Below are 115343 nucleotides of genomic sequence, written 5' to 3'. Positions count from 1 at the left end.
GCTCAGCATCCATCGCCTGCCTTCAAGCATTGGCAAGAAATTGGGCGTTGAGGAAGAGACCCTCGACTTCAGTTATGACCTGTTGGGTCGCTTGATCAAAGAGATCACACTGCAAGGTGCGCTGGCTTACGAATACGATCCGCTAGGCAACCTGACCACGCTGACATTGCCGACTGGTCAGCACCTGAATCATCTGTACTACGGCAGCGGCCACCTGCATCAGCTCAACCTTGATGGAATGCTGATCAGCGACATGGAGCGCGATGATCTGCATCGCGAGGTCTATCGGTCCCAGGGCAAGCTAACCAGTTGCTTCGGTTACGACGCGATGGGCCGCAAGAGCTGGCAGTTCGCATCCACCATTCCGGCTGAAAAGCTGTCGCAGATCCAGAACCCAGGCATCAACACCTCGTTGCTGGTCGATCATGCGTACAACCCGATTCACCGACGGTATGAGTACGATCCAGCGGGAGAACTGACCCGCACGCTCGACAAACTGCGCGGTGAGATTAAATACGAATACGAAGCCAACGGCCAGTTGCACAGCCGTGACACCGGTCGCTTGGTTGATAGCGAAGAGTTCCGATACGACGCTGCGGCCAACCGTCTGAACTTCAACACTAGCCAGTTTGATCAGGTGAAAGACAACCGCATCAAGCAATGGCGCGATCAGGAATATACCTACGACGCCTGGGGCAACCTGATTGAGAAGCGGGTAGGGCTGAGCAAGCTGCAAACGTTTACGTATGACTGCGAAAACCGGTTGGTGCGTGCCGAAATGATGGTTAACAGCCAAGTGCACAGCGTCGGCACGTATCGGTATGACAGCCTGGGCCGGCGGGTTGGAAAGACGTCTGAAATTGCGGGACAAACCGAGCACAAGCATTTCCTCTGGCAAGGCCTGCGGATGCTGCGTGAGGAAACCCCGGCGCAGAGTAGCCTCTATATTTACGAGCCAGGCAGCTACGCGCCGCTAGCCCGGGTCGACCAAAACGAAGGTGATGCAGAGCAGAAGCTTTATTACTTCCACACCGACCAGATCGGCACGCCGCTTGAGATGACGGATGTCGATGGCCGGATCGTTTGGCAGGCGACGTACAAGGCGTGGGGCGAAGTCGAATCGCTTGCCGTGAGTGAGGTCGAGCAGAATCTGCGGTTTCAGGGTCAGTACTTTGACGAGGAAACGAGGCTCCACTACAACACGTTCAGGTATTACGATCCGGAGGTGGGGCGGTTTATAACGCAGGACCCGATTGGGTTGTTGGGGGGAGATAATCTTTATAGGTATGTGCATAATCCCATAGGTTGGGTCGACTTTCTGGGGTGGAGTTGTGAGCCGACGCAAAAATACGAAGTAGGAGCATTTGATAAACTTCAGAAAAAATCCGCGGTGGGTGATGGATTGGATATCCACCACGTCGCACAGCAACATCCAGCAAAGCAGGTAATCAGCGGCTATGATCCGAATACAGCACCATCTATAGCTCTGCCTAGAGCTGAACATAAACTGATCCCTACTATAAAAGGGCCGTATAATGGAACGCCGAGAAAATTGCTTGCGAAAGATGTAAGGGACCTGCGAAACTATACCAATACTCCGCCTGGGGCCATTAAAGATCTTATTAAACTAAATAAAGAAATGTTTCCGCAGGCGCTACTTAAGTAGGATTTATCATGAACTCTGAAGAATTTGTAAAAGTAGTAAGGCTTGTGGTGAGCGATGCAGCGGCTGCAGATGTAGTATCGGTTCTTCACTCGCCTCCCGGGAGAAAGCCAGCTAAGGAGCTTGTTGAACTTTCAAGATTTTATAACAATCAAAATAATGATGATAAACAGTGCATTGAACAGATAATAAAAAAGTCAGTGGAGGAGGCTGTTTTCGGATTTCTATGCGTTTTGGACGGTGTTAGAGCCATTGAGGACGGAGATCAAAAAGGCTCGATTTCTTTATTGTACGAGGGAGAAACCACCGTCAAGCTGAACGCTGATGGAGATTTGCATGACCTCTATAATCGTGCCTAGTTCGTTATTCCTATGCCGGTCAAAGGCAGCCGAATAAGTGCTGGGACGGCGAAGAAATCTCCAACGAAGCTTGGGGCAATCTAACTGAGGAGCTAGTAGGCTGGGGAAACTCCGGACACTCAGCTCCGACTGCGAAACCGGTTCGTGCGTGTGGAAACAATGGTCAACAGCCTGGTGCATAGCGTTGGCACCTATCGGTATGACAGCCTGGGCCGGCGGGTTGGGAAGACGTCAGAGATCGAAAGGCGAGCAAAGCACAAGAAGTTCCTCTGGCAAAGCCTGCGAATGCTGCGCGTGGAAACGCCTGGGCAGAGCAGCCTCAATATTTACGAGCCAGGAAGCTACGCGCCGCTAGAACGGGTCGACCAAAACGAGAGTGAGCCAGAGCAAAAGCCCTACTACTTCCACACCGACCAGATCGGCACGCCGCTTGAGATGACGGATATCGATGGCCAGATTGTTTGGCAGGCGACGTACAAGGCGTGGGGCGAGGTTGAAACGCTAGCCGTAAATAAGGTTGAGCAGAACCTGCGTTTCCAAAGTCAGTACTTCGACGATGAATCCGGGCTGCACTACACCACGTTTCGGTATTACGATCCGCAGTTTGCCGCTTCATTACGCCGGATCCCATTGGACTCGCCGGCGTTCTTAATCTGTACAAGTATGTTAATAACCCTTAGGCTAGGCGGACCCACTAGCTCTAGATGCAGTAAGCAAGCTTGCCGAGCGGAGCTATAGTGGAGTAGTGCAAGACACTGCTGAAGGTCTCGACGGTGCGAAAAGTAACGCGTTATTCGCTAAGAATCCAAATGTTAATCCTGTCGTCTATACAATATAGTGGTGATTACATCAAAGATCCCGAGTTGGCCAACAAAGCGCCAGGTCTGAATAAAAAAAGTGCCCCGCGCGGATACGTATGGCATCATGTCGATGATTACGATCCTAACACGAAAGAGGTACGATTCGGCTCGTAGAGTAAGGAGCTCACCAAGGAGTTAATCACAAGGGTGGAGTTTCTCAATACAAAGCGGCAACTGGAAAAACATACACTTTCCCAGCAAGGCGCTCAATTTCAACTAAACCCTAGTCTGGTAAAGTAGGAGGAACGGCGTGCTAGATTTAGAAGGTTCATATGGCAAGATTAGCTTTGAAGATTTTATCGAGCTCGAAAATCTCGTTAAAGGTAGTCTTCCTCAAGTGTTTAAGAAAATCTATCTACACAATAATGGAGGATTCCCTTCTAAGACAGAATTTGACGGGGACGACTTCTGCTTTTCTATCGGGGGATTTAACCCGATCAGGTATGGTAATCCATCAATTGAATCGTTGATTAAAGATTTGAATCGCGGGGATGGCGTAATGCAAAGTCTGGTCCCGTTCGCTTATGATGATAATGGCAATACGTTTATGCTGTCATTACGAGATGAAGACTATGGCAAAGTATACTTGTGGCTTCAAGATGAGGAGCGGATGGAGTCGGTCATCTCGTCGTTTGACAATTTCGTGGCTGCACTCAAATAGCAGTTTGTACGAGTCAGCGCGATTCGCGATCTTTTGATCTATCCCCTTACCCCCAAACCTAAGACCTAGGGTTGAGGATCCTGCTTTCTGGGTTTAAGTATTACGTGTTTAGGCCCTAAAACCTTTTTGGCAGATTTAGGCGTCAAAGTAAGTCCTTCCCTATAGACACTAATCTTTTTCTAGGCGTTTGTTGCGCACGGCTCACAGAAGGCATGCAAACCGCCAAGACGCTAAGGCGAGCGCATCATTTACGAAGACGAAGAAGTGAAGCGCCAAGGGAGGCTGCTCATGAAGTTTGAGTGTGATGTTGATGTGGATTTCAATGGGATTATAATATTTGTCTATCCGAGTTTGCTTAGCCTATTCGGAGGTAAAATAATCAGTGCGCAGAATATATTAGAAGAGTTTACCACCACGGAAAAAGGAGATGAGGTTCTAGACCAGGGACTTGCATTGCCTATAATGGGAATTGACGATGGAACCTACCGGGTTCGCTTTTTTGTAGATGAGTCGCCTGAGGAAGAAGGACGAAGGGTGATATTTGAAGACAAGTTTTTTTATCTGTCTGCACTTGATGACGTATATGTTGCAGATATGGCGGTTTTTTGGGAGTGGGAAGACTATACTGGTTGGAAAAAACTCCCGATTCAACGTGGGTTGTATAGGGTCGTAGTTGCTGGTGTCCATACCTACAGTAAGAGTGGCGAAACGCAGTATGGGTTTGACGTGTGCTTCAGTACAGTATCCAAACCCTTCAAGCGGACAGTCGAGCCGAGGTCTGATTCTAGAGTGGTCGAAGTTATTTGAATTGATGGTTGCCGGTGATCTTGACGATTGAGTTATGGGTGGTTGAGTTTTTTCAGGGCCAAAGCACGGTTACAAAATGTAGGCTCAGTGGGCACAAGTGCGTCAAGGCTTAAGGAAGTTGCTGGAGTCGATGCCTTTGGCCATATTAATGAGTATCTAAACAGCGACGATGGTCTGCCGCACACCATCATCGACGCCATACGCAAATCCAAATGCCTGTGGTGGAAGGGGCTGGCGCAGGTCGGGCGGTTTCAGGGTCAGTACTTCGACTACGAAACGGGCTGCACTATAACGCGTAAGATATTACGATCCAGAGGTTGGGAGGTTCATGACGCAAGATGCGATTTGGGTTGCAGGGGGGCAACAACTATACTCCTAAATCTAAGTGGTTGGATCGACTCGCTAGGGTGGCAGTGTGAAGTTGTACGGGGCGTGAGCGCTAATCATCCTGAGATTGCTAATGCGAAAAATGGTGTCGTGGAGCCCGGGAATGTTAATAGCACTATGTCCGAAGAGGCACATAACCTCGGCGGCGTTTCCGAGTATAGACCATTTACATCTTGGACACGCGATCCGAAAGTTGCTAAATGGTGGGCAGAAAAGGAAGGGCCGGGGGGCGGTGTGCTAGGTACTCCTACAGGAGCCTCCAAGCCAGGTGATGCGTGGGCATGGTAGTTTTCTCCAGATGCTTATGGTGAGTCAGAAGTGCTACTGCAAGGGGGTCGATCTGGCCTAAAGGTATTTAATCCAAATGAACTCTAAAGATTTATTAGAAAACGCAGACTTTGAAGGATTCATTAAATCTGGCCATTTTGATCGCCGAACTGCTGAGGTGCTAGCTAAAGCGAAAGTTTCAAATGGCCGACTCCCTATTCCTTTAGATGTAAATAGCTACAATGAAGAGGAGTTGCCGACAATCCGTTCCATAATAGAGTTTCGCGCTAATAACCTAAAATCTCAGGGGCGCGTGCTTAACGGTGCGACAAAGTGTCTGCAATCTCTGAGGGATAAAGATAATTCTGATAAACGGGCTTGGGTAGCGATGAAAGTCCACAAAAATATACTGATTTTTATCGTAAATGTGAGGACTTACGAAATTGACGGATGCATGTCTTTACAAGTTATCGAGCCCGATTAGAGCACGCCGTTAACGGTGTGAAAGTCCCTATTTTATACTGATTCATGAGCGCTGGGCCGCATTCGACGACTGCAGCGCGTTTAACGAGGCTTCTGAGAGTACGTGTTCCAGAGAGGACGTCACCAAAAGGACGGTTCAAAGGCAAGAGGTGTGATCTCCCTCGGTGCTTTAGTTTCCTGATCGGAGCAAAACTGGCGAATCATGCCAGCCTGAGATCAGCTAGTGCTGGCGTGGCTCTCGGCATTACCTGCATTTCACGCTCACGGCCGATGGCAAGTTAACTGACATCAGCGCGACCGGGGGCCTGCGCGTGCATTTGCACTACAACCACCCACTCGGTCGCCTCACCGAGGTCAAACGCATCGTCGGTGACCAGGCGCTCGAAACCTTGGTCACTTATCGCTATGACGACAACGGACAGCTGAGCCAGGTCAGTAACCGCAACGGCGACACTCTGCGTTATTTCAGCTACACCGATGGCGTTATGACGCGGCACAGCACCGCGCTCGGCCTCGCCTGCGAATACCGCTGGGAAACTATTGACGGCCAGCCGCGTGTGGTGGAGCACTGGACCAGCGACGGCGAACATTTCGATTTTGACTACGACTTCAAGGCGCGCACCACCCGTGTCACAGACCTACTGGGTCGCGAGGCGCGGGTTCACTACAACGCCGATCGCCGGGTCACCGCTGGCCGCGACTTCGGCGGAGAACAGTACGCAATTAATCTGGATGACTTCGGCAACATCGCAGGTTTGACACTGCCCGACGGCAACCAGCTGACACTTAAATACGACGAGTACTCGCGGCTTATCGAGGAGGTCGACCCGCTGGGTCGCAGCACGCGCTATCAACATCACCATCTGACCTCGCTGGTTAAACAGGTCAGCTATCCCGACGGGAGTACCTGAAAGGGCCATTACGACAACAAGGGAAACCTGATAGAGGAATACGACGCGCTAGACCAGCGCACCGAGTATTTCCACAGTGATGATGGTTTGGTACACACCATCATCGATGCCAACCACAAGTCGAAATTCCTCTGGTGGAACAACCACGCACAGGTCGAGAAGTTTCAGGACTGTTCTGGAAAGTGCACCACTTACCACTACAACGAGCGCCTGCAGCTGGTTGCGGTCACTGATGCGCTGGGTCAGACCACCGAGCTGGAGCTTAAACCTGCGGGTGAAGTGCTGCGCATCAAACATCCCGATGGCACCCAAGAGGCGTTTACGTACAACGCTTTTGGACAAGTACTCACTCATACCGACGGCAAGGGCCAGATCATCAGGTTGCAACGCAACGAGCGCGGCCTGCCAAGCTCGCGGCAAGACGCCAAAGGCCAGCGCGTTCGTTACGAGTACGACAAGGCGATTCGGCTCACCGCGCTGATCAACGAAAACAATGCGACTTATGAATTTGCTTATGACGCTTCGGATCGCCTGATCGAAGAAAAACGCATAGACAACCTGACGCGTCGGTTCACCTACAACGTGGGTGGGCATCTGACGCGGTTGGATGAAATCGGATACGGGGACAGGGCAGAGCGGCCCCAGCGCAGCACCGAGTTTGAGCGTGATGTGATTGGCCGCTTGCTGGCAAAGGTCAATCAGGATGCGCGGTAGGATTACGTTTATGACGAAGCGGATCGGTTGCTCAGCATCCATCGGCTGCCTTCAAGCATTGGCAAGAAGCTGGGCGTTGAGGAAGAGACCCTCGACTTCAGTTATGACCTGTTGGGTCGCTTGATCAAAGAGATCACACTGCAAGGTGCGCTGGCTTACGAATACGATCCGCTAGGCAACCTGACCACGCTGACATTGCCGACTGGCCAGCACCTGAATCACCTCTACTACGGCAGCGGCCACCTGCATCAGCTTAACCTCGACGGGCTGCTCATCAGTGACATAGAGCGCGATGACCTGCATCGAGAGGTCTACCGATCACAGGGCAAACTCACCAGTTGCTTTGGTTATGACGCGATGGGGCGCAAGAGCTGGCAATTCGCGTCGACTATTCCGGCTGAAAAGCTGTCGCAGATTCAGAATCCGGGGATCAACACCTCGTTGCTGGTCGATCATGCGTACAACCCGATTCACCGGCGCTACGAGTACGATCCAGCGGGAGAGCTGACCCGTACGCTCGATAAACTGCGTGGCGAGATCAAGTACGAATATGAAGCCAACGGGCAGCTGCACAGCCGCGACACTGGCCGTCTCGTAGACAGCGAAGAGTTCAGATACGACGCTGCGGCCAACCGCCTGAACTTCAACACCAGCCAGTTTGATCAGGTGAAAGACAACCGCATCAAACGATGGCGCGATCAGGAATACACCTACGACGCGTGGGGCAACCTGATTGAGAAGCGGTCGGGCTTATCCAAGCTGCAGACGTTCACCTACGACTGCGAAGACCGGCTTGTGCGTGCGGAAACGTTGGTAAACAGCAAGGTGCACAGCGTTGGCACGTACCGGTATGACAGTCTGGGCCGCCGCGTTGGCAAGATGTGCGAGATCGATGGCCAGACCGAGCACAAGCACTTTCTCTGGCAAGGCCTGCGGATGCTGCGTGAGGAAACGCCTTGGCAGAGCAGCCTCTATATTTACGAGCCAGGAAGCTATGCGCCACTTGCCCGGGTTGACCAGAGCGAAGGAGAGGCAGAGCAGACGCTTTACTACTTCCATACCGACCAGATTGGCACGCCGCTCGAGATGACGGATGTCGACGGCCGGATCGTCTGGCAGGCAACGTACAAGGCGTGGGGTGAAGTCGAATCGTTGGCCGTGAGTGAAGTTGAGCAAAATCTGCGGTTTCAGGGTCAGTATTTCGACGATGAAACGGGGCTGCACTACAACACGTTCAGGTATTACGACCCGGAGGTTGGGCGGTTCATTACGCAGGATCCGATTGGATTGGCTGGTGGGCGGAATCTTTACCAGTATGTAAACAATACGATTGCATGGGTCGATCCGTTAGGGCTTACCCCTTGCATGGGGAAGCCATCACAACGTAGCGCAGGCGGTACCGGTGCTAAGTACGATCCTGTCAAAGGCCAGGGGCTTTATGTGCTAACTGATAATGGCGTAATTAAATATGTTGGTCGGGGTGATGCTAAGTCGCGTTTGGCTGTACACGCGGTGACAGATGGCAAGTCTCATTTAGAGCAGCGTGTAATTTTTAATAATAATTTAACAAAGTCTGAGGCGAAGTATCTTGAGCAACAAATCATGGATCTTAACGGCGGGGCTAGATCTACTAATGAATTTACTAATCTACAAAATCAAATCAGGTCCTACAGCCCAGCAAACCCTAACTCAGTAAAGTATTATGACATAGCAGGGCATAGCTCCGATTGGGCAAATAAGGTGCTAGCTGATGCATTGAAAAAAATGAAGGATATAGGGTTATGAGTTTAAAGCAGGTGGTAAATAGTGGTGACTATTTCTCCATGCCGATGTCTGACGGGAGACAAGCCATATGCCAGGCTATCTGGATCGGAAAAAATAGCTCAGGGCAAACATTTAAAAGAGTTTTTGCGTTTTGCGTTTTGTCCGTAGGAGATAAAAAAGATATTCCTGAAGAAGTAAGCTACTTGAGTTTTCAGAATCACAGGGGGACTTTCAAGGTGATATTTACCGCCGTGGATAAGCTTTTTTCTGGGGAGTGGCCTGTGATTGGAAGTGGTCCAATAGTAGATCATAAAATGGTAAATTTGGAGTTCCACATGGCAGGGGACCTGTATGTTTGTGGCGAGTTTGTGAAAGTGCTCCCTGGTGAGAAGTATAAAGACTACTTGGAAATGGCAGTGGCTGGGTACGTATTGGTCGACAGATATTTAAAACAGCACTAGTAGTCGAGATGCCAACAGGCTAATTAGAGAGGGGAGCTAAGTTTACAGCGCGGTTGTTGGGCAGGAATCAATACTCCCCATGCCGCTATGACACGCTTACCCCCGGTGTCAGGATTTCATCCGGCTCGGACGATGTGTTCATCGGGGGCTGGACGGTTCAATACCTCGATATTGACGATCAGATTCCCGGCTGGCTTCTCGTCGTTGTAGACGCGCTGATGATCGTCGCATCAATGGTCAAAGCGGTGGTATCAGTAGCCAAGCTGGGGTTGACGCAAGGCTTGGAGACTGCAGGGCCCTTGCACACTGCGGTTCGGCGCCATCGTTGCCGCCAGCTACCTCGCGGGCCGCACGTCTTTAGCCCCGTTGTCGGGAAAGTCTTGGGGGGATTATCGGCAATCCCGTGGACCTCACAACAGGCCGCAAAATATCGCTGGACTCGGGTGAGACCGATTTTGTCTTGCCGGGATCTGATGGCTCCTACGCAAGCGACCTGACCGTCGACAGCATCCTGGGCCAAGGCTGGGTGGTGTCTTGGGAACAAAGCCTGCGCAGAAGCGGCCGCTTTTTGTACCTCACCGACAACCAGGGCCGCAGCGTGCCCTTTGTCGACATCGAGCCCGGCGAGCGCATCTACAACCCCTACGAGCAGATTCATCTGGTACGCACCCTCGGTGGGCACTACCTGCTGCAAACTCTGGACAACGTGTTTTTCTACTTCGGCGAAGTGCCGGACGACAACACCTCGATGCCGTTGCAGCGTCTGGAAAATGCGCTGGGTCATTACCTGCATTTCACCCGCACGGTCGAAGGCACGCTACCGACATCAGCGCGCCGGGCGGTGTGCGGATCCACCTGCATTACGACAACCCGCTGGGCCGCCTGAGCGACGTCAAACGCATCGTCGACAACTTGGCCGTGGAAACGCTCGTCCAGTACCGCTACGACGACAACGGCCAACTCATCGAAGTGATCAATCGCAATGGCGATTGCATGCGCCGGTTCAGTTATGCCGAAGGCATGATGGTCAGTCACAGCAACGCATTGGGTTTGAGCTGCAACTATCGCTGGGAAACCATCGACGGCCAGCCGCGGGTCGTCGAGCACTGGACCAGTGATGGCGAACACTTTCATTTTCGTTATGACTTCAAGAGCAGAACGTCCTGGGCCTTCGACGTCCTTGGCCGCGAGCTGGAAGTGCAGTACAACGAGGACAAACGGGTCATCGCCAGTCGCGACTTTGGCGGCGAACGTTACGCCATCGATCTGGATGAAGCGGGGAATACGACCGGCATCAGCCTGCCCGACGGGAATCGCCTGACATTCAAGTACGATGATTTCTCGCGCCTGATCGAAGAGACCGACCCGCTCGGTCGAAGCATCACCTACAGCTACCACCTCAGTACCACCTTGATCACCGAAACCGCCTTCCCGGACGGCAGCGTCTGGAAAGCCCGTTACGACGACAAAGGCAACCTTGTCGCCGAGATCGATCCGCTGGGCCACAAGACTGAATACCTCAACAGCGAAGAGGGTCTGCCGCACACCATTATCGATGCGACCTACAAATCGAAATACCTGTGGTGGAATGGCTTGGCGCAGGTCGAGCGGTTTCAGGATTGTTCGGGCAAAAGCACGTTTTATAGCTATGACGGTCGGGCTCATCTGATCGCCGTCACCGACGCGTTGAATCAGACGACACGACTTGAGCGCAAGCCCGACGGTGAAGTGGTGCGGATCGAGCACCCGGATGGAACGTCCGAATCGTTTACCTACAACGCATTGGGTCAGGTGCTCACACACACCGATGGCAAGGGCCAGACCACGCGGTTGTTGCGTACTGCACGCGGGCTCCCTTCTAGCCGACAGGATGCGAAGGGACAGCGCATTCGCTATGAGTACGACAAAGCGATTCGGCTGACGGCACTGGTTAATGAAAACAACGCGGCTTATGAGTTTGCTTACGATGCGTCGGACCGACTGATCGAAGAGAAACGCATCGATAACCTGACGCGGCGGTTCAGCTACAACCTGGGCGGGCATCTGACTCGGGTTGAAGAAATCGGCTATGGGGAGCGGGCAGAGCGGCCGCAGCGGAGTACGGAATTTGAGCGTGATGTGATTGGCCGCTTGCTGGCGAAGGTCAATCAAGATGCGCGGCAGGATTACGTATATGACGACGCGGATCGGTTGCTCAGCATTCACCGACTGCCTTCAAGCATTGGCAAGAAGCTCGGTGTTGCTGAAGAGACGCTCGACTTCAGCTATGACCTCTTGGGTCGTTTGGTAAAAGAAGCCACACCGCAAGGTGCTTTGACGTACGAATACGATCCGCTGAGCAACCTGACAACGCTGACATTGCCGACGGGTCAGCACCTGAATCATCTGTACTACGGCAGCGGCCACCTGCACCAACTGAACCTTGACGGTCTGCTCATCAGCGACATGGAGCGCGATGACCTGCATCGAGAGGTCTATCGGTCCCAAGGCAAGCTCACCAGTTGTTTCGGTTATGACGCGATGGGCCGCAAGAGCTGGCAGTTCGCATCGACATTGCCAGCTGACAAGCTGTCGCAGATCCAGAATCCAGGCATCAACACCTCGCTGTTGGTCGATCATGCTTACAACCCGATTCATCGGCGTTATGAGTACGATCCAGCAGGCGAACTGGTCCGCACGCTGGACAAACTGCGGGGTGAGATCAAATACGAATATGAAGCCAACGGCCAATTGCACAGTCGTGATACCGGGCGCTTGGTTGATAGCGAAGAGTTCAGATACGACGCTGCGGCCAACCGCCTGAACTTCAACACCAGCCAGTTTGATCAGGTGAAAGACAACCGCATCAAGCAATGGCGCAATCAGGAATATACCTACGACGCGTGGGGCAACCTGATTGAGAAGCGGGTAGGGCTGAGCAAGCTGCAGACGTTTACGTATGACTGCGAAAATCGTCTCGTGCGTGCTGAAACGATGGTTAACAGCCAGATGCACAGCGTGGGCACGTATCGGTACGACAGTTTGGGTCGTCGGGTTGGCAAGACGTCCGAGATTGATGGCCAGACTGAGCACAAGCACTTTCTCTGGCAAGGCCTGCAGATGCTGCGCGAAGAAACACCGTGGCAGAGCAGCTTCTATATTTACGAGCCAGGAAGCTACGCGCCACTTGCCCGGGTTGACCAGAGCGAAGGTGAGGCAGAGCAGACGCTTTACTACTTCCATACCGACCAGATTGGCACGCCGCTCGAGATGACGGATGTCGACGGCCAGATCGTGTGGCAGGCGACTTACAAGGCTTGGGGTGAAGTCGAATCGTTGGCCGTGAGTGAAATTGAGCAGAATCTGCGGTTTCAGGGTCAGTACTTTGACGGAGAAACAGGGCTGCACTACAACACGTTCCGGTATTACGATCCGGCGGTGGGACGATTTATAACGCAAGATCCTATTGGGTTATTGGGGGGAGATAATCTTTACTCGTATGGGTTAAATCCCATTGGGTGGATCGATGCTTTGGGCTTAGCAAGCTCGAACCCAGGAGTCTACGATGTCTTTTTCGAGGCGAAGTTACCTTCGCGCGAAATGTATAGGCTCCCTGATCCAGTGCATTTCGGCGAATCGAACCGCCAGTTGCACTACGCGATGAAAAACGATCCTGCTTTGAGAGCGAATCTTGAGGGTCGATACCCAGGGATCGAGAAGCATGTTGCGCCGACAACGCGAGGTACGTTCAGAGGAAAAGCCTTCCCTGGCACGACGTGGCATCATCACGGCCAAGTTGGAGGTTTATTGCAACTGGTAGACATGAAAGACCATAAATCTCGTCACCTTGACTATCACTCCAAAGGAGAGGGTGGGCGTAAGCGATGGGGTGGCGGTAGTGCTTGCAGATAATTGAAGGAGATAGGGAATATGATAGTTTACAAAGACCTTGCAGCTTTGATCGCAGATACTGAGAGGCTTGACAAGTTCGGGACCCTATATATTAATCGGAAGAAGTGGAGGGCGGACCCTGAGCATGCGGAGATTCTGCTTTTGATCGGAGATGATGAGTTAGAGGATCTGGATGAGGAAGGGAATCCTGTCTTAGCGACCCAAAACGATGCTCGATATTTCTTTGACGTCGAAATCTTCCAAAACGTTATTGATGTTCAGCGAGAAAAAAAAGAACAATCATTTCTCGATGATTATATTCATGCCATCAATTACTATTTAGAGAACGATGATTTTTATTGAGGTATGAGCGAGGGCCATGCCTAGGTTTGGACGTCAAGAGCTGGTTAGCACATGTTAACTTTCGCGATTGGCCATGAACTGCAATAGTGCTATGACTAGCGTGATTGTTTACGGTCTATTGAGCGTTTGCTTAACGTGATTGGTAAAACCTCGGCATCGGCGCAGAGAAGCTGGAATTTGCCTACGACCTGCTGGGCCGATTGATTAAGGAGACCGCACCGCAAGGTGCGCTTTCCTACGAATAAGATCCGCTCAGCAACCTGACCACGCGGACCTTGCCGACGGGCCAACATCTCAATCACCTGTACTACGCCAGCGGCCACTTGCATCAGCTTAATCTCGATGGATTGCTGATCAGCGATATGGAGCGCGATGACCTGCATCGCGAGGTGTATCAGTCTCAAGGAAGTCTCACCAGTTGCTTTAGCTACGATGCGATGGGCCGCAAGAGCTGGCAGTTCGCATCGACGTTACCGGCGGAAAAGCTGTCGCAGATCCAGAACCCGGGCATCAACACTTCGTTGCTGTTGGATCATGCATACAACCCGATTCACCGGCGCTATGAGTACGACCCGGCGGGCGAACTAGTTCGGACGCTGGACAAGCTGCGTGGTGAGATCAAGTACGAATATGAAGCGAACGGCCAATTGCATAGCCGTAACACGGGCAAACTCGTCGATAGCGAAGAGTTCCGATACGACGCTGCCGCCAACCGCCTGAACTTCAACACCAGCCAGTTTGATCAGGTGAAAGACAACCGAATCAAGCAGTGGCGTGATCAGGAATATACCTACGACGCCTGGGGCAACCTGATTGAAAAGCGGGTAGGGCTGAGCAAGCTGCAGACATTTACCTATGACTGCGAAAATCGGCTTGTGCGTGCTGAGACGATGGTTAATAGCCAAGTGCATAGCGTCGGCACGTATCGGTATGACAGCCTGGGCCGCCGGATTGGCAAAAGCTCCGAAATAAACGGCGAGACAGAACACAAGCAATTCCTCTGGCAAGGCTTGCGGATGTTGCGTGAAGAAATGCCTGGGCAGAGCAGCCTCTATATCTACGAGCCTGGAAGCTACGCGCCGCTAGCGCGCCTGGACCTAAGCGAAGGTGAAGTAGATCAGAAGCTTTACTACTTCCACACCGACCAGATCGGCACGCCGCTTGAGATGACGGATGTCGACGGTCAGATCGTCTGGCAGGCAACCTACAAGGCGTGGGGGGAAGTTGAAACGCTTGCCGTAAATGAAGTCCAGCAGAACCTGCGGTTTCAGGGTCAATACATCGACGACGAAACGGGGCTGCACTACAACACTTTCAGGTATTACGATCCAGAGGTTGGTCGGTTCCTAACGCAGGATCCGATTGGGTTATTAGGTGGATTTAACCTATATCAATATGGTCCCAACACCACTAGCTGGATAGATCCTTTTGGCCTATGCAAAAGCTCCGTAAGTGGGGACAAAGGTACGGCTAAGGCCGTCCATGACCTCGAACAGAATGGGTATGAGGTTGTCGCTCAAGAGGTGACAATGAAGGTTAATGGCAGTAGAGTTCGCGCTGATATTGTTGCAAAAGATGGGCATGAGAACCTTCATGTTTTCGAGAAAGCATGGTTCTGGAGGGCTCACAAAAAACCAGAAAGCCTCTGGGGTCTACGATATGTCTAGTCCAGCTAACACTGCGCAGCATTTGGGTGGTGGTACTATAAAAACATCTCGAGGTACGGCGGGAACCTTCAAAGTTGACACTAAGGGCAAGCCAGGTAAAGATCTAGGTGGCAAGGGTGCGATACATGATGCCACTATCAACGTTTTAAAGTATCGGTGATTTATGAATAAAGAAAATCGAATTTATTTTGAAAATGAGCTTTTGCAGGAGCTTAAAGGTATAGCGGGTTCTGAAATATCGATTAAGGTTTTGAAAAGTGGTGTTAGGTTTATCTACGAAAAAAAAGTTGTTGCAGAGCTCGATTTTCAATACTTGGTAAAGTCTAATGCCTATATCCTTAATGGCCGCGTTTTTGGCGGCCCTATCTTTGAGTGCTCCTCTAAAATTGACCCTCCTTACAAAAGTCATTTGTTTAGCGATGCATGCTTTGCGTTTACGACGTCTGGAAGACAGGATAAAAAATTTAGCGATAACGTATACGGCAGCATCTATCTTCCACCTCCGGAAGAAGTTGGGTCTGTTTGTAAACGAATTAGGAACTCTCTGGAGAGTTACTATATCCCTATGATTACGGGGTGTATAGTGCCAGGCCCTAGGACCATCGAGGATGTTTTGCACTCACCTACCGACTATGCATATCCGGCAGTGTTTATTCATTGTGCCGTCGCTTGTAATCCAAAAATCATAAGTGAGGAAGTGGTTGAAAAGATAAAAACCAACAAAAAGATTATTAGAAACAAATCATTTGACCTAGAGCTTATAGAAGGGTTACTAGGCCCCTTGGGCAGTAGGTAGGACTTTAGTTAATAGGGTGGCATGTAAACATGGTTTCCATAAACTGAATATTAATGGTTGAATCTTTATCAATAGTAGTGGTTTTTTGAGAGGCCGCGTAATCAGCGCGGCTACTGACCAAGTTCGGCCTGACCTAACTGAATTATGTGGTCAATAAAATCTCCGGTGAAACCTCGCCCATTACCGCTACGACGACAACCTTCAGCTCACTGAAGCGATCAACCGAAACGGTCCCTTCAGGAATTGTGCATATGGAGTATCCGCTTCGACAACGGGCCTGTAGATGTAGAATTGCTGTTCAAATACGGCAATGGCGGCGCCCGGCCGACCAAGATATTTTTAAAACGTATGTAGAAATGGAGAGTTGCTCGATGACAGCGTCTTTCTCAACTGACCTCAATGGCGAATTGCGTGAAAAACTAACTAATGCAGTGCGTATTTTCATGGATAAAATGAACCGCTGGGAGGTTGATTGCTACAAGTAAAGTGCTGCGGATTTTGACGAGACTGCGTCTGATGGTTCTTTAGAGAGGCGAATGAGATCGGACCTTTTGAAAATATTCTCTGAGCATGTAGTCGAGAATGGTAGAAACTATGATCGGCTGAAAAATCTCGTTTGTGGTCGCAATCCTGAATATGATCCGGTGCATGGTCAGATTGGCGAGATCGAATGGGATGGACGTATGGCAAAAATACTATTCAAAAGGAAACGGGTTTGCGAGCTACTTATCGACTCGTATTCAGCTTGGATGGTGTTGTATGTAAAGTTTCTAAGCGAGATCTTTTGTCCGCATCAGATAAGTGGGGGAGAACCTATATATAGTTCTAAGTATGTCGGGTTTATGAATCGGCGTCGATGGGCTCTACTGTGGTGAAGTAAACCACACTTGTCCGCTTGAGCAGTGTCCGCGAAGGGAGATCTAGGGTGTCACTGTTCAGCCACTGATCAATCTGTACCGCGTCGGCGGCGCGTATATCAGTTCGATTCCGTAGGTCTGATCATCAGCGATATTGAGCGCGATGACCTGCATCGCGAGGTCTATCGGTCCCAGGGCAAGCTAACCAGTTGCTTCGGTTACGACGCGATGGGCCGCAAGAGCTGGCAGTTTGCGTCGACTATTCCTGCTGACAAGCTATCGCAGATCCAGAACCCAGGCATCAACACCTCATTGCTGGTCGATCACGCATATAACCCGATTCACCGGCGCTATGAATACGACCCGGCGGGAGAGCTAGTTCGGACGCTGGACAAACTGCGCGGTGAGATCAAGTACGAATATGAAGCCAACGGCCAGCTGCATAGCCGTAACACTGGGCGGTTGGTTGATAGCGAAGAGTTCCGATACGACGCTGCGGCCAACCGGCTGAATTTCAACACCAGCCAATTTGATCAGGTGAAAGACAACCGGATCAAGCAATGGCGCGACCAGGAATATACCTACGACGCGTGGGGCAACCTGATTGAGAAGCGGGTAGGGCTGGGCAAGCTGCAGACGTTTACCTACGACTGCGAAAACCGGCTTGTTCGCGCGGAGACAATGGTCAACAGCCAGACGCACAGCGTCGGCACGTATCGGTATGACAGCCTGGGTCGGCGGGTTGGAAAGACGTCTGAGATTCAAGGGCGAATCGACCACAAGCAATTCCTCTGGCAAGGCCTGCGGATGTTACGCGAGGAGTCGCCGGGACAGAGCAGCCTCTACATCTACGAGCCAGGTAGCTACGCCCCGCTAGCACGGGTCGATCAAAACGAAGGTGAGGCAGAGCAGAAGCTTTACTACTTCCATACCGACCAGATAGGCACTCCGCTTGAGATGACGGATGTCGATGGCCAGATCGTTTGGCAGGCGACGTACAAGGCATGGGGCGAGGTCGAGACGCTTGCCTTGAATGAGGTTGAACAGAATCTGAGGTTTCAGGGTCAGTACATTGACCATGAAACAGGGCTGCACTACAACACGTTCAGATATTACGACCCGGAAATTGGACGGTTCATTACTCAAGATCCAATTGGCGTTGCTGGTGGGTGGAATCTTTATCAGTATGCAAGCAATACAATTGCCTGGGTCGATCCGTTTGGCCTTACTCCTTGTATGGGGACACCGTCACAGCGCAGTGCTGGCGGTACTGGTGCGAAGTACGATCCTGTCAAAGGACAAGGGCTTTATGTCCTTGCCGATAATGGTGTAATAAAATATGTTGGCCGTGGTGATGCCGCTTCCCGTCTGGGTGTACATGCTGTGACAGATGGTAAGGCTCATTTGGAGCAATATGTTATTTTTAATAATAATTTGACAAAGGCTGAGGCTAAGTTTCTTGAGCAACAGATCATGGACCTCAATGGCGGGGCTAAGTCTACTAACGCAGTAACTAATCTAGTTAATAAAATCAGGTCCTACAGTCCGACTAATCCAAATTCTGGAACGTATGATATTGCAGGGCATAGCTCCGGCTGGGGAAGTGACGTGTTATCTGATGCATTGAAAAAGATGAAGGCGCTGGGATTATGAGTTCTAAACAGACAGTGAGAAGCGGTGATTATTTCACCATACCGATGGCTGACGGGCGACAAGCTGTCTGTCAGGCGATATGGATCGGGCGCAATAGTTCAGGACAAACCTTTAAAAAAGTATTTGCATTCTGCGTTTTGTCCGTAGGCGACGAAAAAAAGATTCCTGGAGACGTAAGTTACTTGAGTTTTCAGAACCATAGAGGCACATTCGAGGTGATTTTTACTGCCGTAGATAAACTCCTTTCTGGAGAGTGGCCTGTGATTGGAAGTGGCCCGATAAAAGATCAAAAATTGGTGAGTCTTGAGTTCAATATGGCTGGTGATCTCTATCGTTGTGGTGAGCCCGTGAGAGTGCTGGCTATTGAGGAGTATCAAGACTACTTACTTATGGGTGTTTCCGGGTATGTCTTGGTCGAGAGATATTTAACTCAGCACTAGTAGTCTAAAGCTCGATAGGCTGATTATAAATCAAGGTGCTGTAAAGCTTAGATTTCACCTGGGTTATTGGGCAGGAATCTATACTCGCATATCACATCAATCGCAATGGCGATTCCATGCGCCGGTTCAGCTACGCCGAAGGCGTGATGGCCAGTCATAGCAACGCATTGGGCCTGAGCTGCAACTATCGCTGGAAGCCATCGCCGGCATGCTACGCGCGATCTAGCGGTGCGCGTTGCATTTCTAAGGAAGGCGCCGACTGATCCTCATATGAAAGAATCTTGCATTATCATCAGAGGTTGGCGGGTCACTACAGTGGTTGATGAATCAGTCTTTAACTCCCGACATTTGAACTGTCGTCCGTAAGGCTGCCATGGGCAAAAAAAGGCGGAGCGGCGGTTCATGTTGCAGAAAAAGGGTGCACTTAAATGAAAGCTTATAGTTCGTTAGGGCAAGTGATCGCTGATCTTCCAGATTTAGATTCGGGTGAGTGGATATACGCAAACATCGAATCTTGGGGGCGAGAGCGTGAAGATACTGATTTCTATTTTATTCCGTGGGATTATCTACAGAGCCTAGAGGACGATCAGATATACCTGGATGATGAAGATATGGAGATGCCGTTGCAGGTCCAGAATTTAGGTTTGCGCAGCTGGATGCTAGTTAGCTCCTTAGCATATATATTGGCTAATAAGGTGGCGGGAGAGCATGACACGGCTTGGCTTATTGATGAAATAAATTATTATCGGGAGAATGACACTTTTAGGACGTAGATTGTTTTGAAGGTTCATTCACGGGCAAGCGACTGCCTCAGCGGTGGTGAGAACGAGTGTTCGGGACAACATTTGTCATGTCCAGATATGCGTATTCATACGCACTACACAATCTGCCATAACGTCAGGTCTACCCGTCGAAACCCTCACCATATATCGCTACGACGAAAGCGACCAGTTGACAGCAGTGATGAACCGGACTGGCGTCTCGATCCGCCGTTTCAGTTTTGCTTGGAGCCAATAGATACGGCACCTCAATAACCGGCCAAAAACGCCGTAGCTTCAATAAAATATCGTCATCTATCTTGATCTGCCAGTTGTTGCAGCCCCAGTTGCCGAATGCGTCGCGCAGCGGCTCAGTCGTCAGCGACTTGCCGATCCCGGCTTGGGCCAACTGATCAGCGCAGTATTGGCGGATCCACAGTTGTACGGCCCGCTCTCAACTTTTGGTCCTCGCAAACCTGCGGAGCGGTCAGACTCCTCGATAAACGTACTGTCTACCGGTCGAATTATTCCAAAAAAAACTAGCCCTCCCGCGCCGCCATCATCCCCGAATTACCCCCTCCAGCCCCTCATGCCCCTGCACAATCAACCCCCTGACCAACCCCTCAAATTCCGCCTCCGTCCCAACCTCCTGCACCTCAAACCGCGCGCTCCATCGCACTACACACCGGTCCACCAACCCCGCAACCTCATCCACCCGAACCTCAGCCCGATACCCATCCACCGGCAACGGCGACTCCTCAAACACATAAGCCAACGCCCTAAGCCCATCATCAAACTCAATCAACCGCTCCCGCAACACCGCACCGTCCGCAAGCGCCAGCCGCCTGACCGCACCCACCCGTAAAATCCCAACTTCACCCTCGATGCCACTCTTCACAATCGCCGGATGCCATGCCGCGATCCCGCCAAAGTCCCGAAGCACCTTCCACGCCTGATCCGTACTGCACGGCAAACCAGCGCTGTACTCCACTAAAACCATCACGTCTTACTCCAAAAATAAGCAACGCTACGACTCAAAAAACGCTCAATACCCAGCCGCTATAACCCGGCAGGCAGGCCCCGAAGCCAAAACCCGAGACCTGCGCCCATAAAAAACCTCGCTGTAAAACCTACCCCTCAAACTGGTGATAAACCTTCGCAATCACCTTCCAGTCCCCATCGATCTTGATCAGCGTCAGGTAGTCGTTGTAATCCGCGCCGATCGCGTCCTTCTCCATATCCACCCGCACCACAGCCGTAGTCGGCGTAATCGCCAACACATCCAGCCGCGTCGTGATCTCGGCCGCCTTACCGTTGCTTTCAACAAAGTCATACAAGTTGCTGATCGGCCCACCCAGCAGTTGGCCGTTGGTGAAACCGTACATCACCGCTTCTTCGTGAAAGGCCTGTTTGATCGTCGCAACGCTGCCTTCACGCAGCCCATCAACGTAGCGGCTGGCGGTGTCGATGACGGCGTTGTAGTCGTGTGTAGCGACGGCTTTGATGTTCTTGCTCATGTTTATGACTCCAGGGTTTGAGTTAGGAAGGCGATAGCCTCAATGACCAACAGCTGCGCAATCACCAGTCCTGTCGGGTGGGTGAAATGATCAGGTCGTTGACGGTGACGTTGGCCGGCTGATTCAGCGCGTAGATCACGGCGCGGCTGATGTCTTCCGGCGCGATGGCGATTTCGTTCAGCGCTTGTGCGGCTTTGCGCCCGGCGGGGTCGGTGACTTTGTCCGCCCAGCCGGTGTTGATCACGCCCGGGCTGACGGTGTTGACGCGGATGCCGTGGTGCACGCCCAGTTCTTTGCGCATGGATTCGGTCATGGCCTGCACGAAGAATTTGGTCGCGCTGTAGACGCCGGCGCCGGGGCCGACTTGATGACCGGCCACCGAATCCATGTTGAGGATCTGCCCGGATTTCTGTTCGAGCATGAAGGGCAGGGCGGCGGCGATGGTGTTCAGGTAGCCCTTGATGTTGACGTCTATCATGGCGTTCCAGTCCTGGGTCACGAGGTCAACCCAGTGGGAGAACAGCATCAGGCCGGCGTTGTTGACGAGGATGTCGACGGAGCCGTAGGTGTCTTTGGCGAACTGCGACAGTGCGCGAGTCTGTTCAGCGTCCGTGACGTCGGTGACGAAGCTGGACGCCTCGTAACCCGTCGAGCGGAGTTCGCTGACCAGCGCGGCGAGGGCTTTCTCATCCAGCGCGGCAGCAACGACGTTAACCCCTTTAGCGGCCAATGCTCGGGCGGTTGCAGCACCGATCCCTGATGACGCGCCGGTGACGATGGCGGTTTTCTTGTCCAGATAATTCATGATCATGTTTCCTCAAATTCAAGGCGTGCGGGCAGCGTCGGCCTTCTTGGGAAAGCCTTGCCGTTCAGCCGTTAGTGAATGCGGTGTCTGAAAGCGGTGCGGTTGCCAGCGCTGTTTAGTAAGTGCCCAGCGGCCAGTCGGTGTAGCCCTTGGCGCCGCCGCCGTAATAGCTTTCGCGCGGGGCGATGGTGAGTTCGGCGCCATGGCGCAGACGCGCAACCAGGTCCGGATTGGAGATGAACAGGCGACCAAACGCGACGGCGTCGATCTTGCCCTGGGCGCGGCGCTCAACGGCCATGTCCAGGTCGTAGTTGTTGTTACCAATGAACGGGCCGTTGAACTGGGCGCTCAAGGCATCCATGTCGACGCCTTCCGGCACTTCACGGGAGGTGGCGGTCGCGCCTTCGACGAAGTGCAGGTACGCCAGGTTGAAGCGGTTCAACTGCTGAATCAGGTAACCATGCAACGCCATGACGTTGCTGTCCGGCGGTGTGTTACCCGCATCCGGTGTCACCGGCGACAGGCGAATGCCCACGCGGTCATGGCCCCAGATGTCGACGATGGCCTGGGTGACTTCCAGCGTCAGCCGGGCACGGTTTTCAATCGAGCCACCGTATCGATCGGTACGCTGGTTGGTGGAATCGCGCAGGAACTGGTCGAGCAAATAGCTGTTGGCCGAGTGAACCTCGACGCCGTCGAACCCTGCGCGCCTGGCGTTCTCGGCAGCGTGTTTGTACTGCTCGATGATGCCGGGGATTTCGTCGGTTTCCAGGGCGCGGGGCATCGACACCGGGACGAAGCCGTTGGCCGTGTACGTGTTGCCCTCGGCCTGGATGGCGGACGGCGCTACCGGGGCTTCGCCGTTGGGCTGCAGGTCGACGCTTGAGAACCGCCCCACATGCCAGAGCTGGCTGACGATCTTGCCGCCTGCCGCGTGCACGGCGTCGGTGACTTTGCGCCAGCCGGCGACCTGCGTTTCGCTCCAGATCCCGGGCGTCGCCGCATAGCCGCATCCCTGGGCCGAGATGTTGGTGGCTTCGGCCACGATCAACCCGGCGGTGGCGCGCTGGGCGTAATAGGTGGCGTGCAGTTCACCGGGCACGCCGTCGTCTTCGTATCGGCTGCGGGTGACGGGGGCCATGACGATGCGGTTGGCCATTTCGATGGCGCCCATGCGGACGGGGGAAAACAAGTCGGTGCTGTTACTGACATCACTCATTGATAATTACTCGCATATTTGACCGGTCGTCTACCAATCTTTGAAAAAAAAGCGCCTGCTACCGCAGCAGGCGTTGGGTCAGGCGCATGGCCGTGTCGAAAGGGGTGGTGGACTTGTTCACCTTCACCAGAAGGGAAGCGCCCAACCACAGTTGATACAGGGTTTCGGCGAAGGCTTCGCTGCCTTCTTCGATGTGCAGGCTGCCGTCTGCCACGGCCATGTCGACGCAGGCGGTGATGCGCTTGATGATCTGCGCCGTGCCGGCCTCCAGCACCCTGCGCATGTCCTCGGACAAGTCGCAGACTTCCGGGCCCAGCTTGACCACCAGGCATTTGCCTTCTGGGTGATCGGTGCCCTGGGTCTCGATCCAGTAGTCGAAGTAGGCCAGCAGCTTTTCGACGCCGGTGCCTGATCGCGTCATGACGGTGTCGACACGGCCGAGGTACTCGGAGAAGTACTCATCGAGCAACGCAGCGCCGAACTCTTCCTTCGATTTGAAGTAATAGTAAAACGAGCCCTTGGGCACGCCCGCCGCGCTCACCACTTCTGCCAGGCCCACGGCGGTGTAGCCCTTGTGGGTCATCAGCGACTTGGCGACGTCGATGATGTGTTGGCGCATTTCCAGGTTGGGTTTCTTCATAATGCGCAGCACCTTAAGACAAAACTGACCGGTCGTCTACAAGATGACAGATGCGTGCGATGAACGGCGCTTACATCAACCGCATCCCCATTTCATACGCCCGCGTCTCAAACCCGAGCTCTTCATACAGCCGCCGCGCATGGGTATTGAAGCCCCACACCGACAGGCGAATGTCCTGCGCGCCGCGTTCCAGCGCCCACGCTTGCACGTGCTGGATCAGCCCACGGCCCAATCCTTTCCCCCAGAAAACCTGGGCCACGCACACCGAGCCAATCCGCGCGAATTCCATCGGCTGCATCAACGGCCCACCTGCTGAAAACATCCCCGCGCTGACAAACCCTGCCGGTCGATCCCCTACAAACGCCAGGAAAATAACCTGCTCCGGGTTGTTCAGAAAGCTCAGCCAGTGAGGGGCATCGCGGGTGTGATCCAGGGTTTCATCTGTGTAAATATCGGGACGCTCCGCGTGGTGAATGGCGTTGAGTAGCTGCCCCAGTTCGCAGATTGCCGTCACGTCCTCGGCCATGGCTTGTCGGTAACTGATCACTTCATCCATTGCGCGTCGCTCCTTGTACAACTGTTGCGGAAGATCGGCTCTTGTACCCGTCGCCCATCAACTCCACAACCCAGTCGATGAACACCCGCAGCTTGATGCTGATGTGCCGGTTGGGCGGGAAGGCCACGTACATCGGCATCGACTCCAGCTGCCAGTCGTCGAACAGCGTAACCAACTCACCGCCGAGCACCGACGCCTGTGCCATGTACTGCGGCAGCCAGAGGGCGCCCATGCCGGCGAGGCCTGCTGCTAGGTACGCGTTGCCGTCGTCCACCGTGAGCAAGTAGCGGCTCTGCACCTGAACCCTTTCGCCGTCCCGCTGCAGCACCATCGGGAATAGCTGCCCGGTGCGCGCCCAGCGGTAACCGACGATGCGGTGCTGCGGGTCTTCGAGGTCACGGGGATGAGCCGGCTTGCCTGCGCGCTGCAGGTAGGTCGGCGCCGCGTAGACGCCCAGCTTCAGGTCGGTGATGTGCCGCGCCATCAGCGATTGGTCGGTCAGCTCGCCGCCGCGCACCACGCAGTCAACGTTCTCGCCGATGAGGTCGATCATCCGGTCGCTCACGCCCAGGTCGATCTGGATGTCGGGGTAGCGCGCGTTGAAGTCTGGCAGTGCCGGGATCAGCACCATGCGTGCGAACGGGCTGGGCACGTCGACACGCAAACGCCCTCGGGGCGAGGCGGAGGCAGCGGACAGACCGGTTTCCGCGTCATCCAGATCCACCAGCACGCGCAGCGCACGTTCGTAGAACACCGCGCCGTCGGCCGTGACGTTGACCTTGCGCGTGGTGCGGTTGAGCAGCTTGACCCGCAGCCGCGCTTCAAGCTGTTGCACCAATTGGGTGACCGTGGTCTTGCTCATGTGCAACGTGCCGGCGGCCTTGGTGAAACTGCCGGTTTCCACCACTCGAACGAACGCCTGCATCGCGTCGAAACGGTCCATCGCACCACCTGATTGTTTGGAGAATGCAAACAGTCTTGATCAAGGCTGCTGGTTTATCCAGCGAATCCGCCGCCCTACAGTCTGCCCATCGAAACGACGGAGCATCCCGCTCCGCTGAAGGAGAAGACCCATGACTGTTCGTGACGTTGTATTCCCGCCCGGCCGCCACGCATTGTACGAGCGCAATCGCTACTCGCCGGCGATCAAATCCGCCGGCTTGCTGTTTGTCTCGGGCCAAGTGGGCAGCCGCGAAGATGGCTCGCCCGAACCCGATCTGCGCGCCCAGGTCCGCCTGGCGTTCACCAATCTCAACGCCATTCTCAATGCCGCCGGCTGCACCTTCGATGACGTGATTGACGTCACCGTGTTCATGGTCGATCCGCAGTCGACCTTCGAAAAGGCCTGGGAAGTGGTGCCGGAGTTCTGGGGCGAAGCGCCGCACCCGACCATCACCGCCGTAGGCGTGACCTGGCTGTATGGCTTTGATTTCGAGATCAAGGTCATCGCGAAGTTGCCCTAGCGCTGTCTGGTCAACCTGCCAGCCGAGTGCCGCCGCAGTTGAAATCCACGCCACAGCCCGACAGACTCACGGCCCGTTTCGGCAGGTCGTGCCGGGCGGTGGCGAGATAAGGGGCGGCAAGGTTGAACGAACACACATTGTCCAGGCGCCTGGAGCGGGTGGCGGCGCTGGTGCCGGCCGACGCGCGACTGGCTGACATCGGCTCCGATCACGCGTACCTGCCGGTGGCGTTGATGCGCCGTGGGCTCATCGCGATGGCCGTGGCGGGGGAGGTGGCGACGACGCCGTTCACGGCGGCCGAACGTTCGGTGCGCGAGAACGGCTTCGAGGAGCACATCCGCGTGCGTCTGGCCGATGGCCTGGCGGCGATTGAAGCGGATGACGGCATCACCGCGATCAGCCTCTGCGGCATGGGTGGCGAGACGATTCGCGACATCTTCGAGGCCGGTAAATCGCGTCTGAATGGAAAGGAACAACTGATTCTGCAGCCCAACGGCGGCGAGCCTGAACTGCGTCGGTGGTTGATGGACAACGGTTATCGCATCGTCCATGAGGACGTGCTGCGGGAGAACCGCTTCGACTACGAAATCATCGTCGCCGAACGCAGCGGGCCGGTGGTGTACAGCCCTGAAGCGTTGTACTTCGGCCCGTTGTTGATGGCGGCGCGCAGCCCGGCGTTTCTCGACAAGTGGCGGCGCCTGCTGCGTTACAGGCAGCGCACGTTGGCCAACTTGCAACGTGCGCGGCAGGCGGTGCCGGAAGACAAGCTTCGCGACACCGCGCAGCAAGTGCGCTGGATCACCGAATTGCTTGGCTGAACGTGCGCGGTCTCAGCCCTCCTGTTTCAGGTCCCGGACCCAAGGCCCGGAGCCTGAAACTTCGTCTCACAGCTCTTTCTTCATGTGCTTTTCGATCTGCTCCAGGGACTTGCCCTTGGTTTCCGGCAGGCACAGGAAGACGAAGATCAGCGAGCCGATGTTGATCGCCGCAAACACGAAAAAGGTCGGGTTGCCGATCGTGTCCACCGCGATCGGGAACAGGAACGCGACGGTCGCGTTGAACAGCCACTGCATCGACACCGCGGTGCCGGTCAGCAAGCCCCGGACCTGCATCGGGAACAGCTCGGACATCAGCAGCCAGTACACCGGCGAGATGCACATCTGCATGAACAGCAGGAACACCAGAATGCACGCCAGCGCGGCATAGCTCTGGGTCAGGTTCTGCGGCATGAACATCAGCACGCAACCCAGCGCCGCCTGCATCATGATCACGATGACCAGACCGGTCATCAGCAAGTGCCGACGCCCGTAACGGCCGATGGCCCAGATCCCTAGCAAGGTCGCGATGACCGAGACGATGCCGTTGCCGATGGTCGCGGTCAGTGCAGCGTTGGTGCCCATGCCGGTGTGTTTGAGGATGATCGGGGTGTAGTACATGAACGCGTTGACGCCGGTGAACTGCGCGGTAAAGCCCAGCCCGACACCGATCAGCAGCAGCTTCAATACCCACGGCTGACGCAGCAACTCGCGAGCGGCGACGCGCTTGTGGGCTTCTTTCTCCTGGGTTTTCATTTCCTCGACTTCGCGCTTGGCGGCGTCTCTGGTGTCACGCAGTTGTTCGAGCACCTGCTGCGCTTCATCGAAACGACCTTTCGAGGCCAGCCAGCGCGGCGACGGCGGCACGAAGAACGTACCGATCAGCAGCAAAACGCCCGGGACCATGGCGATGGCCAGCATGTAGCGCCAGATGCCGGGGGTGTGCAGCAACGCCGCGAGCACCGCGCTCAGCACATAGGCCAGCAACTGCCCGCTGACGATCATCAGCTCGTTGCGGCTGACCAGTCTCGCGCGGCGCGAGGGCCCGGCGATTTCGGCAATGAAGACCGGCACCGTGGCCGAACCACCGCCAACGGCGATGCCCAGCAGAAAGCGCGCGGCGACCATGAACGGCACCGACGGCGCAGTGGCTGTACCGAGGGCGCCGACGATGAACAACAGCGACAGCATGCGCAGGGTCACGCGTCGGCCAAAACGGTCGGACAGGTAACCGCTGGCCAGCGAGCCGAAGGCGGCGCCGACGATCAGCGATGCGGTGATCAGCCCTTCGCTGACGGGGTTCAGGCCAAGACCGCCCTGATCGAGCGGCAAGGTCATGAAGGGCAGAGCGCCCGCGATGATGCCCGTGTCGTAACCGAAAGCGAGTGCGCCCATGGTGGCGACAAGGACCGAGATGAAGATCAGACGACGCGGCGAAGTGCGCTGCTCGTCTGGTTGGCCTATGGCGGCGGATGGGGTGCTGGAAGACATGGAAACCTAAACCTCTCGTGGAACTGGCGTTGTGCCGGTTCGCTGACGTCGTGCTTAGGGGCATGCCGGGCCTGTGAGTTCCGTGAGAGGGCGAAAAAACCTGACCGATCAGTCGTGAGCGAGAGCGCCAGCCTGGAGCATCTCGCCGACCTTCTGCGCGAAGACGTTCATGCCAAAGGGCTTGAGCAATACGGCCATACCGGTTTCCAGTTGATCCCCGCCCACCGCCGAGTTTTGCGCGTAACCGGTGACGAACAGCACATCCAGTGAGGGCAGCAGGGCGCGGGCGGCGTCGGCGACCTGTCGGCCATTCATACCGCCGGGCAGGCCAACGTCCGTCACCAGCAGATCAATCGATGCCATCGAGCGGAGCATTTGCAACCCCGACGGCCCGTCCATGGCTTCGCTGACCTGATAACCGCGTTCGCGCAGGGCGTCGCACATCAGCATGCGCACGTGGGGCTCGTCGTCGATGACCAGCACGCTTTCGCCACGGCTGTGGGGCTGCGACGGGCAGCGGGCAGTCGCTTGTTCGCGGTCACCCAGATGGCGCGGCAAGTACATCGAGATCGTCGTGCCCGCGCCGTGGGTGGAGCGCGCCTGAATGGTGCCGCCGGACTGGTGCACAAAACCGTGAATCATCGACAACCCCAGGCCTGTGCCCTGGCCGATGGGTTTGGTGGTGAAGAACGGGTCGAAAATCCTGTCGAGGATCTCCGGTGCGATGCCGGTACCGCTGTCGCTCACGCTGAGTTCAACGAAGTCACCCGGGGGCAGCTGCGCCGCGATCCCGGCGACGTGGTCAGCCGAGACGTTGCGGGTCTGCACGGTGAGTACGCCGCCGTTGGGCATGGCGTCGCGGGCATTGAGCGTCAGATTGACCAATGCGCTTTCCAGCTGCGGTGCGTCGATCTTGCTGAGCCACAGGTCGCCGCTGGCAATGGTGCTGATGCTGATGGACGGGCCGATGGTGGACGCGATGAGCTGACCCATGCCCGCCACCAGCCGATTGACGTCGGTGGGCTTGGGGTCGAGGGTCTGGCGACGGGAGAACGCCAGCAGCCGCTGGGTGAGGGTGGCGGCGCGATTGGCCGAATCGTGGGCGGCATTGACGTAGCGATCCAGGCCGTCGACCCGGCCGTTGGCGATGCGCCGCTCGATCATTTCCAGGCTGCCGATGATGCCGGCGAGCAGGTTGTTGAAGTCGTGGGCGATGCCGCCGGTGAGCTGCCCAATGGCTTCCATCTTGTGCGCCTGGCGCAGGGCCGAATGGGCTTCGGACAATTCCTGGGAACGAGCCTGCACCCGTTGTTCAAGTGTTTCATTGGCGCTCTGCACCTGCTGGAACAGCGTCGCGTTGTCGATCGCAATGGCGGCCTGAGCGGCCAGGGCTGACATCAGGTTTTCGTGGCGTGGGGTAAATTGAGCGGGCTCGGTGTGGCCGTAGAACAGGCCGCCCAGCACGTCACCCGAGCGCGACACCACCGAGACTGCCAGGTAGCTGCGCACCGGCGCATGGCCGGCCGGCAAGCCAAAATGCGGCGTGATGCCGCCATAGCGCGGGTCCGGCAGGATGTCGTCAGAGCGCATCACGCCCTCGGTGAGGAACGCCGGTGCGAACACCGGACAGGCCCGCGGCCCCGGCAAGTACGCCAGTTCGGACGACTGAGCGCCCGACAGCGTGAAGAGGTCAAAATGACCGCTGGTAGCATTGTGGAAATACCCGCCGATCTCCGCGCCCGTCATCTCGCGGCCGGCATCGGTCACGGTCTGCACCAGGCGTTTGAGGTCCAGCTCCAGGGCCAGCTCGGTATTGACCCGGTTCAGCGTTTCCAGGGTCCGGGTTTCCTCGCGCAACGCCGCTTCGCTGGCCTCCAGCGCGGCTCGGGAGATATGCGCCTCGGTCACGTCGTAGCCTTCACAAAAGATACCGGTGACCTGACCGGTCTCATCGAGCAGCGGCTCATAGATGAAATCCAGATAACGCACTTCGCACGGGGCGTCGGGATGACTGAGCTGGATCGGGGTGCGTTGCTGCACCAGCCGCTCGCCGGTGCTGTAGACCTCATCCAGCCATTCGTAAAACCCTTGGCCCACCAGCTCCGGGAACGCTTCGTAAATGGTCTTGCCCACGTAGTCGCGCTCGCCGAACAGCCGGGTGTAGGACTGGTTGACGAATTCAAAGCGGTGCTCGGGGCCGTTGAGCACGGTGATGAAGCCGGGCGCCTGCTCGAACATCTTGCGCTGGCGGACGAGTTCTTGCGCCCGGCGACGCTCGGCCAGAATCCGGTCAGTCACCTCGTGGCCCTGATTGAGGATGCCCGCGATGCGGCCGTTTTCGCCGCGAATGGGCGTGAGGCTGTAGTTCCACCAGCTTTCCTGCGCCCGCCCGCCGCGTTCCATCATCAACAGTTGGTCGAACGTCGAAAAGCCTTGGGCGTCTCGGTAGGCCGCCTCGAACTGCGGGCCGACGACGTCCCAGATGGCCGACCAGACTTCACGCGCCGGGCGGCCGAGCGCCGCCGGATGACGGTCTGCCGGAATCGGCGCCCAGGCGTCGTTGTACAGCAGGCAGAAATCCTCGCCCCAATAGATAGCCGTCGGGAAACTCGAATGCAGGCAGATGCTGATGGCCGAGCGCAGGGACTGCGGCCAGCCCGCCGGCTCGCCCAACGATGTCGACGCCCAGTCGAAGTCCCGGATCAGCTGCCCCATTTCGCCGCCGCCCAGGAGAAAATCCAGGGGGGCAATTTGTACGGTGTCCGACTTCATGGGTGACGTCTCGACGCAGTGGTTCAGAGAAAGGATGGACTGGGAACGCAGGAAGAGATTTCCGCTTCTGGATGAACGGCAATCAGGCGCCACGCCGTGACCCGTCCTGCATTGATATGGCACTGAGCTATCAGGGTCTGGGCGGGCGCCAGTGTGACAGTAATGCGTTCGCCTGTCTGGCCTATCGCGTGTCCGGCGGGCGATGGTGGCATATCCGCCATTGCCGGGTGGGCTGGCAGCGGGCATCATCCCCGTCCATTCGACACATGGAGGCGTCCCGTGCCCGACACCGCGCTGCACAACCGCCCGCAAGGCCGCCTGCTCGTCGGGCTTGGCGCGTCAGCGGGCGGCCTGGAAGTGTTGCAGCGCTTCCTGCGATTGATGCCAAGCGACTCCGGGATCAGCTTTCTGGTCATCCAGCATCTTGCGCCGACCACGCCCAGCCTGCTCACCGAAATCCTCGCCCGTTCGACCCGCATGACGGTCGTCGAGGCCACCCATGGCGCGACCCTCGACCCCGACACCCTGTACGTGATCCCGCCGCAGTACGCCCTGAGCGTCACGGCCGACGCATTGGTCCTGACCCGCTACGAAGGGGTGCGCGGCCACCATCTGCCCATCGACGCCTGCTTCGCGTCGATGGCCGAGCATCACGGGGCGAGGGCAGTCGGCGTCATTCTGTCCGGGACCGGGTCAGACGGCACTGCCGGCTGCCGGGCAATCCTCGACCATGGCGGCCGAACCCTGGTGCAATGGCCGGAAGAGGCGACCTACAGCGGCATGCCCAACAGCGCGATTCAGGCGGGCAACGCCAGTCATGTCCTGAGCGTCGAGCAAATGCCTGGGGTACTCACCGGCGCCAGGGACCCGGACGGTCCTGCACCGTCGATCAGGCAGGGGGACGCCATGCAGCAGATTCTTCTGCACCTGCGCAGCATGACCGGCCATGATTTCACGCAGTATAAAAAGAGCACCATCGCCCGGCGGATCGAGCGGCGTCTGCAGATCATGCACCTCGCTGGTGAGGATGATTACCTGCGGCTGCTGAAGGACTCGGCAGAGGAGTGCAAGTCGCTGTTCAACGAGTTGCTGATCAACGTCACTCAGTTCTTTCGTGACCCTGCTGCGTTCACGGTCATGCAACGGCAGATCCTCCAGCCGATGATCGACGCCAAGGCTCCCAATGAGCCGCTGCGAGTGTGGATCGCCGGTTGCGCCAGCGGCGAGGAGGCTTACTCGGTGGCCATTGTTCTGCATGAACTGCTGCACGCGCAGGGGCAGGCCGCCGGTGTGGTGCCGGGCATTCAGGTGTTCGCCACCGACCTGGACGCCGACGCCATCAGTACCGCCCGCGCCGGTTTTTATCCGCAGACCATCGCCAGTGACGTCAGCGCCGAACGCCTGGAGCGTTATTTCAGCCCCGTTGAAGGCGGCTACCGGGTGAAGAAGGAAATCCGCGAGATGATCGTCTTCGCGGTGCAGAACGTGATCAAGGATCCGCCCTTCACCCGCATCGATCTGTTGTGCTGCCGCAACCTGATGATCTACCTGGGGCATGCGCTGCAGAACCGCCTGATTCCGACCTTTCACTACGCGCTCAAGCCTGACGGCGTGCTGTTTCTGTCACCCTCCGAGAGCATCGGCGGGCATGCCACACTGTTCACGCCGTTGCAGCGCAAATGGAAATTCTACCGGGCCGTGAAGACCCGAACCCCCAAATCCATGCCGATGGACAGCACGCTGTCGTGGCTGCCCAAACCCATCAGCCGACCTGCGGACCGCCCTGCGACCATGACCAAGGAAACCAACATTGCCGAACTGACCCGCCGGGCGCTGCTGCAGGACTTCGGCCCTGCCTCGGTGGTCACCGATTTGACCGGCAACATTCTGTATGTCCACGGCGACACGGGACGCTACTTGCGTCCGGCGCCGGGGCAGGCCAGCCTCAACGTGGTCGAAATGGCCCGCGAAGGCCTGCAGCTGGACCTGCGCGGTGCGGTGCAACGTGCCGCCCTCAGCGCCGAACCGACCTCGACCCAGCCGTTGCAGGTCAGCAGCGATGGCGCGACGCGCTGGGTCAGCCTCAGCGTGCGTCGGATGGGCAACACGGCTCAGGGCGAGCAATTGCTGCTGATCACGTTCCAGGAACCGGCCAGCGGCGTAGATATCCCGCCGGACGCATTGCCCGCCACCGCCGCACATCTGGCGCCCGAACGGGTCAGGCTGCTGGAGCACGACCTGGCTTACACGCGGGAGAATCTGCAGGCGACCATCGATGAATTGCAGCACCTGAACGAGGAGCTGGGCGCGGCCAACGAAGAGATGCAATCGACCAATGAAGAGCTGCAGTCATCCAACGAGGAGCTGGAAACCTCCCGTGAGGAGCTGCAATCGGTCAATGAGGAACTGGTCACCGTGAATGCCGAGCTGCAGGCGAAAATCGAGCAGCTCGGCGACATGCAAAACGACATGAAGAACCTCCTCGACAGCATCAATATCGGGACTATATTTCTTGATACAAAGCTGATTATTCGCCGCTTCACGCGCGATGCCGTGAAGATCTACCGCCTGATTCCCAAGGATGTGGGGCGGCCACTGGCCGATATCTCTTCGTACATTCACTCCCTGGACCTGCTGGTCCCCGCACAGGAGGTGCTCGACATGCTGATCCCGCAAGAGATCGAGCTGTGCACTGTCTCGGGCAACTGGTTCCTGGCGCGGCTGGCACCGTACCGCACGCTGGACAACGTCATCGACGGCGTGGTGATGACCTTTCACGACATCAACAGCCGCATCGCTAACCAGAAGGCTGTGCAGGCTGCGCGGGAACTGGCGGAGGCCATCGTCGACACGGTGATCGAGCCGTTGCTGGTGCTGGATGAAAACCTCTGCGTCGTGTCCGCCAGTCGTTCCTATTACCGGACCTTCCCGACGACCGAGCCGTTGACCACCGGCCGCAAGCTCTTCGAACTCAACAACCGACAGTGGGATATCCCGGCGCTGCGGCAAAAGCTCGGCACGATTCTGGAAAGTGACACCAGCTTCGACGGTTTCGTCGTGGAGCATGAGCTGACCGGCTCAGGGCCGCGGGCGATCACCCTGAATGCCCGTCGGGTGGTAGGGGACGGCACGCGTCCGCACCTGATTCTGCTGGCGATGCAGCCTGAACGTTCGCAGACCTGAGGCGCGGGAGGACCATGAAGACGCCGCCCTCTGCGCCCCATATCGCCCAACCCGCCGACCCGCTCGACGACCTGGATGACAACGCCCGGCTGCTGCTTGACCTGCAATTGCATCAGGTTGAATTGCAGACTCAGAACGAGGAACTGCGCGCTGCGCAATCCGCATTGGAAGCCTCGCGCGATCTCTATCTGGATTTGTATGAGAACGCGCCGGTGGGCTACCTGACGCTGACCCCGCAAGGGGTCATTGAAGCCGTCAACCGCACCGGCGAGACACTGTTGACCTACCCGCGTCATCGCCTGCTGCAGCGCCGTTTTGCCGGCCGTGTCGTCAGCCGGGACCGCGACCATTGGCAGCAAGTATTCGCCCGGGTCTGTCGCACGGGCCAGGCGCAAGAGTGCGATCTGAGCCTGGAGCGCACCGACGGTACGCACTGGCAGGCGCGGCTGAACTGCGCGCGCCCCGGCGGCGAGTCAAGTGGCATTCGGGTGACTCTCACCGACCTCACCGCGCGCCGCCAGATCGAGCAGCGACTCAACCTCGCCGCCAGCGTGTTCACCCACGCGCGGGAAGGCATCATGATCACCGACCCGGCCGGTGCGATCATCGAAGTCAACGACGCTTTCACTACCATCACCGGCTATGGACGCGAGGAGTCGATGGGCGAGAACCCGCGCTTCCTAGCCTCCGGCAGGACGCCGCGTGCGCAGTACGTCAGCCTCTGGCACAGCCTGCTCTCGGAGCGTTACTGGCAGGGCGACTTGTGGAACCGTCGACGTGACGGATCGGAGTACGCCGCGCGGCAGACCATTACCGCCATCGTCGATGCCCGTGGCGTCACTCAGCATTATGTGTCGCTGTTCACCGACGTCACCGAACTGCACAGCTATCAGCGTCAGCTGGAATACGTGGCCCATTACGACCCGCTGACCCATTTGCCGAACCGCGTCCTGCTGGCCTCGCGCATGCAGCAGGCGATGGCCGATGCTTTGAGCAACGGCACCCGGCTGGCGCTGGGCTACCTGGACCTTGACGGCTTCAAGGCGATCAACGATCTGCACGGGCATGACGTGGGTGATCGGGTGCTGTCCAGCGTGTCGCGACGCATGCAGCAGGCGCTAAGCGATGCCTGCACGCTGGCACGCCTGGGCGGAGATGAGTTTGTGGCGCTGGTTGTCGATCTCGATCAAGTCTGCGACAGCGCGCCGATGCTTGAGCGACTGCTGGCGGCCGCCAGCGAAATGGTGCAGGTGGGCGCGCTGAACCTGACGCTCTCGGCGAGCATCGGCGTCAGTTACTACCCGCAGGACAACGAGATCAGCGCCGATCAGTTGCTGCGCCAGGCCGATCAGGCGATGTATCAGGCGAAACTCGAGGGCAAGAATCGCTTCCGCGTGTTCGATGCGCAGCATGACCAGGAGATGCGTGGGCACAACGCGCGACTGGACCGTATCGATCAGGCCATTCGCGAGGAGGAACTGCGCCTGTATTTTCAGCCCAAGGTCAACCTGCGCACGGGCGCGGTCGTCGGTGCGGAAGCCTTGCTGCGTTGGGAGCATCCGGAGCGTGGACTGCTGTTGCCGGGCAGTTTTCTGCCGCTGATCGAAAGCAGCTCACTGGCGGAAGTGGTCGGGGAGTGGGTGCTCGAAAGTGCCTTGAGCCAGATCGAGTGCTGGCAGCGGGAGGGGCTGCTTCTGGCCGTGAGCATCAACGTTGGGGCACGGCAACTTCAACACCCTGATTTCGTGGCCAACCTGACCGAACGGCTTGCGGCTCACCCTGATGTCGGGCCGGAAATGCTGATGATCGAGATCCTCGAAACCAGCGCGCTGGAAGACGTCGAAGGGGTCTCGCGCACCCTGCGTGCCTGCGAACAACTGGGCGTGAGATTTGCCCTGGACGATTTCGGCACAGGGTATTCATCCCTTAGCTACTTGAAGCGCTTGCCGGTGGCGCAACTGAAGATCGACCAGACGTTCATTCACGGCATGCTCGACGCCCCCGGTGATATCTCGATCCTGCAGGCGATACTGGGCCTGGCCAGTGCGTTCGGTCGCGAAGTCATCGCCGAGGGCGTCAACAGCCCCGCCCAGGCCTCACGCCTTTTGCAGCTTGGTTGTGAGGTCGTCCAGGGGTTCGGGATCGCCGAGCCAATGCCGGCGACGCAGATGCGCGGCTGGATCGACGCCTGGCTGGCTGACGCGCTCATGCCACACTTACAGATCAGTGACCTGATTGGGGCCGGGCACCGGCCGCTTCCGTAGCGCGGGCCTGACCTCGTCGACGGGCGCAGGGGCGAGCTGTCGCCAGCCATAGAAGGCAAGGGCGGTGAGCAGCGCACCGATCCACACAATCACCCCGGCCCAGAACGTGTGCGACATGAAGTGCCAGCCCTGCAGGACGCGCGTGGTGCCGTAGATCGCGCCCAGAACCATCGATGCGTAAAGGATCGCCCGGGCGTGGCGCCACTGATGACGCCGCGCGACGAAGTACAGCGCGACCATGGTGAAGCCGCCGGAGGCATGCCCACCCGGCCAGCAGCGACCGGCGCCGGCTTCATGGAACAGGCTGAAATTCTCGAACCACTCCCTTTTCTCCATCGTCCCGCCGTACAGCGTGGTTTCCACGGGGCAGTAGATGCTGGTGTGGCTTTTAAAGAAATGGATCATGCCGGTGATGATTGCAAACGACACGACGATGTACAGGAAGTCCCGGCGGTGGCGAGCCGTGAAGCGCAGCACCGGGGCGATGCGCAATGTCTCCAGCGACCTGATCAGCCGGTCGTGCCGCCCGGGTTTGAACAGTGGCCAGATAAACGACAGGATTGAGCCAATGATCGCGGCTTCCCCGGTGAGGTCGGGAATGATCCTCGGCCAGCGGTGGGTCAGGTTTTCGAACAGGCGGTTGTGGCCGTAAGGAAACTCGTGATTGGGGTAGTACAGCCAGTTGCTGATCATCTCGTCCAGGGACGTGAGGTCGAAGACCACGAATATCGCCAGCGCAATGGCGATCGGTAAACCCAGGTTCCAGGCATAAAATCGTGATCGTTCGCTTCGCACGTTGGAATGTCCCGATAAGCGTCATTATTAACTTCGTCCGGCCATTGCCGGCCGCTGGTGGAACATAGACACGCGCAGGTCAAGCGGCAGTGAAGGGAACGTGAAAACTCTATTCAGATTTGAGGAATGTGTAATTCGTTAGTTGAAGCGCGCGTGTAAGCGTGAAGATTTAACTATCTGCCCGGAATGAATGACTTTTTAATGCCACTGTTTTTTTCACCTGCCGTTAACCAAACGATCATGCATCGCTGTTTACGCTTGCTCCCATTCAAGGACACAGACTTCCATCTGCCGATGGGCTCATAGTCGGAGTAACACGATGCGCGATCATTCCAATGTCCTGCTTGCACTCAGGGCGGGCAAGTTACCTCGAAACCGTCACACAGTTAGAGTGCTGCTGAGCGCTGCGGCCATCGGCGTGTCGCTCCTGCTGTTGACGGGTTACACCTATTGGCCGCGTTCGCCGATTGCCCTCGCCAGCGGTGAGAACATGAACAGGGCGGGGCTTTATGCGAGCTGGAAGAAAGGCGAGGTGGTTGTGCTGGTGCGCCACGGCGAGCGCTGCGACCGCTCTGACAAGGAATGCCTCGGGCCAGACGACGGGATCACCCGCAACGGCAACCAGGCGTCTGCCGAGGTGGGACGATCATTAAGCCAACTGGGGCTGGACCAGACCGATGTCATCGCCAGCCCGTCCACGCGCACGGAGCAAACCGCCGCAGCCTTGTTCGGTCATCCGGTTGCGTCACAGGACTGGCTGTTTGACTGCGAGAAGATGAACCTTGGCCGGGTCATGGCGCACAAGGCAAACGACCGTAATCTGGTGGTGGTGACCCACAGCGGTTGTATCGGCCAGATAGAAAAAGAGCAAGGTTATCCCCATGCCGATAACAGCGAATATGACAGTGCGGTATTTATATCGCTGGATAAGCGCAGTCGGCCGGTTATCCGGGGTGTGCTTAATCCCGAGGACTGGAAGCAATTGGCGATGAAGGAAGGTAAGTAAGCCGACGTGTGCGGCTATTTACAAAGCTGATAGCCGACGCCATACACCGTATGGACCAGCGGGAAGGCAAAACCGTCGTCGACTACTTTTCTGATTTGATGCACGCGAGTGCCGAGACCGGTGCTCTTGTGAGTGCCTTGTTCGCCCCAGAGCATTCTGGCGATCTCTTCCTTGCTGACAATGGCGGGACTTTTCAGCATCAGCAGCGCCAGTATGTCGATGTTGGTCGGGTTGAGTTTCAGGTGTTTGTCCGCGCGGAACGCCCGGTACTTCCCGGTATCCAGCACCAGATCTTCAACAACCAGCATATAAATGATCCCACCCTCGCGACAGTGGCGGGATAGTAGGGCCGCGATTGTCAAAAATTGGTTTGAGGGGTGTGAAGAACTCGTGGGACTGACGCGGGAATTAAATCTGGACTGGCGCCGTACTCAATTGTGGGACAGATACTGAACCCCTTGTGGGACCGGCTTCAGCCGGGAAGGCGTCGGCTGCTACACCATCGCCCCACCCGCCACATTCTTGTACGGCAGCCACTGCTTCTGCGGGATCGGCAATTCGCAGGAGTCCCCACGCCCGATCGGGTAGTAGTGAAATCCGCTGCGCGCCAGCCGCTCGGTGTCGTACAGGTTGCGGCCGTCGAAGATCACCGGTGCGGCGAGGCGTTGCTGGATCAGTTCGAAATCCGGGGCCTTGAACTGTTGCCATTCGGTGCAGATGATCAGCGCGTCGGCATCGTTCAACGTCGACTCCGGCGTGCCCATCAGAATCAAATCCTTGCGGTTGCCGTAGAGGCGCTGCGTCTCTTGCATGGCTTCGGGGTCAAATGCCCTCACTGTGGCGCCGGCATCCCACAGCGCTTCCATCAGCACCCGGCTCGGCGCGTCGCGCATGTCATCGGTGTTCGGCTTGAACGCCAGGCCCCACAACGCAAACGTCTTGCCCCGCAGATCCCCTTCGTAAAAGGCTTTGACCCGCTCGAACAGTTTGTTCTTCTGCCGCTCGTTGATGGCTTCGACCACCGCCAGCAGGTCGTTGGAACAGTGGGCTTCCCGGGCGCTGTGGATCAAGGCGCGGATGTCCTTGCCGAAGCACGATCCACCGTAACCGCAGCCGGGGTAGATGAAGTCGTAGCCGATCCGTGAATCCGCGCCGATGCCCAGCCGCACCGATTCAACGTCCGCGCCCAGGTGTTCGGCCAGTTCGGCGATCTGGTTGATGAAGCTGATCTTGGTCGCCAGCATGCAGTTGGCCGCGTACTTGGTCAGCTCGGCGCTGCGCAGGTCCATGAACATGATCCGGTCATGGTTGCGGTTGAACGGCGCGTACAGCTCACGCATCACCTTGCGCACGGCATCGCTGTCGCAGCCGATGACGATCCGGTCCGGGCGTCGGCAATCGTTGACCGCCGAACCCTCTTTGAGAAACTCGGGATTGGAGACGATATCGAACTGCAGCAAGCGCCCGGCCTGGCGCAGGGCTTTGTCGATGTGTGCACGCAGGGCGTCGCCACTGCCCACTGGCACGGTGGACTTTTCAACGATGATCAGCGGTTCGGAGCGGTAAGTGGCGATGGCCTCGCCAACCGCGAAAAAACCCCTCAGGTCCGCGGAACCATCGTCCCGGGACGGGGTGCCGACGGCGATGAACAGCACCTCGGCGTGCTCGACCGCCAACTGGGTGTCGGTGGTGAACTGCAGGCGTTTGTTTTCCAGATTCTCCCGCACCAGGCTGGCCAGCCCCGGTTCGAAAATATGCACCTGACCTTGCCGCAACTGCTCGACCTTGGTCTGATCGATGTCCATGCAGACCACGTCGTGGCCGACTTCAGCAAGGACGGTGGCTTGCACCAGCCCGACATACCCGCTACCGAAAACGCTGATTTTCATGAAGAAAAGCCCTGTGGAGGAGTGCTGGAAATGCGCCGAAGGTTGATGGTCAGCACGCCCATCACGATCAGCATGACGCCCAAAGTTTTCGATCCCGTGAACGTCTCGTTGAAAAATGGCAGAACCGCGGCGAGCGCATACACCAGCCCGTAGCTGACGCTGAGCAGTGAATAGGCACGACTTAGGGGCAGGTCGCGCAGGGCCAGCAGCCAGGCGAGCATCGACAGGGCGTAAGCGATGATCGCGACGCCGATCACCAGCACGGCTGCGGGCTCGAATCGCGCCAGACTCCCCGGCTCAAACCACAGCGCAGACGAGGGCAGACGGCTCATGCCCCAGCGCATGCCAAGCTGCGCCGAACTCACCAGCAGCACGCTGCCCATTGCCCAGACGGTCGCACTCGACCGGCTCATGCCTGGCGCCCGAGCAGCACAACGCCGGCCAGAATCAGCGCGACACCCAGCCAGTGCACGGCGTCGATGGACTCCTTGAACACAAAGCGGCTGGCCAAAGTGATGAGCACCACGTTGAGCCCCAGCATCGGGTAGGCGATGCCGACCTCCAGGCGCTGCAACACCAGCAGCCAGCCGACGAGGCCCAATCCCAGACAGCCCACCGCCAGCCACAACCAGAACGAGCGAGCTGCCGCGAACACGCCGGGAAACGTTCCGCGCCAACGCTCCACCGCACACTTCTGCGCGACCTGGCCCAGACACGTCAGCCCGCAGGTGCCCAACAGCAGCAGCCAGGTCATGGCCCTGTCTTCCCGTAAATGAGGATGATCAGATTGCCTTCGTCGAAGCGCTCGGCGTCCTTGGGCAGCAGTTCGAGTTCGCGCAGCTCCTCGTCGCTTCTGCCGCGCATGACCACACCCACCTGACCCTCTCGCCGGGCCTGGGTCATCCACTCATCAACCCCTTTAAGAGTGACTTCGCGACCCTTCACGTCGGGATAACCCAAGCCGTATTCCAGCTCGTTCCAGGTGTTGAAAAACGACACGTCGGTTCTGTTCAGTCGCCAGGCCAGTGCCGACGCAGCGCCCAGGTCATTGCTCAACAGGTGGGTGCTGGCCGCCAGTTGCGCCTGATGGGCAAGCACCAACTGGTCAGGCGTCTTGTTGTGCACGACGTCATAGGGAAGTGCTACCGGCAACAGCGCCACCAGCAGCCAACCGCCCAATGCCGGCGCCGCCCAATACTTCACCGGTCGCAGGCCTTGCAGGGCGTTGCTCGCACACCAGCCGGTCAGGACGATGAGCGCCAGGAACAGGTGCAGCGGTTCGTGGGCGTACAGCGGCTGTTTGATTTGCAGGTACAGCAGCGCCCCGAATCCGAGCAGACCAACGGCGGCGTTGAGCCATCCGTTGACGCGCAACGCGGTGAGCTGACCTTGCTTGAGGCGCTCGATCAGCCCATCGGCCATCAACAGTGCCACCGGCATAAGGCACGGCAGAATGTAGGTCGGCAGCTTGCCGTTGCTGACGCTGAGAAACGCCAGTGGCACCAGCAGCCACAACAGCAGAAAGCCGATGTCGGGTCGACGCCGGTGCTGCCAGGCCTGGCGGAACGTGACCGGCAACAACCCGGCCCACGGCAGGCAGGACACCACCAGCAGCGGCAGGTAAAACCACCAGGGTTCGGCGTGCTGGGCATCGGCCCCGGCGAATCGCCGCACGTGCTCGTGCCAGAAGAAGAACCGCCAGAAGTCGGGTTCCCGGGCATGCACGGTGAGCACCCACGGCAGGCTCACGACGATGGCAATCAACACCGCCAGCGGCCCGTACCGAAGCAGTTCCCCGACGCGTCGCTGCCAAAGCATGTAGGGCAGGGCGATCATCACCGGCAGCGCCCAGGCGAGGAAACCCTTGGTCATGAAGCCGATGCCGCAGGCCAGACCGATCACAGCCCAGGCACCCAGTCGAGCACGCCCGCTGCTGTGAACGGCGCACCAGAATCCCACCAGCGTCAGGTTGGCCCACAGGGTGAACTGAGGATCGAGGTTGGCGTAACCGGCTTGCCCGGCAATGAACGCAAAGCTCATGAACAGCAGCGCGCTGGCGAAACTCTTGCGCGGGTCGTTCCACATCCGCGCGGCGAGCCAGTACGCGAGCGCCACGCTCAGACCACTGCTCAACGCCGACACGATGCGCACGCCGAACAGGTTTTCGCCAAAAACCGCCTGGCCCACGGCAATCAGCCAATAGCCCGCAGCGGGTTTTTCGAAATAGCGCAGGCCCATGAAATGTGGCGCGGCCCAGTGACCGCTGTGCAGCATTTCCTGGCTGATCTGGGCGTAGCGGGTTTCATCGGGAATCCACAAACCGTGGAACCCCAGCGGCAGCAGGTAGAACGCGGCGAAGGCCAGCACCAGCAGGGCGATGTTGCGCTGTTCGGCTTTGATCATCGCTGCACCCCCAGCCAGCCTTCGCGCCCGCGCAAAGCGCCACGCACCAACTGGCCTGAAGGCAGGTGATCCAGTGAATTCGGCAGCAGCGCGCCGAGGGGCTGAAAGTCGATCCCACGGTTTTTCGCCTCACTCAACAGCGCGCGAAAAGCCGGGGCCATGACGATGCCTTCCACCTCGGCGTGGACGGTGTAGACGTTCAGCTTCGAGGCTGCGAAGCGCCCGAGGATGTCGTCGTTGAACGCCCGCGCGTCCAGCTGTGGCGAAACCAGTTCGTCGTAGGTCGGCAGGTCCACCGGAATCTGCGGCGTGGCCAGAGCGCCATCGGCCAGCATCGGGCGAAACATCGACGTGCCCCGGCAGTCGCTGTTGTAGCGAAAACCGAATGCCTCTTTTGCCTGCACCACGCGCTCATCGGCGCGCCAGCCGGCGGCGGCGGAGCAGGTCACCGGGTGGCCGAGAATATCGCTGAGAACGTCAACGCCGCGCTGGATCTGATGACTCAGTAGAGCCTCGCTCCAGCGACCGGCATTGGCCTGCCAGGCATGGTGATCCCAGGCGTGCAAGCCCACTTCATGACCGGCGTCCCGGGCGCGGCGCATCAGCGGCCCGAGGTCGCGGCCAATCAGTTTGCCCGGCCACGCGGTGCCGGCCAGCAGAATGTCCCAGCCGTACAGACTGGCCGCCCGGGAGCGCAGCATTTTCCAGAGGAATTGCGGACGCGCCAGGCGCCACAGATGGCGGCCCATGTTGTCCGGGCCGACGCTGAAGAAAAACGTCGCCTTGACCTGCGCTTCGTCGAGCAGGTCCAGCAGTCGCGGCACACCGTCGCGAGTGCCGCGCCAAGTGTCGACGTCGATGCGCAGGCCGGCCTTCATCAGACGCGCGCGCCTGTTGAACGGGGCAGTTCGGCCTTTTCGGCCATGGCTTCCCGCAGAAAGAAGTCCAGGGTCTTGCCGATGGTTTCGCTGAGCTCGATGGTCGGTGTCCAGCCGATCAGCCGCCGTGCGTTGTCGATGCTCGGCTTGCGGTGGCTCACGTCCTGGTAGCCCTTGCCGTAGAACGACTGGCTCTCGACTTCACGAAAACCGGCGAAGGGCGGGAAGTTATCGCGCAGCGGGTGGGCCTCGAACTGGCGCAGCAACTCGGTTCCCAATTGGCGAATGCTGGCCTCATTGTCGGGGTTGCCGATGTTGATGATCTGGCCGTTGCAGTGGCCGCCCTTGTTTTCGATGATCCGCGCCAGGGCTTCGATGCCGTCGACGACATCGGTGAAGCAGCGCTTTTGCGCACCGCCGTCCACCAGCCGGATCGGCGTGCCCTCGACCAGGTGAAGAATCAGCTGAGTGATGGCCCGCGAACTGCCGATGCGCGCGGAGTCCAGGCGGTCCAGCCGCGGCCCCATCCAGTTGAACGGGCGGAACAGGGTGAACTGCAAACCCTTCTGCCCGTAGGCCCAGATCACCCGGTCGAGCAACTGCTTGGACACCGAGTAGATCCAGCGCTGCTTGTTGATCGGGCCGACCACCAGGTTCGAGGTGTCCTCGTCAAAGCTGGCGTCCTGGCACATGCCGTACACCTCGGACGTCGAGGGGAAGATCACGCGCTTGTTGTACTTGACGCAGTAACGGACGATTTTCAGGTTTTCTTCGAAGTCCAGCTCGAACACCCGCAGCGGGTTGCGCGTGTATTCGATGGGCGTGGCGATGGCCACCAGCGGCAGCACCACGTCGCACTTTTTGATGTGGTACTCGATCCACTCGGAGTGGATGCTGATGTCGCCTTCGATGAAGTGGAAATTCGGCCTGGCGCGCAGGCGTTCGATGGCGTCCGAACCGATGTCCATGCCATAGATTTCGTAACGGTCGTCCTGCAGCAAACGCTCGGACAGGTGATTGCCGATGAAGCCGTTGACGCCGAGGATCAGCACGCGGGTGCGCCGGACCGGGCGGCGCGGGTCAATGCCCTGCAAGCGCGAACCCTCCACCAGACCGAACTCGCGAGCCAGTTGCGCGCCGCTCAGGTACAGGCCGTCGTCGCCGCGCTGGCCGGCACTGATCACCAGCGAGCCTTCGCCGCAGGCAATGCGCAACGGCTCGCAACCGAGCACCGTACCGGGCGCCTCGCCGGTGTAACCGGTGTCTGCTCGCGCGGCCCAGACAATCAGTTTGTGTTCGCCGACCGGGCAAAAGGCGCCGGGGTAGGGCTGGGTCACTGCCCGCACCAGATTGCCCAGCCGGGTTGCGGGGAGCGACCAGTCGATCAAACCGTCGGCAGCGGTGCGCCGGCCGTAACAGGTGGCGGCGGATTCATCCTGGGATGTCCCCGACAACTGACCCCGGGCAAGCAATGGCAGGGTTTCCGAGAGCAGGTCCGCCGCGGCTTCACGCAACTTGCCGTGCAGGGTCAGCGCCGTTTCTGTCGGGCTGATGGCGATGCGTTGCTGGGCGAAGATGGGCCCTGCGTCGGCGCGCTTGACCATCTGATGCAAGGTCACGCCGGTTTCGCTTTCGCCGTTCACCAGCACCCAATTGGCCGGCGCCCGGCCCCGATACCTGGGCAGCAGCGAACCGTGCAGGTTGAACGCACCATCTTTCGCGCAGGCCAGCAGCGGTTCGCTGAGCAACTGGCGGTAGTAAAAGGAGAAGATGAAATCGGGTTCAAGCCGGGCGATGCGCTCAAGCCACAGCGGGTGATTGGGGTCTTCCGGGGCGTGCACGGCAATCTCGTGTCGAGCGCACAGCTGGGCCACCGAGCCGAAGAAGGTTTTTTCCTTGGGGTCGTCGGCGTGGGTGAACACCGCAGCGATCTCATACCCGGCGTCGAGCAGGGCCTGCAGGCCAACGCAGCCAATATCGTGGTAAGCGAAAACGACAGCTTTCTTGTTCATGGCGCAACCTTGTGGGCGTAAGCGGGGGCAGAAGCGGGGGCGTCGAGCGCAATCACGGGGGATCCACGGACGACTTTCTCAATGAAAAAGCGCGGCCGCGCGCGCACGTCGCTGTACATGCGGCCGAGGTATTCGCCGAGCAGGCCCATGCCGATGAACTGCCCGCCGGTGAACACGAACAGCACCGCAAACAGGACGAAAGTGCCGTGCCCGGCCCACGGCGCGCCGAAGATGAGTCGCAGGGCGACCAGCGCCAAAGCGAACAGCACGCCGAGCAAGGCCATGCCAAAACCGACAATGCTCAGCAGGCGTAGGGGCGTGGTGGTCATGCAGGTGATCAGGTCGAACATCAGGTTGATCAGGCGCATGGGGCTGTATTTGGAGTCGCCGTGCTCGCGCTCGGCGTGCTCGACCAGGATTTCCGTGGTGTGCCGGGCGAAGCTGTTGGCCAGAATCGGGATGAAAGTGCTGCGCTCCCGGCAGGCGAGCATGGCGTCGACGATGTTGCGTCGGTAGGCGCGGAGCATGCAGCCGTAGTCGTTCATCGCCACGCCGGTGGAGCGCTGTACGGCCAGATTGATCAGCTTCGACGGCCAGCGCCGCCAGGCGGAATCCTGCCGCTGGTTGCGCACCGTGCCGACCACGTCGTAACCCTGCTCGGCGAGTCGCACCAGACGGGGAATCTCTTCGGGCGGGTTCTGCAGGTCGGCGTCCAGGGTGATCACCACGTCGCCCTTGCACTGCTCGAACCCCGCCATGATTGCCGCGTGCTGGCCGTAATTGCGATTGAGAATGACCGCCACCACGTGGCTGCCTTGTCGCTCGGCGGCCTCTTGAAGCAGCTCGGCCGAGGCGTCGCGGCTGCCATCGTCGACCAGGACGATTTCGTAGGCGCAGTTCAACAGGGCGCAAGCGGCCTCGGTGCGGCGCAGCAACTCGGGCAGGCTCTGTTCCTCGTTGTAGACCGGGATCACAACGGACACACAGCGGACGGGATAGGCTTTCAAGGGCGCGCTCCGACGATGGATTCAATGGCACCGACCACGCGCTCGACATCGTCGCCGGTCATGTCCGGGAACAGCGGGATCGAACACAGCCGCGACGAATTCCACTCGGTGTTCGGCAGGTGCACGTCCGGGAAGCGCTGGCGGTAATAGCGGTGCAGATGGGTGGCGATGAAGTGAATGCCGGTGCCAATGCCGCGCTCTTGCAGGGCCTTCATGAACCCGTCGCGGTCCAGACCGCAGCGCTCGGGGTCGATGCGCAGGATGAACAGGTGCCAGGCGTGTTGTTGCGGGTAAACGGGCTGGGAGAGCGGCATGGCCGGGCCGTTTCCCAGTCGCTGCAGATAGTGCTCGGCGAGCCGACGGCGTTGCGCGTTCATGTGATCGAGCCGGTGCAGTTGCACGAGGGCCAGGCTGGCGTTGATGTCCGCCAGGTTGTACTTGAAGCCGGGCTCGATGACTTCGGCCTGGGGTTTGCGGCCCAGGGTCAGGCGGTCGTAGGCATCGACGCCGAGGCCGTGGAATTTCAGCTGACGCACCCGATCTGCCAATACGGCCAGATCGGTGACCAACATCGCGCCTTCTGCGCAGGTCATGTTTTTGATGGCATGAAAGGAAAAAATCGCCGTGCCACGGCTGCCCACCGGCCGGCCTTTGTAGGCCGTGCCCGCCGCGTGGGCGGCGTCTTCGATGACGGCGATGCCGTGGCGCTCCGCGAGGGCATAAATCGGGTCGAGATCACAGGCCGCGCCGGCGTAATGCACCGGGACAATGGCTTTGGTGCGTGGGGTGATGGCCTGTTCGATCAGCGTCGCGTCGGTCATCAGCGTGTCGCGGTCGACATCGACAAACACCGGGGTGGCGCCCAGCAGGCAGATCATGTTGGCGGTCGAGACCCAGGTCTGCGAGGGCGTGATCACTTCATCGCCGGGGCCGACGCCCAACGCGAGCAAGGCGATGTGCATGGCGCCTGTCGCCGATGAAACAGCGATGGCATGCCTGGCACCGACCCGTTCGGCGAACTGTGCCTCGAGCTGCTGGCATTCGGCGCCCGTGGTGATCCAGCCGGAGCGCAGCACGCGGGTCACCGCCGCCACTTCTTCATCGCCGATACTGGGGCGGGAAAAAGGAAGAAAAGCCTCATTCATAAAGAGGACGTCCCACTGAAGTTCAAGGTTTGAACACACCCGTCCGTTGGCGCCACTGTGCACCGGCTGGAAAGTCATCTAAATCGCGTGCAGGTATTCATCACAGTGCCTTAGTGGGCACCGCGTCATATAGATGACTTATTCATCAGATGACCAGATCTGATCAAGTGGTTCGGGTATTGCGTTATCCGGAGGTTAATCTCGCCAATATGAAAATACCGTGGGCGCTGCGTCAGTTTTCCGTGTGTGTTCTTCAGTACGCCATAGCCAGTCGCTACGGGGCTATCAGCTGAATGTGACGGTTGTTCGAGTATTGTTTTTGTTTCGGGTGACGTATTAACAAACGGGCTGTTATTTAATGTTCAGACAGCTTGGGTTCAGCATTTCGATAGTTGTCGACAGAGGGCTATAAACAGCCGAATTGGCCACTATTTTTTAACCGCTCCATTCAAGTTATTTGGCACTCGCGGATGCCCGTTCCGCTAAGTTAGCGCCCGGATACTTAATCGGAGCTGAACATGAAGCATGCTCGGGCGAGTCTGCAGGTCACCGCACTGGATGCATGCAGTGCTTTTTAGTGGGACCGGCTTCAGCCGGGAAGAGGCCCGTGCATTCACCCACAATTCTGCAGCGCGCCATCCGACGCCTTCCCGGCTGAAGCCGGTCCCACAATTTTGCGGCGCACGCGATACTTCCGGATGCACGCATGCTTGGTAGGACCGGCTTCAGCCGGGAAGAGGCCCGTGCATTCACTCTCAATCTTGCCGCGCGCCACCCGACGTTTTCCCGGCTAAAGCCGGTCCCACAATTTTGCGGCGCACGCGATACTTCTGAATGCACGCATGCTTGGTAGGACCGGCTTCAGCCGGGAAGGGGCCCGTGCATTCACCCACAATTTTGCAGCGCGCCACCCGACGCTTTCCCGGCTAAAGCCGGTCCCACAATTCGCGGCGCACGCGATACTTCTGAATGCACGCATGCTTGGTAGGACCGGCTTCAGCCGGGAAGAGGCCCGTGCGTTCACTCTCAATCTTGCAGCGCGCCACCTGACGCTTTCCCGGCTAAAGCCGGCCCCACAATTCGCGGCGCACGCGATACTTCTGAATGCACGCAATGCTTTTTAGTGGGACCGGCTTCAGCCGGGAAGGGGCCAGTGCATTCACCCTCAGTTTCGCAGCGCGCCACCTGACGCTTTCCCGGCTAAAGCCGGTCCCACAATTTTGCGGCGCAGGCGATACTTCTGGATGCACGCATGCTTGGTAGGACCGGCTTCAGCCGGGAAGAGGCCCGTGCATTCACCCTCAATTCTGCCGCGCGACACATGACGCCTTCCCGGCTAAAGCCAGTCCTACAACCGGGAAGAGGGCGGTTCAGGCGCCGTCGATTTCTGTGCATCGATTGCTCAGCGCATCAACCGACCTGAGTCCAGTGGGTTTTCGGCGGTTCTGACCCCGGAACGTGTTCGGGCAGGCGCACGAAAATGCTGTAGCGGGTCTTGTTTTCGATGGCCTCGAAGGCCGCCAGTTTGTCGATCAGCGCGGCGTTGACCACCTTGCCCGCGTTCAGCAGCAGCATGCCGTTGTCGGCGTTCAGGTTGCGCACCAGAATCATGCCCGGCACCAGCTCGCGGGTAGTCACGGCCTTGACGGTCGGGTCGTTGAGCACCGCATCGTCCAGGTACGCCGCGCAGGCTTTGGCGAAATCCTCGATCAGGCCGGGGTCGTAGAGCTTGCCGGCGTAGCGGCGGATGAACAGCAAGGCCTCGCCGCTGCTCAGGTGTCTTTCCAGAATCAGCCCGCGCTGCAGTTCGATGAAGTCCACGGCCAGCTTGAGCAGCCGTGCGCCGTAGGGAATCGCTTCACCCTTGAGGTGCGCCGGAAAGCCGCTGCCGTCCCAGCGCTCCTGGTGATGCAGAATCAGACTGGCAGCGTCCTGGATGGGTTCGAGGGTCATCAGCAACGATTCGCTCTGCCGCGGGTAACTGCGCCAGGTGTCGCGGTCGGCGTGGCTGACCATGTCCGACGGCGTGTTGATCAGCGCGTCACTCCAGCCGAGCTTGCCGATGTTGTACAGCGCGGCGGCCATGCACAGGTCGCGGCGGGTGGACTCGTCCAGATTGAGTTGGCTGCTGCACGCGTTAATCAGGTCGATGACGTCGCGATTGGTCTGCTTGTCCACGGGCAGGCGCTGATTGACCAGCATCGAAAACACCTCGGTGCCGGTGGCGTAACTGTGCTTGAGCTCGTCATAGGCCAGATCAAGCATGTCGGCGGTCTGCTGCAATTCGGCGGTGCGCGCCAGTACACGTTTTTCCAGGGTGGCGTTAAGGCTTTTCAGCTCATCGTTCTGCCGCTGGGTGAGCTGTTCAAGGCGCTGTCTTTCGCGTTCGGAAAACTGGAATGCCAGGGACTGACGCAGGGTCAGCACCAGCTCTTCGTCGGTCCAGGGCTTGGCGATGTAACGATGCACATGGCCCTGGTTGATGGCTTTGACGATGGTTTCAAGGTCGGCGTAGCCGGTCAGCAGGATACGCGTGGTGTCCGGGTACAGGCTGTAGACCCGCGCCAGCAGCGCCGCGCCGTCCATGCCCGGCATGCGCGCGTCGCTGACGATCAGATCAACCGGCTTTTCGGCCATGATCGCCAGGGCCTGTTCGCCGCTGGTGGCCAGCAGCAGGTCATAGGGCTGCTCGCGAAGCAGGCGGCGCAGGCTGTTCAGAATCGATTCTTCATCGTCCACCAGCAGGACGGTGGGGCGGTGCTGCAACGAAACACTGGTTGAGGCTTCCATGATTGACCCCCGTTCGTACCGACATCGTGCCCGTGCCTTGGCTGCCATCCTGACTGGCATCATCACCGACAAATACAGCTGGATGCCGCAAGGTTAGTCGAGATATGGCGAGACCTCGCGGCTTTTGCGCAATATAAATCGCCCCCTCAACTTCACCTTCGGCAGGCCGACACAAGGGCATGAGTCCACGGATTGAGGCGCTTGGTCGATCATGTTGCTCCTGCAGATATTCTCGATCATTTCCGTCTGCCTGCTGGTGCTGCTGGGTCGCTGGCTGCTGCACAGTTATCAGGTGATCAACCGGGTCAACGAGGACCTGCGGGCGGCCAACGAAGGATTGGAGCAGCGCGTCGAGGAGCGCACCCGGGAATTCAGGCAGGCCAGTCATGCGTTGCAGGTCGAGATCGACGAGCGCAAGCAGCTGGAGAGCCAGTTGATCGGCGCTGAAAAGCTCGCCTCACTGGGGCAGATGGCCGCCGGCATCGCTCACGAGATCAACAACCCCATCGGTTTCATCTCGTCGAACCTCGGCACCCTGGCGGTCTATTTCGGCAAGATCCAGGAAGTGCTTGAGGCCTACAAAGCGGCCGAGGATCAGCTCGGAGTGGCTGAGGTGCTTGAATCACTCAATGCCCTGAAAACGCGCCTGGACCTGGCCTTTGTCGAGGCGGAAATCCCGTTATTGATTCAGGAGTCGCGGGAGGGGGTGGCCCGCGCCGCGCAGATCATCAAGGACCTCAAGGACTTTTCCCGGGCCGACACCCACCCGCAATGGCAGTGGGCGAGCCTGCAGCGGGGTATCGATTCGACGCTGAACATCGCCGCCTATGCGGTCAAGTGCAAGGCGGACATCGTCAAACACTATGTGCCGTTGCCGGACATCGAATGCCTGCCGGCGCAGCTCAATCAAGTGATCATGAATCTGGTGGTGAACGCGGCCCAGGCGATTGGCCCGGAGCGCGGCACCATTACCTTGCGCAACGGCGTGCAGGGGGAAAGCGTGTGGCTTGAGATCAGCGACACCGGGAGCGGCATTGCCCCGGACGTGCTGCCGAAGATTTTCGACCCGTTCTTCACCACCAAACCGGTGGGCCAGGGCACCGGGCTGGGGCTGTCGCTGTCGTACGGGATTGTGCAAAAGCATCGCGGAACGATCAGCGTGCGCAGCGTGGAAGGGGTCGGCGCGACGTTCCGTATCGAGCTGCCGATTCAGCAGCCGCGCCCTGAAGAGGGCGCAGTGAACTGAAAGTCAGACGTGCGCCATTCCGGGCACGTCCATGTTGATCCGGCGCCAGGCGGCTTCGGCAAAGCTGTACACCGAAAACGCGATCAGCCCCAGCGCCATGACCATCAGCACCACGCCCCCGGCGGGCAGGTTTTGCAGGGCGTTGAGTGCGTCTTTCAGACCGGGCGGGTGCATCGCCTGATAGCTCGAACCGCTGATGGCGAGCAGCACGCCCATTTCGACAAACGCCACGCCGCGCGCGATCAGGCCGAAGCGGGACACCGGGGTCACGTATCTCATGACCTCTTCGTCGGCCTCGAAATACTTCTCGAACGAGGCTTTCCAGCCCTTGAAGAAATGCGCGATGCCGACGCCAAGGGGCACCAGCGCAACGAGGTAGACCACCAGGTTGGAGTGTTTCCACGACAGCAGGGTGGCGAGCAGGTCTTGGGTCTGACCGCCGCCACCGCCGGAACTGCGCAGGCCGTCGATCAGCAGGCCCAGGGCAAAGAACGCCAGCGCACCGTTGACCAGCCCACCCGCGAGCAGCCCGCCACGGATCACCAGGCCCTTGAATTCGCTGCCGTGATGGTCCACGTCCCGCGTCGCCTGCAATACCCGCCAGGCAGCAAACGCGAGCAGGCCCGCCACCACCAGCCCCACCAGAATGTGGCCGAACGGTTGGCTGAACAGGGCTTCGAGACTGCTGTGGCTGTCTTTGGGGCGTGACGAATCGCGGGCAGCCAGCAAAGCGAAAATGCCGATGATCAGGTACAGAACGCCGCGGGCGGCGTAGCCCGAACGGGCAAGCAGGACAAGGGTGTGATGCGGGGACATCGAAGGTTCTCCGGTTAAGCAATAGATGAGCAGACCCGGGAGCGCGCAAGGGGTTCGATCAGGTTGCTTTTTGCAGGACCGGCATCAGCGGGATCCCGATGGCTGCACGCGATGCTTTTTAGTGGGACCGGCTTTAGCCGGGAAGAGGCCGGTGTGCACGCCATCAATTTTGCGGTGTGGCCGCAGACGCCTTCCCGGCTAAAGCCGGTCCCACTAAAACCAAAGCGATCAACTCGCCGCAGATTAAATGCGCTGACGAATCCAGGCGCGGCTGTGCTCCAGCACGCGGTCGGCCATCATGGTCGGGAAATGGATGAAACCGTGGGGCGCGTCGGGCAACAGGTGCACTTCGACCCCGGCGGTTTTCGCCCAGCGATCCGCCATTTGCAGGGTGTCATCGCGCAGCGGGTCCAGTTCGCCGACCCACATCAATGCGGCCGGGAAACCGGATAGATCCCCATACAACGGCGACAGCGGCGGCGCCTGACGCTGGGCATCGCTGATGTCTGGCGTGAGCAAGCGCAGGGCGGCAACCATGCCCGGTCCGTCCAGCACCAGCGTGTCCTTGCCTGCCGCTCGCACGCTCGGCGTGCCGGTCAGGTCATAAACCCCGTAATAGAGCAGGGCGCCGCACACCCGCTTGAACATCTCGGGCCAGGCCTTGAGCTGCAGCAGGGTCGCCGCCGCCAGATGCCCGCCCGCCGATTCGCCGACAACGATCACCGGCAACCCGGCGAACTCCGGGCAACCGTTACCCAGCAGCCACCGCGCCGCGACCAGGCAGTCTTCCATCAGCCCTTCGACCGGCGTTGACACCGCCAGCCGATAATCGACCGAAACAACGGCCACATCGCACGCCCGCACCATGGCCATGTTCAGGTCGTCGTTCATCTGCGCGTTGCCGATCACCCAGCCGCCGCCATGAATGTCCAGCACCACGCCTTTGGCCTTGCCCTTGGGCCGGATGATCCGGACCGGCACGCGATGACCGTCGATAAACGCCGTGGTGCGTTCGGCGTGCAGGCCATGGCGGGCCAGCTTCGCCGCGCCATTGAGCTGACCGACGCGCAACAGCGACTGAATCAAAAGCGGGGTGAAGCGGTTGCGGATACGAAAGCGCGGCAGCCAGGCCAGCTTCTGGTTGAAGCGCCGTGCCTGCGCCAGTTCGTCGTCGGGAAAATGCAAACCGTCGTTGCTGTCCAATTGCGTGCTCTCTCTCGGGCTCATACCCGCCAGTGTTGGGTACTGTCTTGGTGTGCGCGGGCGGCTTAGAGTTTCACGGGCGCGAGTAAAGCAATTTCAGGCCCGCCGTGGCGTAAACCAGGGCGAGAGTGCCTTCGATCCAGCGGCGCGCCCTGCGGTAGGCACGGATCATCGGCGCGGTCGAAAACACCAGCGCGTAGCCACAGAAGATTGTCACGCTGAGCACCGCGCAACCGGCAAGGATGACCGCGACGGTTTGCGGCGTCGCTTGCGCACCCAACCCCAGCGTCATCGTCGCCACCCAGCCCAGCAGCGCCTTGGGATTGGTGAGGTGCATGAGCAGGCCGCGCTGGTAAAGGCGCCAGCCAGAAAGCGCCGGTGCGTCAGCGATCTCGCGTTCGACCTTTTCGGTGGAGGTTAGCGCGGAGCGGGCCGCTTTGAAGGCGAGAAACAGCAGGTAGGCGCCGCCGAGGATTTTCAGCAGCATGAGCGCTTCGGCGTATTGCGTGAGCACGGCGGAAACACCGGTGGCCGCCATCGAACCCCAGAAAAACGACCCGCTGATCACGCCTGCCGCCAGCATCAGCGCCGGGCGTCGGCCCCGGTGCATCGCCACGCCCATGATGCGCATGTTGCTCGGCCCCGGACTCGCCGCGCCGACGATGTAGGCCGTATAGACGAGCAGAAGGTGATGAAGATCGAAGGGCATGGGCCTTGGTCCTTTAAGGTCGCGATAAAAAGGTCGTTTGAAAACCTGTTTTACCACGGACCGGCGGATTGCCAAGCGCGCAATCACTTCTGTTGATCGTGCCCACGCTCTGCGTGGGCATGCCTCCCGTGACGCGCCGCGTCATCCCGCCCCCAGACCTTAAACAGCCTCCAACGAACGGACGCGGAGCGTCCGGGGCGGCATTCCCACGCGGAGCGTGGGACGATCAACAAACTACCGGCTGCCCATCGGCGGTGTCGGCTTGATCAGCTGCAACTGCTGGCGATAGTCATCGGTGACTTGCCGCGCCTGGCTGTTGCTGGTGATGACCCGTGGGGTGATCAGCACGACCAGTTCGGTGCGCTTCTTGCTCTTGCTGGTGTTGCCGAACAGCCAGCGCAGGCCGGGGATGCGGCCCAGGTACGGCACGGCGGACACGGTGTCGGCGTTGTCCTGTTTGATCAGGCCACCAAGCAACACGGTCTGACCACTCTGCACCGCCACCTGGGTCGACACCGAGCGGGTCGAGATCCGCGGGTTGCCGTTGGCGTCAGTCGACGTGTCATTGGCGTCGCTGACCTGCTGCTGGATGTCCATGTACACCAGGCCGCCCGGATTGATGCGCGGCACGACGTCGAGGATGACCCCGGTCTGCACGTATTCGACGCTGCTCAGGGTAGCGGTGGTGGCCGAGGTGTTGACCGTGGTCTGGCTGATCGGGATGTTGTCACCGACCTGAATCTGCGCCTGTTGATTGTTCATCACCACCAGCGACGGCGCCGACAGCACTTGCGTGCGGCCGCTCTGTTCCAGCGCGTGAAGGGCGATCTGCAGGTTATTGCTGACGAACGAATAAAACAGCGAATCGGTGGCGCCGAGCCCAGCACCGCCGCCGCCCAATGCGCCCTGACTGCCGGCAGTGTTCGCCACGGTGGTGCTGGTGGAATTGCCGGCCAGACGGCCGAGGTACCACTGCACGCCAAGGTCCAGCTCGCCGGTCAGGTTGACTTCAAGAATTCGCGTCTCGATCTGTACCTGCATCGGCGCGTTGTCCAGGCGCTTGATGGCGGATTCGATCTCCGCCCACTGGGCCGGACGCGTGCGGATCAGCAACTGGTTGCTGCTCTGCTGGGCGGTGATGCGGGTGCTGTCGTCCAGACGCTTGCTGGCGCCAGAGCCGCTGGCCGCGGCGTCCGAGGTGTCGCCCTGACCGCTGCTGTCGGCGCTGTCTTCGGACGTCTCGCCGTCCTGCTCTTCATCGCCTTGCTGAGTGCCGGTTTGCAAACCACCATTGGCGCCACCCATTCCTGAACCCATGCCGCCACCGATCCCGGAGGAGCTGCTGTTCAGGCCCTGACCGCTGCCGCTCAGGCCGCCGCTGCTGCCGGTGCCACTGCCGTTCAGCGAGGACAGCGAACGGGTGCGCAGACCCGGTGCGACCTTGGCCGCGCTGTCGTCCTTGATCTGGCCGTTGCCGTAGATCTGCCGCAGGTATTTGGCCAGGTCCGAGGCCTTCATGTTGCGCACGTCGTAGACGTACATCTGCGGCTCGTTGCCGCCGCCTTCGTCGATGGTGTGAATCCAGTCGCCGACTTCGCTCAGGTAACGCGGCTGGGAAGAAATCGCCACCACCGAGTTGGTCCGCTCGATCGGCAGAAACTTGACCATGCCCGCCAACGGCATACCGCTGTCCGGGCCGAACATCTTCTGCAGTTCGGGCATCAGCTCGCCGACGCTGGCGCGTTGCAGGCCATACACGGCGATGGACATTCCCTTGAGCCAGTCCACGTCGAAGGTGTCGATGGTGTCCTGGTAATTGGCCAGCTCATCCGGCGTACCGGCCAGGCTCAACACGTTGCGCGCCGGATCGACCAGCAGGAACGCGTTGTCACGGGCGAAAGGCTTGAGCAGCTTCTGCATTTCGGTGGCCGAGATAAAGCGCAGCGGGAACAGCCGCGCCGACAGCCCGGTGGACGGTCGCGCCACCGGCATCTCCGGCACCAGCTTGCCGGCAACGGCCTGATTGGCCGGGAGGATCACGTAACGGTCGCCCTGGCGGATCATCGCGTTGTCGGTCCACGACAGCAGCGTTTCCAGAATCGACAGCGCCTGCTGTTTGTTCACCGGCTGCGAGGTCGAGAAGCTGACGTCGCCTTTTACGCCCTGATTGATGCTGTAGTTCTCGTGCAGCAAATCGCCGAGCACGGTGTTGATCACCGCTTCGATGGGCTGATTGGCGAAGTTGAAGGTGATGTCACCGGCGGCTGCCTGCGCGCCTTTCCCACCCGCGCCCGTTTGGGCCGGGCCCGCACCGCGCACGAACGTCTGGTTGCCACGAATGATCTGCTGGCGCGCGGGCGCAGGCTTGGCGCCGGGGTTGTTCGGGCTCGGCGCCTCAACCGGATCGCTGACCGGGCCTCGCTGCGAGCCGGTGCCATTGAGTGCTTCCTGCATCAGGGCCGGATCGTTTTCGAAACGTTCCGGAGTGGACGCGCATCCGGCCAGGGCCACGGCGGTGGCCAGGCACAACAACGGGCTGCGCAGACGGGAAAACTCAGGGGTGCGATTGTTCATGGTGTGGGTACGTTTGGAAGGGTAATAGGGGGGACTTTCGACGGCGGCGGAAGGCGCAGCATGGGCAGACGCAGTTCCCGGGTCTGGCCCTGATGGCTGAAAGTGGCGTGTTGCGGCGTGACCGAATCCAGGGTCCAGCCGTTGTCCAGGGTGCTACCGACGGCCAGCTTCAGGCGGCGCTTCTGCGGCAACTGCAGCAGCACCCATTGCGAAGCGCCGTCGATGATCACGCCGCTCAGGCTGATGCCGTCCAGGGACGAGGCCTGGGATTTGCCGGTGACCAGATCAGGCTTTCGATCCGGGCTGAACATAGACTGCTGCCACGTCAGCGCAAGGGCCTGGGCCGGCAGCGCAGGCAATGCCGCAGGCCCGGCCGATGGTGTGGCTTCGCGCGCTTCGCCGGCCGGCAACCAGTCGATGTCCTGACCGGCGCCGGTGCTCAGGCTGACGGCAACGGCTGCGAGGGCAACCGTGGCCGCGCCAAGCGCTAGGGTAAGGGAGTCGAACTTCATGCGTCAGGCTCCTCGGACGGTGTCGGCGGTTCAGGTTGCTCATCCAGATCGGCTTGCTCGGCGGGATCAGGCTGCTGCCGGGATTCGGTCGCTGGCTCGGCGGCGGGGGCTTTGGACGGCAGCGCCTTATGCGGCGCGGCCTGCTGCAGATAACCGCGCAACAGCAGATGCACCTGCAAGCGTCCGGCGCCGCCAGTGGCGGGGGCCGTTGTGGCGCGGCGAATGCTCAGGTTGTCGATGAACAGAAACGGCTGGCCGTATTCCAGTTCGTGCAGCAAGCCCACCAGCGGCTCCATGGCGCAGTCCAGGGTCAGGCTGACTTTGACCTGACGATACGGCTCGGCACTGTCGCGCTCGGGGGTGATCGGCATGCGCTGGGTGACCTGGCAGCCGGGGCCCTGATCGGCGTGGGCCTTGACCAGATCCAGGCTGCGTTGCATCAGATCGGCGGCCACGGCGCTCGGGTCTTCGCCGGGTAACAGGCTGCTGCGGCTCGACGGGTCGCGGCGGGCCGCCTGCAATTGCTGCTCAAGGCTGTCGCGCTGGGCGAGGGCGCCGGCGTAGCGTTGTTCCTGTTGGCGCAGAGTGTCGGCCTGGTCCTGCAGGTCGCTCAACGGATCGAGAAACCAGCTTTGCACCAACAGCCACCAGGCCGCCCAAAGGAGCAGGGCCAGCGCGATGAGCGCGGCGCCGCGACGTTCACGGGGGGTCAGTTCACGGCGCATCGGCGGCCTCCTTGCGCAACTGGGCGCGCAGGGAAAAGCGCTCTTTGCCGGTCTGCGCGTCGGGCTGAATGATCCCCTGGAACTGCGCGTCGGTGAGGGTGCGGCAGTCTTTCATGCGGCTAATGAGGGCGCTGGCCTTGGCGCTCTGGCCGGTGATCGACACGCTGCCGCCGTCAGAGATTTCCAGCTGCTCGACCCACGTGTCAGCGCCCAGGCAACCGGTGAGGTCGGCGAGCACGCTGGAGGTGGTCGGCTGCGCGGCCTTTTGCTGGGCCAGGTAACGCGCGGCGCCCTGGGTGTTGATCAGTTCGCGGCGCAGGTTTTGCACGGCTTGCACCTGGCTGCGTTGCTCGTCGACGTGCTGTTGCATCGCTTCGACCTGCGCTGTGCGCGCATCCAGCCAGAGCACCATGCAGGTCAGCAGCAAGGCGCCGCAGACCACGGCGAGGAAACGCGGCAAGCGCGCGGAACCTGCAGATGCCGGCTTCAGCTCGGCCGGCAGCAGATCAACGTTGAGCCGTTCGCCCTTCGCGTTGCGCGCATCCACGGCATACAGCGGCAGGCCGCGTGCCTTGCAGGTGTCGATGACCGGCTGCAAACGCTCGCGCAGCACCGCCACCAGCAGCACCTGTGCGAGGGTTTTGCCCTTGGCGGTGACGCGCGCAACGTAATGCATATGCTCGCGGGGGTAGGGCGTGTATTTGTCCAGCTCGAAACCGACCACGCTGTGCAGGTCCCGCAGCGCCGCCAGCGGCAGTTGCAGCGGCTGCGCCAGGACCATGCCGGCGGGGAGCATCAGGATCAGCCGCTCGCCGGTTTCGTGGGCAATGTGCTCGGGCAAGGGCCAGTCAATCAGCCGCTCGCGCACCTGAGGCATCAGCCGTGCGCGAACGCCGGCCGGCAGCAGCGCCTGCAACTCCTCGAGCCAGGCCTGCCACAGATGCTGCGCCGGGCTGTCACGCCACTGACTGCGCACCCGGGCCTGCAAGGGCGCCAGCTGCTGTAAAAGTGATTGCTTCATTCTTGCCAACGCAGAACGCGATACGGTCGCGCTCCCTCCTTCGATGGGTTCAATAACAACGTGACGTTGAGCGTCGTGGTGTAACCGCCGGGCAATGTCGCCTGGCTTCGAATACTGACGACCGGCCCTGCGTCTTCGCTGGCAGGTCCCGCTTGCGGCAGACCCAGCGCCTGCCGCAGCCAGGGCGACGCCATGCGCGGATCCGGCGCGGTCAGGCCGCTCCATAACGTGACGTGCGGGCTGGCGCACTGGTACAGCGGCTGGCCGATGCCCGGCAGTTCCCGAACTTCCTCGACCATCCGCAGCGGCGCCCGGCCGCCGCCGCGACGTTGCTCCAGGCCCTGGGCCACTTGCCGGGCCAGGTCCGGACTCGCCCCGCACGCCACCAGCAGGCGGGCGAAGGATTCCGCCGGTGCCGCGTTGAGGTCCAGCTTGCCGGTCTCGCTGCCGAGACTCACTGCCAGCGCGGCCTCATCGAAACGCAATCCATGGGGCTGGTTGTCGGCTTTCCAGTGCCGTTGCGGGTCGCGGTCCAGTTGCGCCAGCACCGCCATGCCGATACCGGCTTCTGCGGCGAGTACCGCCTGGGTGTGCTGGCGTTGCCACAGGGCCTGACGGTTCTGCAGGTGCACCCAGCCCAGCAAACCGGCGAGCAGGGTACTGAGCAGCGCCAGCACCCACAACACCAGGAGCAGCGCGACGCCCTTTTGCCGACGGCCTGTCATAACGTGTGCGCCTCGCCGGACAAATCCAGGCGCAGATTGATGCTTTGCAGCGGCCACGGCACGGGACCGGCCAGTTGCGCGTCGATGCGCACGCTGACGGGCAGGCGTCCCGGCCATGGCCAGTGATCCAGCCACGCCGTGGATTCGCCGGTGGGCGACACACCGCGGTAACTCAGTTGCAGCGCGCGCACTTCATGCAACAACACCTGGGGTTCTTCGGCCGGCAGCAAGGCCTGACCGCGCAAGCGCTCCAGGCTGATCTGCAAACGCTGACCGGCCGCCAGCGTCACGCTGTGCCGGTACAAACCTCCGCCTAATGTGGCGGGCAGCGGCGCATAAAAGCTCATGGCCTGGGCGTCGCCCTCGAACACCGGCGCCTGACCGGGCTCGGCCCCGCCGGCCGCGAGGGGTAGGGCCTGACCGATGGCGCTGCGCAGGAAATTCTGTGTCGAACGTATTTCGTCCAGCCGCGTGCTGTAACGCTCGGCCTTGGCCATGGCGCGGTTGGCCCCGGTGATCGCCGCTCCGACCATGGTCAGCAGCACCCCGAGCAGGCTCAGCACCACCAGCACTTCGAGCAGCGTAAAACCCTGGCTTCGACGCGTCATTGCCCTGCACCCGAGTCAGCACTGCGCACTTGCAGGCTGCTGTAATGGGCGCGGCGCGCTCCGTCCCTCACTTCGAGATCCAGCCGCCATGCCGTCGCCGGGCTGTTGCCGCGGGGAAGCGCGCTGACGTCCATCTGCCAGTTCACGCCGCTCCACTTGCCCTCGGTCCGACCCGGCTGCAAGCGACCGGCGCTGGCTTCATCGATCAGCGAACGCGCGGCCAGGTTTAACCGGTCACTGCGTTGCGCCTGCTGCAGGGCCCGTGCGCTCTGCCCGAACGCCACCACCAGCACACTGCTGCACACCGCCAGCACAGCCAGGGCGGCGAGCATTTCCAGCAATGTGAAACCGCGCTGACGCCTCAATTGAGCGTGCGCAACTGAACGTTGCCGGTCAGCCAGTTGATGTCGACGCGCCAATGTTTGTCGCCCCGGGCCAGTAACAGATGGCCGCCGCTGGAACCGCCGTCCGGGTAGAACTCGAACGCCGGGCCGAGGCCGTCGGCGGTCTGCAGTTGCACCCGCATGTCGGTGGGCAGTTGCACCGGCTTCAGTTGCGGGCCTTGAAGCCGACCGTTGCGCAGATCAAAGCGCGTCTGCGCCGGTTGCCCGGTGACGATCGCCTGCACCCGCGCCGCCCGCAGCGATTGCACCACCTCGCTCAATGCCCGGCGTTCACTGGCCGCGTGCAAACCCCGACCCACGCCGAAGCTCACCAGCCCGACGCTGATGCCGATCAGAACGATCACCACCAGCAATTCGAACAGGGTGAAGCCGCGGGCGCGGGGCAGGGCGTGCATGTTATTCCCAGTTACCGATGTCGGCCTTGTAGCCGTCACCGCCAGGCTGACCGTCCTGACCGTAGAAGATCAGGTCAAAGCTGCCGTGCTCGCCCGGGTAGCGATAGCCGAACGCGTGGCCGAACGGGTCTTTCAGGTCCGAAGGCTTGGCGTACGGACCGGCCCAACCGGTGGCATTGGCCGGCTTGGTCACCAGCTGCTGCAGATTGGCCGGCGGCGTACCGACGTCCAGGCCGTAGCTTTCGACTTTCATGCCGAGGCTGGCGAGTTGCGCCTTGCCTGCGCCGTATTTGCCCTTGTCGACGTTGCCGCCGACCTGACGCACGACGATGGTGGCGACGATGCCCAGCAGCACGATCACGGCGAGCATTTCCAGCAGGGTGAAACCGCCCTGGCGACGGCCTTGGGCAGCGTTGAATCGGGACATGTCTATTTCCTCAAATGTTACTGGTAAGGCTCATCAGCGGCAGCATGATGGCGAGCATGATCACCGCCACCATCACCGCCATGACAACGGTCAGGCTCGGCACCAGCGCCGCGAGCAGGCGGTCGATGCCGCGCTTGGCCTCGACGTCGAACACGTCGGCGACCTTGAGCAGCATGCCGTCCAGGTTGCCGGCCTGTTCGCCGACTTCGATCATCTGCAGGGCCAGCTCCGGCAGCAGCGGTTGCTCGCCGAACGCCTGGGCCAGCGTGCCGCCACCCTTGACCCACTCGGTGGCCTGCTCGACCTGGGCGCGCAGGGCGTAATTGCCGCAGACCTGACGGACGATGGTCATCGCCTGCAACAGCGCAACGCCGTTGCTCAGCAGGGTGCCGAGGGTTCGGGCCAGACGCGCGGCTTCGATCCGCTGCAACAGCGGCCCGATGACTTTAATGAACAGCAGGCGCCGGTCGTGACGCTGACGTCGCTGGGGATCTCGGCGCAGCACGGCGACGGTCCAGATCAGCCCGACGATCGCACCGAGCAGCAGCAATCCATAGGCGCTGAGAAATTCACCCAGCCACAAAATGGCTTGGGTGATGAAGGGAATTGGTACGCCCAGATCGCGAAAGATCGGCACGAACTGCGGCACCACGTAGGCCAGCAGCAGGGCCAGCGAACCCAGCACGCCGACCACCAGAAAGATCGGGTAGATCAGCGCATTGATGACTTCGCCGCGCAGCATCTGGCTGCGTTCAAGGTAATCGCTGAGCTGGCGCAAGGTGCTTTCCAGGGACCCGCCGGCTTCGCCCGCGCGCACCATGCTGATGTACAGGCTGGAAAACTGGCCGTGCTCTTCTTCCAGCGCCTGGCTCAAGGGTTTACCGGCCTTGACCTGTTCGCGAATCCGTTCGAGCAGCGCCTGACGCTTGGGCTCGTGGGTCTGCTTGAGGAGGATGGTCAGGGCGCGCTCCAGCGGCTGGCCGGCCCCGAGCAGGGTCGCCAGTTGCTGGGTGAAACTCACCAGCGCCGCGCCGTTCATCGCACCCCGGCGCATGGCCGCGCGCAGGCCGCTGTTGGCACTGGCTTCGAGGCTGAGCAGCAACAGGCCGCGCTTGTGCAGAATCGCGGTGGCTGCGTTTTGATCAGCCGCTTCGAGGGTGCCGTGTTGGGCGACGCCGTCGGCATCCAGTGCGCGGTATTTGAAATGGGCCATGGTCAGTCGCCACGCGTAACGCGCAGCACCTCTTCAAGGGAGGTCACGCCGGCCACTGCCTGACGCAGGCCTTCCTCATATAAGGTGCGCAGGCCCCCGCGACGGGCGGCTTGCTCCAGCGTCGAGGCATCGGCCTGGCGCATCAGCAGGCCGCGCAGTTCTTCGTTCATGACCAGCAATTCGGTGATGGCGCTACGGCCGTGATAACCGCCGCCGGGCAATTCGCTGGCGGGACGATAAAGAGTAATCGGGCGCTGATCGGTGAAGCGATCCAGCCCGTGCTCGGCGACCAGTTCCGGCGGTGCTTCAAAGGCGATGCGCGTGAGCGGGTCAAGCCTGCGCACCAGCCGCTGGGCCAGAATGCCTTTAACGGTGGAGGCGATCAGGTAGCTTTCGACGCCCATGTCCAGCAATCGCGTGATACTCGCGGCGGCACTGTTGGTGTGCAGGGTCGACAGCACGAGGTGACCGGTCAGCGACGATTGGATGGCGATGCGGCAGGTTTCCAGGTCGCGCATCTCGCCGATCATGATCACGTCCGGGTCCTGGCGGACAATGGAGCGCAGGGCGCCGGCGAAGTCCAGGCCAATGGCCGGCTTCACTTGAATCTGATTGATGCCCTCAAGCTGATACTCGACCGGGTCTTCAACGGTGATGATCTTGCGCTCGGCGGTGTTGAGCCGTGACAGCGCAGTGTACAGCGTGGTGGTTTTGCCGGAACCGGTGGGGCCCGTCACCAACAGAATGCCGTGGGGGTTTTCCAGCACGTCGAGGAAGTTCTGCAGGCGCTCGCCGTCCATGCCCAGGCTGGGGAAGTCGAAACTGACGGTCTGCCGATCCAGCAGACGCATCACCACCGACTCGCCGAAACTGGTGGGCACCGTGCTCACCCGCAGGTCCAGCTCTTTGCCCTGGATGCGCAGCATGATGCGGCCGTCCTGGGGCAGGCGACGCTCGGCGATGTCCAGCCGCGCCATGATCTTCAGTCGCGAAATGATCGCCGCTGATGAACTGGACGGCGGCGCTTCGGCTTCGTGGAGCACGCCGTCGATGCGATAGCGCACTTTCAGCTGGCTTTCGAACGGCTCTATATGAATGTCGGAGGCGCGTTGCTCGACGGCCCGCTGCAGGATCAGGTTGACCAGCCGGATTACGGGCGCCTCGGACGCGAGGTCCTTGAGGTGCTCGATGTCTTCTTCGGCGCCGCCGTGTTCGTCGAGGGTTTCGATCAGCGAGCCCATGGCCGAGCGGCCCTGGCCGTAATAACGCTCGATCAGCCCGTCGACCTCACTGCCAGCACCCACCGACACATACACCGGCGCCTGACAGGCGTAGGCCACGGCGTCCAGCCCGTAGGCATTGCCCGGGTTGGCTGCCAGCACATGCACGCCATCGGCATGGGCGCCAATGGGCAGCAGGCGATAGTGGCGCAGAAAGCGCTCGCTCAATTCCGGCAGCGGTTCACCCGACAGCGTCACGTTTTCCGCCAGCAGCAAGGGCGCTTGCAGCGTCGAGGCCCACGCCCTGGCCAGGTCCAGTTCCGAGACCAGCCCCAGGCGGGTCAGCAATTCGGTGAGCGAGCTGCCTTCGGATTCCTGGGCCAGCCGCTGTGCCCGTTCCAGATCACCTGTCTTCAGCCCGGCATTGGCCAACAGCCACGCACACAGCGCTTCGGCCGTGTGCGCGGTCAGTTGTTGGCTATTGATAGGGGACAGTTTTATGGACACAACGGGGATTCAAATAAGTGAGGCCTCTGGCGAGACCTCGGGGTGATGTATAAACAGCCGTAATAAAACAGTAACTAACGGAGTGCGTTAGTTTGTCGCAGGCGACGTATTAGCGGTCGGACGGCCACGCTTGTTTTCATCAGCCTGATTCTGTTTGGTGGCTTTCACGGTGGTGGCATCTTTTTGTGTTTGCGTCATGACAGTGGAATCTGCTGCGCCGGAAACAGTTTCCTGAGTATCGGAGTCAGCGGCCATTGTTGCAGTTGCAAACGACAGGGTCAGTGCAGCGATGGCGCCCAGTACTGGCAGTTTCATGTGATGTTTCTCCAATGTTTGTCATGTGTTTGAAATGATCGCAACGCTGGCTTCAGCGTGGACCCACCGCTCGTTTCAGGGGTGAAACCCAGTTTTTACGGGGTTTCAGGCATTGAGCGGTGAAAATTGCTAAACCTACAGACCTGTAGGTTTAGCAAGAGTTCAGATGATGTATCAAAAAATGTTGAGTTTGTTGAAGATTGATTTTTTTGTTTGACATCAATTGAAAACAATTGCCTTAATTTAAACGTCTCGGGCAACGCTCGTGCAGTTCGGTGGCTCATCGCCATTAACGTTAGTTACAGAAGATCAAATTGCCCACACTCATCGTCACGTTGTAACGCCACTTTCCCGTTCACCGATGTTCTTTCGAGAACTTCGGTATAGGCCGAGTCATGCCTGAATTAAAGGCTTGTGGCGTGTCAACTGCGACAAATGAGCGCGGGTGATACTTGGAGAGCGTCCCCTATGCGAAACCGTAAAACTTTCGGTGCCCACTCGGCACTGGCTTTGTTGAGCCTGGCTATCTGCCACGCCAACGCAGCCGACACCACGACCCAAGAGCAACTGGCGGCCAAGGAACTGCGCGCTGACAAAGCGGCAGAAAAAACCCTGGCGAAGATGACTCAGGAAGAAAAGCTGGCCTACATCGGCGGCATCGGTGGTTGGGACGTCAAGCCGCTGACCCAGTACGGCGTGCCACAGATCCACGGCGCCGACGGTGGCGCGGGCATCCGTTACACCAGCGAAGGCAACGATCCGGGCGTGGTCTATCCGTCCGGCCCGAACCTGGCGGCCACCTTCAACCCGCGTCGCGCCATTGATTTCGGCCGCGCCCTGGGCTACGACACTGCCAGCGGCGGCTACCAGTTCGTCACCGGTCCAGGCATGAACCTGTACCGCATGCCGTGGAGCGGCCGTGCCTTCGAATACCTCTCCGGTGAAGACCCGTTCCTCGGCGCAAGCCTGGGCCCTGCGGTCATCAACGGTATCCAGCAGCGTCGCGTCTGGGCGGAAGCCAAGCACTACGCCGGTAACGACCAGGAAACCAACCGCTTCATCCTCAACCAGGTCATGCCTGAGCGCGTTCTGCGCGAGATGACCCTGCCGCCGTTCGAGTCCGCGACCAAAAACGGCACCGTGGCGATGATGATGTGCTCGTTCCAGAAAGTGAACGGCGAGTACGCCTGCGAGAACAAGCACCTGATCGCCGACATCCTGAAGAAGGAATGGGGCTTCAAGGGCCTGGTACAGAGTGACTACAACGCCGTCGTCCACGGTCTGCCAGCGGCACAAGCCGGCACCGACCTGGACATGATGGGCGGCCAGATGAACAGTTCGGTGCTCAAGCCGTACCTGGACAGCGGCGAGCTGGACATGGCGACCATCGACGACAAGGTCCGCCGCATCCTGAAGAACATCTACCTGTACCAGTTCGACAAGTTTGCACCGCTGACCACGCACAACATGAACAGCGCCACCAGCAACAAGGTCGCTCTGAACATCGCTCGCGAAGGCATTGTGCTGCTGAAAAACCAGGGCGACGTGCTGCCACTGGACAAGAACAAGGTCAAGCGCATCGCCGTCGTTGGCGACCTGGCCAAGTACGCGCCGCCGACCGGTTTCGGCAGTGCTCACGTTGACGCCACCCGTTACATCAGCGAGCTGAGCGGTCTGCGCCAGATCGCCCCGGGCGCTCAGGTCGAGTTCCTCGACACGCTGTCCCTCGATCCAACGGCCATGCACTGGACCACCACCGACAGCAAAGGCAACAGTGTCGCTGGCATGAAGACCGAGTACTTCAACAACGCCACCTGGTCCGGCGACCCGTCGGCCACCCAGATCGACACCTACGTCAACCTGGACTGGTCCACCGACAGCGTGCCGAGCAACGGCGACACCGCCAACACTTCCATTCGCTGGAGCGGTCAGGTCACCCCGACCATCAGCGGCGACCAGGTCTTCAAAGTCCGTGCCGACGGCGCTGTGCGTCTATGGGTCAACGGCGAGAAGATCATCGACAACGGCGACGGTGAGAACATCACCAACAAGAGCATTCCGCCGACCATCCCTGTTTCCGGCAAGATCAAGCTGGAAGCCGGCAAGGCTTACGACGTGAAGCTTGAGTACTCGCGCCGTGACGGTTACCTGTCGACCATGGGCGGCCTGGTGGGCGTGCAGATGTCGACCGCTTCGCTGACCGCACCTTCCGACCTGTCGCAATACGACGCGGTCGTGGTTGCCGTGGGTAACAGCGCCGAATACGAAGGTGAAGGTTTCGACCACAGCTTCGATCTGCCTGAGTACCAGAACGAGCTGATCCAGAACATCGCCAAGGCCAACCCGAACACCGTGGTGACCATGCACGGCGGTACCGCGCTGAAGATGAGCGACTGGATCGACCAGGTGCCGGCTGCGCTGCACGCGTTCTACCCGGGTCAGAACGGCGGTCAGGCCCTGGCCGAGATCCTGTTCGGCAAGGTCAACCCGTCGGGCAAGCTGCCGATCAGTATCGAGCGCAACATCGAAGACAATCCGCTGTACAAGGATTTCCCGGCCTTCGATAACACACGCACCAAGGTCAAGGAAATCACCTACGCCCACGACCTGACCATGCTCGGCTACCGTGGCTACGACAAGACCAACACCAAACCGCTGTTCGCGTTCGGTCACGGCCTGTCGTACACCCAGTTCACTTACAACAACATCTCGGTCACCCCGGGCGTTGCAGTGGGCAACACGCCGATCAAGGTCTCGTTCGACCTGACCAACAGCGGCAAGCGTGCCGGTTCCGAAGTCGCCGAGCTGTACGTCGGCCAGCAGAACCCGAAAGTCGAGCGCGCCGTCAAGGAGCTGAAAGGCTACAAGAAGGTCTTCCTGCAGCCGGGCGAAACCCGTCACGTCACCATCGAACTGAACGATCGTTCGCTGGCGTACTTCGACGAGGCAAGCAAGCAGTGGGTGATCGATGCCGACACCTTCAACATCAGCCTGGGCGCGGCTTCGGACGACATCCGTCTGAATGCCAAGCTGGTCAACCCGTTCCGTCAGGAACTGTCGACCACCACCAGCAACCCGCTGCCACGTTCGGCGCTGAACTCGGTCAAAGTGACCCTGCCAGCGGTGAAGACCGGCGGTGTGCTTGATCAGACCGAAGACACCGACGCAGCCAATGGCAACACGGACTACGACGGCAACACCGAGTACTGATTGATCGCAACGGGAAAGGGCTGAGCAACAGGTCGGCGCCGGGGACTTGATCCCGGCGCTGGCTGAGGCCTGAACCCGAGTGACAACCTGAGCTTGAGAAACAGAGAATGAGGCGATCCGGCCAGCCCGGATCGCCTCATTTTTTATGCGCGGATATCGCGCTCGACCTGTGCCATGTAACTGTCGAAACGCTGCACCAGATCCACCGTCTCGGGGAAGCGCAGCCATTGCAGCTGCAGCCCGTCCATCATCGCCAGTATCTGGTGAACGATCGCGTCCAGATCCACATCCCCACGCACTTCGCCGGTGGCCACCAGATGGTCGAGCCGTGCGCGCATGCGTCCGTGAATCGTCACGTAGCGGGACTGAAACCATTCCCACCCCGGATGGCTGTCCACCAGGCTTTCGGCGTTCAGCATGCTGAACGCGCGGATCACGCCGGGCGCCGTTGCGTTGGAACGATTGATCTGCCGCAGGCCGCTGACGAAGCCCTGCAGCGTCGGCTCGCTGTGCAGGCTGCTGATCACTTTGTGGTTGACCTCGTCGCGACGGGCGAGCACGCCCATCAGCAGGGCGACCTTGTTCGGGAAGTGATGCAGCACGCCCGCTACCGAGATGCCGACAATGTCGGCGATGCGGGCAATGGAGGCGCCGGTGTAGCCCTCCAGCGAAAACAATTGCAGCGCGGCGTCGAGCAGCTCTTCGCGGCGTTTCTCACCCTTGGGGGCGCGACGGGTGCGGGGGAGTGTGTCTGACGTATTTCCTGTCATCGGGTTTACCTGGCGTCTCCATGATTTGCAGGTGTCTGGGCGTTTCGGCAGGCCTGTCCCGACGCCGGGTTGCGAGGGCGCAACGGGCAGAACGGGCGCGGCAAGTCGTCGCGGGTGCTGAAACGGCACGCTCTGTTTAAGGGGGCAACCAGGTTTTGGCAAGCGAAAACTGATATTTAGGACTGCCGGCAGGCGGGTGCCACCGTTCGGGTGAGCCCTGTCCAGAAAGTGGGAACTCCCGCCGCGCGTGCCTCTCCTTTGAAGTAACTGACATACAAGGAGGATCCACTGTGAACGAACAAGCCAATCCGGGAATTGCCTATCTGATCGAATGCGCGGAGGAGACGACGATTGATTCGCGGCTGTTTGCCATTTACGAAGCCCTGGCCGAGGCGGGCGGGCTGATCCCGCAGGAATACTTGATCAAGGTGGCCCGCGAGACAACCGCAGGCCCCAAGCAGCAGTTGTTGATCAGGCTGATCGGCAGAGCCAGTCGCGCACAGGTCCACTGATCAGGCGCTGCCCCCCCGTATTGGCCCGCTGACGCCGATTGAACCCTTTCACGACCCGGAGCGCTTGCCCCGTCGGCAACGCTCCGAGCAGTAACGCACCTCATCCCAGCAGCGCGCCCATTTCTTCCGCCAGGTGAACGGCAGCCCGCACACCACGCAGGTCTTTACCGGCAGCTCGCTCTTCTTCAAATCGCCTCTCCGGCGTCGAGTTTGCCCAGCAGGGACTCGCCCCTTTGCCACAGCGCGTCCTGTTTCGCTTCGGTCATCCGGTCGAGGTTCTTGTAAACCATGCCCATCCGTTGATTGGCGCGCAGCAGGTTGCTGTGGCGCATCACGAAATGCCAGTACAGCGAGTTGAACGGGCAGGCGTCCTCCGTCGTGCTTTCCTTGACCTTGTACGCGCAGCTGCCGCAGTAATCGGACATCCGCTTGATGTACTGGCCGCTGGCGCAATAGGGCTTGGAACCCAGATAACTGCCGTCGGCGTGCATGACCATGCCGAGGGTGTTGGGCAGCTCGACCCAGTCGAAGGCGTCCATGTAAATCGCCAGGTACCACTCGCAGATCTCTTTGGGCGCGATGCCGGCCAGCAGGGCGAAGTTGCCGGTGACCATCAGCCGCTGAATGTGATGAGCGTAGGCGTGTTCAAGGCTCTGGCCGATGGCCTGGCTCATGCAGTTCATCTTGGTCTGCCCGGTCCAGTAGAACTCCGGCAGCGCCCGGGTATTGCCGAATGAGTTGCCGTCGGCGTAATCCGGCATCTTCAGCCAGTAAACGCCGCGCACGTATTCCCGCCAGCCGATCAGTTGGCGGATGAAGCCCTCCGCCGCATTCAACGCGACACCTCCCGACCAGTAGGCCGACTCGACGTCGCTGCACAGCTGGCGCAGATCCAGCAGGCCGATGTTCAGCGCCGCACTGATGCGCGCATGGAAGAGGAAGGGCTCGTCCATGGCCATGGCGTCCTGGTAGTCACCGAAGGCCGCCAGCCCGTAATCGAGAAAGTACTGCCACAGCGCCTGGGCGTCGGCGTGGGTCACCGGGTAGTCAAAATTGTCCAGCGAGCCGTAGTGACTGGCGAATCGCTCACGCACCAGCTCCAGCTCGTCACGGGTGATGGCGTCCGGTGCGAAGCGCGCGGGGTAGGGCGCCGAGACCCGCTTCGGCAGCGCCTTGCGGTTTTCCGCGTCGAAGTTCCAGGCACCGCCTACGGGCGTGCCGTCGCTGTTGAGCAGCAGGCGCTGCTTGCGGCGCATCTCGCGGTAGAAGAATTCCATGCGCAGCTGGATCTTGCCGCTGGCCCATTTGGCAAACTCTTCGCGGGAGCACAGAAAGCGCGTGTCGCTGTGCCAGACCAGCGGCAGGCCGCATTCCCTTATGGACTGCTCCAGACGCCAGTCGCCGCATTCGGTGGCGTGGACTTCTTCGGCCTGCAAGGACGCATGCCAGAGCTGCAATTCAGTCGGCACCGAGCCGGTGTTCAGCGGGTCGTCCAGCGTCACGTACTGAACGATGATGCCGCGCTCCTGCAGCGCCTGGGCGAAATGGCGCATGGCGCTGAAGATCAGGGCGATCTTTTGCGGGTGATGGGCGACGTGGGTGGCTTCTTCCATGACCTCGACCATCAGCACGGCGTCGCGCTCGGCGTCGAGTTCGGCGAGGCAGGCCAGGTCGAAGGACAGCTGATCGCCGAGGACCAGGCACAGGCGGCGGACAGGCATCATCGATGGGCACCGCGTGACGCGTCGGCACTGCGGGCTGTTGGCGTAAATCGACGGAGGACAGATGAGAGAAGGTTGGGCACAGGATTCCTGAAGAGCAGGGAGTAATGGCGCCGAGCATAGCGGTTTGCCCGGCGCGCGGTCATGGGGCTAGCCGGACACGTGGCGCCGGACACACTGCATCAGGCCCTGCAACGGACCGGATTCCACCGGAGCGGGAACGCAGACTGTGCGCTCCCGGTCGCCTTCGCTGATGGTCAGCGTGTAATGCTGCATCCCGCGCAGCGCACGGGCGGGGTGTCGACCTTCCGGCAATGCGAAGAATTTGGACGCGTCGACCAGTTGTCGCAACTCCTTCTGGTCGCCCTCCGGCAGGGCGTCCACTTCAATGGTATTGGGCTTGTTCAAGCCCGGAAAATAGGCGACCCCGCCGCTTTCGCTGAATGAGATACGCATGTGGGTGGCTCCTTCTTTTGCCAGATGGCCATGGCGGATCATTGCGCATTGATGCCCACGGCCGCCCAACCTTCTTTTACCGCGATTTGGGCTTCTTCGCCTACACCGTACAGCCGGCCGGCCACATCGTGGGTGATCCGCGCAAAGCGCACGAAGCCGGCATTGGGTCGCAAACGTGAATCGCGCAACGCGTCGTACCAGATGCGCCCGGCCTTTTCCCAGGCATGGCCGCCAATGCGCGTCGCCACTTGATAAAACGCATGGTTGGGGATGCCCGAGTTGATGTGCACGCCGCCGTTGTCGTCGTAGGTGTGGACGAAGTCGTCCATGTGACCCGGTTGCGGGTCCTTGCCCAGCACCTTGTCATCGAACGCAGTGCCGGGGGCTTTCATCGAGCGCAGGGCGCTGCCGGTGATCTTGTCGGTGAACAGGCCTTCACCGATCAGCCAGCTGGCCTGCTCGGCGGTTTGTTTCAGGGCGTACTGCTTGATCAGCGAGCCGAACACGTCGGACATCGATTCGTTCAGCGCGCCGGCCTGGTTGAAGTAGACGAGCCCGGCTTCGTCTTCGGTGACGCCGTGGGCCAGTTCGTGGCCGATCACGTCGAGGGCGATGGTGAAGCGGTTGAACAGTGACTGGTCGCCGTCGCCGAAGACCATCTGCGCGGAGTTCCAGAAGGCGTTGTTGTAGCCCTTGCCGAAGTGCACGGTGGCGTCGAGGGCCATGCCGGCGTCGTCGATGGAGTTGCGGTCGAAGACGTCGAAGAAGAAGTCGAAGGTGGCGCCGAGGCCGTCGTAGGCTTCGTCGACGGCGATGTCGCCGCTGACGGGCTGGCCTTCGCCGCGGACGAGGGTGCCGGGCAGGGTTTCGCCGCCGTCGGCGGTGTAGATGGAGCGTCGTTTGCCGGTGGGGGCTACGGCGGCCAGGTGAACGAGGCGCCGGTCGGGTTGTGCGCTGAGGCGCAGGGAGCGGAAGGTGTTGTCTTTGGCGCGCGTGCGCAGGGCCGCTTCGCGCTGGGCTTTGTTGCCGTTGCGGGCGATCTGGTCGAGCAGGTACGGGGGGATGAGGCAGAGGATGGGGTTACGGGTGTGGTTCCTGCACATGGGCAATGCTCCTGGGTGACATCGTTCGATTAAGCGACGCGTCGCGGTCTTGCTTTAATCGACAAGCCAGGGGGATCCCGCGTTCCCCACCTGCATTTAGTGGGACCGGCTTCAGCCGGGAAGAGCGTCTGCCTAACGGCAGACATTTCGCCTTCGGCGAGTTACTTGGAAAAGCACCCCAAGTAACCAAGGGTGCTTGCTCCTGGTTGGGCCCGACTTCGTCGGGTTCCTTCACTCCGGTCCCGCTCCGTGGGCCCGCCGCCATCCGCCATCCATGGCGGGGGGCGGCTCTCGCGGCATCCATGCCGCTCGGCCCACTGCGCGAGACCTGCGTTCAGCCTGCACCCAATTCGCGATTGGTGTCGTTTGGGCTTTTGGCGTAGGAAGATCAAAAGCAGATCAAGAGCAGATCTAGAGCAGATCAAAAGCAGATCGAGGACAGAGCAGACGCTAAGGACTTGTGGGAGTGAGCTTGCTCACGAAGAGGGCGGTACATCCGACAGATATCTGGTGTTTGTGATACAGCATTCGCGAGCAAGCTCGCTCCCACAAGGAGGGGGACTGTCAGCAAAAATGTCGGCGCCTGAGCTGGCCTCTTCCCGGCTAAAGCCAGTCCTACAAAGCACCGCGTACACCTGTGGAATCGCCTCCGACTGTAGGACCGGCTTCAGCCGGGAAGCTGTTGATCTGATTTTGATCTTGATCTTGATATGCAAAAGGCCCAGTCACCGCAAAACGCGACTTTGGTGCAGGCTGAACGCAGGTCTCGCGGAGTGGGCCGAGCCGCATGGATGCGGCGAGAGCGCCGTCAGGACAGGGATGTCCGTTCGGCGCGGGCCCACGGAGCGGGACCGGAGTGAAGGAACCCCGACGCAGGAGGGGCCCAACCAGGAGCACAAGCCCTTGGTTACTTGGGGCTTTATCAAGTAACTCGCCGAAGGTGAAACAGTCTGCCCCCAGGCAGACGCTCTTGATCTCCCCTCAGCCCCCTCCAAACCGATGCCGCGCGGGGTTTTTCAGCCACAGCTGGAGTTCAGCCTCAGCCTGTTCCAGCGCCGTGCGGTTGAGCAGGCGGCGGAGCAGGGCGACGTTGACGGCGCGGGCGCGGAGGTTGAAGGCGGTGCTGCGTTCGCCGGCCGCATCGGGCTGGTAGACGCCGAGCTTTTCGTACAGCTGCTGCAGCCGGTTCTGCACGCTGCGCAGCGACAGGTTGCGGCGGGTGGCGATGGTGCGGTCGGTGAGGCCCAGGGCGATGTCCTGCAGCACTTCGTATTCGCCATCACTCAGCCCGGACAACTGATCGTGGGCCTTGAGCTGCACGCCGCGAATCTCGCGGTCGATCACGCACTGCTGCTCGATGAACAGCCCCCGCAAGGCCAGTCGCAAGCGCTCTTCCGAGGCGGTCTTGAGGATGTAACCGTATGCCGCCCCCTGGGGCACGATCCGCGCGATGCCCCTTACGTAGGCCTCGTCCGAGTAATTCGACCAGAACAGAATCGATGTGTCCGGCTGCTGCCGCCAGATCGTCTTGGCCGCTTCGACGCCGGTGCGGCACGGCATCTGCAGGTCCATCACCACGGCATCTACCGGGCTCTCGCTGAACAACCGCTCGCCGATCTGGCCGTCTTCGGCCTCCAGTAAACGCGTGCATTCCGGCAGGGCCACTTCGATGACTTCGCGCAGGAACGCCCGGTGCACCGGGTCGTCTTCGATCAACAGGATTTGCATGGCACCTCCGTTTCAACGGACGGCGCAGGCTCAACGATAAGCGGCAGATCCGCCAGCGGCAGGCACACCCGGACCCGGGTGCCGCGCTCATAGGGCCCGCGTTCGACAAACAACTGCGCCGTCATCAGTTGCGCGCGCACCTGCATGTTCTGAATGCCGCCGCTGTTGAACCGGTGGCCGACGTCCAGCCCAATGCCGTCATCGTCGATGGTCAGCTGCAATAGGGCGCCTGTGTGGCTGATGTGGATGACAATGCTGTCCGGCATGGCGTGCTTGATCGCGTTGTTCACCGCTTCCTGAATGATGCGGAACACCGCGACTTTCACCGACTCCGGCAAGCGATCGCCCATGCCGTCGGTGCTGTCCTGCAGACGCGTTTCGATGCTCAGGCCGCTGTCTCGGACGCTGCGCCGCAACAGGTCTTCAACGCCTTCTTCGAAGCCGAACAACTGCAGCACCGTCGGCTTCACTGCATCAATGAGCTGCCGCAACTCCTGCATGCTGTCCTTGAGCGAGCAGGCGATGCCGCGCAAGTCCTCGCCCGGCACGCTGGGCAAGGTTTGCAGGCGGGCGATGCGCCGGTGCAGGCGGGTCATGTCGGCGAGGGTCTGGTCGTGCAAGTCCATGCCGACCCGTTGCCGTTCACGCTCCAGTTCCTCGGTCAGGCGCAGCGCGCCCTGGCGCAGGCCTTCTTCTCGGGCACGCACCTGGGCTTCGGCGATGGCCAGTTGTTTGGCCTGTTCGGTCTGGCGCAGGGCGTACACGTACGAGGCCAGCAGATCGGCGACGTGCTGGGTGTGGCGCACGTCATCCAGGGTGTAGAAATGCTCGGTGTGTTTCGAGCAGCTCAGCGCACCGATGATTTCACCCCGGGCGCGCAAGGGCACGTGCAGGCGACTGCGCAGGCGGGCGTCGAAAATAGGGTGGTTGGCGGCGCCGGGAAAGGCGAAACGTGCGTCGTTCATGGCGTCGTGGGTCAGCAGAAACGCCTGCTCCCCCAACAGCACCGCTCGAATGGGGCTGGTGTGTACCGGCATCGGTTGAGCGACATCGCCCCACAGCGTGTGCACGCCGCTTTCATAGGTGATGTGCTCGCGGCCGTCCAGGATAAACAGGCAGACGTCGAGGTGGTCGTGGGGCAGGATCGGGCTGATTTCCCGGGAGACGGCGTCGATCATCGACTGGAAATCCAGCTGGCCGGCGAGGGCGCGGGAAATACCGAGAAAATGGTGCAGCACGTCTTCGGCAAGGGTGTGCGGTCGCTGTGCCATGGGCTTCAACCTGTTTTTATTTTTGAAATCTAACGAAAGGGCAGCCGGGACAGTATGGCCCCTGTGCGCTAAAAAGAACGCTGGATCCTGCAGGTCGCTTGCGGGATCCCGCATCAGGTCTGCACGATTGACCACTGACGCTCCGCGCCGGCCAGTGCAGACTCGCCGCGTACTGTTCGTAATAAGGTGCGACCGACGCCGTCGGCCACCCTGCAGCCCCCATAAAAATAACAAGGGTTCAACTATGAAAAGTCGTCGTCATCCGCTACGCCGTTCATTGCTCTGCGCTGCACTGGCCGTGGCGCCCCTGATGGCTCTGCCTGTCGCATCCCATGCCGATACTTCCGACAAGAAGATCGCGCTCTCCAACAATTACGCCGGCAACTCCTGGCGCCAGCTGATGCTCGCCAGCTGGCAGCAGACCACCGACAAAGCCGTCAAGGATGGCCTGATCGCGTCGGCTGACAGTTTCACCACGGCGGAAAACCAGGCCACCGAGCAAGCCGCGCAAATCCAGAACCTGATCCTTCAGGGCTATGACGCCATCGTCATCAATGCCTCGTCGCCGACGGCGCTCAACGGCGCGGTGAAACAGGCCTGCGACGCCGGCATCATCGTCGTCTCCTTCGACGGCACCGTCTCCGAGCCTTGCGCCTACCGCATCTCCATGGACTTCAAACAGACCGGCATCGAGCAGATGGATTACCTGTCCGAGCGCTTCCCCCAGGGCGGCAACGTCCTGGAAGTGCGCGGCCTGGCCGGCGTGTCGGTGGACGAGCGCATTCACTCCGGCATCACCGCCGGCGCGCAGAAACACCCGAACCTGAAAGTGATCGGCGAAGTGAACGGCAACTGGTCACCGACCGTGGCACAGAAAGCCGTTTCCGGCGTGCTGCCGAGCCTGCCGAAAGTCGACGCCGTGGTGACCCAGGGCGGTGAAGGCGTCGGCATTGCCCAGGCCTTCGTCGCGGCAGGCCGTCCGTTGCCGGCGATCATCTTCGGCAACCGCGAAGAAGAACTGACCTGGTGGAAAAAGCAAAGCGACGCCCAGGGCTATCAGAGCTTCTCGATCAGCAGCGGGCCGAGCATTTCCAGCCTGGCGTTCTATGTCGCGCAGCAGTTGCTCGACGGCAAGCAGATGCCCCATGACCTGCTGTCGCCAGCGGTCACCGTCACCCAGCAGACCCTCGACGCCAGCCTGAAGGACCTGCCCAAGGGCGGAATCGTCAGCGAGACCTACAGCGTCGACGACGTCGCCAAGCTCAAGCCCGCCGCTTCCCTGTGAGCTTTTCCATTTGAGCACCGCGGGCCGCGCTGCCTGCGGCCCGCCAAGGAATTCTGACCATGAACGCAAATGGACCTGTGCGGGTGGCCTTCGTCGGCGCCGGTAAATCGTTCGGCGCCGTGCGCGCCCTGAGTGACGTCGACCTGATCGTGCGCGCCGGCGAATGCCTGGGCCTGATCGGCCACAACGGCGCGGGCAAATCGACCCTGATGCAAGTGCTCGCCGGCACCCTGGCCGCCGATTGCGGCCAGTTACTGATCGAAGGCCGCGACCTGCGCGAAGGCTATTCGGTACAAGTGGCGCGTCAGCACGGCATTCGTTGCGTGTTCCAGGAACTGTCGCTGTGCCCGAACCTCAACGTGGCAGAGAACACCCGGCTGATGTCGCCGGCTCTGCGCGGCTTCGGCTGGCGGCGTCGGGCCGGTGCGCTGATCGAAGCGATGCTCGAGCAGATTTTCCCCGGCCACGGCATCGACGCCGATGACATCGTCGCTGACCTGTCCATCGGCAAGCGGCAGATGGTGGAAATCGCCCGGGCGTTCATCAACGTCGATGAGCGCCTTGATCTGATCATCCTCGACGAACCCACCTCATCCCTCGACGCGCGGGTCGCCGAGCAGCTGTTGCGCCATGTGCGGCGTTTCGTCGAGGGCGGCGGCAGCATCGTGCTGATCAGCCACATCCTCGGCGAAATGCTCGGCACCTGTGACCGCATCGCGGTGATGCGTGACGGCAGAATCGTTGAAACCCGAGCAGCGCAAGACTTCACCCACGATTCGCTGGTGGAAGTCATGGGCGGCACGGCACGGGAACAAGCGCAGGCGACACAGGACTTCGCCTCCCGACGTGAGCAGGGCAGCCCGCGGGTGCGACAGCGTCCGGCGCGACAAACCGATGAGCGCTCGGTGCAGGCGTTTGCCGGTGAGATCGTCGGGCTGTCCGGGCTGGCCGGGCACGGCCAGAGCCAGTTACTGACCCAGGTGCTGCGCGACTGCATCAAGCGCGGCACCGGCGCCAGTTTCGTCGCCGGCGACCGCCAGACCGACGGCGTGTTTGCGCTGTGGTCCATCGGCGAAAACATCACCATCGGCTCCCTCAACCAGCTCAAGCGCGGCCTGCTGTTGAACCCCGACGCCGAGCAGGCCATGGCCGATGACTGGATGAAGCGCATGAGCATTCGCACCCCGGACATGGGCAATCCGATCCTGTCGCTGTCCGGCGGCAACCAGCAAAAAGCCTTGTTTGCCCGGGCCCTGGCGTCCGACAGCCAGATCATCCTGATGGACGATCCTATGCGTGGCGTCGACGTCGGCACCAAGCGCGAGGTGTATTCGATTCTGATGGAAGAGGCCGCCCGCGGCCGCACGTTCATCTGGTACACCACCGAACTGGAAGAGCTGACCTATTGCGATCACGTGTATGTCTTCCGCGACGGCCAGACCGTGCTCGACATGCCGCGCAGTGAATTGAGCGAGGAGCGCATCCTGCGCAGCTCCTTCGCCGAGGAAACCCCATGAATGCCCCGTTGAATTCCGTTGCCCGCGCACCCGTCGCCACGCGCAACAACGCCGCGCGCCGTGCCCGCATGCTCCGTGCCGCTTTGCCGGCGGTGTCGCTGGTGGTCTTGCTGGCGACCATTTTCATCATGCAGCCCCGGGCCATGAGCTACATGGGCCTGAACCTGATGCTCAACCTGGCGGTGCCGATTGCCCTGGCAACCATCGCGCAGATGCTGATTATCAGCGTCAACGACCTGGATCTGTCCATGGGCAGTTTCATCAGCTTCGTCGCCTGCGTGGCCGTGACGCTGCTCGATCAGCACCCGTTCCTCGGCTGGCTGGCGCTGGCCGGGTGCGTCGGTGTGTATGCGCTGCTCGGTGCGCTGATCCACAGCCGCAACCTGCCGTCGATTGTCGTCACCTTGGGCATGTCGTTCATCTGGGTCGGCGGCGCGATTCTGCTGTTGCCGTCACCCGGCGGAACGGCGCCGCAGTGGCTGCAAGCGCTGGTGCGGATCAAGCCACCGCTGATTCCGCTGGCGATCATCGTGTGCATCGTGCTCGGGCTGGCCATGCACTTTTTCCTGATGCGCTCCACCGTCGGGGTGGTGTTGCGCGGCGCCGGCGGCAATCCGCTGGCGATCGCCAAGGCCGGCTGGTCGCTGCTGCGCATCAAAGTGGCGATGTACGCCATGGCCGGGGGTTTCGGCGTGTTGTCGGGGTTGTTTCTGGTGGGGCTGACTACCTCGGCCGACGCCAACGTCGCCCTGCGCTACACCCTGTTGTCCATCGCCGGAGTGATTCTTGGCGGCGGCGAATTCGTCGGCGGGCGCGTGTCACCCATGGGTGCTGTGCTTGGCGCGCTGACCCTGGTGCTGGCCGGTTCGCTGCTGTCGTTTATCCGCATCTCGCCTGACTGGCAGATCGGCGCCCAGGGCGCGATTCTGATTTTCGTGCTGGCGCTGCGTGCGGCGGTCAATTGTCTGGAGGTACGCCCGCTATGAGCACTTCAACTATTGCAGCGCTGCGCGGCAAGCCATGGCTGTGGTCATTCCTCGCCGCGTTAATGATCTGGGTGGCGACCCTGGTGTTCACCGGCGGGCAGGGCGCAGGCGCTTTGCTGTCTGGCGCGCTGGCGTTCTCGACCTTCTTCGCGATTGTCGGCATCGGCCAGATGTTCGTCATCAGCACCGGGCCTGGCAACATCGACTTGTCGATCCCGGCCAACATCGCCCTCAGCGGCGCCCTGGGCATGAAGCTCATGGACGGCCAGGATGCGAACATCTGGCTGGGCGTGATTGGCGTGCTGGGCATCGGTGTGCTGGTGGGCTGCGGCAATTTCGCGCTGATCCGCCTGCTGCGCATTCCGCCGATCATTGCGACGCTGTCGGCCAGCTTCATCCTGCAATCACTGGCCATCGCCTATGGCCGCAGCGTGCGGGTGCCGCCGCCGGACAGTTTCTACACCTTCGCCACCGGCCGTGTCTTCGGCGTGCCGTATCTGGCCCTCATGGTGATCGCCGTGGCGGTGCTCATGGGCTACGTGCTGCCCCGCACCCGCTACGGTCGCTCGGTGCTGGCCATCGGACAAAACGCCCGCGCCGCTGAACTGGCCGGCATCCGGGTTGGCCGCATGCGCTTCGCCACCTACGTGCTCTGTGCGGTGTTCGGCAGCCTCTGCGGCCTAACCCTGGCCGGGTTTTCCGGCGGTGCGTCGCTGGGCATGGGCGAGGAATACCTGCTGGCCTCCATCGCCGTCGTGGTGATCGGCGGCACCTCCGTGGCCGGCGGGTTTTCCAACGTGCCCGGCATCTGGGGCGCGTCGCTGTTCCTTTACCTGCTGGTGAGCATGCTCAACACCTTCGGCGCCAGCGCCGGGGTGCGGCTGATCCTCACCGGCCTGATCATCATTGCGGTGATTACCGCTGTCAGCGGCCGCAAACATGCCCGCGCCTGAATTAAGGATCGAACCTGTGTCCGACGACCTCTACGAATGCCATGACAAGCGTTTCCACCGCCTGATCCTGCCCAACACCCAGCTCGAGCGTCTGTATGACCAATGCCGCTGGGCCGAAGGGCCGGTGTGGTTCAACGACGGCGGGTATCTGTTGTGGAGCGACATCCCCAACCAGCGCATGTTGCGCTGGACCCCGGAGCAAGGCGTGTCGACGTTCCGCACCCCGTCGAATTTCGCCAACGGCAACACCCGCGATTTATTGGGACGGCTGATCACCTGCGAGCACGGCACCCGCAGCGTCACCCGCACCGAACCGGACGGCTCTATCACTGTGCTGGCCGAGCGCTTTGAAGGCAAACGGCTGAATTCGCCGAATGATGTGGTGGTGCACCGCGATGGCGCGGTGTGGTTCACCGACCCCAGCTACGGCATCCTCACCGATTACGAGGGCTATCAGGCCGACGAAGAGCAGCCGGGCCGCCACGTCTACCGCATCGACCCGGACAGCGGCGAGATCGCCTGCATGGCCAACGACTTCGTGCAGCCCAATGGCCTGGCGTTCTCCCCGGACGGGCAGACCCTGTACATCGCCGATTCCGGTCGCTCCCACGACCCCGATGGCCCTCACCACATCCGCGCGTTCGAGGTCATCAATGGGCGTGAGCTGGGGCAGTCGCGGGTGTTCGCGGTGATTGAGCCGGGCGTGCCGGACGGCATGCGCGTGGATGTGCAGGGCAATATCTGGACCAGCGCCGGCGATGGCGTTCAATGCTTCGCCGCCGACGGCACCTTGCTGGGCAAGATCCGCCTGCCGGAGAAGGTCGCCAATCTGACCTTCGGCGGGCCGCGCCGTAACCGCCTGTTCATCGCCGCGAACACGTCGTTGTACTCGGTGTACGTGGCGGTGGCGGGGGCCCAGGTGCCCTGACTAATGGTTGGATGGCGCGCAGCGTTTTGCGCTGCGCGTCCAATCCTTAGAGTTTGAAACGACCGACCACGGTGCGCAGTTCGCCGGCCAGCAGCGACAGTTCGTCCGCCGTTACCGCGTTGTCCTCGATGCCTTCCATCAGCATGAACGTGCCGTTGCGGATTTCGGTGACGTTGCGGTTGATGTCCTCGGACACGGCGTGCTGTTGAACGGCAGCGCTGGCAATCTGGGTGTTCATGCCGACGATCGATTCCACGCCTTCGTTGATCGCGTTCAGGCTAGAGGACGTCTGATCGGCCGACGTCAGGCAATCCTGCGCCCGGTCCTTGCCCGCTTTCATCTGCTCCACGGCAGCGCTGGTCGCCAGTTGCAATTGCTGGATGATCCGCTGGATTTCGGCGGTGGAGTTTTGCGTGCGGGAAGCCAGGGTTCTGACTTCATCCGCGACCACGGCAAAGCCACGGCCTTGCTCGCCGGCACGGGCGGCTTCGATGGCGGCGTTGAGGGCCAGCAGGTTGGTCTGGTCGGCGATGTTGCGGATCACTTCAATGACGCCGCCGATCTCCTGGCTGTGCAGCGCGAGCGCCGCGACCTTTTGCGCGCTGAGGTCGACTTCGCCGGCCAGCGCCTCGATGGTCTGGCGGGTCTGTTGCATCACGCCCAGGCCTTTGCCGGACGCCTGACTGGCCTGTTCCGCCGCACGCGCCGCGCCTTCGGTGTTCTGGGCGACGTCGGCGACACTGGCGGTCATTTCGTTGATGGCGGTGGCGACCTGTTCGGTTTCCCCTTGCTGGGCGTTCATCGACACCTTGGCGCGGTCGATGGATGCGCTCAGGCGAGTTGCTGCGTCGGACACCGAACTCGAACTGCGCTCGACCTGAGCGAGGGATTCACCGAAGGCCTGGACCATGTGGTTCAAACCGGTGCCGATGTCGGCCATTTCGTCTTTGCCGGCGACGTTGACCCGTGCGGTGAGATCGCCCTGGGCGATGCGGCGGGTGGCGCTCAACATATCTTCCATGGCCCGACGCATGGCGCTGTAGATCCCGCTGAAGGCATAGATCAGCAGCAGGCCGGCAATGGCGAACATGGCCAGCATGGCGGTGCGTTCGGCCGACTTGTCCTTGACCCGTTGCTCCAGCACCGCTGACAGCGCGGCTTGCAAAGCGTCCTGCGCCTTGTACAGCTCGGCGACCACAGCGTTGCCTTTGGCCGGCAGGCCCTGCATGCCGGTGATGGTGTTTTGCGAGGAGCCGATCAAGGTTTCCAGGTCGGTGCGAAAGCTGTCCAGGCTCGAAAGCCCGCTGCTGACGGGGGACTGGATGCGGTCGGCGAGGGCCGGTTCCTGACGACGCAGCAGAGTGAGGCTCTGCAGCAACTCCTGGCGAATCTGGGCTTCTTGCTTGAGCAGCGATTTAATCGTGCCACGGGTGGCGTCTGTCAGCGGCTGGCCTTCATGCAGGCCGCTGGCCAAACCTCGCAACTGGCCGACCACGTTGATCTGGCGCGGCAGACGCAGGGTGCTTTGGTCGATCAGGAACAGCGAGGCGTAGTCTTCGTCGAGGACCATTCCGGAGGTGGCGGAGATGAAATAGATGAAATTCAGCGTTTGAGTCATCTGATCGCTCCAGGCGTCAAACAGGGTCGCCTGATCGGCCCCGGTTTTGGTCTGGCTGATCAACCCTTCGGCCCCGGAGCGCAAGCGTTGTACGCGATCTCCGGTTTCAAGCCCCGCACCGAGCTGGCGGTCGGTAGTTTCCAGTTTGGAGTACGCATCCAGCAGTTTGGCCTGGTTGGCGGCGAGGTCAGGTTGGGCTGTTTGATCCCCGCTGAGCAGGCGGTTGGTCAATGCTCGTTGCAGCATCGACAGGCGCAGTACCGGGGTGACGTCCATCAGATAGCGCTGGCCGACTTGTTCGGAATGAATGTTATCGATGCTGGTAGTGAGTTGATGCAGCAGGCGCGCGCCGAGCAGGGCCAGCGGCAAAAGCACAATGATGGCCAGCACCGCGAATTTGGCGGGAAAGCGCAGGCGGTTGGTCAGGTAAACGGCAGGGGCAAGAATGTTCATACTGTTCTCAAAGCCCCGGAGCGGGGCGATTGGGTTGTCGTCGGTGAGAATGGTCCTTTTCTCAGGCTTGAGTGGAATTGACGGCGTTTTCGGCGCAAGCCCTAAGGCTGCCCGGTTCGCTCTTGTCCCTCTGTCGGCCCGGATCGTATTAACTTTATAAATAGTTGTACAACATTATATATTTGTACAATTCTGGAACTGAAGCGATTAAGTAGTGTCTTTGTGATATCACTCTATTGTTCTCAGCCGAACTCTCTCTACATGTCCGTGCTCGTTGTTAACGACCTTCCGTCGCGATTCCGTTCTGGCAATAGTGGCCATGAGATATCATTCAACACGTATTTTTGGAATGGAGGGCGCACGCCATGATCGGTTCGCTTGAAATTGAGCAGAAGCGCCTGTCCGCGGTTCACGCTTTGCAATGGCTGGAAACCGCCCATAGTGAGGATTTCGACCGCCTGTGTCGCCTTGCTGCTGCGCACTTTCGCGTTCCGACGGCGCTGGTCTCGCTGGTGGAAAAAGACCGTCAGTGGTTTCCCGGTCGAGTGGGTTTCGAACCCAGCCAGACGCCCATAGAGCAGTCGTTTTGTCGCTACACCATCCAGAACCCCGGGATCATGGTGGTTCAGGACGCCCAACTCGATCCGCGCTTTTCCCACAACCCGCTGGTCACGGCGCCGGGTGGCATTCGTTTCTATGCCGGTGCGCCGTTATGCAACCAGCACGGCGATGTGCTCGGCAGTTTTTGCCTGATCGACCAGGTGCCCCGTACGCTGGAATCCAATGAACTGGCAGCCCTTGAAGATTTCGCTCAGTTGGTCATGGGGCAGGTCGAGCAATGTCAGCTGATGCGCTACCGTCACCCTGTCAGCCGCTTGCCGAATTTGCAGCAGTTCCTGCTCGATACGCAGGGCTTTGCGGTGACCGGGAGCGAGGTGCGATTGATGGTGGTGATCCGCATCCAGCCGGTGGCGAGTGCGGCCGATCTCAGCGTGAGCAGTCATCTGGATGCGCAGCAGTCGCGCTGCGATATGGCCAACTCCCTGCGCCGGCGTCTGGATGGTATCGCCGAGCTTTACCATGTCAGCGAACTGGATTTCTGCCTGCAGGTGAGCTGCGACCGGCTTCGCCGGGACGATTTGATTCGCATGCTACTGGCGCTGATTACCGAGCCTTTCCCGCACCAACAGGTGGCGGTGGGGCTGGCGTGCTGTGATGACGGTGAACATTCCGCCTCGACGCTCATGGGCAAAGCGACCCACGCGGCGGGGAGGGCGGTTTATCGACAGGTGCCGTGGGCGGCCTATGACGAAGCCGAGGATTGCGCCCAGCGTCGCGCGTTGACGCTGCTTGGTGAACTCGGCGAGTCGTTGGTCAGTGGCGACATCTATCTGGAGTACCAGCCACGCTTCAGCCTGCAGGATGGCCGCCTGCTCAGCGTCGAGGCGTTGATTCGCTGGACCCACCCGATGCTGGGCAAGATCTGGCCTAGCGAATTCATTCCGTTGGTCGAGAGCGCCGGCAGGATCAGCACGGTGACGCGCTGGGTGATCGATCGCGCGCTGACCGACCTTAGCGGCTGGATCGACGAAGAGGTGCGCCTGTCCCTCAATCTGTCGCCGCTGGACTTCGCCGACATGGACATCGCCTTGACGCTGCAAAGCGCCTGCGACCAACACGGCGTGCATCCCTCACGGCTGGAAGTCGAGATCACCGAAGGCGAGTGGATCCGCGCCGACAAACGCGTCATCGCGCAGCTCACCCGAATCCGCGAGCTGGGCGTCGACGTGGCCATCGATGATTTCGGCGCGGGTTACAGCAATTTTGCTTACCTGCACGAGATTCCGGCCAACATCCTCAAGCTCGACAAATCCCTGGTCACCGATCTTGAGAGCAACCCGCGCAACCGCATCATCGCTCGATCCGTGCTGCACCTGGCCGGCGAGTTGGGCTATCGCACCGTGGCGGAAGGCGTCGAGACGTTCCGTTGCATGAGCCTGGTGAGGGATTTCGGCTGTGAAGAGGCCCAGGGATATTTCCTGAGCCGGCCGCTTAAGTTGCAGCAGCTTAAACAGCAGTGCGAGAACATCGCGCTGACGTTCACGCCTGAACCGTCGAACGCGCAGGTTTATGCGGATCTGACTGATGCGGATCAGGTGATAGAAGCGGCGTGACGCCTGACGCCTTCCCGGCTAAAGCCGGTCCTACGGTCGGGGTCATCGCTAGATGCACGCGCTGCTTTTAGTGGGACCGGCTTTAGCCGGGAAGAGGCAATTACATCCTCTGCATCTTCAGCGCGAGAGACGCTGTCTTCGCAAGCAAGCTGGCTCCCACCTGTTCATCATCGACCCGTGATCTTGGCCACGCTGAAGAACGTTTGGGAGTGAGCTTGCTCACGAATAGGCTTATTCCTGGCTAAAGCCAGTCCGACTCGCTAGACGCGATTACTCGCCCGACACCGGCGTCGGCTGGATGATTTCCACCCAGTAACCATCCGGGTCCTTGATGAAGGCCAGGCTTTTCATGCGGCCATCGGTCAGGCGTTTCTGGAAGTCCACGCCCAGTTCTTCGAAGCGCGCGCAGGCAGCCTTCACGTCCGGCACCGAGATGCAGATGTGACCGAAGCCGCGCGGGTCGGTGTTGCCGTTGTGGTAGGAAAACGCAGGGTCTTTTTCGGTGCCGTGGTTGTGGGTCAGTTCGAGCACGCCGGGGATGCCTTTCATCCAGACGTTGCGCGCAGCATCGTCCTGCGGGATCTGCGCTTTATCCACCAGCGCCAAGAAGTACAGGCTGAATTCCGCTTCCGGGAAGTCGCGCTTTTCCACCAGGCTGAAACCCAGCACGCGGGTGTAGAAATCCAGGGAAGCGGTGGCGTCCTTGACGCGCAACATGGTGTGGTTGAACACGAATTGTGCGGTCGAGGCGTCCGGGGTGGCCGTGACGCCGGGGAAGGTGTTCAGGTCGTGCAGACTCATGGTTGTCTCCGGGTTAACGCTAAAAAGTTGCGTAATGATACGGGCTCATGGCCGACGCGCCAAACCGAAGGCGCATAAAGCGCGGCTTTCGACTTGTGGGCGATGGATGACCGGCTCACACTTCGCGGCTCGACCTTCAGGTACCGCCCATGCATCTCTCATTGCGCCCATGCGCCCGCGTTGCTTTCTGCCTCGTGCTGATGATTCCGGGCGTCGCGTCGTCGGCGGACGCCATGATCATCTGGCCCGAAGGCTGGGAAGTGGAAGCGCTGCCCCAGCCGCCGGCGAGCGAAGGTCAGCCCGCCGTGCAAATACGACAGCGTGCGGTTAAAAACGATCAGAACGGTGATCCGGCCATGGTGGTCGAGCTGACCCAGACGCAGCTGCAGCCCGGTCACTCGGTCAACGTGCAGAGCGTTCTGCTGGAAATGCGCAAGGCGGTGCAGGTCAATTTTGCGCGCGGTGGCTTCCAAAGCGTTTGCACGCACATGAAGGACAGCACGCTGAGCCACATCCCCGCCATGGAGACCACGTGCACGATTACCCAGAACGGCAATCACGTCATGACCCAGACGCTGGTGGCGGCGGCCAGTCCGCAGTTGGCGTGGTCGTTGTCGTATGCCGGTTCGGCGGAAGGCTACGCAGCCCATAAAAACGAAGTGTTGCAGATCAGGAATGGCCTGCGCCTGGGATCGGCGCCTTAGGTCGAGGCGGGGGTTTACACAAATCACGGGCATAAAGAAGCCCGCCGAAGCGGGCATTGGGGCACTAATCCTTTAGTAGCCTCCATCCTGTACAAGCCGGTGTGAAAAAAATGTGAAGCTTGCGAGCCGTTGGGCCGCAGAAGAGAAATTTATCTGTTGATGCATGAAGGCTCATAGCCAGCTTCGCCGCGCACACTGGCCATACTTAGTGGAATTAACAAGCGGAAAATCATCGGCAATTGAGCATGCTATAAGCCTGCCGCCTATTGAAAGCGATATATCACACTAATACGAATCTGTTCAGCTAATTGTCAGGTTGAATATTCAACGCTGGGGCTACACCAGCACTCATTATCTAAACTGCCTAAGACTTCGCTCGCAATCAGCCGCGTTTAAAGCACTTGTTTCACTGCGACATCCCTACACTTTCAGAGAAGCCCCGCGAGCAGAGCTTCTTCTCGACACTGCAAGGGATACAGGACTAGCGGCCGCGCAACCAGGAATCAACGGTTTCGGCACCGTATTGTATTTTCCAGTTTTTCAAACCGCGATGGTTGCCGCCTTTGGTCTCGATGACTTCACCGGTGTGCGGGTTTTGATAGACTTTGACGACACGCGGGCGGCGGCGTTTCGGGGCCGCTGGCGCAAGGGTGGAAGCGCCGGTGTGAGGGTCGAGGATCGCGATGATGTCGCGCAAGGTCTTGTCATACGTACTCATCAGGGCCTGCAGCTGCTGCTCGAACTCGATTTCCTTCTTCAGTCCGGCGTCGTTCTTCAGATACTCCAGCTGGGCCAGCTGCTCCTGAAGGGCTTTCTCTGCTGCGCGAAATTCGGCAAGTCTGGACAAAATGATACTCCGGCAATTAATGGCTGTCGTCAGCTCAATGCAAGCAATAATGCGAGTAACAAGGACGCGCATCGGGTTCTGCTGGTGTTGGTTTCACCACTTTCTACCGTGTCCTTGACATCAGGATCAGCCGTCGACACTAACTTCATGAGCATGAAGGTGGGTATCAATACGGGGTAGTTCAGTTGCGGCGCGAGTAAATAATGCACGTTTTTTGCGCGTTGTAAAATAGGGGATGACTAATTGTTAAGTGAAAGATTCCGGCGACGATATGCCCGTCTGACAAAAAAACAATAATAGTCGCAAACCGTTGTAAGTCATTTCTTATACTTTAGCGCTATCGGAAACTGTGCCGTCCTAGAGCCCTTGCTGCAGGGCCGGATCGTCGGCGTTGAGCTGCTCCAGTTCAGCCAGCAGCACCTGTACTTTTTGCAGCTGCCCGGCCTCGGTCCAGTAGCGAATCAGCAGAATCCTCGCGCGACGGTCGGCGGGTGCGCGCTGGAGAATGTCCTCCAGCTGACGCTGCGCGGCTTCGAGCTGATCCAGATCGTGAAGCGCGACGGCGAGGTCGTAGCGGTAACCGGTGTTGTCCGGTTCCAGTTCAATGGCTCGGGTCAGCGGGAGCAGGGCGTATTCATTTTGTTTATGACGCAGCAGCCATTGGCCGAGTGCGTGTTGCGCCAGGGACGACTGGGGCTGTTTCTCCAGCCACTGGGCAAGCAACTGGCGCGAGCGATCGGCCTGGCCCTGGCGGTCGAGCACCTGCACCAGCGCCAGCCCGGTCTCGAGGTTGTCCGGTTCCAGTTTTGCGGCCAGTTCCAGCGCATCGATCGCCTTTTGCGGGGTGCCGTTGTTGAGGTAGAGCTGCGCGAGCGCGAGCTGACGTTGCCCGCTCGGCGGCTGGGCACTCAATGCCTGCTCATACTGTTGAGCCGCCTCCTGCAACGCCCCGTAATACAGGCCCAATTCATCCGGGCCCAACGGCAGCAAGGCGCGCACCGCACTGAAGCGCACCTCATCGTCGCCATCGTCCAGCAGCGGGCCGATCAGCGTGCTGCGTTGTTCCTCCGGCAGCATGGCCGACACCGTCTGGATGGCCGCCTGCTGAACCAGCGGCGCGGGGCGCTTGAGATCGGCGCGCAGAATTTTCAGCGCCTGGGCCCCCGGGTAATTAACCAGCTCGGCGAGCAGACCGGCACGGCGAATATCGGACAGGTCGGTGCGACTGAATTGCTGATACAGCACACGCGCGGCGCCGGGCTTGCCGCCATGGGCCTGCTCCAGTGCTTCGGCGTAGCTGTGATTGACCTGCGGTGCGGCTGGAGGCGCGTGCCAGTTTCGCACCAGCATCGCCATGGCGATGATCAGCAGCAACAGCGCCAGCGCAATTGCCACCTGCCAGCGACGTCGAGCCTTGAGCTGGGCGGGTGTGCGCCGGGAAGACGATTCAGACATATCGGTTTCCGTGTTTGCGTGTGCAGCAGCTTCGGGGAGAGACCGCCGAGTGTCAAACGCTGTGGGGATGGATTCGGCCCCTGGGCGCGCGCAGGGGATTTCTTCAGTCCAGAAAAAAGCCCCGAACCTTGTGGGTCCGAGGCTTTTTCAGGGCGGCAGATCATGGCTACAGGACGGCCGCCGGTTGAGCGATCCCGCTGTTCAACCTGTGACGTCAGGCATTCGGCTGCCAGCCACCGCCAAGGGCTTTGTAGATGGCAACGATGCCGCGGTACAGATCGATTTCAGCCAGGGCCTGGCTGTCTTCGGCGGCCAGACGTTCGCGTTCGGCGTCCAGCAGGACGAGGAAATCAGCCGTGCCTTCGCGGTACTGGATGTTCGCCAGATTCGCTGCCGAACGGCTGGCTTCACTCTGCCGCACCAGCGACACCAGACGCTGCTGACGCTTGTCGTAGTCGCTGAACGCGTTTTCGGTTTCCTCTAGAGCCAGCAGCACCTGCTGCTCGTAATTGGCCAGCGCGCCTTCGGCATCGGCGTTGGCGCCACGAATCCGCGCCCTCACGCTGCCCAGGTCAAAGGCCGCCCAGGTGATGCTCGGGCCGAGACCCCACGCCTGAGCCGCGCCGGAACCGATCTGCGAACCACGGCTGGCCGTGAAACCCAGGAAACCGCTGAGGCTGACCCGTGGGAACAGGTCGGCGGTCTGCACGCCGATTCGCGCGGTCTGCGCCGCCAGTTGCCGCTCGGCACTGCGCACGTCCGGACGGTTTTCCAGCAGCTTGGTCGGATCACCGATCGGCAGGGCTTTGGATATCGCCGGCAGTTTGGCCGGGGCGAGGGTCACGGTCATGGCGTCCGGACGTTCGCCGAGCAGGGTGGCGATGCGGTTGCGTTCGCGCACCTGCTCCGCCTGAAGCTGCGGAATGGTGGCTTCCACCGCCGCCAGACGCGCGTCGGAACGCACCACGTCGAGTTCATTGCCCACGCCTTCGTCGCGCAGCTGGGCGGTCACCCGGCGAGAGTCCTGCTGGTTTTTCAGGTTGTCCCGGGCAATGTTCTCGCGCAATTGGGCGCCACGCAGCTGACCGTAAGCGTCGACCAGTTCGGCGATCATCGTTACCTGCAGCTGATAGAGGTTGGCCTCGGCAGCTTGTTGATCAGCGTCACTGGCTTCCAGCTCGCGCTGGATGCGGCCGAACAGGTCCAGCTCCCAGGCCATGTCCAGGCCCAGGTCGTAACGTTCCTGATTGACCCGGTGCTCGGTTTCACCCGGCACCTGAGCGCGGCCGACCTGGCTGCTGGCGCGGCTGGTCACCACTGGCATGGCGTCGTTGCTGATGTCGTCCCGGATCGCACGGGACGCTTTCAGACGGGCGAAGGCGACGCGCAACTCGCGGTTACCCTGCAGCGATTCGGCGACCAGTTTGTTCAGGGTCGGGTCGTCGAACTGCTGCCACCAGACGGTCTCGATGTGGCTGCGGTCGTAGGCCCGCTGGGTGGCGGCCTGAATGTTGGCCGCCGCGGTTTCCGGCTTCTTGTAGTCCGGGCCGACGGCGCAGGCCGCCAGCGCCAGCACCAGCAGGCTCGGCAGAAAGAGTTTTGCAGCCTTCATCAATGAGCCTCCGCAGCGTTGTTCTGGATGCGTTGCGCCTTGGCGGCCTTGCGAGCCTCTTTGCGTCCAACGTAGTTACGAATCAGTACATAGAACACCGGCGTCAACAGCAGACCGAAGAAGGTCACGCCGAGCATCCCGGAGAACACCGCCACGCCCATGGCATGACGCATTTCGGCACCGGCGCCGCTGGACAGCACCAGCGGAACCACGCCCATGATGAACGCGAAGGAGGTCATCAGGATCGGCCGCAGACGCAGGCGGCAGGCTTCAAGCACAGCCTCCAGCGGGGTCTTGCCCTTGTCCTGCTCATCCTTGGCGAACTCGACGATCAGAATCGCGTTCTTGCACGCCAGGCCCACCAGTACGATCAGGCCGATCTGGGTGAAGATGTTGTTGTCGCTCCCGGCAATAATCACACCGGCAATGGCCGACAGCAGGGTCATCGGTACGATCAGGATCACCGCCAGCGGCAGGCTCCAGCTTTCATACAGCGCAGCCAGTACCAGGAACGCCAGCAGCACGCAGAGCGGGAAGACCAGCAGTGCCGTGTTGCCCGACAGGATCTGTTGGTAGGTCAGGTCGGTCCACTCGTAGGTCATGCCGTTGGGCAGTTCTTCCTTGAGCAGTTTTTCCATCGCCGCCTGCGCCTGACCCGAGCTGAAACCCGGACCCGCCGCGCCGTTGATCTCGGCGGTGATGAAGCCGTTGTAGTGCATGACGCGGTCCGGTCCCGAGGTGTTGGTGACTTTCAGCAGCGTCGCCAGCGGGATCATCTCGCCGCGGTTGTTGCGCACTTTCAACTGACCGATCTGCTCAGCGTCCTGACGGAACTGCTGCTCGGCCTGCACGTTGACCTGATAGGTCCGGCCGAAACGATTGAAGTCGTTGGCGTACAGCGAACCGAGGTAAACCTGCAGGGTGTCGAAGATGTCGCTGATCGGCACACCGAGGGTCTTGGCTTTTTCGCGGTCGATGGCGGCATCGACCTGGGGCACGTTCACCGTGTAGCTGGTGAACAGCGCGGCCAGTTCCGGCACGCTGCGGCTCTTGCCGATGATGTTCATCGTCTCTTTGTACAGCTCGTCGTAACCCAGGTTGCCACGGTCTTCGATCTGCAGACGGAAACCGCCGATCGTGCCCAGCCCCTGTACCGGCGGCGGCGGGAAGATCGCCATGTAGGCTTCCTGAATACCTGCGTATTTGCCGTTTAACGCACCGGCGATGGCACCGGCCGACTGGTCGGCTGCCGTGCGATCTTCGAACGGTTTGAGCGTGACGAAGACGATGCCGGAGTTCGGGCTGTTGGTGAAACCGTTGATCGACAGGCCCGGGAAAGCCACGGCGCTTTCAACGCCCGGTTGCTTCAGCGCGATGTCGGACATGCGTTTGATCACGTCTTCGGTGCGGTCCAGGCTCGCGGCGTCCGGCAATTGCGCGAAGGCCACCAGGTACTGTTTATCCTGGGCCGGGACGAAACCGGTCGGCGTGGTGGAGAAACCCAGCCAGGTCATGACGATCAGGCCGGCGTATACCACCAGTGCCACACCGCTGACGCGAATCACCCGGCCCACCGTGCTCACATAGCCGTTACTGGCCTTGACGAAGAACCGGTTGAACGGTCGGAACAGCCAGGCCCCGAACAGTTTGTCGAGGAAGCGCGAGAAGCCATCCTTCGGCGCGTCGTGGGCGCGCAGCAATACGGCAGCCAGCGCGGGCGACAGGGTCAGGGAGTTGAAGGCCGAGATCACTGTCGAGATGGCGATGGTCAACGCAAACTGTTTATAGAATTGCCCGGTCAGTCCGGAGATGAACGCCGCCGGGATGAACACCGCACACAACACCAGCGCCGTGGCGATGATCGGGCCGGTCACTTCACGCATCGCGATCTGTGTGGCCTCCATCGGTTGGTGGCCGAGCTCGATATTCCGCTCGACGTTCTCCACCACCACGATGGCGTCGTCCACGACGATACCGATCGCCAGTACCAGCCCGAACAGCGACAGCGCGTTGAGGGAGAAGCCGAACAGGTGCATGACCGCAAAGGTACCGATCAGCGACACCGGCACAGCAGCCAGCGGGATGATCGAAGCGCGCCAGGTCTGCAGGAACAGGATCACCACCAGTACAACGAGGATCAGCGCTTCGAACAGGGTGTGAACCACTGCTTCGATGGAGCCGCGCACGAAGATCGTCGGGTCATAGACGATGCTGTAGTCCATGCCTTCAGGGAAGTTCTTCTTCAGCAGTTCCATTTCGCCGCGCACTTCGTTGGAAATGTCGATGGCGTTGGAGCCTGGGCGCTGGAAGATCGGGATCGCCACCGCCGGCTGGTTGTTCAGCAACGAGCGCAGCGCGTACTGGCTGGAGCCCAGTTCGACGCGGGCGATGTCTTTGACCCGGGTGATTTCGCCATTGTCGCCGGCGCGAACGATGATGTTCTCGAACTCTTCTTCAGAGACCAGACGGCCCTGGGTGTTGATCGACATCTGGAAGCTGGTGGCGCTCGGGGAGGGCGGTGCGCCCAGTTGACCGGCGGCGACCTGGCGGTTCTGCTCGCGAATGGCGTTGACCACGTCGGTCGCCGTGATGTTGCGCGAAGCGGTTTTGTTCGGATCGAGCCAGACACGCAGCGAGTAGTCGCCCATGCCGAACAGCTGCACGTCGCCGACACCGTTCAGGCGCGCCAGCTCATCCTTGATGTTGAGGACTGCGTAGTTGGACAGGTACAGCATGTCGTAGCGCTGATCCGGCGAGGTCAAGTGGACCACCATCGTCAGATCAGGCGACGCCTTGTCCACGGTGATACCGATGCGCGTCACTTCTTCCGGCAGCTTCGGCTCGGTCCGGGTGACCCGGTTCTGCACCTGCACTTGCGCGGTGTCGAGGTTGGTCCCCAGCGCAAAGGTGATGGTCAGGGTCAGCTTGCCGTCGGCCGTGGCCTGGGAGGACATGTAGAGCATGTTCTCGACGCCGGTGATCGCCTGTTCCAGTGGCGCGGCGACGGTTTCGCCGATCACTTTCGGGTTGGCACCGGGGAAGTTGGCGCGCACGACAACGGTCGGCGGCACGACTTCCGGGTATTCACTGATCGGCAGCTGGAACAGCGAGATCGCGCCGGCGATCAGGATCAGCAGCGAGAGCACCGCCGCGAAGATCGGTCGCGTGATAAAGAACTTGGAGAAATTCATCGTGTGTGTCCCTTAACCGCGTGGCGTGGCGGAAGCAGCCACCTTGGCGTCCAGCTTCGGCTGCGCCTTGGGTGTGTTGCTGGCTTCGAGCGCCTGGCGTTGTTGTTGCAGTGCGGTGAGTGTTTCGGCGCTGGCCATCGGCGTGTCTTGCGGGTCAACCGGCGACCCCGGACGCACGCGCTGCAGACCGGTGACGACGATGCGGTCGTCTTTGCCCAGGCCGCTGCGCACGATGCGCAAGCCCTCAAGCTTCGGCCCCAGCTCGACGCTGCGGTAGATCGCCTTGTTGTCCTTGTCGACCACCAGCACGAATTTCTTGCCCAGGTCGGTGCCGACCGCTTCGTCCTTGATCAGCATGGCCGAGTAGGTGCCGCTGCCGACGAGCTTCAGGCGTGCGTACAGGCCCGGGGTGTATTCGCCCTTGCTGTTGTCGAACACGGCGCGGCCACGGATGGTGCCGGTGCGCGGATTGACCTGGTTGTCGACGAAGTTCATCTGACCCAGGTGCGGGTTTTCCGCCTCGTTGGACAGGCCCATGTACACCGGCGTGGTCGCGCCGCGCTTGCCGTCGCGGGCCAGCTGGTTGTACTTGAGGAACACGCGCTCGTCGGCGTCGAAGTAGGCGTAGACCTTGTCGGTCGACACCAGGCTGGTGAGGATGGTCTGATCGGCGGTGACGATGTTGCCGGCGGTGATTTCGGCGCGGCTGACCCGGCCGGTGATCGGCGCAGTGACGCGGGTGAAGCTCAGGTTCAGGCGCGCCAGATCAAGCTGTGCCTGGATGGCGGCAACGGCAGCTTTGGATTCCTGGGCGGTGGTGGTGCGCGAATCGGCGAGTTCGGCGGAGATCGCATTGTTGGTGCGCAGGCGTTCGCCACGCTGGGCTTCATTGGTGCTGCGCTGGGCAGCAGCCTTGGACTGCTGCAGTTGCGCTTCCAGACGATGCACTTCCGCTTCAAACGGGCGCGGGTCGATCTGGAACAGCAGGTCGCCTTTTTTCACCAGCTCGCCGTCAGTGAAAGCCACCGAATCGATCTGGCCTGAAACACGCGGGCGCACCTGAACGGTTTCCGGCGATTCGAGGCGGGCGGTGACTTCGTCCCACTCGTTGACCGGTTGCTCGATCACCTTGGCCACGTTGACTTTCGCCGCCGCCGGCGCAACGGTCGCTTCAGGCGTCCGGCCGCACGCGCTGATGACCACAAGGGTCAACGCGGCGAGGGGATAGCGCAAAGGAGTTAAAGACTGAAGCATGGGAGAATCCGCCGATGTTATTGAGATGGGCGGATGATGTTCTCGGGGGTGTTATTGCACGAATCGAATGACGCGAAGGTAACTATCAGTCGTAATGATGTTCGGCGTGATAAAAGGTCTGCAATCGATTCGTCGCACCGTCCTGATGCGCTTTAAGATAAATCCATTATCTTGGGTCTTATGTGCGTTAAACGAAGATAAGCCCCATTAAAATGGATTTATGTAGGTTGAGCTTGAGGGTGGTCTGACTCATACTTGCTCGCGTCACAGGCACACAGGCGACTCACGCTCATGTTGGATTTAAGCTTCAGCAAGCCCGATGAAATCGTCGATCGCCTCTGCGCCCGGTTACGCGCCGAGCGCCTTGCGCTGCAGATGACCCAGGCCGACGTCGCCAGCCGCGCCGGCGTAGGCGTCAATACCGTTTCAAATCTCGAAGCCGGGCGCAATGTCAGCTTCGAAAATCTGGTGCGCGTGGCCATGGTCCTCGGCCGAACCAAGGAGCTGGAAGGGCTGTTCATGCCCAGGCTCGACAGCCTGGATGACATTCGCCGCTACGAGGCCGCTGCCGAGCGCCAACGTATAAGGAAGTCGGGCGATGCTTGAGCAGGTCGAAGTGTATTACAACGGCTGGGACGAGCGCTGGCTGTGGGGTACGTTAGTGTCGACGACGGCCATCACCGGGCGTCCGCAGATTGTTTTCGAGTACAGCGACGAGGCCCGGTCCAGGGGCCTGGAACTGTCGGGTTACACGCTTCCGCTGGAGGGTCCGCGCCTGCGCCGCGCCTGCGCCGTGGCTTCGCCGCCCACCAACTCGGTCTGCCGGGGCCGGTCTATGACGCGTTGCCGGATGGTTGGGGGATGCTGCTGATGGACCGCTTGTTCAGGCGTCGTCAGCTCAATGCGGCGCGCATCGGACCGCTGGAGCGGCTGGCCTACATCGGGAATACGGCCATGGGTGCAATGTCATTCGAGCCAGTCGCGCCCGAGGGACTGGAGCCCCAGGCCCATGTGCCCATCGAGTTGCTGGCCGCCGAGATTCTGGAAGTGGTCCAGGGTGACGGCGGAGAATTCCTGCACACGCTGATGCGGGTCGGCGGCTCGCCCCAGGGGGCGCGACCCAAGGCGCTGGTCTACCGCGATCCCGAAACAGGCGCCTTCACCACCGCCGCGACACCGGGTTTCGAAGCCTGGCTGATCAAGTTTCCGGCCAAAGGCGAACACGCCGAGGTCTGCGCTATCGAGATGGTCTATGCCCAGTGCCTGCGTCTGTGTGGCATCAATACGCCTGACACTCAGCATTTCATCTTGCCCGATGGCCTGGCGGCGTTCGCCAGCCGACGCTTCGACCGGATCCAGGGCAAGCGAGTGCCGATGCAAAGCCTCGCCGCGTTCACTGGCGCGGACTACACCTCGCCCGGGTCGCTGGACTACGTCAACTTCCTGCGCGCGACGCAACTCTGCACCAACGACGTCCGCGAGAAAGCTATCGCCTTCGAGCGTGCGGTGTTCAACGTGGCGTTCAACAACCGCGACGATCATCCGAAGAACTTTGCCTACCTCATGTCGGCGTCCGGCACCTGGACCCTGGCGCCGGCCTACGACGTGACCTTCTGCGAAGGGCCGGGGGGATATCACCAGATGGACGTGCTGGGTGAGGCGCTGTCGATTGAGCGTAAAGCGATGCTTCGGCTTGCCGATGAGGCCGAGGTGTCAGCGGAGAAAGCGGGCGGGATGATTGACGGGATTTGTGATGTGGCGACTCAGTTCGCCGCGATCGCCGAACAGACCAGCCCGGGGCTTATCACGCCGGAAACCCTGGCGATGCTTCAGGCACGGATTGATGAAAACGTCGCGTTATTGCGCGGATAAATAGTCCACTCGACATCAGCTGTCCGGTGTGAAGTCTGACGCTTTCCCGGCTGAAGCCGTTCCTGCCGGGACACGCGGTGCTTTTAGTGGGACCGGCTTCAGCCGGGAAGAGGCCGGCATGAACACCCTCACGTTTGCAGCGTGACCAGTGAATTCCCGGCATAAGTCGGTCCTGCCAGGTAGCCCCTTTAAAAGCCGATCACGAGCGCGTGGCCGCCACAATCAGCATCATCGGCCGGTGAATTTCGTCAGCCATGGCGGGGCGGTCGATGAGGTCCTGGGCCGAAGGTCCCCATTCGTTGACATGGTTGAGGGTAAATCCGCTGGCGATGAGCAGATTGAGCAGCGTGCCCATTGTGCGGTGTTGTTTGATGACCCCGGGACTCAGCCAGTCGGTGCTTCGCGGGCCTTCCGCCTGGTAATGATCCACCGGCCAGACTTTGCGGCCCTGGGAGTCGACGATCCACTGCGGCTGCAAGGACGCCATGAACACCGGGTGCTCGATGGAAAACACCAGACGGCCACCGGGGATCAATGCGTCATGGATGCTGCGCAGCAACGCACCCAGGTCAACGATGTAATGAAACGCCAGCGAGCTGAACGCCAGGCTGAAACGCGCCAATGGGAGCTGCACATGCTCCAGGTCTTCCCGCCGGTAACTGATGCGTTCATGGTGGCCTGCTTCAATGGCCCGCTGCAGCATCATTTCCGAGAGGTCCAGTCCGAGCACGCTGCGTGCACCGTGCTCGGCTGCCCAGCGCGAAAACCAGCCGTAGCCGCAGCCCAGATCCAGCACGTCGTGGCCTTGCAGATCAGGGAGCAGCGCGCGTAATGCCGGCCATTCCGGCGCGCCGGCCAAGCCGTCGATGGAGCGAGACAGCTGGCTGTAGCCCTCAAAGAAATCCGGGTTGTCGTAGATGTTCTGCGCCATATTTTTCTCACCTGTCCATTGCCCACATTCAACACGCCGGCAGCCGTCGACGCCATCCCCCTGATACACCGTCACGTCCGGCCGATTTTTCCACTCTAGCCGGGAACGACTATTCAACAGCGGTTAAACAGTCTGTGGCTGGGCAGACAGACTCGCATGTCCGGCGCCGTTATGGCCCGGTATTAAATGACCTTTTTCCCAGGCCTCACCCGCAGATCAGCCGTGGCATGTTCGCTGCATTGCACACAGGGAACACGCGGTATCAAAGGTCCGCAAAACGAGGCAAGCGCCGGATGAGCAGCGTATGAATAAAGGAGTCAGCGCAGTGCCCAAGCAACTGCATGTCAATCTGTTCGAAATGAACTGCGTCAGCCACATCGTCCACGGTTTATGGGTGCACCCGGACAACAACCGGCACCGCTTCAATGATCTGGACTACTGGACGGAGCTCGCCCAGTTGCTGGAATACGGCACCTTCGACGGGGTGTTTCTGGCGGACGTGATCGGCACGTACGATGCGTTTCGTGACGGTCCGGAAACGGCGTTGCGCGAAGCCATGCAGATCCCCAGCAACGACCCGCTGCTGGTGATTCCGGCCATGGCCGCCGTGACCAAAAACCTCGGATTCGGTGCGACGTTTTCCACCACCTACGAGCCGCCATTCGCCTTCGCCCGGCGCATGAGCACCCTCGACCATCTGACCAAGGGGCGGGTGGGCTGGAACATCGTCACCTCCTACCTGCCCAATGCCGCGCGCAACTTCGGCCACGACACGGAAGTGGTTCACGACCACCGCTACGAGATCGCCGACGAGTACCTGGACGTGCTGTACAAACTCTGGGAGGGCTCCTGGGACGACGACTCGGTGATCCAGGACCGTGAGCGGCGGATCTACACCGACCCGAGCAAAGTGCGCTACATCGATCACGTCGGGGAGCATTTCAAAGTCGCCGGCCCGCATCTCTGTCAGCCGTCGCGACAGCGCACACCGGTGCTGTACCAGGCCACCGGTTCGCCAGCAGGCATGGAGTTCGCCGGGCGGCATGCTGAAGTGGTGTTCACCGGCGGCATGGACACGGCGGCGGTGCGCGGGAATATCGAGGCCATGCGCCAAAAAGCCCTTGCTCACGGGCGTGATCCCGCCGGCCTGAAATTCATCGTCATGGCCGGCGTAATCGTGGGCCGCACCGATGCGGAGGTCAGCCAGAAGCTCGACGACTACCGCAAATTAATGAGCGTCGAGGCGTCACTGGCCCATGCACAAATGGCAGTGGACCTCACCGCGTACCCGCGCGACACGCTGATCAGCGAGCTGATCGAACGCGAGGTCAAAGGCTGGCAAAGCCTATCCCGCTTCAAACCCCACCTGCGGGTGGGTGACGTAATCGGTCAGCTGGAAGGTTTCAACCGCGAACGCTTCTTTGTGGCTGGCACACCGACGGTGGTCGCTGACGAAATCGAAAAATGGCTCGACGTCGATGGCATCGACGGCATCAACTTGCGCCAGTACCTGTCCTTTGAAACGGCCCGCGACTTCATCGAACTGGTCATCCCGGAATTGCGCCGCCGGGGTCGTTTCCGTGAGTCCTACACCGAAGGCGAAACCCTGCGCGAACGCCTCTTCGGCGCGGGGCAGTCACGCCTGCCCAACGACCACTTCGGCGCCCGCTACCGCGACCCGGCCGCATTGAGTCACCCGGCGAAGCCGTTGCGGTTTCCGGGGTGACCGTTCCATGCGCGACCCGAGTGAATCGGATACCGCATTCGCGAGCAAGCTCGCTCCCACAAAAGCAGCGCTGCGTCCCGAAAAATACCGGCGCCTGAACTGGCCTCTTCCTGGCTAAAGCCAGTCCTACAAAAGCACGCGTACAGTCAGTGGGACCGGCTTCAGCCGGGAAGCCGTTGATCTGCTCTTGATCTTGATCTTCAAACACAAAAGGTCCAGACACCGCCAATCGCGACTTGGGTGCAGGCTGAACGCAGGTTTCGCGGAGTGGGCCGAGCGGCATGGATGCCGCGAGAGCCGCCCCCCGCCATGGATGGCGGCGGGCCCACGGAGCGGGACCGGAGTGAAGGAACCCTGAGGAACGAAGGGCCCAACCAGGAGCAAGCACCCTTGGTTACTTGGGGATGGTGCGACTTTCGACTTTTCCAAGTAACTCGCCGAAGGCGAAACGGTCTGCCCCCAGGCAGACGCTTTTGATCTTGATCTCGCGGCGCAGCCAAAAAAAGAGCCGAGCTGTTGCCCCACCAACACCCGCCACACAAATTGCCCCGCCAGCAACCCGAAACCCGCCTGACACACCGCATTTACCGCTGGAAAAACCCGGCATGCCTTGTGCAATGACCCTGATCCCGGACCAAAGGCATCAGGACCCATGCGAGAACGCGCCCCCACATTGCGACTGCCCGACCCTCGGCCCCGGTCGTGGACCCAACCCACCGCCATCCTCGGCGTGGCCACCCTCTGCAGCCTCATGCTCGGCTGCGGACAAAGCACCTCCACCGTCACCCGCAGCGAACAACCCGTCAAAGGCGGCACACTCGTCTATGCCACCGACCGCGAACCGACCTGCCTCGACCCCCACGTCGCCGGCGACATGCCCCAAGTGTTCATCGGCCAACAGTACCTCGACTCACTCGTCTCCATGGACGCCGAAGGCCGCATCGGCCCCTGGCTTGCGAAAAGCTGGGAAATCTCCGACGACGGCCTGACCTACACCTTCCACCTGCGCAACGACGTGCACTTTACCGACGGCACCCCGTTCAACGCAGCCGCGGTCAAAGCCAACCTCGACCACATGGCCAATCCCAAAACCCAGTCCAGTACAGCGGGCGGCTACATTCGCCAATACCGCAGCACCGACGTGATCGACGCCGACACCGCCGTCGTCCACCTCGCGACGCCCTATGCCGCCTTCCTCGAAGTGCTCGCACAGGGCTTCCTCGGCATCGAATCCCCGACGGCCCTTCAGCGCCCCCGTGACACCAACTGCGAAAGCCCGGTCGGCAGCGGCCCCTTCAAAATCGTTCGCTGGGACCGCCAGAGCCAGGTCGAACTGGTGCGCAACCCCGACTACAACTGGGCGCCGCCCACCGCCAAACATCAGGGCCCGGCCTGGCTGGACCGCGTGGTCTGGAAATTCATCCAGGAGCCCTCGGTGCGCTTCGCCTCGCTGCAGGCCGGTGAAGTTGACGTCATCGAGGCGCTGCCCCCGGAATCCCATGAAGCGGCCCGACGCAATCCCGACCTGCAACTGATCATCGCCCAGCGCCCCGGCAACCCCACCAACGGCACGCTGAACATCACCCGCGCGCCGTTCAACGACCTCAAGGTGCGCGAAGCGTTCGTGCGCAGCGCCGACATCGATGGCGCCCTGAAAAGTGTGTACTTCAATGAATTCCCTCGCGCAGGCGGACCCTTGAGCCCGGCCACCCGCTTCTACAGCCCGGACTTCCAGCACGCCCAGGATTACGACCCTGCCAGGGCTGCACAACTGCTCGATCAGGCCGGCTGGACCCAACGGGACAGCGACGGCTATCGGACGAAGGAGGGCAAGCGCCTGCAAGTTCACGTGGTCATGGGCAACCGCACGCCACCCTCCGAATACACCCTATGGGAACAGGTCCAGGCGACCACGCGGCAAGCCGGCTTCGAGCTGATCATCGACCAGATGAGCGACGTGCAGGCGACCAAGCGCCAGGCCGATTGGGACTACGACATTCGCCTCGGCTACTGGAACACCAACACCGCCGACGTACTGCGCATCATCTTCGGCAGCGAGTTCATTCGTCCCGCAGGGGTGGGTGGCTACCACCAGAACACCGCCGGCTTCAGCGACCCGGCGTTCGACTCGCTGGTGCAGCAGGCCCTCGCCACCCAGGACGCCGAGCAGCGGCGGGCGCTGTATTACAAGGCGCAACAGATTGCCTCCCGCCAATACCTGCAACTGACCACGTACCCGCAGAGCACTCGACTGGGCATCTACAAAACCACCCAGGGCGTGCGGCTGGAAACCTCGCTGGCGGTGACTTACCTCTATGACGCATGGGTGAACAAATGACCAATACAGCGTCGAGCAACGGGCTGACCAACGCGTTGGACAACAACCCTGAGGCCGCCCCTCAGACGCCGTCCGCGAACCCGCGTCGCGAGCGATTGCAGCGGCTGGGCAAGCGCGCGTTGTGGCGCCTGGCGGGCGGGATTCTGGTGCTGTGGGCGGTCGCGACATTGACCTTCTTCGCCTTGCGCCTGATGCCCGGCGATCCGGTGCTGGCGATCCTCGGTGGACCGAGTGGCAACCCGACCGCCGAAACCATCGCCGAGGCCACCCGCGAATACGGCCTGGATAAACCGCTGGCCGTGCAATACGCGCTGTACCTCGGGCGGCTGGTGCAAGGTGATCTGGGGATGTCCTATTCCCAGCATCTGCCGGTGACCCGCGTGCTCGCCGAGCAATCCTGGCCGACGCTGGAACTGACCTTCACCTCCCTGGCGCTGGCGTGGCTGCTGGTGCTGGCGTTGACGGTGCTCACCGCCGGGCGCCGCCGCTGGGTTAGCACCCTCGCGTCGCTGGCAGAAACGGTATCCGCCGCGCTGCCGCATTTCTGGCTGGGGATTCTGCTGCTGGCCGTGTTCGCGTTTGGCTTGCGGCTGTTTCCGCCGGCGGGCAGTGACGGCTGGCGGACACTGGTGCTGCCGTCTTTCGCATTGGCGATTCCGCTGGCCGGTTTCATCGCCCAGGTCACCCGCGAATCCCTGGACCTGACCCTTGAACAACCCTTCGTGTTGACCGCCAGAACCCGCGGGCTGAGCGACTTCAACGTGCGCTTCAAACACGCGCTGCGTCATGCCGTGCTGCCGGGCATCTCGCTGTCAGGCTGGGCCATCGGCGCGCTGATCAGCGGCGCCGTGGTGATCGAGGTGATCTTCTCCCGCAAGGGCCTCGGACGTCAGTTGTACCAGGCCGTGCAAGCCCAGGACCTGCCGCTGACCATCGGCATCAGCCTGGTGGTGGCCGCCGGTTATGTGCTGGCCAACATTCTGGTCGACCTGCTTTACCAATGGGTCGACCCTCGCCAACAGGAGAACCCGTGATGAGCGACCTGATTCTCGACACGCCGCTGCCCGCGATCCGGGTCCAGCGCACGCCGCGCACCTGGCGAATCGGCCCGTCGCTGGCCCTGGCCTTTTTGCTGCTGGTCATCCTCGCCGCCCTGGCGCCACAGTGGTTCGCCCACAGCGATCCGCTGGCGATCGTGCCGCGCGATGCGTTTCATCCACCGGGCTGGGCGCACTGGTTCGGCACCGACCAATCGGGGCGGGACATTTTTTCCCGAGTGATCTACGGCACGCGCCAGTCGCTGTTCATCGGCCTGGCAGCGACCGCCATTGCCATTAGCATCGCCATCGTTCTCGGCCTGCTCGGCGGATTGGGTGGCGCACGGGTCGACCGCGCCGTGGGCTGGGTGCTTGAAATGCTGTTTGCCTTTCCCAGTCTGATTCTGGCGCTGCTGTTCGTGGCGATTTTTGGCAGCGGCATCGGCCCGCTCATCGTTGCCACCGGTCTGGGCGGCGCCCCCGGTTATGCGCGCATGGTCCGCGGCCAGGTGCTGGCGGTGCGCAATGCCGGCTACATCGAATCGGCGAAGGCCCTCGGCCATCCACCACTGCGCATCATCACCCGGCAACTATTGCCCAACGCCATGCGGCCGCTGATCGTGACCCTGACCATGGGCGTCGGTCAGGCCATCGTCTGGGCGTCGGCGCTGAGCTTCCTCGGCCTCGGCGCGCGTCCACCGGCGCCGGAATGGGGAACCATGTTGTCGATGGGCCGCGACTTTATCGCCAACGCGTGGTGGCTGACGTTTTTCCCCGGCTTGTTCATCGTCCTCACCACGCTGTCGACCACGGTCGCCGGTCGTTACCTGCAACAACGTCTGGAGGGCCGACTGTCATGAGCGAGCCGAAACGTTTGATCGTCGAAGGCCTGTCCATCGAATTCGCCGGGCAGTCGGTGGTGCGTGATCTGTCGTTCACCCTGGAACCGGGCAAGACTCTCGCGCTGGTCGGCGAATCCGGCTCGGGCAAGAGCGTGACGGCGCGCAGCCTGATCGGCCTGGCGGGCGAGGGCGCGCGGGTCACGGCGCGCCGGCTGAGTTATGCCGGACGTGATCTGCTGGCGCTGTCGGAGCGCGGATGGCGTGACTTGCGCGGCCGGGAAATCGGTTTCGTGCTGCAGGATGCGCTGGTGTCCCTGGACCCGTTGCGCCCGGTGGGCAAGGAGATTCTCGAAGTGCTGCAGACCCATGGCTGGGGCGATCGCGTCAGCCGGGGCGAGCGGGTTATCGAATTGCTGGAGACCGTCGGCGTGCCCGAGCCACGGCTGCGCGCACGGCAGCGGCCTGACCAGCTTTCCGGAGGATTACGTCAGCGCGCGCTGATTGCCAGTGCCTTGGCGATGAATCCCGGACTGGTGATTGCCGACGAGCCGACCACCGCGCTGGACGCCACGGTGCAGGCGCAGATCCTCGACGTCCTGCAACATATCCGCCAACGCGGCGACTCGCTGTTGATCATCAGCCATGACCTGGCCGTGGTTGCGCAACTGGCCGATGAGGTGCTGGTGCTGCGCCACGGCGAAGTGGTCGAGCAGGGGCCGATGGAGCAAGTGCTGCGCAACCCGCGTCATGCCTACACCCGCTCATTGCTGGATGCCGTGCCCGCCGAACATGCGCGCGGGACGCGGCTTTCATCGGCGCAGGGTGGGTCGGGGCAGGGTGCGTCAGCGCTGCAGGCTCGGGCGGGGGTGGATTCTCCGGTGTTGCTCAAGGCTACCGGGCTGGGCAAGCGCTACGTCGGCCCCGATCAACAGGTGCGGCAGGTCGTCGATGGCGTCAGCTTCGAGCTGCGTGCGGGCCGCACCCTAGGCATCGTCGGCGAGTCCGGTTCCGGCAAGACCACTGTGGCGCGCATTGTGCTGGGCCTGTTGGAGCCCGATGCCGGCGCGGTGCAGTTTCTCAATGTGCCGTGGACGGGGGCGGGCAGCGGGCGCGTCGAGGAGAAAACCCGGCGCCTGCATCGGCGCGACATCAGCGTGATTTATCAAGACCCCCTCAGCTCGTTCGACCCGCGCTGGAGCGTCGGCCAGATTCTCGCCGACGCCCTGGATGTGGCCGGCATGCCGTTCGAGCAACAGCGCGCGCGGATTGCCCAGCTGCTTCATGAAGTTCGTCTTCCGGTTGAGCTGTCGAGCCGTCGGCCGTTGCAGTTGTCCGGCGGACAGCGTCAGCGCGTGGCCATCGCCCGGGCCATCGCCAGCAACCCGAAAGTGATCATCTGCGACGAGCCTGTCTCGGCGCTGGACGTGTCCGTCCAGGCCCAGGTGCTCGATCTGCTGGCGGATCTTCAGGCGTCGCTGGGCCTGGCGTATCTATTCATTTCCCATGATCTGGGGGTCATTCGCCACGTCAGCGATGAAGTGCTGGTCATGCGTCACGGCCAGGTGGTGGAGCGCGCGCCGGTCGAGACGCTCTTCGACAGCCCCCGACACGAATACACCCGACGCCTGCTGGGTGCGGTTCCGCGTCTGCCCGGTACCGGCGCCACACTGGTGGTGCCGCCGCTGGAACCGGAAAGCGCGGTGCTGCTGTTTGATGAATCCCGGCTGTGGAAAATCGCCATTTAGGTTCGAATTCAGAACAAGGATCTGCCATGAGTACGTTGTCTGCTGTACCCAAACCTGCGGTCGTCACCGTCGCAGAACTCAACGCGCGACTGGACCGCCTGCTGCCGGACATCGCCGCAGGGGCGGCCCGGCGCGAACGTGATCGGCAATTGCCCTATGAGGCCGTCGCGCAGATTGCCAAGGCTGGTGTGTTCACTGCGCGCATTCCCGTGCGCTTCGGTGGCGCCGGGGCGACGGTCAGGGAAGTCATCGCGCTGCTGATCCGCATCGCGTCCGCTGATTCCAACGTGGCCCAGGCGTTGCGCCCCGGATTCGGCTTTGTCGAAGGCCTGCTGGCCTCCCGGGCTGAAGACGCCGAGGCTGAGCGCGAGCGCTGGTTTGCCCGCTACCTGCAGGGCGCGGTGGTGGGCAATGCCGGCTGGGAAGTGGGCGGCGTCAACGGCGCGATCAGCGCGCGTATCGTCCGCGATGGCGACGATTACCGGGCGAGCGGCAGCAAGTATTACAGCACCGGTTCGCTGTACGCCGACTGGGTCAGCGCGGTGGCGCTGGATGAGAACGATCAGCCGGTGTCATTCATCCTGCCTCGCGACCGTCAGGGCCTGGAGTTGGTCGATGACTTCGACGCCATGGGCCAACGCCTGACGGCCAGTGGCACCACGCATTTGCACGATGTGCAGGTCAAGGCGGAGGAGATTCGCACCCGCACGGTGGAGGAGGGCAAACGCACCATCGTTACGCCGTTTCTGCAGGTGTTCCTGGCGGCGGTCAACGCCGGCATCGCGCGCAATGCCTTGAACGACGCGGTGAGTTTCGCCCGGGACCACGCACGGCCGATCAAGCACAGCACGGCAACGCGCTCGGTGGATGATCCTTACGTCGAGCTGAGCGTCGGCGACATTGCGGCCCGCGCCTTTACGGCGGAAGCGGTGGTATTGCACGCCGCCGCCTCGATCGACCGGGCGTGGGCCGCCGAGCTGGACGCGGTGGCGGTGGATCAAGCCGCCGTTGATGTGGCTCAGGCGCAGTACATGGCTGCCGAGTCAGCCTTGAAAGCGGCAGAGCTGGTGTTCGATGTAGGCGGTGCTTCGACGACGGGGCGGGCGCACAATCTGGATCGTCACTGGCGCAACGCGCGCACGGTGTCCAATCACAATCCGCGGCAGTGGAAGGCGGCGGCGGTGGGGGCCTGGCAGCTCAAGGGGACACCGCCGCCGACGTCCGGGTTGTTTTAAAGGCGGTAAACGCGAGATCAAGATCAAGATCCAGATCTTTAAGATCAAGAGCGTCTGCCTGGGGGCAGACTGTTTCGCCTTCGGCGAGTTACTTGATAAAGCCCCAAGTAACCAAGGGCTTGTGCTCCTGGTTGGGCCCTTCCTTCGTCAGGGTTCCTTCACTCCGGTCTCGCTCCGTGGGCCCGCGCCGAACAGACATCCATGTCCTGACGGCGCTCTCGCCGCATCCATGCGGCTCGGCCCACGGAGCGAGACCTGCGTTCAGCCTGCACCCAAGTCGCGATTCGTGTCGTCTGGACTTTTTGTGGAGGAAGATCAAAAGCAACGGCAACGGCAACGGCTGAAGCCGGTCCTACGGTCGGAGCCAATCCCACTGGATGCATGCGCTGCTGCTAGTGGGACCGGCTTTAGCCGGGAAGAGGCCAGCTCAGGCGCCAATAATTTTGCTGATCTCACACCCATCCTGTGGGAGCGAGCTTGCTCGCGAATGCTTTATCTCAAACACCAGATATGTGTTGGATGTACCGACCCCTTCGTGAGCAAGCTCACTCCCACAAGTCCTTGGCGCTTGACCCGCCCTTGATCTGCCTTTGATCTTCATACGCACAAAGCCCAGACGACGCCAATCGCGACTTTGGTGCAGGCCGAACGCAGACGACGCGGAGTGGGCCGAGCGGCATGGATGCCGCGAGAGCGCCGTCAGGACATGGATGTCCGTTCGGCGCGGGCCCACGGAGCGTCGTCGGAGTGAGGGAACCCGACGAAGTCGGGCCAAACCGAGAGCAGGCACTTTTGGTTACTTTTAGTGCTTTTTAAAAGTAACTCGCCGAAGGCGAAACGTCTGCCCCCAGGCAGACGCTCTTGATCTTCTAAACAGTCATTTAGCCGTAATCACCGAAAGCTTGGTGATCCCGGCCTTCTCGATCGAGGCCATTGCCCGCGCCACTTCGCCGTAATTCACGCCGTTGTCGGCCTGCAACTGCACGCGCACGTCGGCGTTCTTGTCCTTGGCCGCCCTGAGGTTGCTTTCCAGCAGATCCGCCTGAATCTCGTCCTTGTTGATGAACAGCTTGCCCTTGTCGTCGATGCTCACCACCAGCGGGTCCTTTTGCTCCACCGGCGCCACCGCTTCGGTTTTCGGCAGGTTGATCGGGATGGAATTGGTCAACAGCGGCGCCGTCACGATGAATACCACCAACAGCACCAGCATCACGTCCACCAGCGGCGTGACGTTGATTTCGCTCAGCACTTCGTCATTGTCTTGTGTGGAAAAAGCCATCTCAGGACGCCTCCTTCACTTTCTGGCCGGCAGCCGTTGTGCCAGCCGCGGCGCCCGATTTGTTCAGCACCGGATGCAGCAACACGCGGAACGAATGCTTCTGCGCCAGGCTGTAGAAGTCGTGGGCAAAGTCGTCCAGGTCAGCGGCGGTCAGCTTCAGGCGACGCAGGTAATAGTTGTAAACCAGCACCGCCGGTACGGCGACGGCGATACCGACGCCGGTGGCCACCAGTGCGGCGCCAATCGGACCGGCCACGGTTTCAAGGCTGGCCGACCCTGCCGCACTGATGCCTTTGAGCGCTGACATGATCCCCCACACCGTTCCGAACAGACCAATGAAAGGCGATGTGCTGCCGATACTGGCAAGGATGGCCAGGCCGGTTTCAAGCGACCGCCGCTCGCGCACGATTTGCTGACGCAGGGCGCGTTCGAGTCGATCCTGATGGTTGATCGCCTGGCTCAAATCAGCGGCGTGGCCACCTTCCGGCACTTGAATCGCCGCGTAACCGGCCAGGGCGACGCGGGCGGCGGCACCCGGCCGGGTCTGCGCGAGCTCAGCGGCCGAGTCCAGGCTCGAGGCTGCCCAGAATTGCTTGTGGAATTTTCGGTCCTGCGCCTTGAGGCGAGCAAACTGCACGCCCTTGAGCAGGGCCAGGCTCCAGGTGGCGACGGAGAAGAGGATCAGCACCCAGATGACGGCGTGTTCGATGGAATCGAAAGGTGAGGCGATAAGGTTCATGTGCGGCTCCAACAAGGCAAATAAGCAAGGCAAAAAGGGGTTAAGCGATGCGCCTTTTGTCAGGTAGCCCGCGATGTTGCGACCAGGTGGTCGATCACCTGATCTTGAAGTCGATGGGCACGCTGACCCAGCCATCGATGGGGTCATTGCCCCGTTTGGCCGGGACGAAACTCCAGCGTTTCACGGCCGCCTGAGCGGCATCGTCAAGTTGCTCATGACCGCTGCTTTTCTGCACCTGGATCTCACTCGGTTTACCGCTGCCCAGCACGTGGACCCGCAGTAATACGGTGCCTTCCCAGTTGCGGCGCATGGCCAGGGTCGGGTATTCCGGCGCAGGGTTGTGCAGGTAACCGGCATTGGCCGAAGCCGGTGTGACCGGTGCAGGCGCGGGTGGCGCAGGCGGTGCGGGCGCGGCCACCGGTTGCGGTGGAGTCGGCGGTGCAGGTGGCTGCTCCACTGGTTTGGCGACAGGTTTGGGCACCGGTTTGGCGACCGGCTTGGGCTTGGGCTTGGGTTTCGGGACGGGCTTGGGCGGCGGCGGTTTCACGGCCAGTTCGTCTTCTACCGGTGGCGGTGGCTCCTCCACGGGTTGCGCGACGGGCTCGGGAGGGGGCGGTGGCGTCTCGACAACCGGAGGGGCAGGCTGTGAAAACTCGATGGTCATCGGCGGGATTTCCGGCGGGACCACGGGCAGGGTGGCGGCGGGCGAACTGTTGATCCAGTAGATCACCGCACCGTGCAACACCAGGGCGAAGACGCCCAGCAGCACTGCTTCGCGACGGGTCAATATCTGCCGGGGCGTGGTCTGCAGACGCGACAGCGCCAAAGGGCCTCGGTAAACCCGGCCCAGGTCGAGCAACTCCCCGCCCGGCGCCTGGCGCCAAAGCACATTCAGTGCGTTGGCGGATTGGGCATTGGCCATTGATTAACTCCCAGCTGTTTAACGTAACAATGCGGAACCGAAGTTCCTTGATCCTGTTGATGCCGGTGCCACGTGCACCGGCTTAGTTCAGGGAGCAAGAGCCATACCAAGTGTCCATCCGCCGCAAAATGACCGGTCTAGAGCGTTGCACGACAATTGCTGTTGTGCCATCAGCATTGTTTTGTCGATCAGGTGTTGCGTCAGAAACAGTAGAGGTTATGAGGCGCTTTCATCCGGTTATAGGGGTTTTTCGGGGGGAAGTCATAAACAGGGGTGCAACACCTTTATATGCCTGGCAAGTGTTGGTCACCCGACAGAGTTGCAGCAAAGTGTCGCCTGCCCAACGTTTTAGATAGTAAACGCCGGATAAACAGGGCCAATAACACGTGGCATGAACTCTGCAAAGTCACTGCCGAGCGCGACTATACGAATAGATGCTCCCACTGACATTTAACTGCGGAGACTCTTGTTTTGACACAGCACTCTTTTAATACGCGCGCTCGGCGCTTCGATCCCTTGGCAACGGCGTCCAGTCTGGGCGTCCTGTTAATGCTGGTCCACGGACCATTGTTCGCCACTGAGGGTGACGCCGAGGGTTCCCAAGACCCGCGACTGGCGACCGTGACGGTGACCGGCGCGGCGGCAAGCGAAGCGCAGAAGGCGGAGCAGCAACTGGCGAACGTACCCGGCAAGACGGCCGTCATCGATAACCACGAGATTGAAAAAGGCCGCGCTTCCAACGCCGAAGATGTACTGGCCTTGCAGCCCGGTGTATTCGCCCAGGCCACCAGCGGGTCAGCGGCCAACAAGATCTCTATCCGAGGGTCAGGACTGAACACCTTCTATCAAGGCTATGTGCTGGGCATCAAGTTTCTGTTCGACGGCCTGCCGCTGACCGGCCCCGGCGGTACTCAGGAAGACATGCTCGACATGGCCGGTGTTGACCACACGGAAGTGTTATACGGCGCCAACGCCTTTAACTATTCGGCGTTATCGCTGGGCGGGGCGATCAACTTCGTCAGCAAGACCGGCCGCACCGACCCCGGCAGTTACGCGCGCTTCGAAGCCGGAAGTTATGGCTATCGCAAGCAGGTATTAAGCACCGGCGGCGTAGAAGGTAACGCTGATTATTACGTCAGCCTGCAACATAACGAGCGTGATGGTTATCAGGACGACACGGCGAATAAAGGGCAGGGCATCGTCGCCAACTTCGGTTATGTGTTCAATCCCAAGCTGGGAACCCGGTTCTTCCTGCGTTATCGAGAGGAGACCCTCAGCCAGGGCAACACGCTGACGAAGTACCAGATCAAACACGACCCGAAAAGCAACGCCGTGCCATTCGGTCGCAAGAAGGACGGCACGACACTGCTTGGCAGCAAAACCACTTACACCTTCGACGACAATGCCAAGCTGGAAGTCGGCCTGGGCTACAACGATTACCCGCTCTATAACGGCTGGCGCTACTCGGCGACGCCCCAGGACTGGCGCTCGAAGGACATCAACCTGACCTTGCGATACCTGCGCACAGGCGACACTTTTCTGGGTTTGAACAGCGACAGCACCGCCACCTTCAGCACCACCCAGGCGTACCTCGCCGACGTCAAATCCCACAGCAAGGCGACCGGGACCAAACAGCAGGAAGCGAACTATACCGGCTCGCGTGACACGGTTTTCTCGCTGGGCAACGAGCTGCAGTTGACAGATGACCTCTGGCTGTCGACCGGGCTGTCGTTCATCGACATCAAGCGCAAGGCGGAAATCGAATACACCACCGGGGTCAATACCACCGCGTTTCCCAACGGCGTCGAATACCAAGAGCATGACCTCGCGCCGCGTATTGGCCTGCGCTACAAAATCTCCCCCGAATTCGAGCTGTTCGGCAACGTCAGCCGTTCCATTGACCCACCCGTGACCTGGCAACTGGGCAGCACCGGGACGCCCTACATCCAGGACGTCCGGCCGCAGAAGGCCAACACGGTTGAGCTGGGCATTCGAGGAGCGCACGGGATTTTCGACGGCAGCCTGACGCTGTATCGCTCGTGGGTGCAGAAGGAGTTGCTGTCGGTGGTGGTGCGTCAGGCCACCGCGACGCAGGACCCGTTGATCGCCACCTCAAACGGCAGCGGCACGATTCATCAAGGCATCGAGGCCGGTCTGAACGCGTTGTTGTGGGAAGGACAGGGTGACACCCTCACCTTGCGTCAGGCGTTCACGTACAACGATTTCCATTACCGCAATGACGCGACTTTCGGCGACAACGAGCTGCCGGGTCTGCCGCGTCAGGTCTACCAGGCCGCACTCGAATATCGGCAGGCCAGCGGTTTCTATGCCGAAGTCAACGCGCGTTCTGCTTCCAGCTACTACGTCGATTTCGCCAATTCGTTGCATGCGCCTTCCTATACGCTGTGGGGGGCGAAAGTAGGGTATGAAGCGCCAGGCCGGAAATGGGAGGTGTTCGTCGATGCCCGCAACCTGACCAACGAGCGCTATGCCACAGCGTCCAACACGGCGTACGACGCACGAGGGCAAGACTCGGCCAACTTCTACGTTGGTGATCCGATCAACGTGACCACGGGTGTTTCTTACCGCTTCTGATCCGGTCACGCCGGCCTGCCATCCGGCGGGCCATCATCGGAATCTGCCGCCATCGACGGGAGACATTGCATGCGCTTATACGTCGTACGTCACGGCCAGACCCAGGCCAACGCCGAACACCGTTACCTCGGCGCCCTCGATCCCGGCCTGACTGCGACCGGTCGCGAACAGGCGGCGGCGTTGCGTCTGGAATGGCCTGACTCGATCCGCCGCATCGTCACCTCGCCCTTGCAGCGCGCCCGGCAGACTGCCGACATTCTCAACTACCGATTGGACCTGCCCTTGCAGGTGATTCCGGCGTTTCGCGAGAGGGATGTCGGCGTGTTCGAGGGCCTGACCCAAGCCGAAGCGCAGGCGCGCTATCCGGAGATGTGGCAGCGCAACATCACGCGCCAGTGGGACAGCGGACCGCCGGGAGGAGAGTCAATCGCGGACGTGGTCAAGCGGGTTCACGACGGTCTGATTGCCCTGATCAGCTTGCCTGCGGCCGAGGATCTTCTGCTGGTGGGCCACGGGTTTGTGGCGAAGACCATTCGGGCGCTGGTGAACCGGGATTTCTCGGACTTTTTCGACTGGCAACTGGGCAATGGACACTGGCTGGTGCTGGAGCATGTCGAGCGGGTTGCCGATTACAGAGTGCCGGTGGCAAGTCCGTTGCCAGGTGCGTGACGGGGCTTACATTTGCGGCGTGACGCCTGACGCTTTCCCGGCTAAAGCCAGTCCTACCGGGATGCACTGGGCTTTTAGTGGGACCGGCTTCAGCCGGGAAGAGGCCGGCATGAGCACCCACACATTTGCAGCGTGACCACTACAACTGACGCTTTCCCGGCTAATGCCGGTCTTATATTAGATTTCAGCATTCACGCACTGGAAACCCCATGTCGCCACCTCGCATTCGAAACATCGCCATCTGCGTCTTCCATCACCAAGGCAAGATCCTCGTCAACGCGTTTCCCGATCCGGTGAAGCAGCAAACGCTGTTTCGTCCTCTGGGCGGCGGCATCGAATTCGGAGAAAGGAGTGCCGATGCTATCGTCCGGGAAATCCGCGAAGAGCTGAATCTCCCCATCCGTAACGTTCGTCTGCTCGGCACCCTGGAAAGCCTGTTCACCTACCTCGGTAACCCCGGCCATGAAGTGGTTCAGGTGTATGACGCCGAATTCGCAGACCCTGAACTCTACGAACAAAACGGCCTGGAAGGGCAGGAGGGTAATGGTGAAAGATTCACCGCCGTGTGGTTGGACAGCGTCGAGTTGAGTCATGACGGCGTGCTGGTGCCGGAAGGATTGCATGAGTTGCTGCGATCGCTGTCGTTGCTAGCCTGACCTCTACCAGCATTGCAAAAATCGCAATGGTGAGTTGAGTTTCCTGGTGATTCACGACCGTTGCAGCAGTCAATAGGATTCAGCATGAACTCACTCATGCAGGTCTCCTTATGACTACTTTCGATTCGGCCAACGCCTCGAACAGCAAACCCGGCGTCAGTCGCCGCGGCATCTTGCAAGCGTCTGCGGTTGGAGCAGTGTCTGCGTTGGCTGCTTCACTCGTGAGCGCTGCACCCGCCAGCGCACGTCCTTCTGCCCGGCACAGTAGCGTCGAGTTCGATGATGCCTTCCGGGTCACGTTCCACACGCAAAAGGTCGGCGATGTCGAAGTGTTTTACCGCGAGGTCGGCGCGAAGGATGCGCCAGTGCTCTTGCTGCTCCACGGCTTCCCGACCGCTAGCCATATGTTCCGTAACCTCATGCCGCTCCTGGCCAGCCAATACCGCCTGATTGCCCCGGATTTGCCCGGTTTCGGCAACACCCTGGCACCGCCGCGAGGCCAGTTCGATTACACCTTCGACAACCTCTACAAAGTAGTCGAGGGCTTCACCGAAGCCCTGGGGCTGACTCGATACGCGCTGTACATCTTCGACTACGGGGCGCCCACCGGCCTGCGCCTCGCGGCCGCGAACCCGGAGAAGGTGACGGCAATCATCAGCCAGAACGGCAACGCCTACCTGGAAGGTTTCAGCGATCAGTGGGACCCGTGGCAGGCCTATTGGCGTGATCCTTCGCCAGCCAATCGCGAAGCCTGTCGCCCGTCGCTGTCGCCCAAGACCATCCGCGAGTGGCAATACGGCACCGGTGCTGATCCCGAGAAGCTCTCGCCCGACGGCTACAATCTGGACATTTTTTACATGGCCCGGCCCGGCGCGGACGAAATACAGCTGGACCTGATTCTCGACTACCGCAGCAACGTCGCGGCGTATCCCGCGTTTCAGGGGTATCTGCGCAAGCATCAACCGCCATTGCTGGCGGTGTGGGGCAAGCATGACCCGGCCTTTATCCCGCCGGGTGCCTTAGCGTTTCGCAAGGACATCCCGACTGCCGAAGTGCATTTTCTTGAGACCGGCCACTTCGCCCTGGAGACCCATGCGGCCGAGATTGCGCAGTACATTCGGGATTTCCTGTCGCGAAAGTTGCAGGCGTGAAGATGCCGGTCATGCCACGTCTGAGGTGCAATGACCGGAGCACTTC

Annotated in this window: 86 protein-coding genes and 11 pseudogenes (1 of these 97 only partly in view); 43 read left to right on the top strand and 54 right to left on the bottom strand. The window is 60.6% G+C overall.

Annotated elements, in window-relative coordinates:
* The 16 genes and pseudogenes from IFT47_RS19170 to IFT47_RS19095 all read left to right on the top strand — a co-directional run.
* Positions 1 to 1666, top strand: a pseudogene (locus IFT47_RS19170) (RHS repeat-associated core domain-containing protein) (its annotated part extends 980 nt beyond the left edge of the window); the annotation flags it as partial.
* 8 nt (positions 1667 to 1674) lie between these two features.
* On the top strand, positions 1675 to 2022 hold the full coding sequence (locus tag IFT47_RS27690; protein ID WP_192173553.1) for a hypothetical protein: 348 nt from the start codon (positions 1675 to 1677) through the stop codon (positions 2020 to 2022).
* 159 nt (positions 2023 to 2181) lie between these two features.
* Positions 2182 to 2760, top strand: coding sequence for an RHS repeat domain-containing protein (locus tag IFT47_RS27685; RefSeq protein WP_407073244.1), 579 nt, complete (start codon positions 2182 to 2184; stop codon positions 2758 to 2760).
* A 372-nt stretch (positions 2761 to 3132) separates the two neighbouring features.
* Positions 3133 to 3543: an SMI1/KNR4 family protein gene (locus IFT47_RS19155; protein WP_197983972.1), complete on the top strand. Its 411-nt coding sequence runs from the start codon at positions 3133 to 3135 to the stop codon at positions 3541 to 3543.
* Positions 3544 to 3831: 288 nt separating this feature from the next.
* Entirely contained in the window at positions 3832 to 4350 is a 519-nt protein-coding gene (locus IFT47_RS19150; protein WP_192173554.1) for a hypothetical protein, read from the top strand.
* Positions 4351 to 4596: 246 nt separating this feature from the next.
* Positions 4597 to 4767: pseudogene (locus IFT47_RS28210) on the top strand (RHS repeat-associated core domain-containing protein); the annotation flags it as partial.
* 334 nt (positions 4768 to 5101) lie between these two features.
* Positions 5102 to 5488, top strand: a complete 387-nt coding sequence (locus IFT47_RS19145) for a hypothetical protein (protein WP_192173555.1) — start codon at positions 5102 to 5104, stop codon at positions 5486 to 5488.
* Between the two features lie 241 nt (positions 5489 to 5729).
* Positions 5730 to 8471, top strand: a pseudogene (locus tag IFT47_RS19140) (RHS repeat-associated core domain-containing protein); the annotation flags it as partial.
* A gap of 422 nt (positions 8472 to 8893) precedes the next feature.
* Positions 8894 to 9337, top strand: coding sequence for an Imm26 family immunity protein (locus IFT47_RS19135; RefSeq protein ID WP_192173557.1), 444 nt, complete (start codon positions 8894 to 8896; stop codon positions 9335 to 9337).
* An 89-nt stretch (positions 9338 to 9426) separates the two neighbouring features.
* Positions 9427 to 12859, top strand: a pseudogene (locus IFT47_RS19125) (RHS repeat-associated core domain-containing protein); the annotation flags it as partial.
* 387 nt (positions 12860 to 13246) lie between these two features.
* The gene (locus IFT47_RS19120) at positions 13247 to 13570 is read left to right on the top strand and encodes a DUF7716 domain-containing protein (RefSeq protein ID WP_192173559.1); all 324 of its coding nucleotides are present in this window, start codon (positions 13247 to 13249) and stop codon (positions 13568 to 13570) included.
* A gap of 149 nt (positions 13571 to 13719) precedes the next feature.
* Positions 13720 to 15016, top strand: a pseudogene (locus tag IFT47_RS19115) (RHS repeat domain-containing protein); the annotation flags it as partial.
* Between the two features lie 384 nt (positions 15017 to 15400).
* Positions 15401 to 16033, top strand: a complete 633-nt coding sequence (locus tag IFT47_RS19110) for a hypothetical protein (protein ID WP_192173560.1) — start codon at positions 15401 to 15403, stop codon at positions 16031 to 16033.
* Positions 16034 to 17025: 992 nt separating this feature from the next.
* Positions 17026 to 18120 (top strand): annotated as a pseudogene (locus IFT47_RS19105) (RHS repeat-associated core domain-containing protein); the annotation flags it as partial.
* A gap of 419 nt (positions 18121 to 18539) precedes the next feature.
* The gene (locus IFT47_RS19100) at positions 18540 to 18983 is read left to right on the top strand and encodes an Imm26 family immunity protein (RefSeq protein ID WP_192173561.1); all 444 of its coding nucleotides are present in this window, start codon (positions 18540 to 18542) and stop codon (positions 18981 to 18983) included.
* 428 nt (positions 18984 to 19411) lie between these two features.
* Complete coding sequence (locus tag IFT47_RS19095) at positions 19412 to 19756, top strand: hypothetical protein (RefSeq protein WP_192173562.1); 345 nt, start codon at positions 19412 to 19414, stop codon at positions 19754 to 19756.
* Positions 19757 to 20300: 544 nt separating this feature from the next.
* Here the strand turns inward: IFT47_RS19095 and IFT47_RS19085 are convergent.
* The 7 genes from IFT47_RS19085 to IFT47_RS19055 form a co-directional block, all read right to left on the bottom strand.
* The gene (locus tag IFT47_RS19085) at positions 20301 to 20741 is read right to left on the bottom strand and encodes an SRPBCC family protein (protein WP_244655983.1); all 441 of its coding nucleotides are present in this window, start codon (positions 20739 to 20741) and stop codon (positions 20301 to 20303) included.
* Positions 20742 to 20871: 130 nt separating this feature from the next.
* Positions 20872 to 21258, bottom strand: coding sequence for a nuclear transport factor 2 family protein (locus IFT47_RS19080; protein ID WP_192173564.1), 387 nt, complete (start codon positions 21256 to 21258; stop codon positions 20872 to 20874).
* Positions 21259 to 21319: 61 nt separating this feature from the next.
* Positions 21320 to 22063 carry an SDR family oxidoreductase gene (locus IFT47_RS19075; RefSeq protein ID WP_192173565.1) on the bottom strand — a complete coding sequence of 248 codons (744 nt, stop codon included), beginning with the start codon at positions 22061 to 22063 and terminating at the stop codon, positions 21320 to 21322.
* Positions 22064 to 22178: 115 nt separating this feature from the next.
* Entirely contained in the window at positions 22179 to 23282 is a 1104-nt protein-coding gene (locus IFT47_RS19070) for an alkene reductase (RefSeq protein WP_192173566.1), read from the bottom strand.
* Positions 23283 to 23340: 58 nt separating this feature from the next.
* On the bottom strand, positions 23341 to 23922 hold the full coding sequence (locus tag IFT47_RS19065; protein ID WP_192173567.1) for a TetR/AcrR family transcriptional regulator: 582 nt from the start codon (positions 23920 to 23922) through the stop codon (positions 23341 to 23343).
* A gap of 70 nt (positions 23923 to 23992) precedes the next feature.
* Positions 23993 to 24478, bottom strand: coding sequence for a GNAT family N-acetyltransferase (locus tag IFT47_RS19060; protein WP_192173568.1), 486 nt, complete (start codon positions 24476 to 24478; stop codon positions 23993 to 23995).
* Positions 24471 to 25421, bottom strand: coding sequence for a LysR substrate-binding domain-containing protein (locus tag IFT47_RS19055; RefSeq protein ID WP_192173569.1), 951 nt, complete (start codon positions 25419 to 25421; stop codon positions 24471 to 24473). Before IFT47_RS19055 ends, IFT47_RS19060 begins: the two co-directional genes overlap by 8 nt.
* A gap of 130 nt (positions 25422 to 25551) precedes the next feature.
* Between IFT47_RS19055 and IFT47_RS19050 the strand changes: the two genes are divergently transcribed.
* Both IFT47_RS19050 and IFT47_RS19045 read left to right on the top strand, forming a co-directional pair.
* Positions 25552 to 25941: a RidA family protein gene (locus tag IFT47_RS19050; protein WP_108119461.1), complete on the top strand. Its 390-nt coding sequence runs from the start codon at positions 25552 to 25554 to the stop codon at positions 25939 to 25941.
* 122 nt (positions 25942 to 26063) lie between these two features.
* Entirely contained in the window at positions 26064 to 26759 is a 696-nt protein-coding gene (locus IFT47_RS19045) for a tRNA (adenine(22)-N(1))-methyltransferase (RefSeq protein WP_192173570.1), read from the top strand.
* Positions 26760 to 26825: 66 nt separating this feature from the next.
* On the opposite strand, the gene IFT47_RS19040 is transcribed toward IFT47_RS19045, so the two are convergent.
* Both IFT47_RS19040 and IFT47_RS19035 read right to left on the bottom strand, forming a co-directional pair.
* Positions 26826 to 28247: a sugar porter family MFS transporter gene (locus IFT47_RS19040; RefSeq protein ID WP_192173571.1), complete on the bottom strand. Its 1422-nt coding sequence runs from the start codon at positions 28245 to 28247 to the stop codon at positions 26826 to 26828.
* Positions 28248 to 28355: 108 nt separating this feature from the next.
* Positions 28356 to 31019, bottom strand: coding sequence for an ATP-binding protein (locus tag IFT47_RS19035; RefSeq protein WP_192173572.1), 2664 nt, complete (start codon positions 31017 to 31019; stop codon positions 28356 to 28358).
* A 279-nt stretch (positions 31020 to 31298) separates the two neighbouring features.
* Here IFT47_RS19035 and IFT47_RS19030 point away from each other — a divergent pair, with 279 nt between their 5' ends.
* Together IFT47_RS19030 and IFT47_RS19025 are read left to right on the top strand one after the other, a co-directional pair.
* Positions 31299 to 34202, top strand: coding sequence for a chemotaxis protein CheB (locus IFT47_RS19030; protein WP_342345378.1), 2904 nt, complete (start codon positions 31299 to 31301; stop codon positions 34200 to 34202).
* Between the two features lie 14 nt (positions 34203 to 34216).
* Entirely contained in the window at positions 34217 to 36466 is a 2250-nt protein-coding gene (locus IFT47_RS19025) for a putative bifunctional diguanylate cyclase/phosphodiesterase (protein ID WP_192173574.1), read from the top strand.
* Here the strand turns inward: IFT47_RS19025 and IFT47_RS19020 are convergent.
* Positions 36419 to 37261, bottom strand: a complete 843-nt coding sequence (locus IFT47_RS19020) for a phosphatase PAP2 family protein (RefSeq protein WP_192173575.1) — start codon at positions 37259 to 37261, stop codon at positions 36419 to 36421. The two genes, IFT47_RS19025 and IFT47_RS19020, sit on opposite strands and share 48 nt — an antisense overlap.
* A 319-nt stretch (positions 37262 to 37580) precedes the next feature.
* Here IFT47_RS19020 and pmrG point away from each other — a divergent pair, with 319 nt between their 5' ends.
* A complete protein-coding gene (gene pmrG / locus IFT47_RS19015; protein WP_192173576.1) occupies positions 37581 to 38267 on the top strand; it encodes a lipopolysaccharide core heptose(II)-phosphate phosphatase PmrG in 687 nt (228 codons plus the stop codon).
* 14 nt (positions 38268 to 38281) lie between these two features.
* Here pmrG and IFT47_RS19010 read toward each other — a convergent pair whose 3' ends face one another.
* The 10 genes and pseudogenes from IFT47_RS19010 to IFT47_RS18965 all read right to left on the bottom strand — a co-directional run bounded on the left by IFT47_RS19010 (position 38282) and on the right by IFT47_RS18965 (position 50391).
* Positions 38282 to 38575: a winged helix-turn-helix domain-containing protein gene (locus IFT47_RS19010; RefSeq protein ID WP_192173577.1), complete on the bottom strand. Its 294-nt coding sequence runs from the start codon at positions 38573 to 38575 to the stop codon at positions 38282 to 38284.
* 186 nt (positions 38576 to 38761) lie between these two features.
* Positions 38762 to 40156 carry a UDP-glucose dehydrogenase family protein gene (locus tag IFT47_RS19005; RefSeq protein ID WP_192173578.1) on the bottom strand — a complete coding sequence of 465 codons (1395 nt, stop codon included), beginning with the start codon at positions 40154 to 40156 and terminating at the stop codon, positions 38762 to 38764.
* Positions 40134 to 40539: pseudogene (gene arnF, locus IFT47_RS19000) on the bottom strand (4-amino-4-deoxy-L-arabinose-phosphoundecaprenol flippase subunit ArnF). The gene IFT47_RS19005 and the pseudogene arnF overlap by 23 nt, the downstream one beginning before the upstream one ends.
* A gap of 26 nt (positions 40540 to 40565) precedes the next feature.
* The gene (locus tag IFT47_RS18995) at positions 40566 to 40910 is read right to left on the bottom strand and encodes an EamA family transporter (protein WP_192173580.1); all 345 of its coding nucleotides are present in this window, start codon (positions 40908 to 40910) and stop codon (positions 40566 to 40568) included.
* A complete protein-coding gene (arnT, locus tag IFT47_RS18990) occupies positions 40907 to 42559 on the bottom strand; it encodes a lipid IV(A) 4-amino-4-deoxy-L-arabinosyltransferase (protein ID WP_192173581.1) in 1653 nt (550 codons plus the stop codon). Before arnT ends, IFT47_RS18995 begins: the two co-directional genes overlap by 4 nt.
* Positions 42556 to 43437, bottom strand: a complete 882-nt coding sequence (gene arnD, locus IFT47_RS18985; RefSeq protein WP_192173582.1) for a 4-deoxy-4-formamido-L-arabinose-phosphoundecaprenol deformylase — start codon at positions 43435 to 43437, stop codon at positions 42556 to 42558. Before arnD ends, arnT begins: the two co-directional genes overlap by 4 nt.
* Positions 43437 to 45449 carry a bifunctional UDP-4-amino-4-deoxy-L-arabinose formyltransferase/UDP-glucuronic acid oxidase ArnA gene (arnA, locus tag IFT47_RS18980; RefSeq protein WP_192173583.1) on the bottom strand — a complete coding sequence of 671 codons (2013 nt, stop codon included), beginning with the start codon at positions 45447 to 45449 and terminating at the stop codon, positions 43437 to 43439. The genes arnD and arnA overlap by 1 nt, the downstream gene beginning before the upstream one ends.
* Complete coding sequence (gene arnC / locus IFT47_RS18975; RefSeq protein WP_192173584.1) at positions 45446 to 46456, bottom strand: undecaprenyl-phosphate 4-deoxy-4-formamido-L-arabinose transferase; 1011 nt, start codon at positions 46454 to 46456, stop codon at positions 45446 to 45448. The genes arnA and arnC overlap by 4 nt, the downstream gene beginning before the upstream one ends.
* On the bottom strand, positions 46453 to 47601 hold the full coding sequence (gene arnB / locus IFT47_RS18970; protein ID WP_192173585.1) for a UDP-4-amino-4-deoxy-L-arabinose aminotransferase: 1149 nt from the start codon (positions 47599 to 47601) through the stop codon (positions 46453 to 46455). The genes arnC and arnB overlap by 4 nt, the downstream gene beginning before the upstream one ends.
* A 1410-nt stretch (positions 47602 to 49011) precedes the next feature.
* Entirely contained in the window at positions 49012 to 50391 is a 1380-nt protein-coding gene (locus tag IFT47_RS18965) for an HD domain-containing phosphohydrolase (RefSeq protein WP_192173586.1), read from the bottom strand.
* Between the two features lie 337 nt (positions 50392 to 50728).
* Between IFT47_RS18965 and IFT47_RS18960 the strand changes: the two are divergent.
* Positions 50729 to 51637 (top strand): annotated as a pseudogene (locus IFT47_RS18960) (ATP-binding protein); the annotation flags it as partial.
* 3 nt (positions 51638 to 51640) lie between these two features.
* Here IFT47_RS18960 and IFT47_RS18955 read toward each other — a convergent pair.
* From IFT47_RS18955 to IFT47_RS18885, 15 genes and pseudogenes are all read right to left on the bottom strand, one after another.
* The gene (locus tag IFT47_RS18955; RefSeq protein ID WP_192173588.1) at positions 51641 to 52453 is read right to left on the bottom strand and encodes a DUF1206 domain-containing protein; all 813 of its coding nucleotides are present in this window, start codon (positions 52451 to 52453) and stop codon (positions 51641 to 51643) included.
* A gap of 243 nt (positions 52454 to 52696) precedes the next feature.
* A complete protein-coding gene (locus IFT47_RS18950) occupies positions 52697 to 53656 on the bottom strand; it encodes an alpha/beta hydrolase (protein WP_244655979.1) in 960 nt (319 codons plus the stop codon).
* A gap of 73 nt (positions 53657 to 53729) precedes the next feature.
* On the bottom strand, positions 53730 to 54365 hold the full coding sequence (locus IFT47_RS18945) for a LysE family translocator (RefSeq protein ID WP_192173590.1): 636 nt from the start codon (positions 54363 to 54365) through the stop codon (positions 53730 to 53732).
* A gap of 234 nt (positions 54366 to 54599) precedes the next feature.
* Positions 54600 to 56939: a type II secretion system secretin GspD gene (gspD, locus tag IFT47_RS18940; protein WP_192173591.1), complete on the bottom strand. Its 2340-nt coding sequence runs from the start codon at positions 56937 to 56939 to the stop codon at positions 54600 to 54602.
* Entirely contained in the window at positions 56936 to 57451 is a 516-nt protein-coding gene (locus IFT47_RS18935) for a general secretion pathway protein GspN (protein WP_192173592.1), read from the bottom strand. Before IFT47_RS18935 ends, gspD begins: the two co-directional genes overlap by 4 nt.
* 134 nt (positions 57452 to 57585) lie before the next feature.
* Positions 57586 to 58176: pseudogene (gene gspM / locus IFT47_RS18930) on the bottom strand (type II secretion system protein GspM); the annotation flags it as partial.
* On the bottom strand, positions 58166 to 59197 hold the full coding sequence (locus IFT47_RS18925; protein ID WP_192173594.1) for a PilN domain-containing protein: 1032 nt from the start codon (positions 59195 to 59197) through the stop codon (positions 58166 to 58168). The gene IFT47_RS18925 and the pseudogene gspM, both read right to left, overlap by 11 nt.
* Positions 59194 to 59922, bottom strand: a complete 729-nt coding sequence (locus IFT47_RS18920) for a type II secretion system protein GspK (protein ID WP_192173595.1) — start codon at positions 59920 to 59922, stop codon at positions 59194 to 59196. Before IFT47_RS18920 ends, IFT47_RS18925 begins: the two co-directional genes overlap by 4 nt.
* Entirely contained in the window at positions 59919 to 60530 is a 612-nt protein-coding gene (locus tag IFT47_RS18915) for a prepilin-type N-terminal cleavage/methylation domain-containing protein (RefSeq protein WP_192173596.1), read from the bottom strand. The genes IFT47_RS18920 and IFT47_RS18915 overlap by 4 nt, the downstream gene beginning before the upstream one ends.
* Entirely contained in the window at positions 60527 to 60895 is a 369-nt protein-coding gene (locus tag IFT47_RS18910; protein WP_192173597.1) for a type II secretion system protein, read from the bottom strand. Before IFT47_RS18910 ends, IFT47_RS18915 begins: the two co-directional genes overlap by 4 nt.
* Positions 60892 to 61329: a GspH/FimT family pseudopilin gene (locus IFT47_RS18905; protein WP_192173598.1), complete on the bottom strand. Its 438-nt coding sequence runs from the start codon at positions 61327 to 61329 to the stop codon at positions 60892 to 60894. Before IFT47_RS18905 ends, IFT47_RS18910 begins: the two co-directional genes overlap by 4 nt.
* A gap of 1 nt (position 61330) precedes the next feature.
* Entirely contained in the window at positions 61331 to 61756 is a 426-nt protein-coding gene (gspG, locus tag IFT47_RS18900) for a type II secretion system major pseudopilin GspG (RefSeq protein ID WP_192173599.1), read from the bottom strand.
* 10 nt (positions 61757 to 61766) lie between these two features.
* Complete coding sequence (gene gspF, locus IFT47_RS18895; RefSeq protein ID WP_192173600.1) at positions 61767 to 62969, bottom strand: type II secretion system inner membrane protein GspF; 1203 nt, start codon at positions 62967 to 62969, stop codon at positions 61767 to 61769.
* A gap of 2 nt (positions 62970 to 62971) precedes the next feature.
* The gene (gene gspE, locus IFT47_RS18890) at positions 62972 to 64690 is read right to left on the bottom strand and encodes a type II secretion system ATPase GspE (protein WP_192173687.1); all 1719 of its coding nucleotides are present in this window, start codon (positions 64688 to 64690) and stop codon (positions 62972 to 62974) included.
* 93 nt (positions 64691 to 64783) lie between these two features.
* Positions 64784 to 65011, bottom strand: coding sequence for a hypothetical protein (locus IFT47_RS18885; RefSeq protein ID WP_192173601.1), 228 nt, complete (start codon positions 65009 to 65011; stop codon positions 64784 to 64786).
* Between the two features lie 468 nt (positions 65012 to 65479).
* On the opposite strand from IFT47_RS18885, the gene IFT47_RS18880 reads away from it, so the two are divergent.
* Positions 65480 to 68221: a beta-glucosidase gene (locus tag IFT47_RS18880; RefSeq protein ID WP_192173602.1), complete on the top strand. Its 2742-nt coding sequence runs from the start codon at positions 65480 to 65482 to the stop codon at positions 68219 to 68221.
* Between the two features lie 143 nt (positions 68222 to 68364).
* Here IFT47_RS18880 and IFT47_RS18875 read toward each other — a convergent pair whose 3' ends face one another.
* A complete protein-coding gene (locus IFT47_RS18875) occupies positions 68365 to 68991 on the bottom strand; it encodes a TetR/AcrR family transcriptional regulator (RefSeq protein WP_192173603.1) in 627 nt (208 codons plus the stop codon).
* Positions 68992 to 69281: 290 nt separating this feature from the next.
* Between IFT47_RS18875 and IFT47_RS18870 the strand changes: the two genes are divergently transcribed.
* The gene (locus IFT47_RS18870; RefSeq protein WP_192173604.1) at positions 69282 to 69503 is read left to right on the top strand and encodes a hypothetical protein; all 222 of its coding nucleotides are present in this window, start codon (positions 69282 to 69284) and stop codon (positions 69501 to 69503) included.
* Positions 69504 to 69551: 48 nt separating this feature from the next.
* Here the strand turns inward: IFT47_RS18870 and IFT47_RS18865 are convergent, their stop codons facing one another.
* From IFT47_RS18865 to IFT47_RS18840, 6 genes are all read right to left on the bottom strand, one after another.
* Positions 69552 to 69692: a DUF2256 domain-containing protein gene (locus IFT47_RS18865; protein WP_192173605.1), complete on the bottom strand. Its 141-nt coding sequence runs from the start codon at positions 69690 to 69692 to the stop codon at positions 69552 to 69554.
* Positions 69689 to 71227: a cryptochrome/photolyase family protein gene (locus IFT47_RS18860; protein WP_192173606.1), complete on the bottom strand. Its 1539-nt coding sequence runs from the start codon at positions 71225 to 71227 to the stop codon at positions 69689 to 69691. The genes IFT47_RS18865 and IFT47_RS18860 overlap by 4 nt, the downstream gene beginning before the upstream one ends.
* A 147-nt stretch (positions 71228 to 71374) precedes the next feature.
* The gene (locus tag IFT47_RS18855) at positions 71375 to 71680 is read right to left on the bottom strand and encodes a protealysin inhibitor emfourin (protein ID WP_192173607.1); all 306 of its coding nucleotides are present in this window, start codon (positions 71678 to 71680) and stop codon (positions 71375 to 71377) included.
* A gap of 38 nt (positions 71681 to 71718) precedes the next feature.
* Positions 71719 to 72783: a M4 family metallopeptidase gene (locus IFT47_RS18850; RefSeq protein ID WP_192173608.1), complete on the bottom strand. Its 1065-nt coding sequence runs from the start codon at positions 72781 to 72783 to the stop codon at positions 71719 to 71721.
* A gap of 981 nt (positions 72784 to 73764) precedes the next feature.
* Positions 73765 to 74511: a response regulator transcription factor gene (locus tag IFT47_RS18845; RefSeq protein WP_192173609.1), complete on the bottom strand. Its 747-nt coding sequence runs from the start codon at positions 74509 to 74511 to the stop codon at positions 73765 to 73767.
* Positions 74496 to 75782, bottom strand: a complete 1287-nt coding sequence (locus tag IFT47_RS18840; protein WP_192173610.1) for a GAF domain-containing sensor histidine kinase — start codon at positions 75780 to 75782, stop codon at positions 74496 to 74498. Before IFT47_RS18840 ends, IFT47_RS18845 begins: the two co-directional genes overlap by 16 nt.
* Before the next feature lie 244 nt (positions 75783 to 76026).
* On the opposite strand from IFT47_RS18840, the gene IFT47_RS18835 reads away from it, so the two are divergent.
* The 5 genes from IFT47_RS18835 to IFT47_RS18815 are packed head-to-tail and all read left to right on the top strand — an operon-like array spanning position 76027 to position 81451.
* Positions 76027 to 77067 (top strand): ABC transporter substrate-binding protein, encoded by a 1041-nt coding sequence (locus tag IFT47_RS18835; protein WP_192173611.1) that lies wholly within the window; start codon positions 76027 to 76029, stop codon positions 77065 to 77067.
* Positions 77068 to 77126: 59 nt separating this feature from the next.
* Positions 77127 to 78584 carry a sugar ABC transporter ATP-binding protein gene (locus IFT47_RS18830; protein ID WP_192173612.1) on the top strand — a complete coding sequence of 486 codons (1458 nt, stop codon included), beginning with the start codon at positions 77127 to 77129 and terminating at the stop codon, positions 78582 to 78584.
* Entirely contained in the window at positions 78581 to 79570 is a 990-nt protein-coding gene (locus IFT47_RS18825; protein ID WP_192173613.1) for an ABC transporter permease, read from the top strand. The genes IFT47_RS18830 and IFT47_RS18825 overlap by 4 nt, the downstream gene beginning before the upstream one ends.
* Positions 79567 to 80523 carry an ABC transporter permease gene (locus IFT47_RS18820; RefSeq protein ID WP_192173614.1) on the top strand — a complete coding sequence of 319 codons (957 nt, stop codon included), beginning with the start codon at positions 79567 to 79569 and terminating at the stop codon, positions 80521 to 80523. Before IFT47_RS18825 ends, IFT47_RS18820 begins: the two co-directional genes overlap by 4 nt.
* 16 nt (positions 80524 to 80539) lie before the next feature.
* Positions 80540 to 81451 carry an SMP-30/gluconolactonase/LRE family protein gene (locus tag IFT47_RS18815; protein WP_282373467.1) on the top strand — a complete coding sequence of 304 codons (912 nt, stop codon included), beginning with the start codon at positions 80540 to 80542 and terminating at the stop codon, positions 81449 to 81451.
* A 46-nt stretch (positions 81452 to 81497) separates the two neighbouring features.
* Here the strand turns inward: IFT47_RS18815 and IFT47_RS28205 are convergent, their stop codons facing one another.
* A complete protein-coding gene (locus IFT47_RS28205) occupies positions 81498 to 82202 on the bottom strand; it encodes a methyl-accepting chemotaxis protein (protein ID WP_446731164.1) in 705 nt (234 codons plus the stop codon).
* A 159-nt stretch (positions 82203 to 82361) separates the two neighbouring features.
* Positions 82362 to 82472 (bottom strand): annotated as a pseudogene (locus IFT47_RS28200) (HAMP domain-containing protein); the annotation flags it as partial.
* 1415 nt (positions 82473 to 83887) lie between these two features.
* Here IFT47_RS28200 and IFT47_RS18805 point away from each other — a divergent pair.
* Complete coding sequence (locus IFT47_RS18805; RefSeq protein ID WP_192173617.1) at positions 83888 to 85696, top strand: sensor domain-containing diguanylate cyclase; 1809 nt, start codon at positions 83888 to 83890, stop codon at positions 85694 to 85696.
* 270 nt (positions 85697 to 85966) lie between these two features.
* On the opposite strand, the gene gloA is transcribed toward IFT47_RS18805, so the two are convergent.
* Positions 85967 to 86497: a lactoylglutathione lyase gene (gene gloA / locus IFT47_RS18800; RefSeq protein WP_192173618.1), complete on the bottom strand. Its 531-nt coding sequence runs from the start codon at positions 86495 to 86497 to the stop codon at positions 85967 to 85969.
* Positions 86498 to 86697: 200 nt separating this feature from the next.
* Here gloA and IFT47_RS18795 point away from each other — a divergent pair, with 200 nt between their 5' ends.
* Positions 86698 to 87201, top strand: coding sequence for a DUF4946 domain-containing protein (locus tag IFT47_RS18795; RefSeq protein WP_244655986.1), 504 nt, complete (start codon positions 86698 to 86700; stop codon positions 87199 to 87201).
* Positions 87202 to 87682: 481 nt separating this feature from the next.
* Here IFT47_RS18795 and IFT47_RS18790 read toward each other — a convergent pair whose 3' ends face one another.
* The 5 genes from IFT47_RS18790 to mexE all read right to left on the bottom strand — a co-directional run bounded on the left by IFT47_RS18790 (position 87683) and on the right by mexE (position 95560).
* Positions 87683 to 88048, bottom strand: coding sequence for a histone-like nucleoid-structuring protein, MvaT/MvaU family (locus IFT47_RS18790; protein ID WP_192173688.1), 366 nt, complete (start codon positions 88046 to 88048; stop codon positions 87683 to 87685).
* A 357-nt stretch (positions 88049 to 88405) separates the two neighbouring features.
* On the bottom strand, positions 88406 to 89503 hold the full coding sequence (locus IFT47_RS18785) for a tetratricopeptide repeat protein (RefSeq protein WP_192173620.1): 1098 nt from the start codon (positions 89501 to 89503) through the stop codon (positions 88406 to 88408).
* Positions 89504 to 89717: 214 nt separating this feature from the next.
* Positions 89718 to 91115 carry an efflux transporter outer membrane subunit gene (locus IFT47_RS18780; protein ID WP_192173621.1) on the bottom strand — a complete coding sequence of 466 codons (1398 nt, stop codon included), beginning with the start codon at positions 91113 to 91115 and terminating at the stop codon, positions 89718 to 89720.
* Positions 91115 to 94306 (bottom strand): efflux RND transporter permease subunit, encoded by a 3192-nt coding sequence (locus IFT47_RS18775; RefSeq protein WP_192173622.1) that lies wholly within the window; start codon positions 94304 to 94306, stop codon positions 91115 to 91117. The genes IFT47_RS18780 and IFT47_RS18775 overlap by 1 nt, the downstream gene beginning before the upstream one ends.
* A gap of 12 nt (positions 94307 to 94318) precedes the next feature.
* Positions 94319 to 95560 carry a multidrug efflux RND transporter periplasmic adaptor subunit MexE gene (gene mexE / locus IFT47_RS18770; protein ID WP_192173623.1) on the bottom strand — a complete coding sequence of 414 codons (1242 nt, stop codon included), beginning with the start codon at positions 95558 to 95560 and terminating at the stop codon, positions 94319 to 94321.
* A 291-nt stretch (positions 95561 to 95851) separates the two neighbouring features.
* Here mexE and IFT47_RS18765 point away from each other — a divergent pair, with 291 nt between their 5' ends.
* Positions 95852 to 96166, top strand: a complete 315-nt coding sequence (locus IFT47_RS18765) for a helix-turn-helix domain-containing protein (protein ID WP_192173624.1) — start codon at positions 95852 to 95854, stop codon at positions 96164 to 96166.
* A pseudogene (locus IFT47_RS18760) lies at positions 96159 to 97432 on the top strand (type II toxin-antitoxin system HipA family toxin). Before IFT47_RS18765 ends, IFT47_RS18760 begins: the two are co-directional and overlap by 8 nt.
* Positions 97433 to 97631: 199 nt before the next feature.
* Here the strand turns inward: IFT47_RS18760 and IFT47_RS18755 are convergent.
* The gene (locus IFT47_RS18755) at positions 97632 to 98363 is read right to left on the bottom strand and encodes a class I SAM-dependent methyltransferase (RefSeq protein ID WP_192173625.1); all 732 of its coding nucleotides are present in this window, start codon (positions 98361 to 98363) and stop codon (positions 97632 to 97634) included.
* A 325-nt stretch (positions 98364 to 98688) separates the two neighbouring features.
* Here IFT47_RS18755 and IFT47_RS18750 point away from each other — a divergent pair, with 325 nt between their 5' ends.
* The 6 genes from IFT47_RS18750 to IFT47_RS18725 all read left to right on the top strand — a co-directional run bounded on the left by IFT47_RS18750 (position 98689) and on the right by IFT47_RS18725 (position 107286).
* Positions 98689 to 100089, top strand: coding sequence for an LLM class flavin-dependent oxidoreductase (locus IFT47_RS18750; protein ID WP_342345380.1), 1401 nt, complete (start codon positions 98689 to 98691; stop codon positions 100087 to 100089).
* Between the two features lie 652 nt (positions 100090 to 100741).
* Positions 100742 to 102427: an ABC transporter substrate-binding protein gene (locus IFT47_RS18745; protein ID WP_192173627.1), complete on the top strand. Its 1686-nt coding sequence runs from the start codon at positions 100742 to 100744 to the stop codon at positions 102425 to 102427.
* On the top strand, positions 102424 to 103461 hold the full coding sequence (locus tag IFT47_RS18740) for an ABC transporter permease (protein ID WP_244655980.1): 1038 nt from the start codon (positions 102424 to 102426) through the stop codon (positions 103459 to 103461). Before IFT47_RS18745 ends, IFT47_RS18740 begins: the two co-directional genes overlap by 4 nt.
* Positions 103461 to 104324, top strand: coding sequence for an ABC transporter permease (locus IFT47_RS18735; protein WP_192173628.1), 864 nt, complete (start codon positions 103461 to 103463; stop codon positions 104322 to 104324). The genes IFT47_RS18740 and IFT47_RS18735 overlap by 1 nt, the downstream gene beginning before the upstream one ends.
* A complete protein-coding gene (locus IFT47_RS18730) occupies positions 104321 to 106051 on the top strand; it encodes a dipeptide ABC transporter ATP-binding protein (protein WP_192173629.1) in 1731 nt (576 codons plus the stop codon). The genes IFT47_RS18735 and IFT47_RS18730 overlap by 4 nt, the downstream gene beginning before the upstream one ends.
* A gap of 26 nt (positions 106052 to 106077) precedes the next feature.
* Positions 106078 to 107286: an acyl-CoA dehydrogenase family protein gene (locus IFT47_RS18725; protein WP_192173630.1), complete on the top strand. Its 1209-nt coding sequence runs from the start codon at positions 106078 to 106080 to the stop codon at positions 107284 to 107286.
* An 877-nt stretch (positions 107287 to 108163) separates the two neighbouring features.
* On the opposite strand, the gene IFT47_RS18720 is transcribed toward IFT47_RS18725, so the two are convergent.
* The 3 genes from IFT47_RS18720 to IFT47_RS18710 all read right to left on the bottom strand — a co-directional run bounded on the left by IFT47_RS18720 (position 108164) and on the right by IFT47_RS18710 (position 110226).
* Positions 108164 to 108565: an ExbD/TolR family protein gene (locus IFT47_RS18720; RefSeq protein ID WP_192173631.1), complete on the bottom strand. Its 402-nt coding sequence runs from the start codon at positions 108563 to 108565 to the stop codon at positions 108164 to 108166.
* A 1-nt stretch (position 108566) separates the two neighbouring features.
* Entirely contained in the window at positions 108567 to 109304 is a 738-nt protein-coding gene (locus IFT47_RS18715) for a MotA/TolQ/ExbB proton channel family protein (protein WP_192173632.1), read from the bottom strand.
* A 94-nt stretch (positions 109305 to 109398) separates the two neighbouring features.
* Entirely contained in the window at positions 109399 to 110226 is an 828-nt protein-coding gene (locus tag IFT47_RS18710) for an energy transducer TonB (RefSeq protein WP_192173633.1), read from the bottom strand.
* A gap of 549 nt (positions 110227 to 110775) precedes the next feature.
* On the opposite strand from IFT47_RS18710, the gene IFT47_RS18705 reads away from it, so the two are divergent.
* From IFT47_RS18705 to IFT47_RS18690, 4 genes are all read left to right on the top strand, one after another.
* Positions 110776 to 112821, top strand: a complete 2046-nt coding sequence (locus IFT47_RS18705) for a TonB-dependent receptor family protein (RefSeq protein ID WP_192173634.1) — start codon at positions 110776 to 110778, stop codon at positions 112819 to 112821.
* Positions 112822 to 112890: 69 nt separating this feature from the next.
* Positions 112891 to 113490 (top strand): histidine phosphatase family protein, encoded by a 600-nt coding sequence (locus IFT47_RS18700; protein WP_192173635.1) that lies wholly within the window; start codon positions 112891 to 112893, stop codon positions 113488 to 113490.
* A 209-nt stretch (positions 113491 to 113699) separates the two neighbouring features.
* Positions 113700 to 114146 (top strand): NUDIX hydrolase, encoded by a 447-nt coding sequence (locus IFT47_RS18695; RefSeq protein ID WP_192173636.1) that lies wholly within the window; start codon positions 113700 to 113702, stop codon positions 114144 to 114146.
* 110 nt (positions 114147 to 114256) lie between these two features.
* Positions 114257 to 115297, top strand: a complete 1041-nt coding sequence (locus IFT47_RS18690; protein ID WP_192173637.1) for an alpha/beta fold hydrolase — start codon at positions 114257 to 114259, stop codon at positions 115295 to 115297.
* Positions 115298 to 115343 lie beyond the last annotated feature (46 nt).

Origin of the sequence: Pseudomonas sp. CFBP 13711 (genome assembly GCF_014842265.1) — a bacterium.
In the GTDB taxonomy this organism is placed as follows: Bacteria; Pseudomonadota; Gammaproteobacteria; order Pseudomonadales; family Pseudomonadaceae; genus Aquipseudomonas.
Note: the sequence above shows the minus strand (reverse complement) of the source record. Positions and strands in the feature narration are given on the sequence as shown.

Bases quoted from the DNA above. Each gene is read 5' to 3' on its own strand.
- IFT47_RS27690 (WP_192173553.1), top strand. From the start codon at position 1,675: ATGAACTCTGAAGAATTTGTAAAAGTAGTAAGGCTTGTGGTGAGCGAT.
- IFT47_RS27685 (WP_407073244.1), top strand. From the start codon at position 2,182: ATGGTCAACAGCCTGGTGCATAGCGTTGGCACCTATCGGTATGACAGC.
- IFT47_RS19150 (WP_192173554.1), top strand. From the start codon at position 3,832: ATGAAGTTTGAGTGTGATGTTGATGTGGATTTCAATGGGATTATAATA.
- IFT47_RS19145 (WP_192173555.1), top strand. From the start codon at position 5,102: ATGAACTCTAAAGATTTATTAGAAAACGCAGACTTTGAAGGATTCATT.
- IFT47_RS19135 (WP_192173557.1), top strand. From the start codon at position 8,894: ATGAGTTTAAAGCAGGTGGTAAATAGTGGTGACTATTTCTCCATGCCG.
- IFT47_RS19120 (WP_192173559.1), top strand. From the start codon at position 13,247: ATGATAGTTTACAAAGACCTTGCAGCTTTGATCGCAGATACTGAGAGG.
- IFT47_RS19110 (WP_192173560.1), top strand. From the start codon at position 15,401: ATGAATAAAGAAAATCGAATTTATTTTGAAAATGAGCTTTTGCAGGAG.
- IFT47_RS19100 (WP_192173561.1), top strand. From the start codon at position 18,540: ATGAGTTCTAAACAGACAGTGAGAAGCGGTGATTATTTCACCATACCG.
- IFT47_RS19095 (WP_192173562.1), top strand. From the start codon at position 19,412: ATGAAAGCTTATAGTTCGTTAGGGCAAGTGATCGCTGATCTTCCAGAT.
- IFT47_RS19085 (WP_244655983.1), bottom strand. From the start codon at position 20,741: ATGGTTTTAGTGGAGTACAGCGCTGGTTTGCCGTGCAGTACGGATCAG.
- IFT47_RS19080 (WP_192173564.1), bottom strand. From the start codon at position 21,258: ATGAGCAAGAACATCAAAGCCGTCGCTACACACGACTACAACGCCGTC.
- IFT47_RS19075 (WP_192173565.1), bottom strand. From the start codon at position 22,063: ATGAATTATCTGGACAAGAAAACCGCCATCGTCACCGGCGCGTCATCA.
- IFT47_RS19070 (WP_192173566.1), bottom strand. From the start codon at position 23,282: ATGAGTGATGTCAGTAACAGCACCGACTTGTTTTCCCCCGTCCGCATG.
- IFT47_RS19065 (WP_192173567.1), bottom strand. From the start codon at position 23,922: ATGAAGAAACCCAACCTGGAAATGCGCCAACACATCATCGACGTCGCC.
- IFT47_RS19060 (WP_192173568.1), bottom strand. From the start codon at position 24,478: ATGGATGAAGTGATCAGTTACCGACAAGCCATGGCCGAGGACGTGACG.
- IFT47_RS19055 (WP_192173569.1), bottom strand. From the start codon at position 25,421: ATGGACCGTTTCGACGCGATGCAGGCGTTCGTTCGAGTGGTGGAAACC.
- IFT47_RS19050 (WP_108119461.1), top strand. From the start codon at position 25,552: ATGACTGTTCGTGACGTTGTATTCCCGCCCGGCCGCCACGCATTGTAC.
- IFT47_RS19040 (WP_192173571.1), bottom strand. From the start codon at position 28,247: ATGTCTTCCAGCACCCCATCCGCCGCCATAGGCCAACCAGACGAGCAG.
- IFT47_RS19035 (WP_192173572.1), bottom strand. From the start codon at position 31,019: ATGAAGTCGGACACCGTACAAATTGCCCCCCTGGATTTTCTCCTGGGC.
- IFT47_RS19025 (WP_192173574.1), top strand. From the start codon at position 34,217: ATGAAGACGCCGCCCTCTGCGCCCCATATCGCCCAACCCGCCGACCCG.
- pmrG (WP_192173576.1), top strand. From the start codon at position 37,581: ATGCGCGATCATTCCAATGTCCTGCTTGCACTCAGGGCGGGCAAGTTA.
- IFT47_RS19010 (WP_192173577.1), bottom strand. From the start codon at position 38,575: ATGCTGGTTGTTGAAGATCTGGTGCTGGATACCGGGAAGTACCGGGCG.
- IFT47_RS19005 (WP_192173578.1), bottom strand. From the start codon at position 40,156: ATGAAAATCAGCGTTTTCGGTAGCGGGTATGTCGGGCTGGTGCAAGCC.
- IFT47_RS18995 (WP_192173580.1), bottom strand. From the start codon at position 40,910: ATGACCTGGCTGCTGCTGTTGGGCACCTGCGGGCTGACGTGTCTGGGC.
- arnT (WP_192173581.1), bottom strand. From the start codon at position 42,559: ATGATCAAAGCCGAACAGCGCAACATCGCCCTGCTGGTGCTGGCCTTC.
- arnD (WP_192173582.1), bottom strand. From the start codon at position 43,437: ATGAAGGCCGGCCTGCGCATCGACGTCGACACTTGGCGCGGCACTCGC.
- arnA (WP_192173583.1), bottom strand. From the start codon at position 45,449: ATGAACAAGAAAGCTGTCGTTTTCGCTTACCACGATATTGGCTGCGTT.
- arnB (WP_192173585.1), bottom strand. From the start codon at position 47,601: ATGAATGAGGCTTTTCTTCCTTTTTCCCGCCCCAGTATCGGCGATGAA.
- IFT47_RS18965 (WP_192173586.1), bottom strand. From the start codon at position 50,391: ATGGAAGCCTCAACCAGTGTTTCGTTGCAGCACCGCCCCACCGTCCTG.
- IFT47_RS18955 (WP_192173588.1), bottom strand. From the start codon at position 52,453: ATGTCCCCGCATCACACCCTTGTCCTGCTTGCCCGTTCGGGCTACGCC.
- IFT47_RS18945 (WP_192173590.1), bottom strand. From the start codon at position 54,365: ATGCCCTTCGATCTTCATCACCTTCTGCTCGTCTATACGGCCTACATC.
- gspD (WP_192173591.1), bottom strand. From the start codon at position 56,939: ATGAACAATCGCACCCCTGAGTTTTCCCGTCTGCGCAGCCCGTTGTTG.
- IFT47_RS18935 (WP_192173592.1), bottom strand. From the start codon at position 57,451: ATGAAGTTCGACTCCCTTACCCTAGCGCTTGGCGCGGCCACGGTTGCC.
- IFT47_RS18925 (WP_192173594.1), bottom strand. From the start codon at position 59,197: ATGAAGCAATCACTTTTACAGCAGCTGGCGCCCTTGCAGGCCCGGGTG.
- IFT47_RS18920 (WP_192173595.1), bottom strand. From the start codon at position 59,922: ATGACAGGCCGTCGGCAAAAGGGCGTCGCGCTGCTCCTGGTGTTGTGG.
- IFT47_RS18915 (WP_192173596.1), bottom strand. From the start codon at position 60,530: ATGACGCGTCGAAGCCAGGGTTTTACGCTGCTCGAAGTGCTGGTGGTG.
- IFT47_RS18905 (WP_192173598.1), bottom strand. From the start codon at position 61,329: ATGCACGCCCTGCCCCGCGCCCGCGGCTTCACCCTGTTCGAATTGCTG.
- gspG (WP_192173599.1), bottom strand. From the start codon at position 61,756: ATGTCCCGATTCAACGCTGCCCAAGGCCGTCGCCAGGGCGGTTTCACC.
- gspF (WP_192173600.1), bottom strand. From the start codon at position 62,969: ATGGCCCATTTCAAATACCGCGCACTGGATGCCGACGGCGTCGCCCAA.
- IFT47_RS18885 (WP_192173601.1), bottom strand. From the start codon at position 65,011: ATGAAACTGCCAGTACTGGGCGCCATCGCTGCACTGACCCTGTCGTTT.
- IFT47_RS18880 (WP_192173602.1), top strand. From the start codon at position 65,480: ATGCGAAACCGTAAAACTTTCGGTGCCCACTCGGCACTGGCTTTGTTG.
- IFT47_RS18875 (WP_192173603.1), bottom strand. From the start codon at position 68,991: ATGACAGGAAATACGTCAGACACACTCCCCCGCACCCGTCGCGCCCCC.
- IFT47_RS18860 (WP_192173606.1), bottom strand. From the start codon at position 71,227: ATGATGCCTGTCCGCCGCCTGTGCCTGGTCCTCGGCGATCAGCTGTCC.
- IFT47_RS18855 (WP_192173607.1), bottom strand. From the start codon at position 71,680: ATGCGTATCTCATTCAGCGAAAGCGGCGGGGTCGCCTATTTTCCGGGC.
- IFT47_RS18850 (WP_192173608.1), bottom strand. From the start codon at position 72,783: ATGTGCAGGAACCACACCCGTAACCCCATCCTCTGCCTCATCCCCCCG.
- IFT47_RS18845 (WP_192173609.1), bottom strand. From the start codon at position 74,511: ATGCAAATCCTGTTGATCGAAGACGACCCGGTGCACCGGGCGTTCCTG.
- IFT47_RS18840 (WP_192173610.1), bottom strand. From the start codon at position 75,782: ATGGCACAGCGACCGCACACCCTTGCCGAAGACGTGCTGCACCATTTT.
- IFT47_RS18835 (WP_192173611.1), top strand. From the start codon at position 76,027: ATGAAAAGTCGTCGTCATCCGCTACGCCGTTCATTGCTCTGCGCTGCA.
- IFT47_RS18830 (WP_192173612.1), top strand. From the start codon at position 77,127: ATGAACGCAAATGGACCTGTGCGGGTGGCCTTCGTCGGCGCCGGTAAA.
- IFT47_RS18825 (WP_192173613.1), top strand. From the start codon at position 78,581: ATGAATGCCCCGTTGAATTCCGTTGCCCGCGCACCCGTCGCCACGCGC.
- IFT47_RS18820 (WP_192173614.1), top strand. From the start codon at position 79,567: ATGAGCACTTCAACTATTGCAGCGCTGCGCGGCAAGCCATGGCTGTGG.
- IFT47_RS28205 (WP_446731164.1), bottom strand. From the start codon at position 82,202: ATGACCGCCAGTGTCGCCGACGTCGCCCAGAACACCGAAGGCGCGGCG.
- IFT47_RS18805 (WP_192173617.1), top strand. From the start codon at position 83,888: ATGATCGGTTCGCTTGAAATTGAGCAGAAGCGCCTGTCCGCGGTTCAC.
- gloA (WP_192173618.1), bottom strand. From the start codon at position 86,497: ATGAGTCTGCACGACCTGAACACCTTCCCCGGCGTCACGGCCACCCCG.
- IFT47_RS18795 (WP_244655986.1), top strand. From the start codon at position 86,698: ATGATTCCGGGCGTCGCGTCGTCGGCGGACGCCATGATCATCTGGCCC.
- IFT47_RS18785 (WP_192173620.1), bottom strand. From the start codon at position 89,503: ATGTCTGAATCGTCTTCCCGGCGCACACCCGCCCAGCTCAAGGCTCGA.
- IFT47_RS18780 (WP_192173621.1), bottom strand. From the start codon at position 91,115: ATGAAGGCTGCAAAACTCTTTCTGCCGAGCCTGCTGGTGCTGGCGCTG.
- IFT47_RS18775 (WP_192173622.1), bottom strand. From the start codon at position 94,306: ATGAATTTCTCCAAGTTCTTTATCACGCGACCGATCTTCGCGGCGGTG.
- mexE (WP_192173623.1), bottom strand. From the start codon at position 95,560: ATGCTTCAGTCTTTAACTCCTTTGCGCTATCCCCTCGCCGCGTTGACC.
- IFT47_RS18765 (WP_192173624.1), top strand. From the start codon at position 95,852: ATGTTGGATTTAAGCTTCAGCAAGCCCGATGAAATCGTCGATCGCCTC.
- IFT47_RS18755 (WP_192173625.1), bottom strand. From the start codon at position 98,363: ATGGCGCAGAACATCTACGACAACCCGGATTTCTTTGAGGGCTACAGC.
- IFT47_RS18745 (WP_192173627.1), top strand. From the start codon at position 100,742: ATGCGAGAACGCGCCCCCACATTGCGACTGCCCGACCCTCGGCCCCGG.
- IFT47_RS18740 (WP_244655980.1), top strand. From the start codon at position 102,424: ATGACCAATACAGCGTCGAGCAACGGGCTGACCAACGCGTTGGACAAC.
- IFT47_RS18735 (WP_192173628.1), top strand. From the start codon at position 103,461: ATGAGCGACCTGATTCTCGACACGCCGCTGCCCGCGATCCGGGTCCAG.
- IFT47_RS18730 (WP_192173629.1), top strand. From the start codon at position 104,321: ATGAGCGAGCCGAAACGTTTGATCGTCGAAGGCCTGTCCATCGAATTC.
- IFT47_RS18725 (WP_192173630.1), top strand. From the start codon at position 106,078: ATGAGTACGTTGTCTGCTGTACCCAAACCTGCGGTCGTCACCGTCGCA.
- IFT47_RS18720 (WP_192173631.1), bottom strand. From the start codon at position 108,565: ATGGCTTTTTCCACACAAGACAATGACGAAGTGCTGAGCGAAATCAAC.
- IFT47_RS18715 (WP_192173632.1), bottom strand. From the start codon at position 109,304: ATGAACCTTATCGCCTCACCTTTCGATTCCATCGAACACGCCGTCATC.
- IFT47_RS18710 (WP_192173633.1), bottom strand. From the start codon at position 110,226: ATGGCCAATGCCCAATCCGCCAACGCACTGAATGTGCTTTGGCGCCAG.
- IFT47_RS18705 (WP_192173634.1), top strand. From the start codon at position 110,776: ATGCTGGTCCACGGACCATTGTTCGCCACTGAGGGTGACGCCGAGGGT.
- IFT47_RS18700 (WP_192173635.1), top strand. From the start codon at position 112,891: ATGCGCTTATACGTCGTACGTCACGGCCAGACCCAGGCCAACGCCGAA.
- IFT47_RS18695 (WP_192173636.1), top strand. From the start codon at position 113,700: ATGTCGCCACCTCGCATTCGAAACATCGCCATCTGCGTCTTCCATCAC.
- IFT47_RS18690 (WP_192173637.1), top strand. From the start codon at position 114,257: ATGACTACTTTCGATTCGGCCAACGCCTCGAACAGCAAACCCGGCGTC.